Here is an 87,396-nt window from a genome sequence, read left to right as displayed (position 1 = left end):
GCGGGCGCGGGACCGGGCCAAGAGCGCGGGCGGGACCCAGGCCGGGCCGAGGGCGCGGCCGAGGGCGCGGGACCGGGCCAAGAGCGCGGGCGGGACCCAGGCCGGGCCGAGGGCGCGGCCGAGGGCGCGGGACCGGGCCAAGAGCGCGGGCGGGACCCGGGCCGAGCCGAGGGCGCGGCCGCCGACCGAGGTCGGGACCGGGGCCAGGGCCAAAGGCCGGGGCCAGGGCCAGGGCCAGGGCCAGGGCCAGCAAGGAGCGGACGAGCCGGTGCCGGTGCCCCGGCGTTGTCTGCGACGGGGCGTGCCACAACCGGACTCCCCGGGAGCGGCCACACCCGCGAAGGCCGGGCTCCGAGGCCAGGGGACGGAGCTGAGGTCGAGGCGGGGACCGGGCCAGGTCCCAGACCGAAGGCCGGTGCCAGGGGCGAAGCCAGAAGCCGGGCCAGAGGCCGGAGGTGAGGCCAGGGGCCCGGGCCAGGGGCGAAGCCGAAAGCAGGGGCAGGGCCCGAGGCCGGAGGCGAGGCCGGGGACCGGAGCCAGGGAAAAGAGGCCAGGGACCGGTACTGAATCCGAGGCCTGAGTCGAGGCCGGGGCAACGGGCGAGACCGGGGACGGAACCGCGAGCGGAGCCAGGGCAGGTGAGGAGCAGGCGGGCCGGTGCCGGCGTTGCCCGCGACGAGGTGGGGCGGGGAGCGGCCGCACCGATGCCGGTTCCGGCCGGCAACCGCCGGGCGGTTCGCCGGACTTGCGGGCAGTTGCGACGTCGGCCGCGCGGCTTGCGGGCAACCGCCGCGCCGACCGGCGGGAGTCGTGTGCAACCCCCCGCCGCCGCGGTTCTTGCGGGCAACCGCCGCGGGATCTGTGGGCAGCCCCGCGCCGCCGCGGGACTCGCGGGCAGCCGTCGCACGGGCCGTCAAACTAGTTTGCAAGCAACCACCGTGTCGGCCCCGGTAGTTGTCGGCAGCCATGTGTAGCCGCAGGACTTGGAGGCAACCACCGCGCCGACCCCTGGAGTTGTGGGAACCCCGCACAGCCACGGGACTTGCAGACAACCTCCGCCCCCGGCCGCGGGCAACTGGCGCGTCGGCCACATGGAGTTGCGGGACCCCGCACAGCCGCGGGACTCACAGGCAACCTCCGCCCCGGCCGCGGGGACTTGCGGGCCACCACCGCGCCGACCAGCGGGAGCCGTGGGCAACCCCCGCCGCCGCAGGACTCGCAGGCAACCGCCGCGCCGGCCGCACGACTTGCCGATAGCACACGCGCAGGCAGCAGGACTTGTCAGGAGCCGTCGTCCCGGCCGCGGCCGTGGCGGGCTCCGCCGGTCTGGCCGGGAGCGGACGTGCCGGTTTCGGCCAGGGTGGGAGGCGGCCCCGGGCCGTTAACCTCGTGGCCGCCCGCCCGGTTCCTCGGGGCCCCGGCACGCCGGTCCGGTACCCCACCGGCGGCTGCCGGCAGGGCGGGCGGGAGCCGTTGATCCGGCCGGTCCCGTGCGCCCATGCTTGACGAGGGCTTGGCATGCGCATGCTCATGAAGGTGCCGTGGCGCGGCTCACCCGAGTCCGCCGCACACCTGTCGTTTCCTCCACCCCACAAGGAGACATGGTGCTACGACCACGAAGACTGTCCCTGGCCGGCCTGACAAGCCTGGCGCTGGCCACGGCCGCCGCCGGCCTGACCCTGCTCCCCGCGAGCGCCGAGGCGGCCCCCGCGCGCCACCTCCCCGCCGCGGCCCACGCGCCCGCCCTGGCCGCCGCCGCGCCCGACATCGACGTCACCAAGGTGCAGGCGCACCTCACCGAGCTGAACGCCATAGCCACTCGCAACGGCGGCAACCGCAAGTCGTCCGGGCAGGGTTACCGCGACTCGGTCGCCTATGTGAAGGGCAAGCTGCAGGCCGCCGGTTACACGGTCACCGAGCAGCCCTGCACCTCCGGCTGCGCCAGCGGCGCCGGGCCCAACCTGATCGCCGAGTGGCCCCGCGGCGACGCGTCCAAGGTGTACATGTTCGGCTCGCACCTGGACAGTGTCTCCGCCGGACCCGGCATCAACGACAACGGCTCCGGCAGCGCCACCCTCCTCGAAGTCGCGCTGAAGCTGGCCCAGACCGATCCCTCGATGGCGGCGCGCGTCCGCTTCGGCTGGTGGACGGACGAGGAGCAGGGCCTGAACGGCTCGGACTTCTACGTCCGTTCGCTGACCTCCGCCCAGCGCTCCGCGATCAAGGCGTACTACAACTTCGACATGGTCGCCTCGCCCAACGGCGGCTACTTCATCAACCACATCACCTCCTCCGCCGCCGCGCCGATGAAGGCGTACTGGGACTCGCTGAACCTCCAGCCCGAGGAGAACACCGAGGGCGCGGGCCGCTCCGACGACTACTCCTTCGAGAACTACGGCATCCCGACCTCCGGTTACGCCATGGGCGCGAGCGCCCGCAAGACCTCGGCGCAGGCGGCCAAGTGGGGCGGCACGGCGGGCGCCGCGTACGACGGCTGCTACCACTCCTCCTGCGACACCACCGCCAACATCAACGCCACCGGCCTGAACCGCAGCGCCGACGGCGTCGCCTACACCCTGTGGAAGCAGGCGGTCTCGGACGCCGCACCGGCGAACGACTTCTCGGTCTCGGCCAGCCCCGCCGCCGGCAGCACCGACCCGGGCACCTCGCTGACCACCACCGTGTCCACGGCCACCACCAGCGGCTCGGCGCAGACGGTGAACCTGTCCGCCTCGGGCGCCCCGGCGGGCGTCACGGTCTCCTTCAGCCCGGCCTCGGTGACCTCCGGCGCCTCCGCCACGGCGACGGTCTCCGTCGGCTCCGCCGTACCGCCGGGCACGTACCCGATCACCCTCACCGGAACCGGCACCGCCACGCACAGCACGTCGTACACGCTGACCGTGAAGGGCGCCGGCGGCTGCACACCGTCCCAGGCGATCTCCAACGGCGGCTTCGAGAGCGGTACGACGCCGTGGACCGGTGACACCAGTGCGATCGGGACGTTCAGCGGCCAGTCCGCGCACTCCGGGTCCCGGTACGCCTGGCTCGCGGGGTACGGCTACGCGGCCACCGACAGCGTCGCCCAGACGGTGACCGTCCCGGCGGGCTGCACGAAGGCGACCCTGAGGTACTGGCTGCACATCGACACCGCCGAGTCGGGCACGACGGTGTACGACACCTTCCAGGTCAAGGTCGACGGAACGATGAAGCAGACCTACTCCAACGCCGACGCGGCCACCGGGTACACCGAGCGCACCCTGGACCTGAGCCAGTACGCCGGCCGGCAGATCGCGCTCACGTTCACCGCCACCGAGGACTCCGGCCTCCAGACCAGCTTCGTCCTCGACGACGCCACCCTGACGACCGGCTGACCGCACCCGTACGACGGCGGAGCCGGGCCGCCCCGGCCCGGCTCCCCTCCACGAGACCGCCCGCCCGGCTGGATCGGGTCCGCTGTCCCGGCCGTGCCGGGCACCCAGCGGGGCGGGCATCCGGCCGGGCGCGCCACGCGCCACGCGTCCCCTCCCCCGGCGGGATGGGCCTGCCACCCAGGCCGGACAGCCATCCGGCCAGGCAGGCACGCCCCGCGCGTCCCTCCCGCCCCGGTCACCGGCTCCCCCGGCCCGCGGCGACCCGCGTACACGCCGGACCGGTCCGTCAGCGCTTCGCCGCGAGATCCTTCAGCGCGATGTTGAGGGCCAGGACGTTCACCCGGGGCTCGCCCAGGAAGCCCAGCGTGCGGCCTTCGGTGTGGTCCTCGACCAGCTTCTCCACCCGGGCGAGCGGCAGGCCGTTCCGCGCGGCGACGCGGTGCGTCTGGAGCCGGGCGTAGGCCGGGGAGATGTCGGGGTCCAGGCCGGAGCCCGAGGAGGTCACCGCGTCCGCGGGTACGTCGGAGGGCCGGACGGTGTAGCCGGGCACCGAGTTGTCCCTGACCACCGCGGCCTTGGCGTCCTCGATCCGCTGGACCAGCTCCCCGCTGTCGGCGGCCAGGTTGGTGGCGCCGGACAGGAGCAGGTGGTACCGCGTGTTGACGTTGTTGACGCCGAGTCCGTTCGCCGGGCGGCCCTGGAACCACCTCGGGTCCGCGGCCGGGGTCTTCCGGCCCTGCTTCGGCGGCAGGCCGTAGGACTGGCCGATCACGGAGGAGCCGACGACCTCGCCGTCCGCCGTGACCTCGGAGCCGTTCGCCCGGCCGGGGAAGAGCCCCTGGGCGACGCCGGTGACGACGAGGGGGTAGAGGACGCCGGTCACGAGGGTCAGCATGAGGAGGGCCCTGAGGCCCGCCACGAGCAGCCGGGCCGTGTGGGTGACGGAGTGGTTCATGTCGGTCAGCCGATCCCGGGGACGCAGGAGAGGAGCAGGTCGATGAGCTTGATGCCGGCGAACGGCGCGACCAGGCCGCCGAGGCCGTAGAGCCCGAGGTTGCGGCGGAGCATCCGGTCCGCGCTCGTCGGCCGGTACCGCACGCCCTTCAGCGACAGCGGCACCAGCGCGATGATGACCAGCGCGTTGAAGACGACGGCCGACAGGATCGCCGAGTCCGGCGAGGACAGGCGCATGATGTTCAGCTTGTCCAGGCCCGGGTGGACCGCCGCGAACAGCGCGGGGATGATCGCGAAGTACTTCGCCACGTCGTTGGCGAGGGAGAACGTCGTCAGCGCGCCCCGTGTGATCAGCAACTGCTTGCCGATCTCCACGATCTCGATCAGCTTGGTCGGGTCCGAGTCGAGGTCGACCATGTTGCCGGCCTCCTTGGCGGCCGACGTACCGGTGTTCATCGCCACACCGACGTCGGCCTGCGCGAGGGCCGGCGCGTCGTTGGTGCCGTCGCCGGTCATCGCGACCAGTCTGCCGCCCGCCTGCTCCCGCCTGATGAGGGCCAGCTTGTCCTCGGGCGTGGCCTCGGCGAGATAGTCGTCGACGCCCGCCTCCGCGGCGATCGCCTTGGCGGTCAGCGGGTTGTCACCCGTGATCATGACGGTCTTGATGCCCATGCGGCGCAGTTCCCCGAACCGCTCGCGCATGCCCTCCTTGACGACGTCCTTCAGATGGATGACGCCCAGGACGCGCGCGCCCCGGCCGTCCCGCACGGCGACCAGCAGCGGGGTGCCGCCGGCCTGGGAGATGCGGCCGGCGATGGCCTCGGCCTCGTGGCCGGCCGTACCGCCCCGCTCCTCGACCCAGGCGATGACCGAGGCGGTGGCGCCCTTGCGGATCTCGCGCCCGTCGACGTCGACACCGGACATCCGGGTCTGGGCGGTGAAGGCGATCCATTCGGCGTGCGCCGGCTCGCCCTGGTGACGTTCGCGCAGCCCGTACCTCTCCTTGGCGAGGACGACCACGGAGCGGCCCTCGGGCGTCTCGTCCGCGAGGGAGGACAACTGGGCGGCGTCCGCCAGCTCGGTCTCGGTGGTGCCGCTCACCGGCAGGAACCCGGCGGCCCGGCGGTTGCCGAGGGTGATGGTGCCGGTCTTGTCGAGCAGCAGGGTGGAGACGTCACCGGCGGCCTCCACCGCGCGGCCGGACAGGGCGAGCACGTTGCGCTGCACCAGGCGGTCCATGCCCGCGATCCCGATCGCGGAGAGCAGGGCGCCGATGGTGGTCGGGATCAGGCAGACCAGCAGGGCGACCAGCACGACCATGGTCAGGTGCGTGCCCGCGTAGGCGGCGAACGGCGGCAGCGTGGCCACCGCGAGCAGGAAGACGACCGTCAGCGAGGCCAGCAGGATGTTCAGGGCGATCTCGTTGGGGGTCTTCTGCCGGGCCGCGCCCTCGACCAGCGCGATCATCCGGTCGATGAACGTCTCGCCGGGCTTCGCCGTGATCCTGACGACGATGCGGTCGGAGAGGACCCTCGTACCGCCGGTGACCGCCGAACGGTCGCCGCCGGACTCGCGGATGACCGGGGCGGACTCGCCGGTGATCGCCGACTCGTCCACGGACGCCACCCCCTCGACGACGTCCCCGTCGCCCGGGATGTCGTCCCCGGCCTCGCAGACCACCAGGTCACCGGGGGTCAGGCCGGTGCCCGGGACGCGTTCCTCGGAGCCGTCCGGGAGGAGCCGGCGGGCCACCGTGCCGGTCCTGGCCTGGCGGAGGGTGTCGGCCTGTGCCTTGCCGCGGCCCTCGGCGACCGCCTCCGCGAGGTTGGCGAAGAGCACGGTCAGCCACAGCCAGGCGCTGATGGTCCAGCCGAACCAGTCCCCCGGGTTCCGGGCGGAGCACACCGTGGTCAGGACGGAACCGGCCCACACCACGAACATCACGGGTGACCTGACCATCACCCGCGGGTCCAGCTTGCGGAAGGCGCCGGGAAGGGACTTGAGCAGTTGCCCGGGCTCGAACAGGCCCGCGCCGACCCGCCCTTCGGCGGGCTTTCGCCCGGTGGGGACGTCGGTGTGCGGCGCTCTGGTGGGTGTGGCTGTGCCCATGGAGTTCTCTGTGTTCTCTGAAGGGGGTGTGGCCCCCGCGATCCCTGTGTTCTCTGTGCGGGTGGTCATCAGGCCAGTCCTTCGGCGAGCGGGCCCAGGGCCAGGGCCGGGAAGTACGTCAGACCGGTGACGATCAGGATCGCGCCGGCCAGCAGGCCGGTGAACAGCGGAGTGGCGGTGCGCAGGGTGCCCGCCGTGACCGGTACCGGTGTCTGCCCGGCGAGCGAGCCGGCCAGCGCCAGGACGAAGACCATGGGCAGGTAGCGGCCGAGCAGCATGGCGAGCCCGGTCGTGGTGTTGAACCAGTCGGTGTTCGCGTTCAGACCGGCGAAGGCCGAGCCGTTGTTGTTCGCCGCCGACGTGAAGGCGTACAGCACCTCGGAGAAGCCGTGCGCACCGGAGTTGAGCATCGAGTGCGGCGGGCCCGGCAGCGCCAGGGAGGCGGCGGTGAGGACCAGCACCAGGGCCGGGGTGACCAGGATGTAGCAGGCGGCCAGCTTCATCTCCCGGGCGCCGATCTTCTTGCCCAGGTACTCCGGGGTACGGCCGACCATCAGACCGGCGAGGAACACGGCGATGACCGCCATGACCAGCATGCCGTAGAGGCCGGAACCGGTGCCGCCGGGCGCGATCTCGCCGAGCATCATACCGAGCAGCGCGAGACCGCCGCCGAGGCCGGTGAAGGAGGAGTGGAAGGAGTCGACCGCGCCCGTCGAGGTGAGCGTGGTGGACACCGCGAAGATCGCGGAGCCGCCGATCCCGAAGCGGACCTCCTTGCCCTCCATGGCTCCGCCGGCCGCCTGCGGTGCCGGACCGTGGTGGGCGAACTCCGTCCACATCATCAGGGCCGTGAACGCCAGCCAGATGGCGGCCATCGTGGCGAGGATCGCGTAGCCCTGCCTGACCGAGCCGGCCATCACCCCGAAGGTGCGGGTCAGCGAGAACGGGATCACCAGGATGAGGAAGACCTCGAACAGGTTGGTGAAGGCGGTGGGATTCTCGAACGGGTGGGCGGAGTTGGCGTTGAAGTAGCCGCCGCCGTTGGTGCCGAGTTCCTTGATGGCCTCCTGGGAGGCGACCGCGCCCCCGTTCCACTGCCGGGGGCCGCCCGTGAACTGCCCGACCTCGTGGATGCCGGCGAAGTTCTGGAGCACGCCGCAGGCCACCAGGACCACCGCCGCGACCGCGGCGAACGGCACCAGGACGCGCAGGGTGCCGCGCACCAGGTCGGTCCAGAAGTTGCCCAGCTCACCGGTGCGGGAGCGGGTGAAGCCGCGCACCAGCGCGACGGCGACGGCCATGCCCACGGCGGCGGAGACGAAGTTCTGCACGGCCAGACCGGCGGTCTGCACGACATGGCCCATGGTCTGCTCGCCGTAGTACGACTGCCAGTTGGTGTTGGTCACGAAGGACACGGCCGTGTTGAACGACTGCGCCGGGGACACCGGGGAGAAGCCCAGCGAGCCGGGCAGGACGCCCTGGAGCCGTTGAAGCAGGTAAAGGAAGAGCACCCCGGCCGCCGAGAAGGCGAGGATGCCCCGCAGATAGGCGGACCAGGTCATCTCGGCGTCGGGGTCGGCACCGATGCCCCGGTAGATCCAGCTCTCGGCGCGCAGGTGTCTCTTCGAGGAGTAGACCCGGGCCAGGTACGTGCCGACGGGGACGTGGACGAGTGCCAGGGCGCCCGCGAGGGCGAGCAGTTGGAGCACGCCCGCGGAAACGGGACCCAGGTCGCCCGCTGCGGCAGCGGCTGATGTCACCGTCAGAACCTCTCCGGGAAGATCAGGGCGAGCACGAGATAGCCCAGCAGGGCGACGGCCACGACCAGGCCGACGACGTTCTCGGCGGTCACAGCTTCGTCACCCCCTTGGCGACGAGGGCCACCAGCGTGAAAGCCGCGAGCACGGCGACGACGAAGGCCAGATCGGCCATCGCTAACTCCTGGAGTGAGGTGCGGTGAAACGGACGGTTAGAGGAAACCTCCGCCGTGACCGGATCCGGTCGCCCGTTGACGGCTCCCTTACGGCGGACCGCACGACGTTGACGGATTCCTTACGGCTGCTCTTGTCCCGGGAGGCCCGCACCGGAAAGATCACTGATCATGCGTCTCGATGAACTCGGCACTGTGGAACGTGAGCTGTGGGACTCCTTCGCGCGGGGCACTGCCGTCGAGGTCCCCGCCGGCGCGCCGGCGACGGAATCCGCCGTACGGGCCGACGTCATCGCGGCGCTGCTGCTGGGCACCGGGCCCGGGACCGCTCCCGGCGACCGCCCGGCACTGCATCTTTCCGGCGCCCGCATCACGGGCCGCCTGGATCTGAGCTTCGCCGAGATCACCGTGCCGGTCGTCCTGGCGGACTGCCGCTTCGACGAAGTGCCGCTCCTCCAGGGCGCCAGGATGCGCGAGTTGGCCCTGCCCGGCAGCCGTCTGCCGGGTCTGGCCGCCGACACGGCGCGGATCGACGGCCGGCTGGTGCTGGCCGGCTGCCGCCTGACCGGCGCCCTGGTACTGAACCGCGCCCAGATCGTCGGCGATCTGGACCTCCGCGAGGCGGTGGTCACGGCACGCAAAGCCGAGGCGATATCCGCGGTCCACGTGGCCGTCAGCGGTGACGCGCTGTGCAGCCACCTCGCCGTCCAGGGAGGCTTCCGCATCTCGGGTGGCGTCATCGACGGGGAGTTCGACCTGGAGGGCGCCTCCCTGAGCAACCCCGGCGGGCACGCGCTGGACGCCTATCACGTCCAGATCACCGAGGACTTCACCTTCCACCCGGGCTTCAGGGCCGAGGGGCGGATCATCCTGTCCGGTGCCACGGTCTCGGCCGCGATCGGTTTCTGCGGCGCCCTGCTGGACAACGCCGGCGATGTCGCGCTGGAGGCCGTCGACGTCAGCGTCACCCGCAATGTCGACCTCGGCCAGGGCCTCACCGTCGTGGGCGGCGTCCAGCTCGACGGCAGTCGCATCGGTACGCAGCTCAGCTTCCGCGACGCCACGCTCACGCGTCCCGGCGGCACCGCCTTGTCGCTGCGGCTCGTCCAGGCGCGGGAGACCGACCTGCGGACCCGGCGACCGGTCGACGGCACCGTCGACGCGCGCAATGCCCGGCTGGGCACCCTGTACGACACCCCGGACACCTGGCCGGCCCGCCTCCGGCTGACCGAGGCCACCTACGACGCGCTCGCGCACCCCCTGACGGCCGCCGAACGGCTCGACTGGCTCCGGCGCGGCACCGACGGCTACCTCCCGCAGCCGTACGAGCAGCTCGCCGCCGCCTACCGCCGGCTCGGGCACGAGGACGAGGCACGCACCGTGCTGCTGGCCAAACAGCGTCACCGGCGCGCCACGCTCCCCCCGCACAGCGGCGCCTGGGGTCACGTCCAGGACGTGACCGTCGGCTACGGCTACCGGCCCCTGCGCGCCGGCCTGTGGCTCCTGGCCCTGCTCGTCTGCGGTGCGGTCTTCTTCGGCGCCCATCCTCCCGCGCCGCTCGAGGCCGGCAAGGCACCGCCGTTCAACGCGGTCTTCTACACACTCGACCTGCTGGTCCCCATCATCACCTTCGGGCAGGAGGCGGCTTTCGCACCGCGCGGCACCGGGCAGTGGCTCGCCTACGGGCTGACCGCCGCCGGCTGGATCCTCGCCACGACCGTCACCGCCGGAATCTCGCGGGCCATCAGCCGTCAATGACGAATCCTCCCGCCCCGGCCGGGTGAATCGTCAAGGAATCGTCCCGCAGAAGTTCACTGTGCGTACAACCTTCCGTTTCCTCCTCGGGTCACATCTGCGGAGTCGTTCGGCTCCCCAGATCCACACGTGGGGACAACACATGCACATCCGTGCCTCCAGCGCCGTCGTAGGCGGCGTTCTGGCCCTGTCCGCTCTCGCCGTGCCGGCCGCGCAGGCCACCGGCGGCGAGGGGGACACCCGGATCACGAAGGTGGTCGTGGACGGCGACAACATGGTGGCCATCGGCACCTCCGCCGTCACCTTCGACGTCAGCGTGACCGCCACGGACGATTCGGGCATCACAAGCGCCGACGCGTTCGGTCTGCACGGCCCCGGCGACGGGCACCTCACGACCGGGACACCCACCTGCGCCCAGGTCGACGCCACCACCTCCACCTGCACCGCCTCCGTGACGGTCGATCCGAGGACGGACCACCTCACCAACGCCAACGCCGGCACGTGGTACGTGGACGCGCGGGTGACCGCCCAGGACGGCCACTACCAGGACAAGGACGGTGCCGGCTCCTTCTCCTTCCAGCGCGCCACGAAGCTCACCGCCGCCGACGCCGCTCCGGAGCCGGTGAAGAAGAACAAGACCCTCACCGTCACGGGCACCATCACCCGCGCGGACTGGGAGACGCTGACGTACACCGCGTACCACTCGCCGGACGTGATGTTCCAGTTCCGCAGGAAGGGCGCCGGCACCTACTCCGCGCTCCGCTCCGTCAGGGCGGACGCCGACGGCAGGCTGAGGGCCACCGCCCTCGCCTCGCTCGACGGTTACTACCGCTTCCGCTTCGTGGGTGCCTCGACCAGCGCCCCGGGCAGCGGCGCGGGCGATTACGTCGACGTACAGGGCACGACGGCAGCCGCCCCGACCGGCACCGCCCAGGGCACTCCGTACCCCCTGGACGTCACCTTCCGCGACACCAGGCTCAACGGCGGGAAGAACATCGTCGTCGGTACCGGCACCGCGAAGAAGGCGGCCGTCTCGTTCACGCTGGAGCACGGCGCGGACGTCGGCATCCACGCCTCCGACTTCGTCGTAGCTGTCGAGCTGTACCGCGGCAACTCGCTCGACGAGGCGACCGCCCTCCTGGCCGAGGCCAAGCCGGTCTGCGCGGACTCCCCCGCCTCCCCCGCGACCCTCGCGACATGCACGGCCACGGTGACGGTGGACCCGGCCGAACTGCGCGACGAGCTGGCCGGCGGCTGGCGGACCGGGATCTACGCCATCGCCTTCAACGGCCAGGACACCGGCGGCGCGCAGGACCCGGGCAGGATCGGGCTCGCGACGCGGGACAGCGCCAAGGACTTCCGCCTCCAGCACTCCGTCAAGCTCACCGCCGACGCCGCTCCCGAACCGGTCAAGAAGGGCAGGACCATTACGGTCACCGGCCTGATCAGCCGCGTGAACTGGAACGACGGCAAGTACCACCCCTTCTCCTCCGGCACCCCGGCGAAGCTGGAGTACCGCAAGAAGACGGCGAGTTCCTACACCACGCTGAAGTTCAGCGGTCGGGTCGACGCCGGCCACCTGAAGGCCACGACCACCGCCACCTACGACGGTTACTACCGTCTCACCTACCCGGGCAACCTGATCAGCCCGGAGGTCAGCTCGTCGGGCGACTACGTCGACGTGCGGTAAGTGGTAAGCGGTGAGCGGTAACCAGTAGGCAGCGGCCGGCGGTCCACGATCGACAGCCGTCGCCGTCCACGGCGTTGCCGGGGCCGGGCCGCGGCATGAGGGGGGCGTCCTGCGGGCGCCCCCCCTCTTTTCGGCGCCCGTCCGGGCCCGGCCGACCGCTCACACGGATGTCGGCGTGTTCCGGGACCACGGCGCCCCGGCCGGCCCGGTGCCGGACCGCCGCCGGGAGGGGAACAGGGACTCCAGTGCCCAACGGCCCGGTCCGAGGGCGGCGATGAGGAGGAAGGCCCAGCAGAACATGGCCGCCGGTTCGCCGCCGTTCTCGATGGGCATGACCGCGTGGGCCTGGTGCACGTCGAAGTAGGCGTACGCCATGGAGCCCGAGCACAGCACGGCCGCGACGCGAGTGCCCAGGCCGCACATGACCAGTATCCCGCCGACGAGTTGGATGGCCGCGGCCCACCAGCCGGGCCACTCGGCGAACTTCGGCTCGGCGCCGTGCGGACCGCCCAGGACGCCGAACAGGGTGGCGGCTCCGTGACAGGCGAACAGCAGTCCCACGACGATCCGGAACAGGCCGAGCACGTGCTCCTTGCTTCTTTCCAGCGCTTCCATGGGAGGTGCTCCTCTCTCACGCAGCGGCCTCGGGGGAGCTGCGTCGCGGTGGGGGGCGGTACGGGCCGGGTCGCGCTCGCGGGCGTGCCGGTCCGGACGGCGTCGGTGCGGGATGCGGGGGGTGGTGCTCCGGCGGGTGGTGCGGCGCGTCCGACGACGCCGCGTTCGCGGGTGCCGCGCGGTGTGGCGGCCCCTCCGGTGTCGTCCGGTGTCACGCATGTGCAGACGCACTGTGAACCATTCCGGCCAGGCTTGTCTAGACCAATACCCGGGAGAGTTGGCCGCGCGGCGCCGGATCGTGAAGTGCGCCTTCCGGGCGGGCAGTTCCCCTTGCCGAGGCTCTTGACCGCATCCGGTCTGCGGCTATGGTCTAGACCTAGTAGGCGTCAGGTCCAGACCTGAGCCGCCTCCGCCCTCTGCCCGTGACGTCGGTCGCGCGATGACCCGGCGCGTGCGACACGCACCGGGTCGTCGACGTGGGCGCGTGCCCCGCCCGGTCCGGCGGGACGCGCGGACCGCATACCGGCCCCGCGCCTCGCGCACCCCCGGCAAGGCGGGCTTCACAGGCGACGGCTTTGACACACACCGAAGGAAGTGGCACGGCATGAACACGAAAAGACGAGCGGCTCTCACGATCGGCGCGCTGATCGCCCCGGTCCTCGCCATCAGCCTCCCGGCGAGCACGGCCAGCGCCCACGGCTGGGTGACGGCACCCACGAGCCGGCAGCAGCAGTGCGCCGAGGGCACCGTCGACTGCGGCCAGATCAAGTACGAACCGCAGAGCGTCGAGGGGCCGAAGGGCCTGCAGAGCTGCAGTGGCGGACACGCGGAGTACGCCGAGCTCGACAACGACAGCAAGGGCTGGAAGGCCACGCCGGTCGGCACGTCGGCGACGTTCACGTGGCACAACACCGCCCGGCACTCCACCACCAACTGGCAGTACTTCATCGGCGGCCAGAAGATCGCGGAGTTCGACGGCCACAACCAGCAGCCGGCCGCGGACGTCAGCCAGCAGGTGAACTTCGGCGGCTTCACCGGCCGGCAGAAGGTGCTCGCCGTCTGGAACATCTCGGACACCGGCAACGCCTTCTACTCCTGCGTCGACGTCAACATCGGCGGCACCGGTGGCGGTGGTGGCGGCGGCACCGGTGGCGGCAACGGCGGCGGGGGCACCTGCACCGCGCCGGCCTGGGACGCCGCACACGTCTACAACGGCGGCGAGACCGTCTCCTACGGCGGCCACAACTGGCGTGCCAAGTGGTGGGTCTCGGGCGACAAGCCCGGCACCACCGGCCAGTGGGGCGTCTGGGAAGACCTCGGAGCCTGCTGAACCGTGATCCCGGCCCGTGCGGCGCGCGCTCCCCCCGGGGGCGCGCGCCCGCCCGTCCCACGGCCGCGAGCGCGCCGGTCGGGCGTTCGCGCGTGGTCCAGTCCACCGCCGGGTGTCCTGGACAGGGACAGGGCGCCCCGGGTCGGCAAATTGGTCTAGTCCCTTTTTGGTCCAGACCATTGACCCGCCCCTGTGGCGGGCGTTATTCCAGTAGTCGGCAACATCCGCCCCGCCCCAGCACGTTGGCATCTCCTCCACACACCGGGACTGACATGAGACTCGTGCGTTCCTTCCGCGCGGCCGTCACCGCTGCCGCCACCACGGCGGCAGCGGTGGGCCTCGCCCTCACGGGAACCGGCGCCGCCCAGGCCGCGACCCCGCTGCCGGAACACGTCTTCGCCCCCTACTTCGAGGCCTGGACCGGCGAGAGCCCCGCCGCCCTGTCCGCCCAGTCGGGCGCCAAGCACCTGACGATGGCGTTCCTGCAGACCGCCACCAAGGGCTCCTGCACGCCGTACTGGAACGGCGACACGGGCATGCCGGTGGCCGCCTCGACCTTCGGCGCCGACATCAAGACGATCCAGGCGGCCGGCGGTGACGTCATTCCCTCCTTCGGGGGGTACACGGCCGACACCACCGGCACCGAGATCGCCGACAGCTGCACCGACGTCCAGCAGATCGCCGCCGCGTACGAGAAGGTGATCACCACCTACGACATCTCGCGGCTCGACATGGACATCGAGGTCGACTCGCTCGACAACTCCGCGGCCATCGACCGCCGCAACAAGGCCATCAAGCTGGTCCAGGACTGGGCGGCGGCCAACGGACGCAAGGTGGAGATCTCCTACACCCTGCCGACCACCACGCACGGCCTCGCGGCCAACGGCGAGGCGCTGCTGCGCAACGCGGTGAGCAACGGCACCCGCGTCGACGTCGTGAACCTCATGACGTTCGACTACTACGACAACCAGTCCCACGACATGGCGAAGGACACCCAGACCGCCGCCCAGGGCCTGTACGACCTGCTCGCCAAGCTGTACCCGGCCAAGACCTCCGCCCAGCTGTGGAACATGGTCGGCGTCACCGAGATGCCGGGCGTCGACGACTTCGGCAAGGCGGAGACCTTCACCCTGGCCAACGCCCGGACCGTGTACGACTGGGCGGTCTCCAAGGGCATCAACACCCTGTCCTTCTGGGCGCTGCAGCGGGACAACGGCGGCTGCCCGGGCGGCGCGGCCGCCGACAACTGCTCGGGCATCGAGCAGAACACGTGGGACTTCACGCGCGTCTTCGCCCCGTTCACCGGTGGCGGCACCCCCGCCCCGTCCAACGACTTCTCCGTCGCGCTCACCCCGGCCTCCGGCTCGGTGACGGCCGGCCAGTCGGCCACGGCGACCGTGAAGACGGCCGTGACGAAGGGCGACGCCCAGACCGTGAAGCTGAGCGTCAGCGGGGCCCCGGCGGGCGTCACCGCCTCCCTCAGCCCGGCGTCGGTCACCGCGGGCGGCTCCTCCACCCTCACCCTGGCCACCACCTCGGCCGCGGCCTCGGGCACCTACACGGTCACCGTGACCGGCGCGGGCACCTCGGGCAGCCACTCGGCGTCCTACTCCCTGACCGTCACCGGCGGCTCCGGCAGCCAGTGCACGGCCACCCCGTGGGCCAAGGACAAGGTCTACACCGGCGGCCAGCAGGTCTCGTACAAGGGTCACAACTGGAAGGCCAAGTGGTGGACGACGGGCGAGGAGCCCGGCAGCACCGGCGAGTGGGGCGTCTGGCAGGACCTCGGCGCCTGCTGAACCACCCCGTCACCGCACGGACGCGGTGACACGGCGGGCGGTCCCGGCCGGCGCGTGCGGAGCGAGCCCGCTCCGCCGGGACCGCCCGCGAGGCGCTCTCGACCCTCGTGAGCGGGTCCCGACCCGCGTCACCCGAGCGACCGGCCCTGGCCGGCGCGGACAGTTCGGCCGGGGTCCCTTCCACGGGCCCCGGCCGCATGTCTGGGCACACCGGCTGCGGAGCCGGCCGTGACGGTCCGGCCGCGGCCGCGGCGGCCCGCTGCCGCGCCCCGGTGCACGGCGTTCCCGGCCGGTGTTCCGCGCCGCCGCGGGCCGAGGCGGTGCCGCCGGATCCCCCTGTCACAGCTCGCGGGCGTGATGCTCAGTGGGCGATCGCCTTGATGGTGGCCACGTCCTCGCCGGTCAGTTCCGCGACGCGGTGCGCCGGCACACCGGCCGCCAGGGCGCGGGTGAGCAGGGCGTCGCGGCCGTCGGTGCAGGAACGGTAGGCCAGCAGTTCGTCCTCCACCCGCGCCAGGTCCGGCGGCACGATGTGGTGGCGCAGCCGGCTCAGCTCCTCCTCGCCGAGCGGCACGGGCAGCCGTTCGACGTCCCCGGGGATGGCCGCCGTCTCCTCGGGCGGCACGATCCGCAGGTCGGGAGAGCCCGCGGTGACCCCCTGGGCCTGGAGCCAGCCTTGCACCGCGGGTGTCTCCAGACACGCCAGGGCACCGACGGCCGAGAGCGGCACGCCGAGCGTGGCTCCCGCGCCGGGCACGAGCACGAGATAGGCGTCGTCGGTCATCGTCTGTTCCTCCTGTGGGGGGACTTGTCGGTATGGCGCCCCTATACCCGCGTTCGGCGTGCATGGTCGTCCCGACGCGGAGACTTTCGGCCCGACGGGTGACACGCCCGGTCCGGCGACGGGCTCGTCGTATCCGCTGACCGGCACACCTTCGCACCGCACCGCACCGGACGGGCGTCCGCCGTCCGGGGCGGCCGGGGTGACCTCGGCGGACAGCGGCAGACCCGGGCCGCGCACGGCCGGCGCCGCGCCGTCAGGCCCGGGCCGGCGTGGTGTGCGGGCCGTGCCTAGTACCAGCTGGTACAGGTGATCGCCGTGTTGTAGCCCGAGTCGCCGCAGGCACGCATCAGTTTGCCGTTGCTGTCCCGCCACGCCTCGGTCCAGACGCTGCCCCCGGAGCTGATCTCCCGCCAGCCGAGCTGCGGTTCCCAGGTCCGGCCGCCGTCGCTGCTGCGGTCCACCCAGACGTGCATGCCCGGCGCGCCGCCGACGATGCGGCCCCAGGCGCAGGTGCTGTCGCCCGAGCCGTTCGCCCGGAGTTCGATGCCCTGGCCCTTGCCCCCGAACGCGGTCCGCACGGTTTTGCCGTTGTCGTTGTTGCAGCCGTCGGCGGCGCTGGCCGCCGGGGCGCCGGTCAAGGTGAGCAGACCGGACAGCAACGCCACGGCCGAAACAGCGGCCGCCGTCTTCTTGTTCCTACGCATGGTTCGTTCCCCTTCTACGGTTTTACGGCCAAGGCCTTCGTGGGAGGCCGGGATCGCCAGTTCGGTCGCGCGGTCCCCGGCTCCGCGTCGGCGGAGGGAGACGGACTCCTTCGTCCCGGGCCGCCGGGCCGGGGGTGCGCTGGGACCATCCTCTTGGGTCGTCCGCGGATCCGGAACGACATACCGATGACACTGTGTGTCGTATCGATAACTCTTTGCGCAGGCCACTCCGCCTCACGCCGGGTGGGGACCGCCGCTCCCCGGTCCGGCGTCCCGCCACTCGCTGGGTGAGCATCCGTAGACGGACTTGAAGACCCGGCTGAAGTGGGCGGCGTTCTGGAAGCCCCAGCCGCGGGCCACCGCGGAGATCGTGCGGCTGACGCGGGCGCGGCGCAGCAGTTCGCGGGCGCACTCCTCGATCCGCCGCTGCTGGATGAGCCGGTGCACCGTGGTGTCCTCGTCCTGGAACAGCACGTGGAGGTAGCGCAGGGAGATGCCGTGGGCCTCGGCGATGTGCGCGGGTGACAGCGCGGGGTCGCGCAGGTGCGCGTCGATGTGGGCGCGGATCGCGGTGAGCAGCAGGGCCCGCGGCGTGTCCGGCGCGCTGTCGTGCGGTCCGCGTGCCTGCTCGTCGACGAGTGTGGCGACGAGGTCCGCGAGGTGGCCGGCGAGCCGCTCCTTGACGTGGTCGGCGAAGGCCCCCGAGCCGGACGCGACCTCGGCGGCGAGCGGACGCAGCAGCGCCGCCACGCCCTCGGCCGCGGGCAGGGCGCGGCCGGTGAGGTGCGGGACGTGCGGCGCGGACGGCCCGAGGGAGCGCTCGGGCATCCGCAGGGCGTACAGGTGGAACGGCGTGTGCTGGTCCAGCGCGAAGGGCCGGCGCAGGTCCAGCAGGGCCAGCTGACCGGTCCGTACGACGGCCTCGCGGCCGTCCTGCCGGAGGGCGCCGGTGCCCTCCTCCTGCACGAGCAGGACCAGATGGCCGTCCTCGGCACCCGGCGCGGGCCGGGCGGTACGGCTCAGCCGCAGCGGAGCCGCGCGCATCGACAGCAGCCGCAGGAAGCCCGCGTCACCCGAGCCGAGCGTGCCCTGGAAGTCCGCGGTCCCCGAGGGGAACGTGACGTCCAGGGGGGCCAGCCGCCGCCGGACCGCGCGCTCCCACTCCCGGGCCCCCTCCGCCCTCGGCATCGACGCTGTGCTGACCTCGTCCTGCACGACGGCCCCTTCCTGTCGTCCGGCCCGGCGGGACGGACACCTGGTGTCCTCAGCCTGACCGGGGGTACCGGGGAGGGGGTAGGTCATATGACCTGTCCTGGAACGGGCGCGTGTGACCTGCGCCGAGACGGGCGGACCGGGGTGTGCGCGCACGGGCACGTCACGGTGCGCGGGCGGCGTGTTCGCCGGGACGGGGGCGGGTTAGGGTCGGTGCGGCAGCCGTCGGGGCGCGTGCCGTGCCGACCAGTTCGCCGCATCCGGCACGTCCCGGATGGCGGCCAGTCAGGAGTGCGCGCGTGGATGCCGGTCGACCCTGGGACTCCCCTGTGCTGGAGCAGCAGGCACGGGACTTCGTGCGGCTGCACCAGTGCCCCGTGGTGCCCCGGGGCGCCGATCCGCGGGCGGCGCGCGCCGCGGTGGCGCCGCTGGTCGGACGGGACGGCGGGGCGCCGGACGTGGACGAGGAGTGGCTGGCCGTGCCGGGGCCCCGCGGCGACCGGGTCCGGATCCGGGTGCTGCGGCCCTCGGGCGCCGGCGGACCGCTGCCGGTGGTGCTGTTCCTGCACGGACTGGGCTGGATGCTCACCGACGCGAGCGCGCACGACGGGCTGGTCGCCGACCTGGCGCTCGGCGCGGACGCCGCCGTCGTCGTGCCGGAGTACGACCGGGCACCCGAGGCCCGGTATCCGGTCGCCCTGGAGCAGGTGTACGCCGTGGCGCGGTGGCTGGCCGCGCACGGCCGCGAACACGGGCTGGACGGCGGGCGGCTGGCGGTGGCCGGGGTGTCGGCGGGGGCGAACCTCGCGGCGGCGCTGGCCTTGCTGGCCGGCCGGCACCGCGCGCCGCGGCTCGCGCATCAGGTGCTGGTCTGCCCGGTGACGGACGCGCGGATGGACACGGCGTCCTACCGGCGGTTCGGCGAGGGTTATTTCCTCGGCCGGGAGGCCATGGAGCAGTTCTGGCGGCAGTACGTCCCCGAGGACGCCGACCGGCTCGCGAGCACCGCGTCGCCCGCGCACGCGACGGACGGTGAACTCGCCCGTCTGCCGCCCACGTTGGTGATCACGGCGGAGGCCGACGTGGTGCGCGACGAAGGCGAGCGGTACGCGGCGCGGCTGCGGCGGGTGCGGGTGCCGGTGGTGTCGATGCGCTACCACGGCACGGTGCACGGCTTCCTCCTCTTCGAGCGGTTACGGGACAGCCCGGCGGCCCGTGCGGCGCGCACCCAGGTGCTGGACACCCTGCACGAGGCGTTGCACGGCTGGCCCGCGTGAGCCGCTACGGCGTGTTTCTCTCCAGCGCGCGTGCCAAGGCGGCGCGGGAGGCGATGCCCAGCTTGGGGAAGGTCTTCGCCAGGTGGCCGCCGACGGTCCGCGGGGACAGGCTCAGCCTGGCCGCGATCTCCTTGTTGGTGAGCCCGTCCGCCGCGAGCTGGGCGATCCGCAGCTCCTGCGCCGTGAGCGGGCAGCCGGCGCCGGTGCGCACGGTGGCGGAGCGCAGTTCGCGTGCGGCGCGCTCGGCCCAGGGCCCGGCGCCCAGGGCGCGGAAGGCCTCCAGGGCCCGCTGGAGTGTCTGCCGGGTCTGCGGACGGTGGCGGTCGCGCAGCCAGGTGCCGTGGGCCAGCCGCAGCCTGGCCAGTTCGAACACCCACTGCTCGGCGCCGGGCACGCGGTACGCCGCCTGGTAGTGCGCGTCGGCCTCCTCGTCGGGTGCGGCGAGCGCCCGGGCGGCGGCCAGCAGGAACGCGTGGTGCGGGGAGATGTCGCCCATGCGGGCCGCGTCGCCGGCCGCCACGTGCGCCCGTGCCTGCGCGGTCCGTCCGGTGCGCAGCGCCGCCTCCACGAAGTCGAAGAACGGCAGGTGGAACCAGGGCAGTCCGGCCGGGAGCACGCCGGGCGGGGTCAGTCCGGCCAGCGCGGTGTACGCCTCCTCGTCGCGGCCGTGGCCGAGGGCGGCCAGGGCCCGCAGATGGGTGAGGTGGTCCGTCACGAACGTCATCCGTACCCGTTCGGCTGTGGGTCGGATGGCGCGGTCCACCGCGAGCAGGCCGTCCTCGTCGCCGCGTCCGGCGAGGAAGTGGGCGTAGTGGTGCCGGAAGAGCAGGGCGTTGCAGTGGTAGCCGAGGGCGTCGGCCGCCTCGGCCTCGCGCAGGCACACCTCCGCCTGGTCCCAGTGGCCGTGCAGGTAGTTCTGGTAGCCGCCGGCCTTGGCGATGCTGCCCTGGGTGGCGTAGGCGTGCTGGCCCAGGAAGCGGCGCCACAGGGAGGCGTCGGCCATGTCGACCGCCGCGGCGGTCCACAGCAGCAGCCAGGCGGCTCCGGCCTGCTGCTCCTGGCTCATCGCTGCGGCCATGGCCCGCAGTTCGGTGCCCGTGCCGTGGGCGGTGCGGGCGGGGTCGGACCAGGCCCGGCGGCACAGGTCGGCCAGGGCGGAGACCTGGTGCCGGTGGGCCCGCAGGGCGGCCCAGCCGCGCGCGTCGGACGTGTACACCGTGGCCAGCAGCAGCTTGAAGTAGACCTGCTCGGCCAGGTCGTCGAACGGTCCGGCGCCCGGTCCGGTCCGGGACAGAGCGGCGAGGGCCCGCGGCAGCAGGGTGAAGGAGGACTCGAAGTCGACGTGATGGCTCTGGTCGACGTAGACGACGGCGTAGGCGTACAGCGGGGCGCTGTCGTCGGGGACGGGCGCGTGGCGCAGTTCCTCGAGGAGTTTCGCCGCGTACGGCAGCCGTCCGCCGCGTGCGGCCATGGCCGCGGCCCAGGTCAGGCGGCGGGCCCGGGCTTCGGCGTCGGTGCTGAGGACGGCCGCGCGGTGCAGCAGGAGAGCGCCTTCGGCGTCGCCGCCGCGCAGCGCGAGCCGGCGGCCGGCCTCCTGGAGCCGGCCGGCCAGCTCGTCGTCGGGCAGGACGGTCGCGTCCGCCTCGTGGCCGAGGGCCCGGGGGTCGTCGCGCGGCAGTTCGGCGGCGAGCCGGCGGTGGGCGGCCCGCCGTTCGGGGCCGGAGGCCCGGGCGACGACGGCGCCGCGCACCAGGGGGTGGCGGAAGGTGAGCCGGCCGTCCGGTTCCAGGTGGGCCAGTCCGCTGGTCTCGATCTCGTCGAGTACGTCGTCGGCGCGCCGCGGGTCGGGGCGGTCCGGCAGGGCCGGCGTCACCCACATCGCCGCCGTGCCGCCCAGGGCCGCGTACAGCAGGACGTGGGCGGCCTCCCGGGACAGGCGGTCCAGCCGGGGCGCGAACAGCCGCTCCAGCCGGTGGCCGAGCGGGAACCTCCTGGGCAGCGGCATGACGCCGCGTGCCTGGTCCGGGTGCAGGTGTACGGGCAGTTCGACCAGGGCCAGCGGGTTGCCGGCCGCTTCCTGGAGGATGCGTTCGGCCGTGGTGACCGCCAGGTGCGGGTGCCGGGTGCCCAGCAGCGCGCGGGCGTCGTCGCCGGCCAGTGCGGCCAGGTCGACGACGGTGCCGGGTCTGCCCTCGGCCGCGGGTCCCTCGGGGCGGCCCGCGCTGACGAAGGCCAGGGGCACTTCGGCGGTCCTGCGCTGGAGGAACGCGAACACGGCCGCGCTGGAGGAGTCCACCCATTGCAGGTCGTCCACGAGGACCAGCACCGGGTGCATGCGTGCCTCGCCCGCGAGCAGTGCCAGCACCGCGGCGCCCACCAGGAAACCGCCGCGCACGGGTTCCGCGGCCTCGCCGAGGGCGAAGGCCAGGGCCCGCCGCTGCGGTTCGGGCAGGGCGCGCATCCGGCCCGTGAGCGGCCACAGCAACTGGTGCAGCGCGCCGAACGCCACGCCGGCCTCGGCCTCGGAGCCCACGGCGCGCAGCACGGTGAAGCCCAGCGCCCGGGCCTCGGCGTGGGCCCAGTCCAGCAGGGCCGTCTTGCCGATGCCGGGGCCGCCCTGGAAGAGGGTGCCCGTCCCGCCGCTGCCCGCGCGGGCGCCGTCCAGGACGCGGCGCAGCAGGGCCTGCTCGGGGCCGCGGCCGGCGAGCGCGGGGCGGTCCTGGGCCGGGCGGTCGGGCGGCGGGGGGCCGTCGGCCGGGCGGTCCTGGGCCGCGACGCTCGCCGGGACCGGCGTGCGCGGCGGCGGGCCGGCGTCCGGGGGCACCGTGGCCGTCGGGGCCGGCACGGTCCGCGCCGGGACGGCGTCAGGCCGCACGGGCCGTGTCCCGGGCGGCGGCGGAGGCGGTGCGCACGGCGAGGGAGCCGGTGCTGCCGGTGCCCGGGGTGCCGGGCGCCGGTGCGTGGTCGCCGTACGCGGTGGGCGACGTCCGCCCCTCCGCGCTCAGCTGCCGCCACTCACGCGGCGAGTGCCCGTACGCCCGGCGGAAGGCCCGGCTGAAGTGGGCCGGGTTGACGAAGCCCCAGCGGTGCGCCACCGCCGCCACGGCGGGCGCGGCCCGGCCGCCGCGGGCCAGGTCCCGTGCGCACTCCTCCAGCCGGCGACGCTGGACGAGCCGGGCCACGGTGATGCCCTCCTCCTCGAACAGCCGGTGCAGGTAGCGCACGGAGATGTGGTGGGCCAGGGCCACCGTCTCCGGTGACAGCCCGGGGTTCTCCAGATGGCGGTCGATGTGCTCGCGGATGCGCAGGACGAGTTCGCCGCGTCCGCTGTCGGCGCCGCCGGACCGGCCGCGCTCGGCCACCAGCGTGCCGAAGAGGTCCTCGACGCCGGCCGCGAGCCGTGCCGCGACGGCGGGGCCGTAGGAGTCCGCCGGGTCCAGGAGCCGGGTGAGGTAGGGGCCGAGGATCGCGCCGATGCCCTGCGTCCCGCTGACGGCGCTCACCGTGACCGAGCGCAGTTCCTCGTCGGACACGTCCAGACCGCGGCGGGGCAGGTGGACGACGTGGCAGGCGAACCGCTCGGGGAAGTCCAGGGCGTAGGGCCGCGCCGTGTCGTAGACCAGGAGGTCGCCGGCGCCCGCGACGGCGCTGCGGCCGTCCTGGAGCAGTGTCACCGTGCCGGCCGTCAGGACGAGCAGTCCCACGCTCGCGCCGCCCGGTCCCCGGCGGCTGAGGCGCTGGCCGTCGGCCTCGAGGGAACAGACCGGCAGCCGGCCGAGGCGGCCGCCGCTGATCCGGCCGGCGAGAGGGGCGCCGCCGCGGGGTGTCACGGCCATCGGGCCCAGGGCCGTGGCGAGGGCGGCCCGCCAGCGGTCGGGCCTGTCTCTGACGGGCACCGCGTCCGTCGACAGCACGAGGTCCACGTGGCTCTCCTCTCTCTTCTCACCTGCAATCAACCAGCCGGCCGTGCCGCGCACCAGGCACTCTCCAGGCAGAAAGCGGAGGTGCCGGGACGTGCGCGCGGGGAACGGTGCCGTGCGCGCAGGGACAAGTCGGGCCGGTGACCGGCCCGTAGGGTGGCGGGGTCGCCCGCGCCGGGCGGCGGGCCGGTTCAGTCCGTGTCCAGGCGGGCGAGCCGGGAGCGGGCCTCGGCGACCCGCCGGGGGTCGGCTCCGGGGCCGAGGGCGATGCAGCGCGTGAACGCCTCGCGTGCCTCGGCGGCACGGCCGGTGTCGAGGAGTACGTCACCGAGCGCACGGAGATAGCGGCTCTCCAGGGCGATGTTGCCGTCCGTGCGGCACAGGTCGACGGCGGTCCGCAGGTGCCGTACGGCCTCCTCCCAGTGGCCCTGGCGGGCGTGGCTGCGGCCGAGGGCCGCGAGCGCGTTGACGCGGGTGACGGCGGCGATGTGGGGTTCGAGGCGGTCACCGGCCTCGTCGAGCCTGGCCAGGACCTGGCGGTACGTCTCGATCGCTTCCTCGCCGCGCCGGGCGCCCTCCAGGTCCATGGCGCGTCCGGTGAGGGCCTGGAGCATGCCGGGCAGGTCTCCCGCGGCGTCGAACAGGGTGACGGCCTCGATGTGGTGGTCGAGGGCCGGGCCGGTCTCGCCGAGCAGGTTGTGGGCCCAGCCCGCGTACTGGTGCGCCCACGCCTGCTGGACGCGGTCGCCGGCCCGCCGGGCCGCGGCGAGCGCGCGGGCCGAGTACTCCAGGCTGTCCCGGAGCCTGCCCTCGCACAGGAGTACGGCCCAGGCGTAGTAGTTGAGCTGGGTGGCTTCGAGCAGCGGGTCACCGAGCGCCTCGGCGGAGCGGACGGCGGTGGCGAAGACCTCCGGCCAGTGCCCCCAGAAGATCCACTGGTCGGAGAACCAGTGCAGGGACTCGGCGACCTCGACGACGGTGGCGTGGGCGCCATCCGCCGCGGCGGCGCGCAGGGCCGCCAGCCAGTTGGGCGCTTCGGCCTGGAGCCACTCGCGGGCCCGGTCGGCGCTGGTGAGGTCCACGCTGCCCTGCCAGGTGGGCGGCGGCGCGCCGTGGTCGGGTTCGTACCACCGGCCGGCCACGACGGCCGTCTCCAGCAGCCACCGGAACATCGAGCGCCGGGCCCGCTCGGCTTCCTCGGCGCCGTCCTCGGTGGCGAGCCTGCTCCGGCCGTACAGGCACAGCAGGTCGTGGAGCCGGTAGCGGTCCCCGGTGACGCCGAGCAGGCCGGCCTCGACCAGTTCCTCCAGGGTGTCCTCGGTGTCGTAGAGGTCCTGGCCGGTGAGCCGGGCGGCGCAGGCGGCGCTCGTGTCGGGGCCGGGGATCAGGGACAGGCGCCGGAAGAGGCGGGCGGCGGTGGGGGTGAGCTGGCGGTAGGACAGGTCGAAGGCGCTCGCCACGCGGATGTCCCCGGCGGACAGCGCGTCCAGCCGGCGTTCCTCGCGGGCCAGCCGGTCCGCGAGCCGGCGCAGGCTCCAACCGGTGCGGGTCGCCAGCCAGTTGCCGGCCACGCGCAGAGCGAGCGGCAGATACTCGCACAGCCGGGCGACCTCCTCCAGGGCGTCCGGTTCGGCCGTGGCGCGGTCGTCGCCGACGAGGGAGGCGAGAAAGGCGGCCGCCTCGGCGGCGTCGAGCCGGCCGAGCGGCAGCCGGTGCACGCCGTCGAGTCCGGTGAGCATACGGCGGCTGGTCACCAGGACCAGGGTGCTGCCCGAGCCGGGCAGCAGCGGGCGTACCTGCGCCTCGTCGCGGGCGTTGTCGAGCACCAGCAGGCAGCGGCGGTCGGCGAGGACCTGCCGGTACAGGGCCGGGTGGGCCTGCGGGCCGGACTTGGCGAGGTCGCGGTCGGGCACGCCGAACGCCTTGAGCACCCGGACCATCAGCTCGGAGGGGGCGGGCGGCGCGTCGTCGGTGCCCCGCAGGTCCAGCAGGAGCTGGCCGTCCGGGAAGCGGTCGGCGAGCCGGCGGGCGGCGCGCAGCGCGAGGGTGGTCTTGCCGGTTCCGGGTGCGCCGTGGACGGCGACGACGACGGGCCGGGCGGCCGTGTCCCCGGTCTCCGTCCCGGTGTCGTCGTCCGGGGGCGGGCCGGCGAGTTTCTCCAGTTCGGCCAGTTCGTCGGCGCGGCCGACGAAGTCGTCGATGCCGCGCGGGAAGGCGCGCACGCCGAGGGGGCTGTAGCCGGGGGCGCGGCCGGTCCGGGCGGCGGCGAGCAGCCGTTCGCGCTCGGTGTCGTCGAGTCCGAGTCCGGCGGCGAGCGCGGCCACCGTCCGCCGCTGCGGGGCGGCCCGCCGTCCGCGTTCGAGATCGCCGATGCCGCGCACGCTGACGCCGGACGCGTCCGCCAACGCCTCGATCGTCAACGACTTCGCCATCCGCATCTCCCGCAGCAGCGGCCCGAAGGCCGCCTCATGCGTGGACATACCCGCCCCTTCCACCTCACCCATTACTTGAACATTGTAGGAGATAGCGGAGAGATTCTTGATCAGGGGGGCCGGCGGACCGGCGGCGAAGCCCGGCGGAAGCCACGGCCCGGGCCGGGAGGAGGCGTAGGACAGGGTGATGAATTGATCGGATTCCGCCTCCCTTTTATGCTCGACCCGTACGGAGGCGGTCTCCGTTCACGTGACCGCACGATCGCGTGCGGCACGGGGCAGGAGGGCACATGGACGCCACCGGGCAGCAGGGGCGCAAGCCCCGTGCCGACGTACAGCGCAACCGTGCGGCCCTGCTGGAGGCGGCCCAGCGGCACTTCCTCCGGGACGGGGTGGGCACCTCGCTGGAGGCGGTGGCCAAGGAGGCGGGCGTCGGACCCGCCACGCTGTACCGGCACTTCCCCACCCGGGAGGCGCTGCTGGCGGCCGTGCTGCAGACGCGTTCCGAGGAACTGGTGGCCCGCCGCACGGAGATCGCGCGGCTCGGTGACGCCTGCGAGGCGCTAGGCCAGTGGCTGCGGGCCATGGAGGAGTACTTCAGCGCCTTCAGCGGTCTGCCGGAACCGCTGATGGCCGCGGCCCGGGCGCAGGAGCCGGACAACCCGCTCACCCTCCCCTGCGACACGCTCATCGCCGCGACCGAGGAGTACGTGCGGGCCGCGCGGCTCACGGGGTGCGTACGCCCGTCGGTCCAGGGGTACGACCTGTTCCTCGCGGTCATCTCGGTCGCCTGGATCAGGAGCACCCGCGCCGCCGACGAGGAGTCGGTCGACCGCCTCCGCGCGCTCGTCGAGAACGGATACCGCGAGCGGGGCGACCGGGATTAGACCACCGGCCGGACCGCCCGTCAGCGTGGCCGGTCAGCCGGGCGGGGGCAGGGCGGGGAGGGTCGCGATCTTGTCGCTGTCGTCCGCCGCCAGGCGCAGCAGGCGCTGGTACTCCGCCTCGGTGAGCGCGACATCGGAGGTGCGGATCTCCCCGCGGTACCGGCCGCCGGTCGGTCCGCCGGCCGGGACCGACGGGCCGGTGGCGGCGCACGACAGGTCGGCCGACTTGCCCGGCTTGATCAGGACGGCGCCCGAGCACTGCGCGCCGGTCCGCGCGGGCACCCCGTCCCGGTCGATGGACCACGCGTAGTTCACCTGGACGGCCTTGGAGGCTTCGGCGGCCGCGGTGGGACCGAGAAAGGTGACGGTCACCCGGGCTGTGAAGACGCACAGGGTCGGGGCGCACTTGCCGTCGTAGTCGGTCAGGATCTGGGTGGTCACCTTGATCCGGTGGTCGACCGCCTGGTGCGTCAGGGGGAGCCGGGACCGGAACGCGGTGGAGAACCGGTGCACCGCCTCCCGTGACATCGCCTGGATGTCGAGGACGGCCGATCCGCCGGAGAAGCCGACGCGGTCGACGAACCGGGCGCCGCCCGCCGTCTTCCTGCCCAGACAGAAGGTCGTGCCGTCGCCGTGGACAGGGGTGCAGGTGTGATCGCCCACGGTGACGGGGTCGCCCACGGTGATCTTCTCGTCGGGGACCTTCTCCAGCAGCAGCATCCTCGCCAGTGCGGGAGGCGCCAGGGTCGCGGCGAGGTCCTGGGAGAAGAACAGGCCCGGTGTCACCAGCGCGGGGTGTTCCGCGAGCACCGCGGACTTCTCGGCCATGCCGAGCGAGCGCCACGCTTCCGTGTTCCCGCGCAGGAACGACTTGCCGTCGATGGCCACGTAGTCCAGCGCGGGGCTGCCGGGCATCGTCAAGGTGCCCAGTGCGTCGCCGGGGTTGCTGACGACGAGGTCCAGCCGGATCGCGCCGCGCCCCTTCACCTTGAGGGTGCCGGTGTAGTGCAGGGCCGGGGCCCCGCGCAGCAGTGCCGCGGAACGGCGCAGGTCGGAGCGCACGGACGAAGAGGGTCCGTCCGGTCCGCTGCCGGTGGCCTGGACGATCCACAGGAGCACCGCGACGACGACGGCGAGGACGCCCAGGGCAAGGAGCACGGCACGCCGCCGTGAGCGGCGGCGCGGGGGCGAGCCCTCGCCGGCGTTCCCGTCGCGCCCGCCGTCGTCCTCACCCGCGGCGGGGAGGGGCGGATCGTCCGGTGTGCCGGGCCGCGCAAGGTCGTCAGTCATCTTTCCTCACCGGGTCTTCCCGCCGCGTGGCGTGAGGCAGCTGACGGGAACGATCGTGGGATAGGTGTAGGACCGTTCCGCCACGACCTTGCCGTCGATGGTGATGCGGCAGGTGGTGGTGCCGGTCCCCTTGATGTCCTCGCGGCGGGGAATGGCCCCGGTTTCGCAGGAGTCGCCTCCGGTCGCGCGGCCGAGGCAGCCGGTCCCGTTGGCCGACAGGTGCACCCACGGGTCCTTGCCCTCGACGGTGAGCGTGACCTTCCACGGCGATTCCGCCGACAGGTCCCCTTCGCCCTTCTTCCCGATCATGGTGATGCCCTGCGGCCCGGTGGTCGTACCGAAGTAGTTGATCGCCATCGGCCGGCCGTAGTCGGAGGTGGCCTCCAGTACGACGGTGTGCCGCTCGGCCGCTTCCTTGCTCCCGGTGCCACCGCTCCGGTCGTCGTTTCCGTCGCTGCCGCATGCGGTCAGCGCGAGCGCTCCGCTCAGCGCGACGACCGCGACCCGTCCGGACACAACTCGTAAGCGCCGCCCGCGTCTTCCGGCGGCATCCCCCTCGACAAGCGCCATGAGGCGACTGTAGCGACGGCCGCCGGGACGGCCGGGTTTCTGCGTGATTGTCACGTGACCGCCACCCGGCCCGGCAACCCCTCACGAGTCGTTCACGGAGTCCGGGGCCGGATCGCGCCCGTCTCGGCGAGCCAATACGTCATCGCGGCCGCCGAGTCGACGGCGTACTGGTGTGCGGTGCCGGCGGCACGGGCGGTCGCGGCGCCGGGCCGCGTGGCCAGCTTCCGGCACGCGGAGGCCAACTCCCGGTTTCGGCCCAGCAGTTGTGACCACAGCTGCTGACCTGCCGGATCGGGTACGGTGAAATACGCGCCGGCCCGCTTCGTCGCCCGGGTCAGTTCCTCGCAGGAGGTACGCAGTTCGCGCATCGCCGCGTCGAACTCGGCGTCGGAGGCGGAGTTCGCCCCTGCCTCGTACGCGCTGGTGTAGGCGCGCTCCGCCGCGACGAGCGCGTTGATGTGGTCCAGTCCCCCGACCGCCGCCCACGCCTGGCCCTGGTCGCGCGCCGTCGACGCCGACGGAGCTTCCGTCGACTGACGCAGCATCAGTTCCGGTGGCCGGGCCGCCGGGCCGGACGTCTGGACGGTCAGCACTGTTACGCCGGCCCCGGCCACGACGACCGCGACGGCCGCCAGCCGGGCACCGTGCCGCCACACCCGGCTCAGCGGCCGTTCCGCGGTGGGCCGCGCCGCCGGGTTCCGCCCGCTGCGGCCGGCCCGTCGCCGGAGCGCTCGCACGCCATGGCCCGCGAAGGCGGACAGTCCGGCCGCCAGGGTCCCGAGGGCCAGCGCGTAGGCCAGTTGGGTTCTCACCAGGGGCCAGGCCACCACGTTCGGCCACCATCTACAGGTGTCCGTCATGGTGTTGAGCGGACCGAGACAGCCGTCCGTCCTCATCAGGAGGTAGGCGGCGCCCGCGCCCAGCAGTGCGGTGACACCCGCCGCGGTCAGCCCGGCCAGCAGCCATGCCCCGTCCGTCACCGCGGCGACGACGGCGGCGGTCAGCGCCATCGCAGCGCAGATCACGAAGACGGGCCACATCAGGTGCGTGAGCTGGAACGGCCCCGTCATGCGCACGGCCGACGGGTCCGGCGTGTGCAGGCGGGCCAGCGCCATGGCCAGCCCGGCCCAGCAGACGAGCCCGCCCGCGAGTCCGGCGGCCAGGTGCCGCCCCGGCCCCGGTGGGTGGGTGCCGAGGAGCGCGTCCGGCTCCGGCGGCGCTCCGGCCGGCCACTCCGGTCGGCGCACCGGCGGGCGTCCCGCCGTCGTGAGCAGCGGGACCGCCCAGAGCAGCACACCGGCCCACCACAGGCTCCCGGCGGAGGCGTCGGTGCCGGGAAGGACACCCACCACCGCGACGGCCTCCAGCAGCGGGCCGATGTGCGCGGGTGGCAGCCCGGGCAGGCCGTACGAGCCCAGCAGACCGGCCGTCGTGAACGGCCAGCCGTCGGTCAGGACCTCGCCCTGGACGTACCACCAGTACAGCACCGAGGCGAGCGCGAGCGAGGGCACCGCCAGGCCCACGAGCAGGGCGGGCCGCAGCGCTCTTGCCCGCAGGGCCCTGATCCGCCACTCGGCGTTCTGCGCGGTCCACGTCATCACCAGCACCAGCGCGGCCACGAGGATCAGCAGCGCCTCGGGATGCCGGGGCAGCCAGAGGTTCCCGGCGGCTCTCGGGCCGGTCAGCTCGCCCACCACGATGCCGGAGCCGAGCCACAGGCCGACGAGCCCTCCCGACGGGACCGGCCGCCCCGTGCGGACGGCGTACAGCACGGCACGCCACAGTGCGACGCCTGCGACGCCGACGACCAGGGCCGCGACGAGCACCGCCTTGGCCGCGAGGACGCCGTACGGCAGGCTCCCGAGGTGCCAGACGAGGATGTCGGCCGCGAGCCCGGTGAGGAACAGGGGCAGCGCCTCCAGCGCGAACAGCGCCTTCGGGTCGGTCAGCGACGTCCGGCGCAGCGCCCAGGACGGGTGCGTGTGCCAGAGTTCGGCCCACCTGGGAAGCGGTCCCGGCCACGCGTCGGAGCGCCGCGCGACGGGGGCCTCCCAGATCTCCCGGCTCGCGCCCCAGCGCGCCGCCGTGAGGTCGGCGTGGATCTCGCGGTGGCGCAGGATTCCCGCGCGCGTGAGGTGGACCGCCCCCACGAGCAGACCGCCGAGCACCAGGCTGTGCGTGTTGAACGGGGCGAACCGGCTCCGGACGTCCGCGGTGCCGGCGAAGAAGAGGATGTCCAGGAACACCGCCGCCCACGGAAGGAGGACCAGGACGAGGAACACCCGCCACAGGGCGACGGTGGCGTAGGTGATCCCGATGTCCCCGTTGCGCAGGTGCGCGAGTTCGTGCAGCACCACGGCGCGGAACCGGTCGCGGCGCGGGTCGCTCGTGACGACCAGACCGACGTCCAGGCAGACCGTGGGTCTGCGCCGGCGGCCGAACGCGACGGCGCCGGCGGTCCGTGCCCCGGGGTCGACGACGAAGCGGGGCGGGCGGGTGAGTCCGGCGACGGCCGTCAGTTCGTCCAGCAGCGGTCGTAGCCTGCCGTGTACGTCCATGGCGTCCAGGGGCACCACCTTGGAGCGCCGCGTCCGCCACACCGGCAGCAGCCAGTAGACCGCGACGGCCGCGGCGAGCGCCAGCGCTCCCACGCCGAGCGACACCCCGGTGAAGTCCTGGCTGTACCGCGCCGTGCAGTCCCGCAGCGCGGACGCGTTCCGGGTGTACTGGACGTAGCTCGTGTTCAGAGAGGCGCCGGGATCGATGCCTGCCGCCAGCCAGCAGGCCGCCTCCTTGTCGGCCTTGGCGGACGACGCGAGGAAGTGCCGGACGGCCGCGGGGACCATGCTGGTGCCGGCTGCCGCGAGCAGCAGCACGAGCAGGACGAAACGCAGTGTCGTGCCGGCCACGAGCACCCGCTCGTCGAGCGGGACCGGGGCGGGGCGTTCTCCCGCCTCGGGAGCGGCATCCGGAGGTAAGGCGGCCATCATGCGTCGACGTCGGCCGCGCCGGCGGAACCGGCCGAACCGGTCGGATCAGCGGGACCGGCCGGACGAGCTGAACCAGTCGGATCAGCCGGGCCACCCTGACCGTCTGGACCAGACGGGCCGGTCGAGCCGGTCGGACCAGCCGGACCATGCGGACCGGTCGGGCCAGGCGGGTTGGCCGGGCCCGCAGGCTCCGGTCCGGGATCCTCCGGGCCGGCCAGCACCAGTCTGGTCAGCACCGCGTCGGCGATCCTCGTCGCGCGCTCCTCTTCCAGGCCGTGCCGCGCGGCCGTCGTCAGGACCGACTGCCGTACCAGGGCCAGTTGTTCACGGCTCAGCGGCGGGACCGTCACCGCTTCGGCCGGCCTGCGGGAGAGTCGGCGCAGCGCGGCCCGCGCCCTGCCGACACCGCTGTCCACCGCGGTGCCCACGAGCTGCTGCGCGGCCTGGTTCAGCGCGAGCCACACCACCGGAGTCACCAGCGCGGCGACCTCGCCGAACCCGAAGCCCAGGGTGTCGCTCCGCCGGCGCCGGCTGCCCAGGCGCCGTACGACCGTGGCGTCGTCGAACCCGGCCACTCCCGCCACCAGCGGCAGTTCCTCCGGGGCCAGCTCGGCCACCACGTCGCGGACCACGTCCCGTACCCGTACCCGCGGTCCGTCCGTCGCGGCCGTCCGGCCGTGGGACGGAGCTGCTTCACACCCCATGGCACCCCCGTGCTGGTTTCCGGCGCACCCAGGCCGACCACCGTAGCGGTCCTCACCCCGACCGGGCAGGCCGAACGGAGCAAAAGGCGGCGGTGTTTCCGCGCCGATGCGTCACCCATGTCACCCGGGTCACCCCTCCCCCAGGAAGTTGGAGTTTCAACATTTTCTCGGGATGATAGGACGGAGATCGGAACAGCGTGCGACAAGGGAGATCACGTGGCGGAGACGGTGACGGCGACCACCGGTGGACGGGTGTTCGTCGACAAGCAGAGCCCGGACGCCTATCGTGCGCTGACGGCCACCGCCGAAGCGGTCCGCGCGACCGCCGCCGACGCGGGACTGGACCGCATCCTCGTCGAACTGGTCAACATCCGCGTGTCGCAGCTCAACGCCTGCGCCTACTGCCTCGGTCTGCACACCCGGGCCGCCCTGCGCGCCGGGGAGACGACACAGCGGCTGGGTGTGCTGCCCGCCTGGCGTGACACCGAGCTGTTCTCCCCGCGCGAGCGGGCGGCGCTGGCCCTGGCCGAAGCCACCACCCACCCGGCGGACGCCGACGCCCAGAGCGCCGCCTACGCCCTCGCCCGTTCCGTCCTGTCGGACGACGAGATCTCCGCCGTGATCTGGGTCGCGATCACCATCAACGCCTTCAACCGGGTCTCCGTCCTGAGCAAGCACCCGGTGCGCCCGGCGCCTCCCCACTGAGCGCGCGGCACCACAGCGCACGGCGTCAGTCACCGCGTCACCGCGTCACGGCATTGCGCGCGTCCTTCGGCCGCCTGCGCGCCTAGCATCCTGTCCAGGTCCAAGCAGAGCCCGTCTGAAAGGGAGTCGTCGGGATGCGCATCGATCTGGCAGGACGCACCGCTCTGGTCACCGGCTCCACCCAGGGCATCGGCGCGGCCATCGCCGCCGGCCTCGCCCGGGCCGGTGCCCGGGTGGCCGTGAACGGCCGTGACGAGGAGCGCGTGGCCGCCGCCGCGGCCCGGCTGACCGACGAGGTGCCCGGCGCCGACGTGGTCCCCGTCGCCGCGGACGTCGCCCACGAGGAGGGCGCGGCCCGGCTGGCCGAGGCCCTGCCTCACGTGGACATCCTCGTCAACAACCTCGGTGTCTTCGGCTCCGCCGACCCGCTGGAGATCACCGACGAGGAGTGGCGGCGCTACTTCGAGGTGAACGTGCTCGCCGCCGTACGCCTGACCCGGCTGTACCTGCCGCAGATGACCCGGCGCGGCTGGGGGCGCGTCCAGTACATCGCCAGCGACTCGGCCGTGGTCGTCCCCGTGGAGATGATCCACTACGGCATGTCGAAGACCGCGCTCCTCGCCGTGGGCCGCGGGTTCGCCAAGCAGGCGGCCGGCACCGGGGTGACGGTGAACTCGGTCATCGCCGGGCCGACCCACACCGGCGGCGTGGAGGACTTCGTCTACCAGCTGGTCGACCGCGATCTGCCGTGGGACGAGGCCCAGCGCGAGTTCATGCGCCGGCACCGGCCGCAGTCGCTGCTGCAACGGCTGATCGAACCGGAGGAGATCGCCAACATGGTGGTCTACCTCAGCTCGGACCAGGCCTCCGCCACCACGGGCGGGGCGCTGCGGGTCGACGGCGGGTACGTCGACTCCATCCTGCCCTGACGGTCGGTCACCTCTCGTCCCCCTGACCGTCACCCCGTCACCCCGTCACCCCGTCACCCCGTCACCGACGTGTCACGCGCGCACGAGGGGCGTGTCGACCAAGTGCTCGGCGACGAACCACGTCTGGAGCTCTCCGGTGCGGATCACCTGGGAGACCAGCAGGTCGTTGGTCCCGTCGTCACCCAGCTCCGCGACGCGCGACGCCGCGTCGTGCGCGTCGGTCAGGATGATCTCGTGTGCCTCCAGGAGGCGGGAGAGCATCGCGGGCACCTCCTCGACACCGTCCGGCGGGCGCGGGACCGAGGTGAGTTCGGCGACGTGACGGGGGTCGCCGACGGCCACGCCGCCCAGCGTCTGGACCCGCTCGGCGAGCGTGTCGACGAGCGCGAGCTGCTGCGTCGCGTGCTGGTCCAGGACGAGGTGCAGTTGGTAGAAGGTCGCGCCGCGCATGAGCCAGTGGTGCTTCTTGTAGAGGCCGTAGAGGATCTGCGTGTCCGCGAGGACCTTGTTGAGCCGCTGGCAGGAGTACATCCGGGCCTCGTAGGACAGGGCCAGCGGGAACTGCTTGACGGTGCCGAACTCCTGGATGACGCGGCCCTTCTGGTGCAGCCGGGGCTGGCTGCCGGTGCCCGGGGTGTCGGTGGTCATGATGTGCCTCCTGCGGTTGGTGCGTGGTGTACACCGCTGACGCTAGGCGCCGGACGCCTGGTCGCCTTGTCCCAGAGCGCATGTCCCTGTGCGCTTCAGCGCAGACGGACATGCGCATCGGACCACCCGGAGGAGGACTGGCTCCGGACCGCCCCGGAAGAGCGCACCGGACCGCCCGGAAAGCGTCGGGACATGCCGAACGGCCGCGTGAGCGAAGGGAGTCGCTCGCGCGGCCGTTCCGGGTCCGCCGGCCGGTCAGCCGGTCGCGCGGACCGCCGCACGGATCAGGTCGGCGACCGCCTCGGGCCGGGAGACGGCCACCGCGTGGGAGGCGCCCTCCAGCTCGACGACCGTCGCACCGGCCCGCTCGGCGCCGAAGCGCTCCACCTCCGGGTTGATCGCCTGGTCGGCGGCGGCCACCAGGGCCCAGGACGGCTTGGTCTTCCAGGCGGCAGCGGCCGCCGTCTCCTCGAAGGCCGCGGCGGCGAGCGGGCGCTGCGCCGCCGCGAGCGCCTTGGTGGTCTCGGCCGGCACGTCGGCGGCGAAGACGGACGGGAAGGCGTCCTCGGCGATGGTGACCTCGACGGCCGGGTCGCCGCCCGGCACCGGGTACGTCCACTGCTTGAGGCTGCTGACCAGCGGCGAGGCCGGGAAGCGGCCCTGCAGCTCGCCGAGGCTCTCGCCCTCCTCCAGCACGTAGGCGGCGACGTAGACGAGGCCGACGACGTTCTCGGCGGTGCCGGCCACGGTGATGAGCGCGCCGCCGTAGGAGTGCCCGACCAGCACGACGGGGCCGTCGATCTGGGCGGCGACCGAGGCGACGTAGGCGGCGTCGGCGGCGAGGCCGCGCAGCGGGTTGGGCGGGGCGATCACCGGGATGCCGTGGTCCTGGAGGCGGGAGATGACGCCGGTCCAGCTGCCGGCGTCGGCGAACGCGCCGTGGACGAGGAGGACGGTGGGAGTGGTCATGGCGTGGTTCCTGGTTCCTTCGGTGTTCAGACGCCGTGCAGGGCGGTGCGCAGGGTACGGACGGCCATCGCGATGGCGGCCTCGGCGGCGTGCGTCTCGCGCAGCGCGTTGAGCATCACGAAGTCGTGGATGATGCCCTGGAAGCGGACGGCGGTGACGGGGACCCCGGCCGCGCGCAGCTTGTTGGCGTAGGCCTCGCCCTCGTCGCGCAGCACGTCCGCCTCACCGGTGATGACCAGCGCCGGGGGCAGTCCGGCCAGCTGCTCGGTGGAGGCGCGCAGCGGGGAGGCGGTGATCTGCGCGCGCTCGGCCTCGTCGGTCGTGTACTGGTCCCAGAACCACTGCATGCCGTCGCGGCGCAGGAAGTAGCCGGTGGCGAACTGGTGGTAGGAGGGGGTGTCGAAGTTCGCGTCGGTCACCGGGTAGAACAGCACCTGCTGGAGCAGCGGGAGGCCACCGCGTTCCTTGGCCATCAGGGTGAGCGCGGCGGTCATGTTGCCGCCCACCGAGTCGCCGGCGACCGCGAGGCGCGTGCCGTCCAGGTCCTTGCCGGCGCCCTCGTCGACGATCCAGCGGGCGACCGCGTAGTTCTGCTCGATGGCGACCGGGTAGCGGGCCTCCGGCGACAGGTCGTACTCGGGGAAGACGACGGCCGCCTCGGCGCCGACGGCGAGTTCGCGTACGAGGCGGTCGTGGGTGTGGGCGTTGCCGAACACCCAGCCGGCGCCGTGGATGTAGAGGATCACCGGCAGGGTGCCGGTGGCTCCGGCGGGCCTGACGATCCGCGCGCGGACGCTGCCGGTGGGACCGCCCGGCACGGTGACCCACTCCTCGTCGACGGCCGGCTTGGCGATCTCGCCGGACTGCACCTCGTCGACGGTCTTGCGGCCCTCGGCGGGGGACAGGTCGAACAGGTAGGGCGGGTTGGCGGTGGCCTCGGCGAACGCGGCGGCCGCGGGCTCCAGCACGGGCTGGGCGGGCTTGACGGACTCTACGGCGTCGGGCATGTCTGATTCCTTGCTTTCTTCAGCTGGTACGGCCGGCGGCTCACGCTAAAGCGCCCGGAAAAGCGGGGATTGCCGACGCGCGCACGGTCCCTTCTCCCACAGCGCACGCGGTTTCTCGCGGCCGTCGGCGCCGTGCGCTGACAGGTCAACGGCGGTGCGCTGCGGGGACATCGGGGCGCCGCGAGCACTCCTACCGTGCAGGGTGTCCGGCCAGGGACCGCTCCGGCCGTGACACCACCCGTGTCCTACTTCTCCCTGGGGGTTCCCACCGATGTCAACCATGCCGGTCGGCGGACTGGTGCCGCGCGCCGTGGAGAATGCCGCGGACCTCGTCGTCCGCAACGCGAGGATCCACACCCTGGACCCGGACCGGCCCCGGGCTCAGGCGCTCGCCGTACGCGGGGGCGTCGTCACCGTCGTCGGCGACGACCGGGACGTGGCGGCACACATCGGTGCGGACACCCGGGTCGTCGACGCGCTCGGCCGCCGGGTCGTCCCGGGGCTGAACGACGCCCATCTGCACGTGATCCGCGGCGGCCTGCACTATGTGCTGGAGCTGCGCTGGGACGGCGTGCGCAGTCTGCGGCAGGCGCTGGCGATGCTGCGGGAGCAGGCCGCGCGGACGCCGAAGGGGCAGTGGGTGCGCGTGGTCGGCGGCTGGTCGGCCGAGCAGTTCGCCGAGCGCCGGCTGCCGACGGTGGCCGAACTGAACGCCGCCGCCCCGGACACCCCGGTGTTCGTCCTGCACCTGTACCAGTCGGCGGTCCTGAACCGGGCGGCGCTCAAGGCGGCCGGGTTCACCCGGGACACTCCCGATCCGCGGGGCGGCCAGATCGTGCGGGGCCGGGACGGGGAGCCGACGGGCATGCTGCTGGCCGCGCCCAGCGCCCTCGTCCTGTACTCGACGCTGGCCAAGGCCCCGGTGCTGGACGAGGAGCACCGCAAGACCTCGACACGGCACTTCCTGCGCGAGCTGAACCGCTTCGGGCTGACCTCGGCGATCGACGCGGCCGGCGGATTCCAGAGCTTCCCCGACGACTACGCCACCGTCGTCGAACTCGCCGCGGCCGGCCAGTTGTCGTTGCGGATCGCCTATCACCTGTTCCCGCAGACGGCGGGCCAGGAGGTCGCCGACCTCACCCGCTGGACCGGCATGGTCCGCCCCGAGGACGGCGACGCGTGGCTGCGGCTGAACGGCGCGGGAGAGAACCTCACCTGGGCGGCCGCCGACTTCGAGAACTTCGGCCAGCCCCGTCCGCAGCTCGCCGGCGACTACGAGGCGGAGTTCGAGAAGGCCGTTCGTCTGCTGATGGAGCACGGCTGGGGCTTCCGCCTCCACGCCACCTACGACGAGACCATACGGCGCGATCTCGCGGTGTTCGAGAAGCTGGCCGCCGAGGGGCTGTTCCCGGCCGGGAACCGCTGGCTCTTCGACCACGCGGAGACCGCCTCGCCGGAAAGCCTCGACCGGGTCGCCGCCCTCGGCGGAGCGATGTCGGTGCAGAACCGGCTGTCCTTCCAGGGCGAGGCCTTCCTGCACCGCTACGGCCCCGGTGCCGCCGCGGACGCCCCGCCGATCCGGGCCATGCTGCACCGCGGGCTCACCGTGGCGGCCGGCACCGACGCGACCCGCGTCTCCAGCTACAACCCGTGGGTCGCCCTGCACTGGCTGGTCAGCGGCCGCTCCATCGGCGACCTGGTCCTGCGCCCGCCGGCGAACCGGGTCGACCGGGAGACCGCGCTGACGATGTTCACCCGCGCGGGCGCGGTGCTCACCGGTGAGCAGGACGTCAAGGGCGTGCTGCGGCCCGGCTGTTACGCGGACCTCGCCATCCTGTCGGAGGACTACTTCGCGGTGCCCGAGCCGGAGATCGCGCACATCGAGTCGCTGCTGACCGTCACCGGCGGCCGGATCGTCTACGCCGCGGGCGAGTACGAGGGCCTCGACGAGGAGCTGCCGCCCGTCGGCCCCGCCTGGAGCCCGGTCGCCCACTTCGGCGGTTACCAGGGGCGCTCCGCGTCCGGGGTGCGCCAGGCGGCGGCGGTCACCGACGCGGTCGCCGAGTCCGGGCAGCACCACGCATGGCGCATCGCGCGCGGGCTGGTCCCGCCGGTGGGGACCGCGCCGTTCGACCCCTGTTTCTCCCTCTGAGACCCCGGCCTCGTCCGAGGCCCCGGAGGTTCTCACGGGGGTGTGCGGCGCGGACATCCGCCGCGTCGCCGCTTCACCGACACCACGTCACCGATATCACTTCATCGATATCACTTCATCGATATCGCTACACCGATGAGAGGTCTTTCCCATGGTCGACATCACCGGCGTCACCCCCTCCCCCAGCCCCGACCTGCTCACCCCGGACAACTGCGCGGTGCTGTTCGTGGACCACCAGCCGCAGATGTTCTTCGGCGCGGGCAGCGGTGACCGTACCGCCGTCATCAACGCGACCGTGGGCCTGGCGAAGGCCGCGAAGGCGTTCGACGTGCCCGTCGTGCTCAGCACCGTGGCCGCCGAGTCCTTCTCCGGTCCGATCCTGCCCCAGCTCGCGGACGTCTTCCCCGGCCAGGAGGTCGTCGACCGCACCACGATGAACGCCTGGGAGGACGCCGCCTTCGTCGACGCGGTCAAGGCCACCGGCCGTTCGAAGCTGGTCATCGCCGGCCTGTGGACCGAGGTCTGCGTCGTACTGCCCACGCTGTCCGCGCTCGCCCAGGGCTATGAGGTCTACGTCGTCACCGACGCCTCCGCCGGCGTCACCCCGCAGGCCCACGAGCACGCCGTACAGCGGGTCCTCCAGGCCGGAGCGGTCCCGGTGACGTGGGTGCAGGTGCTGCTGGAGCTCCAGCGGGACTGGGCGCGCACCGAGACGTACGCCGCGACGACCGGCGTGGTCAAGGAGCACGCCGGCGCCTACGGTCTGGGCATCGTCTACGCGCAGGCCGTCATCGGCGCCCACGCGGCCGGCTGACCCACCGGTCCGGCAGGAAACCAGGCAGGGAACAGGCAGGAGAACGATGGACACGGGAGTGCTGCTCCTGCGGTTGGCGGTGGGTCTGCTCATCGCCGGCCACGGAGTGCAGAAGGTGAGCTTCCGGCTCGGGGGCGACGGGCTGGCGGGCGGCACCGAGGAGTTCCGCCGCGACGGGTTCCGCGGCGGGCGGCTGACGGCGCTCGTCGCCGGGGCCAGTCAGGTCGGCTCCGGCCTGTTCCTGGCCGCCGGACTGCTCACGCCGCTGGCCGCGATGGCCGCCATGGGCGTGATGACGGTGGCGGGCACGGTGAAACGTCACAAGGGGCTGTGGGTGCAGAACGACGGTTACGAGTATCCGCTCGTCCTCGTCGTCGTCTCCGCCGCCCTCGCCCTGTCCGGGCCGGGCCGGTGGTCCCTCGACCGGGTGCTGGGGCTGACGCCCTGGCCGGTGTGGGTCGCCGTGGCCGCGCTGCTGGCCGGGCCGGGCAGCGGACTGCTCACCCGGGTGGTACTGCACCGGCCGTCCGTCACGGCGGGAGGTGGGCCGTATGCGCCGGCTGCTGAATGACGCGCTGCGCACCCTGGTGCCGGCCCGGGAGGACCGGCACGGGCCGCTGCCGCCCCTGCTGCTGACGCTGACCCTGGTCACCGGTCTCGTCGACGCCGTCAGCTACCTCGGGCTCGGACACGTCTTCGTCGCCAACATGACCGGCAACGTGGTGTTCCTGGGGTTCGCGCTGGGCGGCACCACGAGCCTGTCCGCGCTCGCGTCCGTGGTCTCGCTGGCCGCGTTCCTCGCCGGCGCGCTCACCGGGGGCCGGGTCGGCGGCCGCTACGCCGCGCACCGCGGGCACCTGCTGCGGGCGGCGACGGGTGTGCAGACGGTCCTGGTCGCGGTGGCCCTGGCGGTCGCCGCGGCCGGGAACGGGCAGGTGACGACCGGTGTCCGCTACGCGCTGATCGTGTTCCTGGGGCTCGCCATGGGTCTGCAGAACGCGGTGGCGCGACGGCTGGCCGTCCCGGACCTGACGACGACGGTGCTGACCTTGACGCTGACGGGGCTGGCGGCCGACTCCGCCCCGGCGGGCGGCGAGGCTCCCCGTCCGGGCCGGCGCCTGCTGTCGGTGCTGGCGATGTTCCTGGGCGCCCTCGTCGGCACGGTCCTCATCCTGCACGGCCATCTGGTGCTCACCCTCGCGCTGGCCCTGCTGCTGCTCGCGGTGACCGCGGTGAGCGTGCACCGTCTGTCGGCGGACGACCCCGACTGGGTGCGTCCGGCATCGAAGTGACCGTGCCGGACGTGCCCTGAGGGGCGGCCCGGGGCCCTGGTCGGGGGTGGCGGTGGCCGCCTCCCGACCAGGGCCGCCAGGGTTTTCGGGGCGCCGGGGTGAGCCGGTCCGGGCTGCCGCGGAGGCGCTCCCAGGCCCCGCCGCCGTCGCCCGGTTCCCGCAGCGGCAGTGCCGCCACGGCGGGCGCGTGCGCGGTAGGGACCGCCGCGCGCGGCGGGGCTATTCGTCGATGCGCTGGAGCGCGGCGGCCTGTCTGTCGCCGGCCGCGGCGAGGCCGTCGACGACGCGGCGCCACCGGTCGAGCGCGGTGGCGTCCGGGAGGGGCGTCTCGCGGAGTTCGGTCAGCCAGTGGGTCAGGTGCGGACAGCGGTCGGCGAAGGCGTCGTAGCGGCCGTCGACGAGGCGTTCGAGCCAGGTGAGGCCGGTGACGGACTGCCAGGTGCGGGGTGTGGTGCGGGCGAACCGGGCCAGCGCGTCGGCGGCTTTCGGTTCGCCGCGGGCCAGGACGAGCCATCGCCCGGCCAGTCCGGCCAGCGCCTCGGGCGGGATCCAGTCACGGCGTGCCCGGTCCAGGGTGTCGTCGGGGCTGAGGTCGGCGGTGCGCAGTTGCGGGGTCGGCAGCAGGGCGGCGATGGCGTAGTCGGACCAGGGGCCGTGCAGGCGCGGCCCGGCGCCCGCGTCGAGGGCTTCGAGGGTGGTGCCGAGCAGGTGCGGCCACACGGTGGGCAGCAGGGCGCGCAGCCGGGATTCGTAGGTGAAGAGGGTGGCGGCGTCGTGCAGTAGTTGTTGCAGGGCGTTGGCGTTGGCGGCGAACGTGCGCAGGTGCGCGGTGAGGGGTTCGGGGCTGCCCTGGGCGGCGAGGGTGACGAGGGTGCGGACGACGAGTTCGCGCTCGGGGGCCCGGTAGCCGTCGTACCCCTCGGCCGCCCAGTGGGCGCAGCCGTGGCGGTGCGCGTCCGTCAGCACCGGCAGCAGGGCGGCGGCTGGCGCGGCCAGGCAGGCGGTGGTGCGGGCGTGCGCGGTGCAGGCGAGCGGCAGGGCGAGCCGGTTCACCAGCAGGTCGGCGGGCGGGACGGCGGGCAGGGTCCGGTGGTGGGGAGGCGGCAGGAACCGGGGGTGCCGGCGCTGCGCCGCCCGGTCCCAGGGGCCGAGGCGGCAGTGGCCGAGGACTGTCCCGACGGCGGACCACAGAGGTCCGTGCCGCCGGCACGGGGTGCCGTCGTGCGTCTCGGCGCAGGGGGCGTCCCACACGGCGGCGGAGTCGGTCGCCAGGGCGGTGCGCAGGGCGTCGGACCGGGTGACCAGGGCGGTGACGGCCTCCTCGATCCGGTCCGGGGCGATGCCGAGGTGGTCGAAGGGGGCCAGGAGCAGGACGGGGACGGCATGGGCGGCCGAGCGGGCGGCGCTCGTCGGAGACACCCACGCCTCCGCTGCGTCGGCGCCGGTGTGCGGGGTCTCCGCGGCGGTGAGGAGGGTGTCCGCCGCCCAGCGCAGGTCGTCGTCGGGGACGGTGGTCAGGCCGCGCGCGTGGCTGGTGACGGCGGCGGCCGCGACGGCGGCCGGGGCGTCCTGGGGGCCGAGAGGGGTGCGGGAGGGCGGGTCGGCGGCGAACCGCCGGGCGCGCGCCAGGTCGGCGAGGAGCGCGTCCGCGGGCCAGCCGCCGGGGTGTCCGTCACGGTCGGTGTAGGTGTGCGCCAGGCGCAGGGCCTCACCGCCCGCGGCCAACGCGGCCGCGGTGGGGGCCAGCGCTTCGGCGACCGGGGCGGGCGGCTCGTACTGCCACACGAGGGAGCCGTCGGCGGCCCGGCGGGCGGAGAAGTTCTCGTGCCGCAGCACCGACGCCCATCCCTGGACGACGAGGGGCCGGTCGCCGGGACCGTCGCCGACCCCGGCCCGGGCGGTGGCGACCAGGCGGTCGGCCACCCCGGCGAGGGTGTCCAGCCGCTGCCGGTCGCGCGCCGCCACGGCGCGCACGGTCAGTGCGGCGGCGGCGTCGCGCAGGGTCCAGCCGCGCCGGTCGGCGCCGAAGGCCTCGTCCGGGCCGGTCCACCGCGCCAGGGCCTGGACCTCGCCGGCGGCCCGGATGGACTCCAGCCGCCACACCGCCGGTGCGGTCAGCCAGGCGTCGAGCAGGTCTCCGGCGGACTGGAGGTGGCGGACGAGCAGGCCGACGACCAGCCCCGCCATGGCGAGGTTGTGACACCTGTCCAGCAGCAGCCCTACGATCGCGGGCAGGGGCACGTCCGCCGCCGCGAGCTGGTCGACGTACCGTTCGACGGCCATGAGCGCGCTCATGCACGGGTAGGGGCCGGCGGTCGAACCCCGGTACCAGCTCCACACCTGTCCGTCGCCGACGTAACGGCGGGGGCCGATGCCGGGAAGGTCGATGTCGACGCCGGCCGGCGGGGCGGCGGGCGCGTCCGCACCGGTTCCGGGCTGCCGGTGGGCGCCCACCCGGACCGTGGCGGCGTGGTCGAGCATCCTGTTGATCAGGGCGACGGTGTCGACGGGCGCCTCGCGCAGCAGCCAGAAGAACGGCCCGAGGTGCCAGGCGGCGAACGGCGGGCCGAAAGCAGGCCGGTGGCGGTGGCGGCGGATTCCGTCGTCGCGCGCCGCGCCGCCGCCCCGGCGACCCGGCTCCGGACGGTGCAGGTAGTAGGCCTCGGTGAGGTCGAGCAGCAGCCGCGAGTGCGTCCGCGCCAGGAAGACGGCGCCCAGTGACTCCACGGCCGCGTGCAGCCGGCCCGGGGCGGCCGCCGCCACCTCACGCAGCCACTGCTCGCAGTGCTCGTCGGTGTCGGGGCCCAGCGTGGCGAGCGCTTCGACGGCGAACTCGTCGTGGCGGTCCCGGGGCGCGGCGAGCAGGCGGTCGCGTACCCGTCGGCGCAGCGGGTCGGTTCCCTCAGTGTCGCGGGCCATCCCCCGCAGCCACGCCAGGACGAGCGTACGGACGGACTCCCCCAGCCCTCCTCGTGCCGAGGGGTCGTGCTGCCCCAGGTCGCGATCGGTGCAGTAGGCCGAGGCCACCACGGAGGCGAGGGTGAAGGGGTCGGCGACGGAGTCGCTGACGTAGCGCAGGTCCGCCAGGCGCAGCAGGGTTCTCAGTCCGCGGTGGCCGTCGGCGGCGAGGTCGTCCCACACGTGCTCGATCGCGGTCTGTGCGTCGCCGAGGGTCAGGAGCGCCTCCGCCGGGACCTCCGTCCACCGCTCCCCCATTTCCTCGCCGAGCCGGCCGAACTCCCGGTCCAGGTCGCGCCAGACGGCCGCCTGGTCTCCGGACAGCAGTTTCGCCTGACAGGCGAGGCGCACCGCGCGCATGGTCCACCGGGGTGCCCCGGCGGTCCGCAGGGGGTCCCAGCCGGTGGTCAGGAAGAGCCGGCACAGGGCGAAGTCGCGGGTCAGGTCCGTGGCGAACTCGTCACCGGCGGCGAACGCGGGATTGGCCGGCGCGCGCAGCACCGCGTCCGAGCGCAGCCCCGGCAGCGCCCCCGCGGGCGCCTCGCCGGGCAGGCCGAGCGCGCGGCGCGCGACGGCCAGCACCGCCTGTTCCCGCTCGTCCGGTGACGCGGCGCCGGGCGGGTGCTCTTCGCCGTTGCGGACGAGACCGTTCCACACGGCCGCGAACACATCGGCCTCGGACAGCAGTTCGCTGCTCTCGTGCACGGTGCCGGCCCGCAGCAGGACGTCCACGAGACCGGGCCGGCCCACCAGCCACTCGGCGCGCGGATCGGCGCTGAGCCGGATCAACGGCCGGAAGGTGTCGACGAGCCGGCGGCGCTCGGCCAGGGTGAGCCGTGCCACGACGTAGCGGGTCACGGCCCCGGTCCCGCCCGCCTGTGCCGTGGCGGTCCCCAGCACCTCGTGCACGCGTGCGGCTCCGTCGCTCCGGGTGACCGCGACCACCCCGAGCCCGGCCCGGAACGCGGCGACGGCGACTTCCCGCAGCAGGTCCCGGCGGCCCTCGAGGACGGCTTCGGCGCCGTCGACCACGAGCAGCCGCACCGGGCGGACCTCTCCCGCCGCGAACACCTCCGCCAACGGCCGTCCGCCCAGGACATGTTCGGTCTCCACCACCGACGCGGGGAGGTCACGCAGGCTCAGGCAGGCCACGGCCGCGCCGTCCTCGGTGAGCTGTCGCGCCGTACGGACGGTCAGGGCGGACTTGCCGACATCCGGCTCCCCTGTCACCACCAGACCCGCGCCCGTGCGGCCCGTGCGGACCATCGCGTCGGCGAGGCACGCCCGTTCCCCGGCCCGGTCCAGCTCCAGGCGCACCTCGCCGGCCCGCAGGTCGGGGCGGGTCCCCTCGCGCAGACGGCGGGCCATGGCGTCCAGCACCGACCAGGCCTGGTGGCAGGAAGCGGTCCGGCCCAGCGGGAAGCCGCTCAGGGCACGCCGTACCAGCGGCATGTCCAGGTGCGCGGCGGACGAGGCCCACGCGCCGGCCCGTTCGGCCAGCGCGCCGAACACGGCGTCGGCGGTCTCCACCGACCCGTCGGCCACCATCCGGCGCAGCGCGGAGACGGCCGTGGTGCGGTCGGTCTCGTCCACGCCCTCCAGGCGCAGTTGCCGCACCCGCAGGGCGGACAGCCAGCGCCAGGTGAGTTCCCGGGCGTCGGCGCCGGACAGCTCCGGGTCGCCTGCGGCGGCCGCACCGACCAGGGCGTCCAGATGGGTCAGGCGGCGGCGCACCGCGGCGTTGGCCGCCCCCGGCCGGGCGACGGCTTCCCGGAACCGCGCCGCCGAGGACACGGACTGCGCGATCCGCGCCAGCGCGTCCGTCTGCCGTACGGCGGTGCCGGAGACGCCCACCGCGAGCGCCACGCGCCAGCGGCCCGCCGCCACCTCGTCCCAGTGCCCGGTGACCACCCGCAGGAAGGACCGCACGAGCGGCACCGACTTCTCGTCGCCCGCGGTCAGTTCCGGGTCCCTGCGCACCCCGATGGACACCCGCCGCATCCGGCCGTCGGCCGAACGCCCCTCCACCACCACGTCGTCGACCGGACTGATGTCACTGGCCTGCAACCGCACACCCAGCGGAACGACGCCGTCCCCCAGCTCGCCGACCGGGTCCTCGGTCAGCAGAGCCGCCACCAAGGTCGCCGCGTACCGGTGTTCCAGCCGGACACCGCCGCCACCGGTCGCATAAGGGGACGCAGCACCATGGGTCACACCCGCCACCTTATGGTCGACCCGGCCCGCGAGGGGTCGTGTTCACGGGGACGGCGCCGTACGGCCGGAGCCGTCCGCGGTCCGGGAATCCGCATGCGGGCTCCCGGACCGGACACCTGTTCCCGGCGACCCGGTTCAGCGCGTCGTCTGTACGGCGCAGATCTCGGCCGCGTTGTCGAAGACCCGCCACGAGAGGGTCTGCCGGTCGGGGCGCCGGGGGCAGCCGCCGCCGTTCGGCACCGCCGTGATCGCCATGATGGCGTTCCTGCCGTGCGGCACCTGCGTCCGGTCACAGCCCCAGACGGTGAACAACTGCCCCTCGCCCCTCAGGGTTCCGTCGGCCTGTCTGCTCAGGGTCGCGGGAAAGCACTGCCCCACGGCGAACACGCGGTCCAGGCACAAGGCGGTGGACGAGCCGTCGTCGTTGATGTGGCCCCAGCCCCACCGGCCCGCGCCGGCGGGGCACTTGGCGGCGTACGTCGTCACCATGGTGACCTTCGAGTAGGCGAAGCCGGCACCGCAGTCGACGGGGACCGGCCACTCGCGGTTCAGTCTGCCCCAGCCCGCGTCGTACACGTCGAGGCAGGTGCCGACGCCGGCGCGCGCGAACGCCACGTCGGCCGGATCGGGCGGGCCGGGAGTCGGGGAGGCACTGGGCGTGGGGCTCGGGGAGGTTTCCCGGTGCTGCGGAGTCTGCGGCGTCTCCGGCTTTTCCGGCTCCTCGGAGTCCTCTTCGGCGGACGGGTGTTGCGCGGGGTGAGCGGTCGTCGCGGCGGACGCGCCGGGAACCTGCGGTCCGCCGGCGGTCTCCGTGGACTTCCGGTCGCCGGCCGCGGCCGTCCCCTGCCACGGCTGCCACATGCCGAGCAGGACCACGAGGGCCAGCAGGACGGCGAGCACCGCCGAGGAGGCACTGACGAAGTAGGTGGTGTTGATGTCGCGTCCGGCCACCGTGATCGTGGCCCGGCCGTCCGCGCGTGCGCTGATGTGCGGTCCGCCGCCGGCGCCCTCCCGGCCGGGGCCGTCCGTCCTCGCGGAGTTCACCGGGTCACCTCTTGGTGATGTTGATGTCACGTCCGGCCATGGTGACGCGCGAGCGCCCCGACGCGTGGGCGGTCAGCCGGACACCGCCGGCCGGCGGTGCGTCCGTGTCGGTCCTGGGTCCCAACTCGTCGATCAGCCGCCGCAGTTCGAGCACCATGTCCGGGTTGGCGGTCAGCAGCCGACGCAGCCGCGTCCGCCATTCGCCGACGAGTTCGCGCTCGGCCCGCTCGTCCCCGTTGCGCCGGGCGGCGAGCACTTCGGCGCGCGCCTCCCCCAGCTCGGCCAGCACCCTGTCCGCCCGCTCGGGGTGCGCCCGGCGCCACAGCCCGCCCAGCGCCCGCTGCGCGCGCTCCCAGCCGGCCGTCGCCGCCGCGCTGACGAGCGTCGACGCGGCCAGGTGCACCAGTTCTTCCATTGCCGTACTCCTGTGTCTGCTCGATGTGCCGGGTCGCTGGGTGCGCGTCCCTGGGGAGACCGGGGCGCTGGGGGCGTGTCCCCGGGGGTGCCGGGGAAGCGGGGGGCGTGTCGTCGGGTCGTCGGGGCGTCGAGGTGCGGGCGTCGGGCGGGCGGGTGGCCGTGGAACGGGGCTATGGGCGCGTGGGCGCCGGGCGGGCGGGGGCCGTGGAACGGGGGCGAGCGCGGACCCGCTCGGGCGAACGGGTCCGCCGCACCAAGAGGCGGTCAGTGCCGGGAGGCGATGATCAGGAGCAGGACCAGGACGCCGAGGGCGATCAGGCATCCGGCGCCTCCGGAAGACGATCCCTTGCGGAACTCGACCGTCCCGCCGGGGACGACACGCGGATGACTCCGGCCGTAGTGGGCCTCGATCGCCTTCGCTCCCGTGGATTCGCTTCCCCAGGCGGTCCGGTGGCCGCACTCGCCGCACCGGTACCGGTATCCGTCAGCCATCACTGTCTCCTTCTCGTTCGTGGGTCTCGTTCGTGGGTCTCGTTCGTGGGTGGTGGCCCCGGCCGGGCCGGCGGGTGCCGGGTGCGGCCGGGAAGGTTCCCGTGAGGCAGGGGCCGTACGTCAGTCGTCGGTGGCGGCACCGGCGAGGTGTTCGGCGAGGGCGTGCAGGACGCAGAGGTTCGGGATCCCGGACGCGACGGCGGTCCACACCTGCCAGCGTCCGGCGACGCGGACGGCGACGACACCGTTGCCGGTCTCGATCCGCTGGACCTGCGCCCAGCGCAGAGCCCTCCCGCCCGAGCCGACCTCGTCCCGGGTGAGCCATACGGGACCGAAGGCCAGCCGTGCCCCCCGGCGCAGCGCGGCCAGCGCGTGCGGCAGTTGCGCGTCGACGACGCCTCGGCGGATCGCGGGCCACCACTCCTCCGGCCGGCCGAAGTCGCCGCAGCGCAGCATGATCCGCTCACCGTCGACGTCGACGAGCGACAGGGCACGGGTGACGCCCCGCGAGGAGAGCACCCTGCGCCGGTGCACCACCGTGGTGTCGAAGCGGACGACATGGACCCGACATGCCCGTCCGCCGGCGGCGGCCGTCATCCCGTACTCGTACAGGTCCAGCCGCGCACCCGTGCCCGTGACCGGGCCCCAGACCCGCGGCAGACGACGCGCCCTCGCCACGGAGCCGCCCCCGATCCGCAGCAGGCGACGCACCCGCGCCACCGGCCCGCCGCCGGCCCCCGGCAGGCGAGGCGTGTCCGCGCCGGCGGTCCGCCCGGTCCCGGGTTCGGCGCGCGGCGGACGGTAGGTGACGAGCCGCCTGCCGAGCTGTGCCCGGCCCGCTGCCGCCGAGACCCGCGCGAGCAGCAGCTCCTCTTCGCGTCCGCGGGGGACGGCTTCCCCGCTCACGCCGCGCCCGCCCGCAGGCCGGCGGTGCCGGCGGCGTCCCCGCGCAGGACCGCCCGCCGGGCCAGCGACAGCTCTTCGCCGGGCGCCACCCCCAGGTCGTCGGCGAGGTGGCGGCGGGCACGGTCGTAGACGGCCAGCGCCTCGGCCCGCCGGCCGCCGCACCGCAGCGCGTGCATCAGCGCCGCGGCGACCGGTTCGTTCAGCGGCTCCTCCAGGGCCAGGGCGGACAGGCCGGTGATCGCCTCGTCGTGCCAGCCGAGCCGCATCTGCCACTGCGCCGCCCGCTGCGCCAGGGCGACCCTGCGCCGGGTGAGCCGCAGCCGCTCCGACTCGGCCAGCGGCCCGGGCAGTCCGGCCAACGGCTCACCGCGGAACAGCTCCAGCGCGCGGGCGCACAGCCGCACGGCCTCGGACAGATCACCGGCGCGTGCGGCCTCCCCGGACCGGGCGGCGAGGTCCTCCACGCACAGCACGTCCACCTCGGCCACATCGCGGACCAGTCCGTATCCGTACCGGTCGCGCCGGATCACCGAGTCCGGACGCTCCCCGAGACGCAGTTTCTTGCGCAGCCGGTAGACGTAGACCGGTACGACGTTGCCGTCCGGCATGTCCCTGCCCCACACGGCGTCGAGGAGGTGCCGCCGGCTGACGGAACGCCCCGCGCTCAGCGCCAGCGCCGCCAGCACGGCCTGCTGCCGTACCGGTCCGACGTCCACGGGCCGCCCCGCGAGGCTCGTCCGCAGCGGACCGAGCACCGACACCCGGAGCCGGGGACCGCCGTCGTCCGTCCGCCGTCCGGCGGCGGTCCCCGGCGCCGGTCCGCGCGGGCCCTGTCCGGGGACGACCAGACCGCAGTCGAAGGCGCGCACGATGGCGGCGGCCCGGTCCCGCAGCCCCAGCTTTCCGAGGACACGGCCGACCCGCTCCGCCACCACGTACTCGGGCAGGTCGAGGACGGCGGCGATCTCGGTGTCCGCCAGGCCGCAGCCGAGCGCGCGCAGCACCTCGCGTTCCTGGGCGGTGAGGACCGTACCGCCCGGGGTGCCCCGGGCTGCGATCGTCGTCGGCATGGCGACTCCCTGTTCTCCGGACCGGTCGGCGCACTGGCCCCGGTCGGCCACCTCGATGCCGTCGAGGCTCGCCGCCGTGCGGGAAGTGTGGACAGAGCATGGAACCGGTCATATGTGACCGGTGCCCGCGCTACAGTCCCCACCTGCGGAAAGGCTGACGACTCAGGGGGAAGGCCGGGCATGGTGGCCAGGGGGTTCGGCGCGGTCCTGCGGCGGCTGCGCGAGGAGGCGGGGCTGACGCAGGACGAGTTGGAACGGCGTTCCGGGGTCAGCGTGAGCACCATCCGCGGTCTGGAGACCGGCAAGCGCGGCAACCCGCGGATGACCACGGTGCGGCAGCTGGCCGACGCGCTGGCCCTGCGGAGCGCGGACCGCGAGGAGTTGCTGAGCGCCGCCGTCCCGGGGGACCCGGGCGGTGGTCCGGGCACACCGGGCGACGCGGGACGGCCGGGCGGTGGCACGGGCGCTGCGGACGGCCCGGGATCGCCGGCCGGCGGCGCGGGCACCCCGGGCGTCACTGGTGTACCGGCCGGTGGTGCGAACGCTCCCGACGGCGCGGGTGTGCCGGGCGGCGGCGCCGGCGCTGCGGGCGGCCCGGGTGGTGTAGCGGGGGCGGGGGACGCCCTGGCGGAGGCGGCCGGGGAGCTGGCGAAGGCGGTGGCGGCCCGCTGGCAGCGCGAGGAGGAACACCGGCGGATCCAGGATCCCTTTCCGCTGCCGGTCCGCTGGACGGCTGCCCCCGACACCCTCACCGACCACTGGGCCAACATCCGCCGCCTCCCGCCCGGGGCCGCGAGCGGTCCGCTCGACCTGAGCGGGGATCTGGACGGGATCGCGCGGACCTACCGCAGCATCCCCTCCGGGCGGCTGGTGGTCCTCGGCAGGTCCGGGTCCGGGAAGACGGTCCTGACCCTGCGCTTCGTCCTCGACCACCTGAAGACGCGGAAGCCCGCGGAACCCGTTCCGGTGATCTTCAGCATCGGTGCCTGGAATCCCACGACCCGCACCCTGCGCGACTGGCTGACCGACCAGCTGACGCGCGACCACCCCGGCACGGCCGCCCGGGGGCCCGGCAGGGTGAGCCTGGCCGCCGCGCTGGTCGACTCCGGCCGCGTACTGCCGGTACTGGACGGCTTCGACGAGATGGCCGACGGACTGCGCCGCCCCGCGCTCGAAGCCCTCAACGCCACCACCCTCCCCCTCCTGCTCACCAGCCGCCCCGCCGAGTATGCCGCCGCCGTCGCGGAGACCGACGTGCTGACCTCGGCCGCCTCGGTCGAACTCACCGACCTCACCGTCGACGACCTGGACCACTACCTGCCCCGCACCACCCGCAAGTCCGACCCCGCGGACCCCGGGCGGGGCGCCTGGGACCGTGTGCTGAAGAAGCTGCGCGAGCCGTCACCGGACGGACCGGCGGGCCCGCTGGCCACGGCCCTGGCGACCCCGCTGATGGTCGCGCTCGCCCGCACCGTCTACAGCGACACCCCGCAGTACGATCCGGCCGTCCTGCTCGACACCGAACGGTTCGGCAGCGTGCGCGCGGTGGAGGAGCACCTGCTCGACAGCTTCCTCCCCACCGTCTACCACGCGCCCCGGCCGGACGGGCGGGACTGGAACGCGGACCGGGCCCGGAAGTGGCTCGGCTACCTCGCCCGCCACCTGGCCGAGCTGGAGACCCCCGACCTGGCCTGGTGGCGGCTCGGCCACGGTCTGCGCCGCTCCACCCGCTCCCTGGTCACCGCCCTCGTCACCGGACTGGCCATCGCACTGGTCGACGGCCTGGTCGCCCTCGCCTTCCACGGCTCGCTCGTCGGGGCCCTCCTGGACGGGGCCGTCGTCGGGCTCCTCGCCGGCTTCCTGTTCGGGCTCGTGCACTGGCTGACGTACACGGTCACGGGCAAGGACGTCACGCCGTCGGCCGTACGCCTGCGCATCCGCGGCCGGCCGCCGGCCACCACGTGGACGGCCGGGCCCCGGCTGGTGATCGGCACCCTGGGCGGCGCGTTCTTCGGCCTCTCCTACGGCGGTCTGATCGGTCTGCTGCACGCGTACCTCTGGAGAACCGGCCTCGCGTCCGGGCTGTACCTGGTGCTCGTCGACGCGATCGTCTACGGTCTTGTCTTCGCCGGCGGCACCGGGCTCACCTTCTGCCTCATCGGCCTCCTCGAAACGCCCCTCGACATCGTCTCCGCCGTCAGCCCGCGCAGCGTCCTGAGCACGGACCGCAGGACGACGCTCACCCAACTCGTCGTCTGGACACCCGTGTTCGGAGCGACGGTCGGACTCGGCGCCGGGCTGGTGGTCGACCTGCTGCAAGGGCACCTGGGGCAACTCGTCCTGGACCCGGCAGCCAGTCTCCGGCTCGGCGTCATCAGCGGTCTCGGCGGCGCCCTCGGCTACACCCTGAGCCTGACCGCCTGGGGCCAGTGGTGCGTGCTCACCCGCATCTGGCTGCCGCTGACCGGACACCTGCCCTGGGCGGTCGTCACCTTCCTGGACGACGCCTACCAGCGGGGTGTCCTGCGGCAGGCCGGCGCGGTCCACCAGTTCCGCCACGCCCGTCTGCAGAGCCATCTCGCCCGGGCCCACCGCCGTGGATGAGCCGCCACCGGGCCGGGCTTCGCCGTGATTCCATCGCCGCCGCCCAGCGTCCGAAGCGTCCGGCACCGCGTCCGGCACCACCTCCGACTCCGTGTCCGACTCCGTGCCGTGGGCACCCTCGGCTTCACCTCGGCGGGGCGGGGCCCCGAGTCGGCTCCCAGCGGGGTCTGGTGCCAGTTGCGGATGTTGTCCCGGACCCGGTGTCCCCGTCGGCCCGGCCGAGCACCTGCATCGCGTGGTACATGGTGTTGGGTTCGGGGACGAGGGTCTGCCTGTCGTTGCCGCCCGCGAGGTCGCCGTAGTTGCCGCTGCCGACGAGACCGACACTGCCGGTGCCGAGCGCGTTCATGAACTGCGCCGTCCGGTCGTTGAGGGCGAAGTGCCGGTTGGTGGACGGGGTGTAGACGCCGGCGACGTAGAGGTTGTCCGCCCACAGGTAGACGGACGCGAGGTGGCGGTCGTTCGTGTCCAGCACCCTGACCTGGATGAGGCGCCCCTGCTCGGTCGTCGTCTGGGTGAGGCCGTCGTAATGGGTCGGCAGCCCATAGCTGAGCCGGTGGATGTCGGCGACGAGGTCGTAGTAGCGCTGCGCTGTTCCGTGCCGCCGGTCCGGGCCACCGCGCAGCCGAAGTTGACCGATAGCGCACCCCTGGGCGTATGACGTGCGCCACTCCGACGGGTCCGATTCGCGCCGGGATATCCGGAGGAGTCGGCTCCCGATCGCCGGAGGCACGACGTCCGCCTGGCGGAATCCGCACTCACCCCATGGACAACCGGGAAAGATCCCTCACAGAAAGGACACGGGTCTCTACACCGCCTCCATCAGAGGTGGACCGACCGCGTCCGTACCGCCGTGCCGCACCAGGCCAAGACGCGGCGAACCGGGACGATCACAACGGGCCAATGTCCGGATCGGTCTTGCTGCCGTTCCCGCCCGACACCACACTCGACTGCTGTAAGGCGAATGATCGTTCGGTTTCTCCCGCTGTGAGCGCAGTTCCCAGCCATGCCGTCTTCCGGCATGTACGCACCGGCATCTCGCCGGCGCGTTCCGCTCTTCCCCTACCTCCCGAAGGAGTTCGTCATGTCCCGTGACCAGCAGGACGCCCTGGAGCTTCAGGACCTCGCCCTCGACACGGACCTGGACCTCAGCGACCTGACCGTGACGTCGCTGCGCGACACCGCCGCGCTGCCCGAGAACGGCGCCTCGTGGGGTTCGTGCTCCTGCCAGGCCTCGTCGTCCTGTGCGCAGCCGCAGGAGAACGGACCTGTGGCCCTCTGACCCCGCGCAGGCCCCGGACGGACTGAGGCCCTTCACGTCCGAAGGGCCACAGGTGCCGCCCTGATGCTCCGCCGGTCTCGCCTCCCGCGAGGCCGGCGGGTGCGAAACGGCTCGTGTTCCGGCCGTCCCGTCGATCCCGTCCGCTGCGTCGATCCCGTCCGCCCTCCGAGCCGTACGCCGGGAGCCCCTGTCATGTCGTACCCCGTCCCGCCGGCCGCCCCGGTGCGCGTGCCGCCGCCCGGCCGGGCCGGCCCGTCCGCACCGGTCGCGGCAGACACTCCGGCGGACCCGTACGACGAGGTGGACGGCTGCGGCACGGCGGACCCGTACGACGAGGTGGACCGTTGCGACCCGGCGGAGCCGGCCGACGAGGTGGACGGCTGCGGCGCGGCGGAGCCGTACGAGCGGACGGCGCCGTACGCCCTGGTCCGTACGACCCTGCTCGCGTACTCCGCCGAGACCGCCCCTTCCGCCGCCGTGCGGGCCCTGCTCTCCCGGCTCACCGCCCTGGCCGCCCGGGACGCCGGTCTGCGGACCGTCCTGTGCGACGACCTCTTCGCCGCGCGCGCCGCCCACGACGAGGACTTCCACCGCCAGGTGGTCCTGCCGCTCCGCCGTGCCCTGCACAACGGCCGCGAGCCCCGCCCCGCCCTCCTCGGCCGGCTCGGCACCCTTCCCGGTCGGGTGCCGCGGCTCGCCGAGTGGCTCGCCCTGCGCGAGACGCGCGTCCGGCTGCTCGCCGAGCTGGGCACGGCCGTCCCGCCCGCCCTGGCCGCCGAGCGCGCCGCGCTCACCGACCTCTGCCGCTCCCCCGCCTTCGCCCGCGCCGTCGCCCTGACCAGCGCCGACCTGCTGCGGGCGGTCGGCCGGGCCGGCCGGGACGCGACCGGGCGGCGGGCACGCAAGGAGGAGGCCTCGGTCCTCCGGCACGCCCTGCGGGCCAGTACGAAGACCAGTCCCCTGTCGTGGTTCACGGCCGTCGGGTGGGCGGCCGAGCCGTTCGCCACCACGGCCGGTGCCGCCGCCACGGCCGCCTTCGCGTCCGCGCCCGGTACGGCACCCACCGCCCCCGTCTCCGTCGTCAAGGAGAACCGCACGCTCGTCACCGCGCTCACCGCGGCCCTGCTCGACGAGCCGCGCCGCCGCCGCGCCCTCCCCCACCGGTTGACGAGCACCGCGCGGGTGACCGACGGGCGGGCCCGCTTCGCCCGCGCGGAGGCGCTGTTCGCCGGCGGCCGGTACCTGGTCAGCCAGGAGGACGCGGTCGAGGTGGCCGCCCGCCCCGCGCTGGACACGCTGGCCGCCGCCCTCGCCGACGGTCCGCTGACCCTCGGCGCGCTGACCGCCCGGCTCGCGGCCGGGCTGGGACGCACGGCCGGCGACTCCGCCGTCGCGCAGTTCGTGGACCGGCTCGCCGACTCGGGACTGCTCGTGCCCGCCGAGCCCGTCGACCCGCAGCACCCGGCTGTCCTCCTGGCACTCGCCGACTGGCTGCGCGCCTGGCCCGCGGACGCCGCCCTGGCCGACCGGATCACCCGGCTCGCCCAGGACACACGGCGGTTCCGCGACGCCCCCGCCACCGAGCGCCCCGCCCTGCTCGCCGCCCTGACCGGCCGCTGGCACGAGCTGCTGGCCGACGCCGGCCGGCCCGTCCCGTCCGACGCGGCCCCGCTGACGGTCCTCACCGAGGACGTCGTCGTCCCCGCCCCCCTGTCCCCACACCGCCCGTCGGCCGCACCGGACCCGGACGGACACCCGTCCGCCGCAACGGACTTGGACGAACACCCGCCGGCCGTACCGGACCCACACGGACACCCGTTCCCCGCACCGGATCCGCACGGGCACCCGTCCGCCACACCGGACCCGCTCAACCACCCATTCCTCGCACCGCACTTGGACGGACGCCCGCCGGCCGCGCCGGGCGCCGGCGGACGCGCGCCGGGAGTGCCGTACGAGGACCGGCCCGCCGGGTTCGAGCCGCTCACTCCGGCCGATCGCACCGCGCTCACCGAACTCACCGCGCTGGCCGAGCTGTTCGACCTCGGACACGTGATGAGCCGGGTCGCCCGGGACCGCTTCGTCGCCCGGTACGGAGTGGGCGGCGTCTGCCGTGACCCGTGGGACTTCGGCGCCGACACCGCCGCCGCCTGGGAGGAGTCCGGCCGCCATATGGCCCGGCGGTCCGACGACCCCGAGCTGCCTGCCGGACTGACCGGACTGGCGCGACTGCGCGAAGAGTTCGCCGTACTGGCGCGAGAGGCGGCGGGGCCGGACGGACAGGGCGTCCCCGAGATCGTCCTGCCGGCCGGGCCCGTCCGCGCCCTCGCCGCCCGGCTGCCCGACTGGACGGCCGCCCGGCCGCTCAGCTACTCCTGCTTCGTCCAACGGGCGCACGAAGCGAGCCTGTTGTGCGTCAACCACGTCTACGGCGGCTGGGGCCGGTTCACCAGCCGCTTCCTCGACGCCCTGCCGGCGAGCGCCGCGGCCGCGGTCGGCGAGCGCGTCCGGCGCGGCCTCATGGGCGCGCGGGCGGCGCAGATCCGGCCGGTGGGCGGGTTCAACGCGAACCTGCACCCGCTGCTGCTCGCCGAGGAGATCGGCCCCGACCGCGGCCGGACGGCCCTCGCCGAGGCCGACCTCGATCTCGTCCACGACCCGGCCTCCGACCGGCTGCGGTTCCGGGTACGGGCGACCGGCGACCTGCTGGACGTGCTCTACCTGGGCTTCCTCGCCCCGGTCATGCTGCCGCAGCGGCTCGCGCCGTACCTCTGCGACCACCCGGCGGGCGTGGTGGACTTCCGCCCGCTGCTGCCCCGGCACGTCCTGGCCGCGCCGGGCGGCCAGGTGGTCCGTACGGCACGGCTGCGCCACCGCCATCTGGTGCTGGCGCGGCGCCGCTGGCACCTCGGCCCGGGCGCGCTGGACGCGCTGCGCGCGGACCTCGCCGCGGAGGAGCGGGAGGTGCCGGCCGCCGCGCGGGAGCATGCCGTGCCGGCCGCCGCCGTGGCCCGCTGGCGGGCTCTGCTGGACCTGCCGGAACAGCTGTTCGTGCACCCGGTGCCGCGGCCCCCGGCCGGACGCGCCGTCGACGACTTCGTCGCACGGCTGCGGGCGCCCAAGCCACAGGCGCTCGACCTGGGCAACGCGCTGCACCTGCGCTGCCTGGGCACCTGGCTGGCGCGCCACCCCGAGGGCGTCGTCCTGGAGGAGGCCCTGCCCGCCTTCGGCGGCCGGGACCGGCCCGCCCATGCCGTCGAGTCCGTCGTCGAGACGTACCGCCCGGCCCGCCGCCGTACCGCGGGCCGGGCCGCCACCGAGCCCGTCCCCCGCACAGGAGGCACCCGATGAACGCCCCGGCCGGCCCCGACCGCGCCGCCGCCCCCGCCGGCCCGGTGGCGCCCGGCTCCGCCGGGGCCCTCGACGTGGTGCTGTACGACTACCGCGAGGACAAGGCCCCGCTGCTGCGCGAGGTGGTGCTGCCGCTGGCCCGCGGGGCCACCGCCGACGGGCTGACCGCGCACGTCGAGCGCCACTGGCTGTACGGCCCGCACGTGCGGCTCCGGCTGCGCGGGACGCCCGGCCCGGTCGCCGCCGTCGCCGAGCGCGCCGCGGCCACCCTGCGGAGCCGGACCGCCGGCCGTCCCCCGGCCACCCGCGTCACCGAGGCCGAACTCCTCGCCCGGGCCGCGGTGGCCGGCCGCGCCGAGCTGATCGCCCCGCCGTACGGTCCGCTGGTACCGGACGGCACGGTCCGCGTCGAACCGGTCGACCAGTCGTCCCTGCGCGCCCTGATCGGGCCCGACGGGGTCCGGCTCCGCGACGACCTGCTGGCGCTGGGGCTGCCGGCGCTGGAGAGCGGGTGCGCGTTCCTGGGCGGGCACGGCGACGCGCCCGCCGCCCGGGTGCAGCTCGCGGTCGCTGCGCTGGCCGCGCACGCCGCGGCGCATCCGGAGGGGCTGATCGGCGGCCATTATTCGTTCGTCTCGCACCTGGAGGACTTCCTGGTGTACGAGGACGAGGGCGGGCGGCTGCGGGCGGCCTTCGAGCGCCGGTGGGAGGCCACGGGGCCGGCCGTCACCTCCCTGGTCGGGCGGATCGCGGACGGCGGGGCGGCCGGCTGGGAGCGCGCCTGGGCCGACTGGTCCGCCGAGGCGTGGCGCGTCACGGAGGGACGGCTGGCCGCGGGCGCGGACCTCGCCGGGGACCCGCGCGAGTACCGGGACCGGACGGCGGCGCTCGGCGACCCGGCGGTGGCCGAACGCTGGGACCGGGACGCACGCACCCGGTACAGCGAGTTCCACCGCCGGCTGCGCCGCTCGGACCCGCGGGGCACGATGTGGAGCCGGCCCGACTATCTGATCTACCGGGCCTGTACGAACGCGCTCTACCGGCTGTTCGCGATCTGCGACGTACGGCCCGTGGAGCGTTACCTCGCCGCGCACCTGCTCGTGCGCGCGGTGCCGGAGCTCACCGGGCACACCTGGCAGGCCCGCGTCGACGAGGTGATCGCAAGCGTGGAGGGTCCGGCATGACGACCGCTCCCGCCGCGGCGGGCCCGCCGGACAGCCCGCCGGACCACCCCGTCCCGGGCCTGGAGCCCGCGCCGCCGGCACCCGAACCCGCCCCTGCCGCCGGACCCTTGCCGGGACCGGGGCCGGTACAACGGCTGCGGCTGCGGCCCGGCGTGACCGTCACCCCGCTGCTCGCGGGCCTGCACCTGCGCGGCCGTGGCGTCGGCGTCACTTTGGAGGGCAGCCGCGCGCTGCCGGCCCTGTGGCGGCTGCTCGCCGACCGGTTCACCACGGAGCCGACCGGTGCGGACCCGCTCACCACGGAGACGCCCGGTTCCGACCGGCTCACCATGGAGACGCCCGGTGCGGACCCGCTCACCACGGAGTCGTCCGGTTCCGATCGGCTCACCCCTGAGCCGCCCGGAACCGACCGGCTCACCACGAAGTCGCCCGGTACGGACCCGCTCCCCGTGGAGCACCCGGTGGGCGGCGCCGGCACCCGGGCCGAGGGCGCCACGGGTGATCCGGTCGACCCTCGGGTGGAGGCCGCGCTCGCCACGCTGACGGCCCGGCTGCGCGAGCACGACCTGCTGGTCGAGTATCCGGACGGCGCCGAACTCCCGCCCTGGCCCGGTGCGTCGGCCGCCCACCCGGCGCAGGCGGTCGACGCGATCCGGACCGCGCGGCCGGTCGTCGCCACACCGGACCCGCGGGGCCCGCTCGCCGTGAGCCTCGTCCAGGCGCTCCGCCGTTCCGGGGCGGCGCCTCGGGTCACCACCGACCGCCGACTGCCCCCGGACCAGGCCGTGGTCACCGCCGACGCGCCGTCCGGAGCCGTGGCGCTGGCCTTGTCCTGCGCAGCCGACGGCGGCTTCGTCACCGAGCCCGGGCCCGCGCGACGCGCCCGCCGCGACGCCGCCGCCATCGCCGCCCGCCTCGGCACCGACGACACGGCCGGGGCCGGCACGGCCACCGACGCCGTCACCGGAACCGGCACCACGCCGTCCCGGACGTCCGCCGGTGCGGGGGCGCCACGGCGGGCGGCCGCCGGGGCGGAGGGGCCGTCGCGCACGCAGGCCGCGCTGCTCGCCGGCGCGGCGGCCGGACGGCTGCTCGCGGCCGTCGCCGGCCTGCCCGATCCCGCCGGGTCCGAGGACGCCTCCCGCACGGCGGCGGCCCGGCATCCGGCCGTCCTGATCGCCCGGACCGACCCGCCGGAAGCGACGTACCACCCGTGGGCCGGGGCCCCGCGCGCCGCCCGCCGACGGCCGGACGCCCCGCCCGCCCCGGACCTCGCGGAGGCCCTGCGCCGGGTCACGGAGCTGGGCGACCCGCGTCTCGGCGTGCTCGACGCACCGCTGCCCGCGGACCTGCCGCAGCTCCCCGCGTCGCTCGTGGCGTGCCGGACCCCGGCGGGGCTGCTGGTCTCCGGGGCGGTACGGGCGGACCTCGCCCGGCTGGACGCGGCCTGCCGGGCTGCCGAACTCGCCCTGGGCGACGGCCCGTCGGCGCCGGTCGTCGGAGCGGACCCCGACCACGCCCACGGCCGGGCGCTGCGCCGCGCCGTCCTGGCCGGCATGAATCGGGAAGCCGCACAGCCCGCGCCGAAGGCGGGACCGGCCGCCGCGAACGGCGTCGCGGACGACGCCTGGCGCACCCACCCGCAGGCCCGCCACTGGTGGACCGTGCTGACCGAACGCATGGGCCGTGCCGCCGAGTTGTCGGTCCGGCGGCTCGGTGCCGAAGACGTCCACGCGGCCGTCGTCCGGGTCCGGCCGGCCGGTGGAGGTGCCGGCGCCGGCCACGGCACGGTGAGCCGGGCCGTCGAGGCCACCGCGGCCGACGCCGTGGCTCTCGCCGCGCTGGACGCGGTCACCCGCGTGATGGCGGCGGAGCACGTGCCGGGCGCCGCGCGGCACACCGCGCTCAGCGGCGCCGCGGCCCCGCTCGCCGCGGCCGGTGCCGAGCCGGCCGGCTGGGCGGACGAGGGCTGGGCCGATGTCTGGCTGGCCGGGATCGCCGCCCGGGAGCCGGCCCTGCGTGCCGCGCTGCGCCGCCTGACGGGCGTGTGCCCCCCACCGTGGCGGGACACCGGCCGCTCGCCTCTCGCCGAGGCGCTGCGCGCGTCCGGGTTCACGGTCCTCACCGGAACCGGAGGTCCGCGATGAACGCCCCGGACGCGTACGGCCTCCCCGTCCCGGTCCTCGATCCGGCGGCGGCGCTCACGACCGTCCGCGGATCCGCCGTGGTGCGGCTGACGGAGTGGGACCTCGCGCTGGCCGAGCGGCTCAGCAGGCACGCCCTGGCGCACCCGGTGCGGTTCGTGCCGGTGCGCGAGGACGGGGCGCTGACCGTGATCGGGCCCGTACTGCACCCCGGGGCGCGGGCCTGCGTCGCCTGTGCGGAGCACCAGCGGCTGGCCACGGCGGGCGGCCGGGTGCCGTGGCACAGCCCGCGGCTGGCACTCGGCGGCACCGGGACCCCGCCGCTGGCCGAAGCGGCACTGCGGCTCGCGGCGGACCTGCTGGCGGCCGGCCCACCCGGGACCGGCCCGCGCGCAACCGACCCGTCCGGGGCCGCCCCCCTGGCGTCCGGTCCCGGCGCGCCCGGTCCCGGCACGGCCGGCCCGTCCGGGGGCGAGGACCGGGCCGTCGTCCACGTCCTCCACGGTGACCGGTACACCTGGTCCAGCCACCGTGTCCGGCCGGTCGGGGGCTGCCCGGTGTGCCGGTCGCTGCCGGACGACTCGCCCGCGGGCGCCCGGTTGCCGGCCGGTCCCCGGCCGCTGCCCGACCCGTCGGTGCTGCGCGCCCCCAACACCCGCACCACACCTGTCCAGTTGCGGGAGGCGTTGCACGACGAGCGGTTCGGACCGGTGCGCCGGCTCTTCCGGTCCGAGGACTCCGCGTTCGCGCTGACCACGGCCTGGGTGACGGACGGCCGCTCGGTGGACGACGGAGGGTACGGCCGGTCGGGCGACTTCGAGTCCAGCGAACGGATCGCCCTGTTCGAGAGCGTGGAGCGGTTCGCCGGGATGCGGCCCCTCGGCCGCCGTACCGTGCTGCGCGCCTCGTACGCCGATCTCGTCGCCGCGGGCGGGTACGCCGTGCTGGACCCCGTCCGGCTCGGCCTGCCGGACCCCGAGTTCGCCGGCCATCCCGCGCGGCGGACCGTGCCGTACGCGCAGGATCTCGCGCTCGACTGGGTGTACGGCTGGTCGCTCACCGAGCGCCGCGCGCTGGCGGTGCCGGAGCACGTGGCGTACTGGGACGTGCCGGGCCCGGACCGGCCCCGGGTGGTGTACGAGTCCTCCAACGGCTGCGGACTGGGCAACAGTCCCCAGGAGGCCGCGCTGTACGGGCTGTTCGAGGTCGCCGAACGCGACGCCTTCCTGATGGCCTGGTACGCGCGCACCCCGCTGCCCCGCGTCGCGGTCCCCGCCGACGACCCCGAGGTCACCGCCCTCGCCGACCGCGCCGCACTGCTGCGCTACCGCCTGACCCTGCTGGACGCGACCAACGACCTGGGCGTCCCGGTGGTGATCTCGCTCTGCCGTTACGAGGGCACGCATCCCGGCGCGCCCCGCGCGTTCCTGGCCGCCGGGGCCCACCACGATCCCCGGGTGGCGATCCGGTCGGCGGTGGCGGAGGTGGTCACCAACGTGCAGGAGGCCGCGCGCCGTTCGGCCTCGGGAGGCCCCCGGGACCCGGAGCGGCTGCGGCCGATGCTGGACCGCCCCGAGCTGGTGCTGGACCTCGACGACCACGTCGGGCTCAACACGCTGCCCGAGGCGCAGCCCCGGCTGGACTTCCTGTCCGCCGGTCCCGCGGAGGTGCCGTGGCACGAGAGGTGGCCGGGGGCGCCCGAGCCGGTGACCGACCTGACCCGGCTGCTGGACCGCACCGTCGCTCGGCTGGCCGCCGAGGGCCTGGAGGTCGTCGCGGTCACCCAGGACGAGCCCGGCGTACGCGACCGACTGGGCCTGCACTGCGCCAAGGTGATCGTCCCCGGCACGCTGCCGATGACCTTCGGGCACGTCAACCGCCGTACCGCCGGACTGGAGCGGCTGCTGGCGGTGCCCCACCGGCTGGGCCGCGCCGGCCGGCCGCCGCGCCGCGACGAACTGCCCCTGCACCCCCACCCCTTCCCGTGAGGACGCGATGACGACCGCCCGCCACCGCCCCCGCCCGGCCACCGCCGGGGCCGCGCCCGAGGACTCCGCGCTCCCCTGGCACAGCCTCCACCTCGCGCTGCACACCGGCGGCGCGGGGACGGACGCGTTCGTCACCGAGGACCTCGCCCCGCTGATGGACGCACTGACCGCCGGTCCGGGCGCCGCCTGGTTCTTCATCCGCTACGGCGAGGGCGGCCCCCATCTGCGCATCCGCTTCCGGGGTCCGCTGCCCGCGGCTGCGGTGGCCGGACTGCCGGCGCGGCTCGCGGAGTTGGCGGCGGTCCGGCCGGCGGAGTTCACCGGCCCCTGGCCGCCGCGGCACGGCGAGGTGCGCGAGGTGCCCTACGTCCCGGAGACCGAGCGGTACGGGGGCCCCGCTGCGCTGCCCCTCGCCGAGGAGCTGTTCGCCCACTCCACCCGGGCGGCCGTCGAGGCTCTGCGCGCGACCCCGGACCGTGCCGCCCGGCTCCCGCTCGCCCTCGACCTCGCGCAGGCCACCGCCCACGCGCTCGGCCTGGACGAACTGCGGGCCGCGGGCTGGCTGCGCCGGCACGCCGCCTCCTGGCGCTGGATCACCGAGGTGGAACCGCTGCCCGGGGCCGCCGTCCACTCCCGGGTGAACTCGGTGTTCGCCGCCCAGCGGCCGGGCCTGGTACGGCGGGCCGCGGCCGTGCGCACCGGCCTGGACACGGGCACGGCCGCGCCGTGGCTCGCGGAGTGGGTGCGCCGGGTCGGTGCCGCGGACGACCGGTTGCGGGACGCCGTGCCCGCCGGGCAGGACGCCCGGCTGCCCTGGGTGTGGGCCTCCCAACTGCACATGCTGTTCAACCGGCTCGGTGTGACGCCCGACGAGGAACGGGCCGTGTGCCACCTCGCGGCCCGCACCCTGCTGGAGACCGAGGACGACCCGGGATTCTTCCCCACCGGGCACCGCGCGGCCGACTACCAGTACCTGGAGCGCAGCAAGTTCCGCATCGGGCGGGCCGAGGACACCGCGCTGCGCGACCTGTCGCCGCCGCCGGCCCCCTCGGCGGCCCGGCTGGCGGCCGAACGCCCTTTGCCCGCGGCCGCGTTGCCGGAGCTGTCGTTCGCCGAGACACTGCGCCGGCGCGTCTCCGTGCGCGGACCGCTGCGCGGGCCGCTGGACGCGGAGACCCTGGGCGGGGTGCTGTGGTCCGCGTACGCCCAGAGCCACACGACCCACCGGCCCCTCACCGATGGCACCGTACGCACCCTGCGGCACCGCCCGTACCCCAGCGCCGGCGCCCTCTACAGCGTGCGGGTGCGCCTGGTGGCGCTGGACGTCGCGGGGCTGGCCGCGGGCACGTACCACTGTGTGCCGGAGCGCCGCGCCCTGCTCCCGATCGGCCCGGCGCCGGCCGTCGCCGACTTGAAGGCGCTGTCGTCGTACCTCTCGCGGCCGGCGGACGACCCGGACGCGGTGGGCATCGACGAGGCCCCGGCGGTGCTCGCGGTCCATCTCGACCTCGGTCTGCTGCGCGGTCGCTACGGCCTGCGGGCGCTGCGGCTGGGCCTGCTGGAGGCCGGCCACCTCGCGCAGAACCTGCTGCTCACCTCGGCGGCTTTCGGCCTGTCCACCGTCCCGCTGGGCGGCCTCCACGACGACCTGGCCCACGAAGTCCTCGGCCTCGACGGCCTGGACGAGCCGGTCCAGTACCTCCTCCCACTGGGCCGCCCAGCATCCTGACGACGAGCACCGGCCACAGACTGTCCGTAAGGGCCCTGTCCGGAACCTGATGTCTGATTCCCGCCAGCACCGGTGCCGGGCGCCGCGCAGTCTGTGTGCATGACGACAGTGACGTATCAGCCGGCCGCCATCCCTCCACACGTTCTGGAGGAGCTGCGGCGGGGCGACGACGCCGGTGTGGTCCCCCGTCCTTACGTGTACGACATGGACGGAGCGCCCTTGCGCTGCTGCCTGCGCCGCAGCCGTGCCGGTGAGCGCATCTCGCTGGTGTCGTACGCCCCGCTGCGCCGGTGGGCCGCACAGACGGGCGCCGACCCGGGGGCCTACGACGAGGTGGGTCCGGTCTTCATCCACACCGGCCGCTGCCAGGGCCCGGATCCGGCGGGCGGCTATCCGTTCGCGGAGACGGGGGCGCTGCGCGTCTTCCGCCGCTACAGCGGTGACGGCAGGATCCTGGGGGGCGCGGTCGTGCGGTTGCCCAAGGAGCCGCGGCAGGCCCAGCTCACCGTGGACCAGGCGCTGGACGCGGCCTTCGCCGACCCCGCGGTCGCGCTCGTGCACGTGCGGGCGGTGGAGTTCGGCTGCTTCCAGTACGAGGTGCGCAGGCCCGGCCCGCCGGCCCGGCCCGGGTCCGCGGCGCCTCGGTCCGCCGGCCGCGGCCACGCTCCGGCGGCCGCCGCGCGCACGGTCGCCTCGTAGCGGTCTCGCCGCCGCCCGCGGGTCCTCCGCCCGGGAGACACCTCGGCCACCCGGCCGGTCCGCACCGTCGCGTCACGCCTTCGTGGGGCCGCTGTCCCCGGGGTGGGCGAGGTCGTAGGGCCTCGGATAGGGCGCCGGGTGGTAGGGCGCGTAGCGGGCCTCGGTCGTGGGATCGGCCTGGTGGGCGCGGGAGTTGAGGGCGCCGGGCGCGGTGTCCCAGTGGCCCGTGTCCAGGCGGTGCTCCAGGGTGTGCAGGGCGGCGAGCGTCTCGCCCGTGGTGAAGGCGCAGTGTCCGGGGCCGTCGACGTAGGCCTGGCCGAGCAGCGGGCCCGCGCCCGCTGCGGTGGCGGCCCGCCGGTAGGCGCTCTCGGACGGCACCGGGATGAGCGCGTCGCCGGTGGTGTGGATGTCGAGTTGGGGGTGGGTCAGCCGGCCGGTGAAGACGCTGGTGCGCCGCATCCACCGTACGGCCGGGGTGTCGGCGGAGATCCGGGGTGCCCGGTGGAGACGCGCGAGGTCGCCGCGCAGGGACAGGTCCGCCTCCTTGTACAGCTCGGTGACCTCCTTGTACAAGGGCGAGCGGCGGAGCATGGCCATGTAGTCGACGCCCGTGTTCCAGGAGGGGTTGCCGCCGGCCCGGCTCTCGGCCTCCTGCCGCCAGCTGAAGGCGGGGACCTGGAGGAGACCTCGTACGGCTTGGTACTGGTTGGCCTGCTGGGCGTCCCAGTCGGCCGGCCGCGGCTTGGTCTGCGCGGCGTCGTTGTGGACGGGGATGTCGTGCAGGGCGGCGGCGAGCGCGATGCGGGCCCGGCCTTCGGGAGTCCGCTGGGCGGCGTCGGTATGCGCGGTGAGCGCGTCGGCGGCGTTCCGCGCGGCCGGCTGGTCGGCGAAGCCGGTGAGCGGGATGCCGGAGCCGGGTGCCAACAGCGTCTTCAGCGCGAACACCGGGTCGAGTGTGCTGTTCCAGTTGGCGACGCCGCCCTGGACGAGCCCGCACATCGACAGCGAGCCGTCGAAGCGGTCGGCGTGCCGCTCGGCGAGCGTCGTCGTGACCAGTCCACCGTAGGAGGTGCCCCAGGCCAGGGTCCGCCGTGCCGGGCCGAACTTCTCCGTGAACAGGTCGAGCGTGGCGAGCTGGTCGGGTACGGCGTCTGTCACGGCCCAGCCGTTCGTCGCGTACGAGGAGCCGAGGAGCGCGTAGCCCTCGCCGAGCAGCTTGTCGCGGGTGTCCGGGGCGGGCGCGTTCTCGGCGGGGTTGGACCAGCCGACGGCGCGGTAGCCGTGGCTGTAGAGGAGGACGGTGCCATTCCAGGCGGCGGGCACGTCCATCAGGTACGCGGCGCCGGAGGGGAGCCGGCCCGTGAGGTGGCTGTCGGTGGCGGCCCGCGCGGGCAGGGCGGGCAGGGCGGCGGCCGCGCTCAGGATCAGGGTCAGTACGGCGGTGCGGGTGCGGGTCCTCAACGGGGTGTCCCTTCGGGGGCGGGGGCGGCGGTGCGGTGCGTGGTGGGGTCCAGAGCGGCGGTGCGTGTCTCGCGCAGGCGCCATACGGCCAGTGCGGTGACCGCGGCGCCGCCGCACAGCAGCAGGGCGACGGGCGTGCCGCTGCCGCCGGAGGAGGCGACGAGGCTGCCGGCGATCAGCGGTGAGAACCCGGCGCCGGCCAGGGTGGCGGCCTGGTAGCCGAGGGAGGCGCCGGTGTAGCGGACGCGGGTGCCGAACAGCTCGGTGAGCAGGGCGCCGAGCGGTCCGTACATCGTGGACTGGGCGAGGCCGTGGCCAAGGACGAGGGCGAGGATCAGCAGGCCCGGGGAGCCGGAGTCCACCAGGGCGAGCACGGGGAAGGCGAGGGCGGCCGAGGCGATGGCGCCGGCGAGGATCACGGGGCGGCGGCCCACCCGGTCGGACAGCGCGGAGGCGGCGGGCAGCACGAGCAGCGCCACGCAGGAGGCCACGGTCACGGCGCCGAGCACCTGCGGCCGGGCGTAGCCGTGGTCGACCGCGTAGGAGATCATGAAGCCGGTCAGCAGCGACTGGGCCGTGAAGGCCCCGATGCCGGCGCAGGCGGCGAGCAGCACGGGTCCCGGCCGGCGCAGCACCTCCACGAGCGGCGGCCGTGCCGCCGGTTCCCGGCGCGCCCGTGCGAACAGCGGGCTCTCCGCGATCTTGCGGCGTACGAACAGGCCGGTGGCCGGCAGGACGATGCTCAGCAGGAAGGGCACGCGCCAGCCCCAGGCGCGGAACTGGTCGTCGGGCAGCGCGGAGACCAGGGTGACGGTGCCGGCGGAGAGCACGGAGCCGAGCGGGGCGCCGAGCTGGGTGAGGCCGGACCACAGTCCGCGGCGCGGACTGCGGGTGTGTTCGGCGTGTTCGACGACCATCAGGGTGGCGCCGCCCCACTCGCCGCCGATCGCGATGCCCTGGACGACGCGCAGGGCGATCAGCAGCGTGGGCGCCCACACGCCGATCGTGCCGTACGTCGGCAGCACGCCGATGAGGAAGCTGCCGCAGCCCATCACGGTCATGGTCAGCAGCATCATCGACTTGCGGCCGAGCCGGTCGCCGAAGTGGCCGAAGACGATGCCGCCCAGTGGGCGGGCGACATAGCCCGCGGCGAAGGTGCCGAAGGCCGCGAGGGTGCCGGCCGCGGGGTCGGCGGCGGGGAAGAACAGGTCGCCGAAGACGAGCGCGGCGACGGTGCCGTAGACGAGGAAGTCGTAGAACTCGACGGCCGTGCCGAGCAGTCCGGACAGTGCGACGCGACGCAACTGCCTTGGGTCCGGCGGTGGTTGGGGAGGGGAGGGTTGTCCGGCGGAGGAGGGGGATGGCTGCACGAGGCGCTCCCTGATGCCGTGGCTCGGGGCGCCGGCGGGGGACCGCGCCGGCACCCCGGTGAAGCTAGGCACTAACGCGACGGCCGTCAATCATCTGCACGACATCGACCTCTCCCCCGCCGCCTGGATCCGGTCAGCCGAGGCCGCCCTCCGTCAGCCGCAGCAGCAGCGCGTGCAGCGTCTCCCGTTCGGCCGGCGTGAGCGGCCCCAGCAGCTCGTTCGTCACGCGCTGGGCCGCCTCGTCGGTGTCGCGCAGGAAGGCGCGACCGGCCTCGGCCAGGACGACGATCCGGCTGCGCCGGTCGTCGGGGGCGGGGCGGCGCTCGACGAAGCCCGGTTTCTCCAGGTCGTCGACCAGGCCGACGATCGCGCTCGGGTCGTAGCCGAGCCGCGCGCTCAGTTCGCGCTGGAGGGCGCCGCCGGAGGTGGCGAGGAAGCGCAGCACGGCGTAGTGGCGCAGGCGCAGCCCCGATTCCTGGAGGGAGGCGTTGAACAGCTGCCCGGAGCGCAGGCCCAGGCGGTACAGGAGGTAGCCCGTATCGGCGCGCAGTGCGCGCATCCACGGCTCGTGCGCGTCGATCGGAGCGGGGTTCGTGGCGTGCTGCTCGCGGGCGATGGCGGACTCCCTGGTCAAGGCCCCGCGCGGGGGCGTTCTGCGTACCGCCCCAGATTGTCGCATCGACCGGTTAGCCACAACTATTGACCTCGCCAACTATTGCTCTTAGCTTCGATTGCGAACCGCACCCAGTGCGTCTCGCAGGCGCACCCCCTTCCGAAGGGACTCGCTCGTGCCCAGCATTGATCTGACCGGCAAGGTCGCCGTGGTCACCGGCGGCGGCCGGGGACTCGGCCTCGCCTACGCCCGCGCCCTGGCCGCCCACGGCGCCTCCGTGGTCGTCAACGACATCGACGGGGCCGTGGCCGAGGCGGCCGCGAAGTCCCTCACCGAGGCCGGCGGGACCGCCGTCGCCGAGCCGGCCGCCGTCGGCACCGCGCAGGCCGCGGACCGGTTGGTCGCCCGCGCGGTCGAGACGTTCGGGCGACTGGACGTGCTCGTCACCAACGCCGGCATCCTGCGCGACAAGGTCCTGTGGAAGATGACCGACGACGACTTCGACGCCGTGGTCACCACACATCTGAGGGGAACCTTCACCTGCGCCCGCGCCGCCGCCGTGCGGATGCGCGAGCAGGGCGAGGGCGGCACCCTGGTCCTGGTCGGCTCCCCGGCCGGCCAGCGCGGCAACTTCGGACAGACCAACTACGCCGCCGCCAAGGCCGGGATCGTCGCCATGGCCCGCACCTGGTCGCTGGAACTGGCCCGCGCCGGCATCACCGTCAACGCGATCGTGCCGGTCGCCGCCACCGCGATGACCGAGACCATCCCCGCCTTCGCCCCGTACGTCGGGGCGATGAGGAACGGCGAGCCGCTGCCGGACTTCCTGCGCAAGGGCGAGGGCTTCGGCACCCCCGAGGACTGCGCGGCCCTCGTGCCCTTCCTCGCCTCGGACGCCGCCCGCGGCATCACCGGCCAGGCCATCGGCATCGGCGGCGACAAGGTGACGCTCTGGTCGCACCCGCGGGAGATCCGGGCCGCCTACGCCGACGGCGGCTGGACCGCCGAGGCCCTGGCCGGCGTCTGGCACACCTCCGTCGGCGCCGAGCCCGAGACGGCCGGCATCCCGGCGCCGAAGCTGCCGGAGGCGTGATGGCCCCCGCCATGAACCTCGACGGACTCGTCGCGATCGACGTCCACACCCACGCGGAGGTCTCCTCGCGCGGCCACTCCTCGCTGGACGACGGCCTGCACGCCGCCTCCTCCGCCTACTTCAAGGTCGAGGGCGAACGGAAGCCGACCCTCACGCAGACGGCCGCCTACTACCGCGAGCGGAACATGGCCGCCGTGATCTTCACGGTGGACGCCGAGTCCGCGACCGGCACCGAGCCGGTGCCCAACGAGGAGGTCGCCGAAGCGGCCGCCGCCCACGCCGACGTGCTCATCCCCTTCGCCTCGATCGATCCCTACCGGGGCCGGGCGGGGGTACGGCAGGCCCGGCGCCTGGTCGCGGAGTACGGCGTGAAGGGCTTCAAGTTCCACCCCAGCATCCAGGGCTTCTTCCCCAACGACCGCGCGCTGGCGTACGGCCTGTACGAGGTGATCGAGGAGACGGGCACCATCGCGCTGTTCCACACCGGGCAGACCGGCATCGGCGCCGGCGTCCCCGGCGGGGGCGGCATCCGGCTGAAGTACTCCAACCCCCTGTACGTCGACGACGTCGCCGCCGACTTCCCGCACCTGAAGATCATCCTGGCGCACCCGTCGTTCCCCTGGCAGGACGAGGCTCTCGCCGTCGCCACGCACAAGCCGGGCGTGCACATCGACCTGTCCGGCTGGTCGCCGAAGTACTTCCCGCCGCAGCTCGTGCGGTACGCCAACTCGCTGCTGCAGGACAAGGTGCTGTTCGGTTCGGACTTCCCCGTCCTCACCCCCGACCGCTGGCTCGCCGACTTCCGAGAGCTGCCGGTCAAGGACGAGGTGCGGCCGAAGATCCTCAAGGAGAACGCCGCCCGGCTGCTCGGGCTGATGACACCGTGAAGGGGCGCGACGATGCGCAACGAGGGACTGGGGTCGTGGCCCGTGCGCCGGGCCCGCAAGACCCCCCACCGCACCGCCCTGCTCCACGACGGGCGGCCGACCGACTACCTCACCCTGTACGCCCGCACCACCCGCCTCGCCCACGCCCTGCGCGCCCGGGGCGTACGGCGCGGTGACCGCATCGCCTATCTCGGCCCGAACCACCCCTCCTTCCTGGAGACCCTGTTCGCGGCGGGCATGCTCGGCGCGGTCTTCGTGCCGCTCAACACCCGTCTCGCCGGGCCCGAGATCGCCTACCAGCTCACGGACTGCGGGGCCGCGGTCCTGGTCCACGGGCCCGGGTACGCGGAACTCGTGGACGGACTGCCGGCCGGCACCGGCCTGCGGACCCGTGTCGAGGTCGGCACCGCGTACGAGACGGCGCTCGCCGAGGCCCCCGAGGACCCGATCGACGAACCGGTCGGTCCCGACGACGTCTGCCTCATCATGTACACCTCCGGGACGACCGGCCGTCCCAAGGGCGCCGTGCTCACCCACGGCAACCTCACCTGGAACGCGGTCAACGTCCTCGTCGACCACGATCTGATCGCCGCGGAACGCGCCCTGGTCTGCGCGCCGCTGTTCCACACCGCCGCCCTGAACATGCTCACCCTGCCGGTCCTGCTCAAGGGCGGCACCTGCGTCCTGGTCGAGTCCTTCGACCCGGCCGCCGTCCTCGGCCTGGTCGAACGGCACCGGATCACCTTCATGTTCGGGGTGCCGACGATGTTCGACCTGATGGCCCGGCACCCGCGCTGGGCGGAGGCGGACCTGTCCTCGCTGCGGATCCTGACGTGCGGCGGTTCGCCGGTGCCGGCCCCGCTGATCGCGGCGTACCAGGAGCGCGGGCTCACCTTCCTCCAGGGCTACGGCATGACCGAGGCCGCGCCCGGCACGCTGTTCCTGGACGCCGAGCACGCGGTCGGCAAGGCGGGCTCGGCCGGGGTGCCGCACTTCTTCAGCGACGCCCGGGTGGTACGGCCGGACCTCACCCCGGTCGGCGTCGGCGAGACCGGCGAGGTCGTCGTGCGCGGGCCGCACGTCATGCCCGGCTACTGGGGGCTGCCCGAGGAGACGGCCGCCGCCTTCGCCGACGGCTGGTTCCGCAGCGGGGACGCGGCGCGCGTCGACGAGGACGGCTACGTCTACATCGTCGACCGCATCAAGGACATGATCATCTCCGGTGGGGAGAACGTCTACCCGGCCGAGATCGAGGAACTGCTCCTGTCCCACCCGGACATCGTCGAGTGCGCGGTCATCGGCGTACCGGACGACAAGTGGGGCGAGGTGCCGCGCGCGGTCGTCGTGCCCCGCGAGGGCGCCTCGCCCGACCCGGCCGGCATCCTCGCGTCCCTGGCCGGACGCCTCGCCAAGTACAAGATCCCGAAGTCGCTGGTGGTCGCGGACGAACTCCCGCGCACCGCCTCCGGAAAGCTCCTGAAGTCCCGTCTGCGCGAGCGGTACGGCTCCGCCTCCCAGGTAAGGAAAGCCCCATGAGCATCACCGTCCACGGCATCGACGCACTCAAGGAGCTGGCCGGCGGCGACCTCGGCACGAGCGGGTGGATCGACGTCACCCAGGAGCGCATCGCCCTGTTCGCCGACGCCACCGGCGACCACCAGTGGATCCACGTGGACCCCGAGCGGGCCAAGGACGGCCCCTTCGGCGCTCCCGTCGCGCACGGCTACCTCACCCTGTCCCTCTTCATCCCGCTCTTCACCGAGCTGCTGGACGTCCGGGGCGTCACGACGAAGGTCAACTACGGCCTGGACCGGGTCCGTTTCCCCACGCCGGTGCGGGCCGGGTCGCGGATCCGGCTCGCCGCGAGGCTGGCCGAGGTCGAGGACGTGCCGGGCGGGGTGCAGATCGCCGTCGACGGCACCCTCGAGATCGAGGGCGGCGGCAAGCCGGCGGCCGTGCTGCGGAGCCTGTCCCGCTTCTACGTCTGAGCCGCGCGCACGGGCACCAGGTCGAGGAGGCGCTCCGCGGCGGCGTCCGCGAGCGGTGTGAGCCGCTCGTGCACCGCCCGGAACGTCTTCTCGGCCCGCTGCGCTGGCCAGTCGTGCGGCAGGTGCCCGACCGGCAGCCGGGGGTCGCGGCGGACGAGCCGCAGCCACTCGGCCTGGAGCCGCAGCCGCAGGACGAGCGCGTCGTCGGCGTCCGGCAGGCGCGTCTCCCACGGCTCCCAGCGCCGCAGGTACGCCGTGTAGCGGGCGGCCAGGTCGGACAGTTCCCAGGTCTCCTCGATCATCGCGGCGATGTCCGTGCCGGTGTCGGCGTGCGCGCGGAACACCTTCACATGGGCGGACAGGCCCAGCTCGGCCACCAGCGACGTCACGTCCACCGCGCCGGGCGCGATCCACAGGCCGTTGAACAGCGGGCCGAAACCGCTCCAGGTCAACCGGGAGCGCAGGTCGTGGCGCTGGCGCTGCCAGGAGTCGGGCAGCGAGAAGCCGAGCAGGGTCCAGGTGCCGTCCCAGTCGCGGTTGACGGCGCCGGTCCGCCAGATGCGGTGCTCGCCGTCGCGCAGGACGGCCGCCGAGTGCTCGGTGAGACCGAAGTACATGCGGCGGCCCTCGCGCTGACGCCGCAGCAGGTCACGGTGGACCATGCGGGTCAGCGTGGAGCGCGTCGCCTGTTCCCCGATGCCCGCGCGGGCGAAGACGTCGATGACACTGCCCGAGTACACACAGACGTCCCGGCCGAGCACCTGATCGCCCAGGAAGGTGAGCATGAGGGACTGGGGCCGCAGCGAGTCTTGCGAGGTCACGCGGCCCACCGTACTCCCGTCGATCACTTCCGTGACCTGGTGGTACGAGGGGACGGGCGCCCGCGGGCACCGGGCGGGACCGCCGCCGTGGGGCTCTCCGCGCCGCCCCGGCCGCCGGCGGACCCGGCAGCGCGCCGGCGCCGCTCCCCCGCCGTCCGGGGGCGTGTCCCGGTCACGGCTGCTCTCGCGGGCGCCCCGCCGAGGCCTGGTGGGTGTCCGCGCCGGAGCTGACGTGCCGCCGGGTGTCCCGGGGGCCGTGCCAGTCCAGGCACATCACGGTGGCATCGTCTTCGAGCCGGCCCTCGGCCGCGTCCCGGACCGCGGAGGTCAGCGTCAGCGCCGCCTCCCGAGGGTGCAGGTCGCGGGTGCGCTCCAGCAGGGCGAGCAGGTCGACCTTCTCCCCGTGCCGTTCGAGCATGCCGTCGGTCATCATCAGCAGACGGTCACCGGGGCGCAGGTCGAGGTCCTGCACCCGGTAGGGGTGGGGCACGGACACGGGCAGCCCGAAGGGGTGGTCCACCTCGCAGGTGATCGCCTCCGCCCGTCCCGCGCGCATGCGCAGGGGCCAGGGGTGGCCCGCGTTGACGAGCCGGGCCCGGCCGGTGTGCAGGTCGACGCGGAGCAGTTGCCCGGTGGCGTGCCCGCCGCCGTGGCCGGCCAGGGCCCGGTCGGCGCGCTCGGCCTGCTCGGCCAGACCGGCTCCCGCGCGGCGGGCACCGCGCAAGGCTCCCACCAGCACCGTGGCGGCCAGGGCGGCGTCGATGTCGTGGCCCATGGGATCGGTCACCGACAGGTGCAGGGTGTCGCGCTCCACCGCGTAGTCGAAGGTGTCCCCACTGAGGTCTTCGGAGGGTTCCAGGTGCCCGCACAGGGTGAACTGCGCGGCCTCGCAGGACAGGGACGGGGGCAGCAGCTGGTACTGGATCTCGGCTGCCAGGGTGGGAGGCCGGGAGCGTTTGCCCCAGGTGTAGAGGTCGGTGAAGCGGCCGTTGGCGATCACGACGTAGGAGAAGACGTGGGCGACGTCCCCGATCGCCCGGAGGACGTCCTCGCCGGGGCCTGCGGGCAGGAACATCTCCAGCAGCCCGATGGCGTCGCCACGGTTGGTGATCGGCACGATCACCCGCCATCCCCGGCCGGTCGCCTCCTGGTACATCCGCTGGGTGCGGATCACCTCCTCGTAGACGCTGCCGAACAGTCCGATCCGTTCCGCTTCCCGGCCGCCCTCCACACCCGGCGCGGTGGAGAGCCGCGCCACCGCCTTTCCCGTGAGGTCCACGATGAGGAACGACACCTGGCGGGCCCCGAAACACCGCCCGAGGTCGTCCGCGATCACGTCGATGGCGTCCACGGGCGCCGCCCGCTCCGCTGCGGTCAGCAGCCGGGTCAGTCCACTCTGCCCACCGCTCACGAGCACGGCCCCTTTCAGCGGCCCCCTCTACAGCTTGGGAACCTCCGAGTCGGGCGTCAATCGGTGCGCGGTGAGGACGGCGGCTGGGCCACGCCGGCCGGGCGCCCGCCGGGCGGGACCCACCCGCCGGCCGACGTCCGCGCGACCGCGTACGCGCTCTGGGCGATCGCCCTGCACGCCCGCCACACCGCGTCCGCACAACGTACGAAGTCCGTACGCGAGGACGCACCGACAGACCCCGGCGGGCCAGGGCAGCCCACCGCCACACCGGCGCGACAGGAGGGACGACGGTGACCAGCACCCCCGAGACCCGCGCGATCACGGCGGCTCCCGAGGGGCCCGAGCCCGCCGAGTACGACACCTGGTCGTCGCTGTGGTGGCAGCGCCGGGGCCCGCTCGCGATCCTGCACTGGGGCGCGCGGGCCCGCGCCGAGCACGTGCCCCCGGCGAGCCGCCCCGGCGGCCTGCTCCTCGACGTGGCCTGCGGCGGCGGGCTGCTCCACCCGCACATCAGGGACAAGGGCTACCGCCACGTCGGCGTGGACGTGTCCACCAAGAGCGCGGAAGTGGCCCTGCGGCACGGCGTCGACGAGGTGCTGATCCACGACATCCACGCCATCCCGCTGCCGGACGGCTGCGCGGACGTGGTGGTGGCCGGGTACTGCCTGGAGCACGTCGCGCGCCCCTTCGACGTGGTGGCCGAGTGCTGCCGCCTGCTCAAGCCGGGCGGCACCCTGGTGATGGACACCATCTCGGACACCTTCCTCGCGCGGCTGTCCGTGATCACGCTGGGCGAAGGTCTTCCGCTGACCTGGGCCGCGCCCAAGGGCACCCACGACCACCGCTTCTTCATCGCGCCGCACCGGCTGGCCGAGGCGTGCGCGGCGCACGGCGTCCCCGTCGACGTGTTCGGCGTCGTGCCCCACGTCCGCGATCTCGTCGCCTGGTCCCTGGGCCGCGGGTACGGCGTGCGGATGCGCAGTGGGACCTTCACGAAGATCCTCTACGGGGTGGCCGGTGTGAAGCCGCCCGAGGGGACCGCCCCGTAAAGCGCCGGCATTGGTATGGACATGTTCAAGTAGCCGCAATAGCCTGGGCTTGGTCTAGACCAAGCACGGCTCACCGAACACTCCCCACACGTTCCGAGGAGCGGCTACATGCGCACCAAGGCCAAGTTGTACGCGGCCGTACTGGGCCTCACCACCGCCGGCGCCTTCGTCCTGTCCACCGGCGGCGCCAGCAGCCACGGCTACACCGACCTGCCCGTCAGCAGGCAACTGCTGTGCGCCAACGGCACGGTGCGGGGCTGCGGCGAGATCCAGTGGGAGCCGCAGAGCGTCGAGGGCCCCAAGGGCTTCCCGGCGGCGGGCCCGGCGGACGGACAGCTCTGCTCCGGCGGCGAGACCCGGTTCGGCCAGCTCAACGGCGCCCGCACCCCGAAGGGCACCGCCTGGCCCACCACGAAGGTCACCGGCGGCCAGAGCTATACCTTCCGCTGGCAGTTCGAGGCGCGGCACGCGACGACCGACTTCCGGTACTACGTCACCAAGCAGGGCTGGAACGAGGACCACGCCCTGAGCCGCTCCGACCTGAACACGACGCCGTTCCTGACGGTCCCCTACGGCGGCAAGCAGCCGCCGGCCACCCTCAGCCACAGCGGCACCCTGCCGAGCGGGCTGAGCGGCCATCACGTCATCCTCGGCGTGTGGACCATCGCGGACACCGACAACGCGTTCTACGCCTGCTCGGACGTCACGTTCTGACCCCGGGCCGCACCTGTCCCTGACTCCCGGCGGAGGCCGGCGGCACCCGCCCGCCCGGCCTGCGCCGGGAGTCGCGCGCCGGGTCCTAGCGACCGCGGGACCGGCCGCCGGCCTCCGCCGGCCGGCGAGCGGGCCGGAAACGCGGGCGGGGCCGGCCGGCGAGACGCAGGGCGGTGACCATGAGCCACGCCGCCGACGCCGCCCACGCGAGCGGCCCGAGAGGGAGCAGCGCGGCGTCGAGCCGGTGTTCCGTGGCGAGTTGGGCGGTCGCGGTGGCGTACATGCCCGCGGGGAAGACGATGCACCACAGGGCCGGTTCGTAGGCGAGCGGCACCCGGTGGTGCCGATGGCGCCAGAGACCGGCGGCGAGCAGTGGCGGTATCAGGAGGGTCGCCCAGGTCCAGAGGGTGACGACCGTGTCGCCGAGGGGGCCGCGGGCCGGTTGCGGCAGCAGCTCTGCGTGGGCGAGGAGTTGGCCGCCGGCGAGGGTGCTGATGGCCGCGGCGCCCATGGTGATCCAGTAGCTGGGAGCGAGCCGGGCTGGCGGCGGCGGGTCGCGGCGCAGCCGCCGCAGTACGACGGTGAGCGTGCCCGCGTACAGCAGGACGCCGACGCCCCACAGCACGAGGGCCCCGGCGAGTACGAGGCGTGCCGGGCGCAGGCTGGTGAGGGCGATGACGACGGACTGGAGGCCGACGGCCGCCAGGAACCACGTGCCGTCGGCTAGGTGGAGCGTGGCCGGTGTCCGGGCCCGCCACAGCCGCACCGTCGCACGGGCGAGCGCCGCCCATACGGTCACGGCGACGGTGAGCAGCGCGCAGCCCGCGATCCGGGCCGGGCCCGCGCCGAGCCGGGCGGCCAGGACACCGCTGGCGGCGACCAGGGTGTAGTGGCCGAACAACCGCGCGGGGTCGCGGAGTTCGGCGCGCAGCACGTCCCGGTGACGGGCGGCTTTCACGGCGGTCGCGGTCAGCAGCGGCAGGTACAGGGCCGCCGCGACGCAGAACAGGACTCCGGACGCGGTGGGGGCGCCGGTCCGGTCCAGGGCCCGGGAGACGATGCCGGTGGCCATGACGGGCGCGAAGCACGCGGGAGGCAGGCCCCGGCACCGTTCGTCCAGTCGTATCCGCGTCAGCGGCGCCTGCCGCTCGTGCAGCCGGGTGCGCATCAGCGGCGCGTGAGCGTGCCCCGGGCCGGCCGGCGGCGGGTGTGGTCCGGGCCGGAGCCGGGCGCGGCCGGTGCCTGCCCGGCGCCGCGGGAGCGGTAGACGATGTAGGGGCGGGTCAGATAGCCCAGCGGCGCGGTGAAGGCGTGGACGAGACGGCTGAACGGCCACAGCGCGAACAGGGCCATCCCCAGCAGGGCGTGCACCTGGTAGGCGAGCGGCGCGTGGGCCATGGCGGGCACGTCGGGGTCGAGGGTGAACACCGAGCGGAACCACACCGAGACACCGCGGCGGTAGTCGTAGGGGTGGGGCTGGAGGGTGGTGGCCGTGGCGGCGAGTCCGGCCAGCAGGACGCAGCCGAGGAGCGGGTAGACGGCGCGGTCGCTGCGGCTGGTCGCGGCCCGGACGGCGGGCACACGCAGCCGCCGGTACAGCAGGACGGCCAGCCCGGCGAGGGTGGCCAGGCCCGCGGTGCCGCCGACCAGCAGGGCGTTGGCGTGGTAGAGCCACTCGTGGACGCGGACACGTTCGGTGAGCGGCTCGGGAACGAGCAGGCCGATGGCGTGGCCGGCCACGACGAAGACCAGTCCGTAGTGGAACAGCGGCCCGCCGATCGCGAGCAGCCGGTGTTCGTGGAGCTGGCTGGAGCGGCTGGTGAACCCGAACCGGTCGTAGCGGTAGCGCCAGGCGGTGCCCGTGACCAGGACGGCGAGCACCAGATAGGGCAGGACGCCCCAGAGGGCGATGTGCAGGTGGTTCACCGGGAGGTCTCCTCCACGTGCGGGCTGTGGGGGGCGCGTTGCGGGTACGGCAGGAGGCCGACCGTTTCGACGGGCGGGCCGGTGCGGGCGAGCCGTAGGGCCGCCTCGCGGCTCGGCGGGCGGGGGCCGGGCAGGGAGCGGCAGACCGCCTCCAGGACGTCGGCGTACGGGCTGTGGTGCGCGGTGAGGGCGAAGCGCAGCAGTTCCAGGGCGGGCCGGTGCTCGGTCAGCAGCGCGGTCCCGGCGTCCGGGGTGCGGGCGGCGAACTCCAGCATCAGCGGCAGGAAGTCGGGCAGTTCGTCCTCGGCCGGCTGCCAGCCGTGCTCGCGGTACAGCGCCTTGAGGCCGGCCAGTGCGGTGCCGCGCCGGCGGGTGTCGCCGTCGGTGTAGTACGTCATATAGAGGCAGCGCCGGCGGCTGCGGTCGAAGGTGGCGACGTACCGGGCGGCCAGCGTCAGCGGCTCGGTCTCCCGGGCGTGGGCGCAGAACCCCAGCAGGAGTCCGGTCTCCGCGCCGGGTACGGCTTCGAGCGCCGTGCGTACGGTGGGCAGTCGCCGGACCCAGTCCTGGTCGGGGTAGCCGAGCAGCAGGGAGGCGGCCTGGAGGACGACGGGGCGGCTCACCGGGTGCCGTCCGCGCCGCGCGGGAAGAGGCCGTCGGGGCGGCCCTTGCCGTTCCAGTTCAGCAGGTTGACCCTGCCGCGCAGGGAGGTCCCGGCGTGTTCGGGCTCGGCGGCGGGCGGGGCGTGGAAGGCGTCCGCGTCGTACATGCCGGCGCCTCCGGGGCCGTCCAGACCGCAGCCTGCGTCGAGGTCGTCGGCGGGTACGGTGCCGGTGTAGCTGGTGGGGATGACGTAGCGTTCGTCGTACTTGGCGAGCGCGAGCAGCCGGTACATGGCCTCGATGCCGTCGGCGTCCAGGCCGACGGCGCGGGCGATGGCCGGGTCCTGCTCCTCGCCGAGGTTGATCCGGCGCATGTGGGAGCGCATCGCGGCGAGCCGGCACAGCGCCGCCTCCACCGGGGCCGGGTCGCCGGCGGTGAACAGTTCGGCGAGGTAGGCGACGGGGATGCGCAGCGCGTCGATCGCGGCGAACAGCTTGGCCGGGTCCTCGCCGTCGTGCCCGGTGGCGGTGAGCGACTCCACGACCGGGGACAGCGGCGGGATATACCAGACCATGGGCATGGTGCGGTACTCCGGGTGCAGGGGCAGGGCCACCTTGTAGGTGTTGATCAGGGCGTGCACGGGCGAGCGGCGGGCGGCGGTGATCCAGTCGTGCGGGATGCCGGCCGCCTCGGCGGCGCGCGCGACCCCGGGGTCGTGCGGATCGAGGAAGCAGCCCAACTGGGCTTCGTACAGGTCCTGTTCGTTTTCCGTGGCGGCGGCCTCGCCGACCTTGTCGGCGTCGTAGAGGATCACGCCGAGATAGCGCAGGCGGCCCACGCAGGTCTCGGAGCAGACGGTGGGCTGGCCCGCCTCGATGCGCGGGTAGCACAGGGTGCACTTCTCGGCCTTGCCGGTGGAGTGGTTGAAGTAGACCTTCTTGTAGGGGCAGCCGGACACGCACATGCGCCAGCCGCGGCAGCGGTCCTGGTCCACCAGGACGATGCCGTCCTCGACCCGCTTGTACAGGGCGCCGGAGGGGCACACGGCCACGCAGGACGGGTTGAGGCAGTGCTCGCAGATGCGGGGCAGGTAGAACATGAACGCCTGCTCGTACTCCAGGCGGACCTGCTCGTTCATCTTCTGCAGCACCGGGTCGCCGGCGAGGTGCGCGGGGCCGCCGCCGAGGTCGTCGTCCCAGTTCGGGCCCCAGCTGATCCGGGTGGGGCGGCCGTCGATCAGGGAGCGGGGCGGTGCGGTGGGCACGTCGTCGCCGAGCGGCGCGGAGATGAGGTTCTCGTAGTCGTAGGTCCACGGTTCGTAGTAGTCGGTCAGGGACGGCAGTTCGGGGTTGGCGAACAGGCGGGCCAGGCGGCGGGCCCGGCCGCCGCCGCGCGGCACCAGGCGTCCGTGCCTGAGCCGCCAGCCGCCCTTCCACTTGTCCTGGTCCTCGTAGCCGCGCGGGTAGCCCTGCCCGGGGCGGGTCTCGACGTTGTTGAACCACACGTATTCGGTGCCCGACCGGTTGGTCCAGGTCTGTTTGCAGGTGACCGAGCAGGTGTGGCAGCCGATGCACTTGTCGAGGTTCATCACCATCGCGACCTGTGCCATGACGCGCATGTCAGTACTCCACGTTCTGCGTGCGCCGCCGGATCACGGTGACCGCGTCGCGCTGGTTGCCGGTGGGGCCGTAGTAGTTGGGGGCGAAGGAGAGCTGGGCGTGGCCGCCGATGAGGTGGGTGGGCTTGATCAGCAGCCGGGTGAGGGCGTTGTGGACTCCGCCGCGGCGCCCGGTGGCCTCGGACAGGGGGACGTTCACCAGGCGTTCCTGGACGTGGTACATGAACACGGTGCCGGCCGGCATGCGGTGGGAGACGACCGCCCGGGCCACGACGACGCCGTTGGGGTTCTGGGCCTCGATCCAGTCGTTGTCCGCGACGCCGATCGCCTCGGCGTCCTGGACGCTGATCCAGATGACGGGGCCGCCGCGGGCGAGGGTCTGCATCAGCAGGTTCTCCTGGTACTCGGAGTGGATCGACCACTTCGAGTGCGGCGTCAGATAGCGGACCGTCACCGACCGGGTGCCGCCGTCGTCCGCGCGGGGCTGTTCGCCGAGGGCGGCGAGATCCAACGGCGGCCGGTAGACGGGCAGTTGTTCGCCGTACTCGGCGATCCACGGGTGGTCGAGGTAGAACTGCTGCCGGCCGGTGAGGGTGTGCCAGGGTTTGGCGTGCTCGGTGTTGACGGTGAAGGGCGCGTAGCGGCGGTCCGCTCCCTCCTTGCCCGACCACTCGAAGCTGGCCCCGACCTGGACCGGGCGGGTCTGGGTGTCGGAGAAGGTGATGCGCCGTTCGGCCACCGACGCGGCCAGTTCCCCGAAGCCGCTCTGCTGCCCGCACCGTTCGGCGAGCCGCTCGAAACCCTCGGCGGCGAGGCGGCCGTTGGTGGTGCCGGACAGGGCGAGGATCGCCTCGCAGAGCTTGACGTCGGTGTCGAGCAGCGGCCGCCCGCGCACCGGTGCGGAGGTGGCGGTGCCGCACCGGGCGGCGAGCCAGCGGGCCTCGGGCCCGGGGCGCACGGTCACCCCCTTGACCGTCATCCCCTCCTGCTCGGCCAGCGGCCCCAGGGCGGCGAGCTGGTCGCCGAGGGCGGTGTAGTCCCGTCTGACGAGGGTCAGGCGCGGGGCGGTGGGCCCGTCGGGCGGGGCCTCGCCGGGCGTGTCGTGCTGGAGGGCGGTGGCCACCAGGTCGTAGCCGACGTCCAGGCGTCCCCTGGCCAGGCGGCTGACCTCGGCGGCCAGGCCGTGGAAGATCTCGAAGTCGGTGCGGGCCTGCCAGGGCGGGTCGATCGCCGGGGAGAAGGCGTGCACGAACGGGTGCATGTCCGTGCTGGACAGGTCGTGCTTCTCGTACCAGGTCGCCGCGGGCAGGACCAGGTCGGCGAACAGCGTGGTCGAGGTCATGCGGAAGTCGAGGGCGAGCAGCAGGTCCAGCTTGCCGCGCGGCGCCTCCTCCCGCCAGGTCACGTCCCGGGGGCGGCACCCGGGCGGCGCCTCCTCGGCGCTCGCGTTGTCGGAGGCGCCCAGCAGGTGCCGTAGGAAGAACTCGTTGCCCTTGGCGGAGGAGCCGATCAGGTTGGCCCGCCACACGGTGAGCACCCGCGGCCAGTTGACCGGGTCGTCGGGATCCTCGCAGGCGTACGAGAGCCGGCCGGCGTCCCGTTCGGCGGCCACCCACGCCTCCGGGTCGGCGCCCGCTTCCCGGACCCGCCGTCCCAGGGCGAGCGGATTGGCGCCGAAGGTGGGGTACGACGGCATCCAGCCCTGGCGTGCGGAGCGGGCCACGAGGTCCGCGGTGTGCAGGCCTGTGAGGGCTCCGGGCCCGGCCGGCGCGGCCAGGGCGTCCGCGGTGAACTTCTCGTACCGCCACTGGCCGGTGTGCAGGTACCAGTACGGCGTGCCGGCCATCTGCCGTGACGGGCGCACCCAGTCGGAGGCGGTGGCCAGCTGCTGCCAGCCCGCGTACGGCCGCACCTTCTCCTGGCCCACGTAGTGCGCCCAGCCGCCGCCGTTGACGCCCTGACAGCCGGTGAGCAGCAGCAGCGACAGGAACGACCGGTAGATGGTGTCCGAGTGGAACCAGTGGTTGGTGCCCGCTCCCATCACGATCATGCAGCGGCCCCGGGTCTGCTCCGCGGTGCGGGCGAACTCCCGCGCCGCGCGCACCACGGCGCCCGCGGACACGGAGGTGATCGCCTCCTGCCAGGCCGGTGTGCACGGCACGGACGCGTCCTCGTACGAGGCGGGCCACTGTCCGTCGAGACCGTCGCGGCCCACCCCGTACTGGGCGAGCATCAGGTCGAAGACGGTGGTCACCAGGCGGCCGCCGACGCGCAGGGCCGGCACCGACCGGGTGAGAGAGGCGCCCGGCTCGTCGAAGCGGGGCAGCAGCACGCGCGCGGTGGTGGAGTCCGCCCGCCCGTAGCAGCTCAGCAAGGGCTTGATGCCGCCGAGGTCGAGGTTCCAGCGGCCCTCGCCCGCCTTGCCCCAGCGGTCGCCCAGCGTGCCGTGGGGCACCGCCGGCCGCCCGGTCACCGTGTCGTACACGACGGGCATCCAGCGCCGCGCCGCCGCCTCGGCGCCCGGGGCGAGGTCCAGGTCGCGGGCGGTCACGAAGGCGCCCGGCGTGCGGCCCTGTGTCCCGTCGCCGTCGAGGGCGATGAGGAAGGGCAGGTCGGTGAACCGCTGCACGTAGTCCGTGAAGTACGGCACCTGGCGTTCCACGAAGCACTCCCGCAGGATCACGTGCCCCATCGCCATGGCCAGCGCGCCGTCCGTGCCCGGGTGGGGGTGCAGCCACTCGTCGGCGAACTTGGTGGCGTCCGCGTAGTCCGGCGAGACCACGACGACCTTCTGCCCGCGGTAGCGCGCCTCGGCCATCCAGTGGGCGTCCGGGGTCCGGGTGACCGGCACGTTGGAGCCCCACAGCATCAGATAGGCCGCGTCCCACCAGTCGCCCGACTCCGGTACGTCCGTCTGGTCGCCGAAGACCTGCGGCGAGGCGATCGGCAGATCCGCGTACCAGTCGTAGAACGACAGCATCGGCGCGCCGAGCAGCGCGTGGAACCGCGCCCCGACCGCGTGCGAGGCCATCGACATGGCCGGGATCGGGGAGAAGCCCGCGATCCGGTCCGGACCGTACTCCTGAAGGGTGTGCACATGGGCGGCGGCAGCGATCTCCAGGGCCTCTTCCCAGCCGATGCGCACCAGGCCGCCCTTGCCGCGCGCGGACTGGTAGCGGCGCCGCTTGGCGGGGTCGCCGGTGATCTCCGCCCAGGCCGCCACCGGGTCGCCGCCGAGGCGCCGCTTTGCGTCCCGGAACATTTCCACCAGCACACCGCGGGCGTGCGGATACTTCACCCGGGTCGGCGAGTACGTGTACCAGGAGAACGACGCCCCGCGCGGGCAGCCCCGCGGCTCGTAGTCGGGCCGGTCGGGGCCCGCCGAGGGATAGTCCGTCGCCTGTGTCTCCCAGGTGATCAGACCGTCCTTCACGTACACCTGCCAGGAGCACGATCCCGTGCAGTTCACCCCGTGGGTGGAGCGGACCACCTTGTCGTGCGCCCAGCGCTCGCGATAGGGCTGGTCATTGACCTGTTGGTCGGTGCGGAAGACGGCCCTCCGCTCGGGCGTGGTCGGCGCCCGCCGCAATAACTGCCCGGCCTCGAAAAGCCGTTCGGCCGCCTCCGCGGCGACCCGCGCCGCCTTCGCCTTGCCACGTCCCACGCCCTCGGACTCCCCTCGGGATCGGGCTGCCGGAGCCGGCGTACCGGCACGGGCCCTGTCGATGAACGTGGCCAGACTGCTCTTGTCCCGTCCGTACCGCGCACCTCTTTTTCGCCATTTGGTTGTACTCAGAACTTGTTTTTCTTGCGCTTTGCAATGACCGGTCCGCACATGCCGCTCCGATATCGAGGAGGCATGTCCGGCGGCTCCGCCGCGTATCTCTTTCACCGCGTCCGGCGCGGTCAGGGCGGCGTTTCCCGTGGCGGAAGCCCCTGCGGTCCGCAGAGGGTCCGGCCGGGGAGTTCTCGGCGGTTTCCCAACAGTTTCCCAACAGTTCCCCGGCCGAAAGCGAGTTTCGTCAATGGCATGCCCTATCGGTGAACTGGTGCCCGATTGCCGGGGCCCTCAAGTGCTGGCGCGATTCCGGTGCGGCCCTCGGATGTCAGGTGTCGCGCCCGTTCGGCGCGTTCACCGGCCAGCCCAGCGGGTTCGGTTCCACGTCGTCGCCCAGCGAGGCGGACGGTTCCTCACCCGCCTCGTTGAACGCGTTGAGGGCTTCGACCAGGGCCAGGCGCTGAGCCGGCCGGAGCCGTTCCACGATGGCCGCGATCTCGGCGCGCCGCCGGGCCGTCACGGTCTCCACCATGCGCCGCCCCTCCGCCGTGAGCCGCAACAGGGTCTCGCGGCGGTTGCCGGGATTGGGCCGGCGGTCCGCCAGCCCGGCGGTGATCAGCCGGTCCACCATGCGCATCGCCGTCGAGGGGGCGACCTGGAGCAGCTCGGCCACCGACACCAGCTTGGTGGCACCCCGGCTGGACAGGACGGCCAGCATGCGGAACTGCGGCAGCGTGACCCGCTCCGCGACCTCGGCGAGCGATCTGGCGGAGACCGTCACCAGCAGCCGCGAGGCCGTCAGCACGGCCCGGGTGACCGCGTCGACATCGTCCAGGTCCCCGGCAGGGGGCTCGATCTCCGCCATGGCCTCCTCCCAGCGCGTCGGGCCCTTGCGCTCCTCCGCACCCCCTTCTTTAGCGTAGGCAAGGATCCCGCCTCCGGCAGGCGCTCGGGCCGGTGGCTCCGGGGCCCGGCCGCGAGGCACCCCGGCGGCGCCGAGAAATCCGAGATTTTGCACTGTGCCAATGAATCGGATGCGTGTACCGGGATACGCAAAAGGGGACGAAACACTCGGACGGAAGGGAGGTGGCCCCTCGTGGCCATGCACTCTCGCATCGAGGAACACCCCGACCTCATGGCAATGCGGGCCCACTACGCGGAGGTGTCCGCGCGGCCCCAGCTGCAAGCGGCGGAGGGCCTGACCCTGCTGACCGGCCTGTACATGGCGATCTCGCCCTGGGTGGTCGGTTTCAACGGCAGTCGCCTCGCGGTCAGCAACCTGGTCACCGGCATCACCCTGGCGATACTCGCGCTGGCGTTCGGCTCGGTGTACGAGCGCACCTTCGGTATGGGCTGGGTCGCGGCGGCCATCGGCGCGTGGACCATCGTCAGCCCGTGGGCCGTACGGAACGCGGCGCCGACGACCGGCACGATCGTGAGCAACATCATCACGGGCGTCATCGCGCTGCTCCTGGGGCTGGCGACCATCGCAATGGCCTCGCGGCGCCGCCACCGCCGTACCTGACACCGGCGACCGGCCGGCCGACGCGCCGCAAGGGCCGCGTGCGCCTGTACCGCGTGCGGGTGCTCGTGCCCTGGCAACGTCGGCCGGCCGCTCCGTCGGCGCACCCCCGGAGCCCGTCAGTGGTCGTCGTCGCCGGAGGGCTTCTCCTGCGGGGGTTCCGGCGGCGGTTCGAAGTGGACCTGGACCTTCTGGAAGCCTTTGAACGCCTCGGTGGCCGCGTACGACTGGTAGGCACGGCGGTCCGCCGGGCTGAGCCGCACCCGGTCCGTGAACGGGGTCAGCAGACTGCGCGGCCACAGCCGCATCACCCGTACGGCCCCCACCTCGGCCGCCATGACGAAGATCAGCGCACCCGCGTAGAGCCAGGCGAGCAGGCCCAGGACGATGCCGAACATGCCGTAGGTGGCCGTGGCACCGCGCAGGACGTGGCTCACGTAATAGGAGCCGCCCCATTGCAGCGCCTGCCACGCGCAGGCGGCCCCCAGCCCGGCGCCCGCCAGCCGGCGCAGCGGCAGGACCCGGTGGGTGAGCAACCGGTAGCTGAGCAGCAGCAGACCGGTGTTCAGGAGCACGGAGCCCGCGGTGGCGGCGATCCACGTTCCGCCCCGCAGCCGCACGCCGAAGACGTACGTCGCCGAGGCCGTGACGGACAGCAGCGTCAGCGCGCACAGGCCGAGGGCCAGCAGCAGCAGGAAGAGCAGGCCCTTCAGCCGGGACTGGAGCGGGTCGGGGCGGGCGTGCCGCGGGACGGCCCAGATCTTGTTCAGGGCGTACTGCGCGGCCTGCGCCACTCCCAGGGAGCCGTAGAGACTGCCGGCGATACCGATGGCCAGTGCGGCGCCGTTGCTGTGGAAGGAGTGGATGTTCTCGCCGATCTGGTCGCCGATGACCGGGAACTCGCTCAGGGCGGAGTCCAGGACGCGGTGCCGCAGCGCGGGATCGTCGCTGAGGAAGGCGCTCAGCACGGCGACCAGGATGAGCAGCAGCGGGAACAGCGAGATGAAGCCGTAGTAGGTGAGGAGGGCGGCGAGGTACAGCGCCTGGTCGTCGTAGAACTTGTAGACGACGGCGAGCGGCAGGCCCACCCAGCGGTGGCGTCGCTGGTAGGCGTCCAGGCGCGCGAGAAAGGTCATGCGGCCCGCCCTGGCGGCCGGCCACGCGCTGCACCGGCCCGCGCGGGGGGCACAGCGCGCGGGCCGGTGCGCGTCCGGTCCGGCTTCCGCCGTGTCGCGTTCCTCGTCCTCATCGCATCTCGCCACCGCACTGCTCGGGAAGGTCCGGCCGGGTCCGGGCCTGCCGGCCCGGGAGCCGTCATCCGGCCATGGACCCGGTCGGTGACGAACCGGCGCGCTGTACGCCATCAAGAGTCACCGTCCGCCCCGTTCCGAAACGGGGGGCGGACCGGTCTCGGAGGCATCGCGGGTATCAAGGGCATCAGGAGCTTCCGGAGCTTGGACGGCCTCGGGTGCTTCCGGAGCTTGGAGGGCTTCGGGGGGCTCGCGTCGGCGTCTGGAGCTACCAGGGTGGCGGGGGGTGCCTCTATGTCTTTCGTCAAGCGATGCGGGGGCTCCTGGGTTCGTAGAAGGTTCCGTCGCGGAGCATGGCGAACAGGACGCTGGTG

At 74.1% G+C, this 87,396-nt stretch carries 65 protein-coding genes and 1 pseudogene; 28 read left to right on the top strand and 38 right to left on the bottom strand.

The features are described from left to right. On the bottom strand, positions 1-213 hold a 213-nt coding region (locus ACH4OA_RS30095), incomplete at its 3' end, for a hypothetical protein (RefSeq protein ID WP_397972340.1). Between the two features lie 1,388 nt (positions 214-1,601). On the opposite strand from ACH4OA_RS30095, the gene ACH4OA_RS30090 reads away from it, so the two are divergent. Further along, positions 1,602-3,371 carry a M28 family peptidase gene (locus tag ACH4OA_RS30090; protein WP_397972338.1) on the top strand — a complete coding sequence of 590 codons (1,770 nt, stop codon included), beginning with the start codon at positions 1,602-1,604 and terminating at the stop codon, positions 3,369-3,371. A 286-nt stretch (positions 3,372-3,657) separates the two neighbouring features. Here the strand turns inward: ACH4OA_RS30090 and ACH4OA_RS30085 are convergent, their stop codons facing one another. From ACH4OA_RS30085 to kdpF, 4 genes are all read right to left on the bottom strand, one after another. Then, positions 3,658-4,326, bottom strand: a complete 669-nt coding sequence (locus tag ACH4OA_RS30085) for a potassium-transporting ATPase subunit C (RefSeq protein ID WP_397972336.1) — start codon at positions 4,324-4,326, stop codon at positions 3,658-3,660. A gap of 5 nt (positions 4,327-4,331) precedes the next feature. Beyond that, entirely contained in the window at positions 4,332-6,434 is a 2,103-nt protein-coding gene (gene kdpB, locus ACH4OA_RS30080; protein WP_397940899.1) for a potassium-transporting ATPase subunit KdpB, read from the bottom strand. Positions 6,435-6,502: 68 nt separating this feature from the next. Continuing rightward, on the bottom strand, positions 6,503-8,164 hold the full coding sequence (gene kdpA / locus ACH4OA_RS30075) for a potassium-transporting ATPase subunit KdpA (protein ID WP_397972399.1): 1,662 nt from the start codon (positions 8,162-8,164) through the stop codon (positions 6,503-6,505). A gap of 32 nt (positions 8,165-8,196) precedes the next feature. Beyond that, positions 8,197-8,286, bottom strand: a complete 90-nt coding sequence (gene kdpF / locus ACH4OA_RS30070) for a K(+)-transporting ATPase subunit F (RefSeq protein ID WP_009326374.1) — start codon at positions 8,284-8,286, stop codon at positions 8,197-8,199. Positions 8,287-8,535: 249 nt separating this feature from the next. Here kdpF and ACH4OA_RS30065 point away from each other — a divergent pair, with 249 nt between their 5' ends. Both ACH4OA_RS30065 and ACH4OA_RS30060 read left to right on the top strand, forming a co-directional pair. Then, positions 8,536-10,122 carry an oxidoreductase gene (locus ACH4OA_RS30065; protein ID WP_397972333.1) on the top strand — a complete coding sequence of 529 codons (1,587 nt, stop codon included), beginning with the start codon at positions 8,536-8,538 and terminating at the stop codon, positions 10,120-10,122. Between the two features lie 139 nt (positions 10,123-10,261). Beyond that, positions 10,262-11,809 (top strand): hypothetical protein, encoded by a 1,548-nt coding sequence (locus ACH4OA_RS30060; protein ID WP_397972330.1) that lies wholly within the window; start codon positions 10,262-10,264, stop codon positions 11,807-11,809. Between the two features lie 159 nt (positions 11,810-11,968). Here ACH4OA_RS30060 and ACH4OA_RS30055 read toward each other — a convergent pair whose 3' ends face one another. Beyond that, positions 11,969-12,424, bottom strand: coding sequence for a DoxX family protein (locus tag ACH4OA_RS30055; protein WP_397940905.1), 456 nt, complete (start codon positions 12,422-12,424; stop codon positions 11,969-11,971). Positions 12,425-13,028: 604 nt separating this feature from the next. Here ACH4OA_RS30055 and ACH4OA_RS30050 point away from each other — a divergent pair. Continuing rightward, positions 13,029-13,754 carry a lytic polysaccharide monooxygenase gene (locus ACH4OA_RS30050; protein ID WP_397972327.1) on the top strand — a complete coding sequence of 242 codons (726 nt, stop codon included), beginning with the start codon at positions 13,029-13,031 and terminating at the stop codon, positions 13,752-13,754. A gap of 272 nt (positions 13,755-14,026) precedes the next feature. After that, on the top strand, positions 14,027-15,553 hold the full coding sequence (locus ACH4OA_RS30045; RefSeq protein WP_397940909.1) for a glycosyl hydrolase family 18 protein: 1,527 nt from the start codon (positions 14,027-14,029) through the stop codon (positions 15,551-15,553). Between the two features lie 361 nt (positions 15,554-15,914). Here the strand turns inward: ACH4OA_RS30045 and ACH4OA_RS30040 are convergent, their stop codons facing one another. The 3 genes from ACH4OA_RS30040 to ACH4OA_RS30030 all read right to left on the bottom strand — a co-directional run bounded on the left by ACH4OA_RS30040 (position 15,915) and on the right by ACH4OA_RS30030 (position 18,256). Further along, positions 15,915-16,337 carry a DUF6003 family protein gene (locus tag ACH4OA_RS30040; protein WP_365883879.1) on the bottom strand — a complete coding sequence of 141 codons (423 nt, stop codon included), beginning with the start codon at positions 16,335-16,337 and terminating at the stop codon, positions 15,915-15,917. A gap of 287 nt (positions 16,338-16,624) precedes the next feature. After that, the gene (locus tag ACH4OA_RS30035) at positions 16,625-17,041 is read right to left on the bottom strand and encodes a glycosyl hydrolase (RefSeq protein ID WP_365883878.1); all 417 of its coding nucleotides are present in this window, start codon (positions 17,039-17,041) and stop codon (positions 16,625-16,627) included. A gap of 234 nt (positions 17,042-17,275) precedes the next feature. Then, a complete protein-coding gene (locus ACH4OA_RS30030; protein ID WP_397946847.1) occupies positions 17,276-18,256 on the bottom strand; it encodes a helix-turn-helix domain-containing protein in 981 nt (326 codons plus the stop codon). A 296-nt stretch (positions 18,257-18,552) separates the two neighbouring features. On the opposite strand from ACH4OA_RS30030, the gene ACH4OA_RS30025 reads away from it, so the two are divergent. After that, positions 18,553-19,530 carry an alpha/beta hydrolase gene (locus ACH4OA_RS30025; RefSeq protein WP_397972324.1) on the top strand — a complete coding sequence of 326 codons (978 nt, stop codon included), beginning with the start codon at positions 18,553-18,555 and terminating at the stop codon, positions 19,528-19,530. A gap of 4 nt (positions 19,531-19,534) precedes the next feature. On the opposite strand, the gene ACH4OA_RS30020 is transcribed toward ACH4OA_RS30025, so the two are convergent. The 3 genes from ACH4OA_RS30020 to ACH4OA_RS30010 form a co-directional block, all read right to left on the bottom strand. Then, positions 19,535-22,405 carry an ATP-binding protein gene (locus ACH4OA_RS30020; RefSeq protein ID WP_397972322.1) on the bottom strand — a complete coding sequence of 957 codons (2,871 nt, stop codon included), beginning with the start codon at positions 22,403-22,405 and terminating at the stop codon, positions 19,535-19,537. Continuing rightward, positions 22,395-23,453, bottom strand: a complete 1,059-nt coding sequence (locus ACH4OA_RS30015) for a helix-turn-helix domain-containing protein (protein WP_397940918.1) — start codon at positions 23,451-23,453, stop codon at positions 22,395-22,397. The genes ACH4OA_RS30020 and ACH4OA_RS30015 overlap by 11 nt, the downstream gene beginning before the upstream one ends. 188 nt (positions 23,454-23,641) lie before the next feature. Further along, entirely contained in the window at positions 23,642-25,930 is a 2,289-nt protein-coding gene (locus tag ACH4OA_RS30010; protein ID WP_397972320.1) for an ATP-binding protein, read from the bottom strand. Positions 25,931-26,172: 242 nt separating this feature from the next. On the opposite strand from ACH4OA_RS30010, the gene ACH4OA_RS30005 reads away from it, so the two are divergent. Then, positions 26,173-26,769 carry a TetR/AcrR family transcriptional regulator gene (locus ACH4OA_RS30005; RefSeq protein ID WP_397940922.1) on the top strand — a complete coding sequence of 199 codons (597 nt, stop codon included), beginning with the start codon at positions 26,173-26,175 and terminating at the stop codon, positions 26,767-26,769. 33 nt (positions 26,770-26,802) lie between these two features. On the opposite strand, the gene ACH4OA_RS30000 is transcribed toward ACH4OA_RS30005, so the two are convergent. The 4 genes from ACH4OA_RS30000 to ACH4OA_RS29985 form a co-directional block, all read right to left on the bottom strand. After that, positions 26,803-28,059, bottom strand: coding sequence for a hypothetical protein (locus ACH4OA_RS30000; RefSeq protein WP_397972318.1), 1,257 nt, complete (start codon positions 28,057-28,059; stop codon positions 26,803-26,805). Positions 28,060-28,065: 6 nt separating this feature from the next. Further along, positions 28,066-28,629, bottom strand: a complete 564-nt coding sequence (locus ACH4OA_RS29995; protein WP_397972315.1) for a hypothetical protein — start codon at positions 28,627-28,629, stop codon at positions 28,066-28,068. A 92-nt stretch (positions 28,630-28,721) separates the two neighbouring features. Then, the gene (locus ACH4OA_RS29990; protein WP_397972312.1) at positions 28,722-31,619 is read right to left on the bottom strand and encodes a M48 family metalloprotease; all 2,898 of its coding nucleotides are present in this window, start codon (positions 31,617-31,619) and stop codon (positions 28,722-28,724) included. Next, the gene (locus tag ACH4OA_RS29985) at positions 31,616-32,323 is read right to left on the bottom strand and encodes a hypothetical protein (protein ID WP_397946854.1); all 708 of its coding nucleotides are present in this window, start codon (positions 32,321-32,323) and stop codon (positions 31,616-31,618) included. Before ACH4OA_RS29985 ends, ACH4OA_RS29990 begins: the two co-directional genes overlap by 4 nt. Positions 32,324-32,539: 216 nt before the next feature. Between ACH4OA_RS29985 and ACH4OA_RS29980 the strand changes: the two genes are divergently transcribed. Next, positions 32,540-33,028: a carboxymuconolactone decarboxylase family protein gene (locus ACH4OA_RS29980; protein WP_397940932.1), complete on the top strand. Its 489-nt coding sequence runs from the start codon at positions 32,540-32,542 to the stop codon at positions 33,026-33,028. A 134-nt stretch (positions 33,029-33,162) separates the two neighbouring features. Then, complete coding sequence (locus tag ACH4OA_RS29975; protein WP_365877823.1) at positions 33,163-33,957, top strand: SDR family oxidoreductase; 795 nt, start codon at positions 33,163-33,165, stop codon at positions 33,955-33,957. Positions 33,958-34,029: 72 nt separating this feature from the next. Here ACH4OA_RS29975 and ACH4OA_RS29970 read toward each other — a convergent pair whose 3' ends face one another. From ACH4OA_RS29970 to ACH4OA_RS29960, 3 genes are all read right to left on the bottom strand, one after another. Next, on the bottom strand, positions 34,030-34,605 hold the full coding sequence (locus ACH4OA_RS29970) for a Dps family protein (RefSeq protein WP_397972309.1): 576 nt from the start codon (positions 34,603-34,605) through the stop codon (positions 34,030-34,032). A gap of 255 nt (positions 34,606-34,860) precedes the next feature. Beyond that, a complete protein-coding gene (locus ACH4OA_RS29965) occupies positions 34,861-35,574 on the bottom strand; it encodes an alpha/beta hydrolase (RefSeq protein WP_365877819.1) in 714 nt (237 codons plus the stop codon). Between the two features lie 26 nt (positions 35,575-35,600). Beyond that, positions 35,601-36,581, bottom strand: a complete 981-nt coding sequence (locus ACH4OA_RS29960) for an alpha/beta hydrolase (RefSeq protein ID WP_397972306.1) — start codon at positions 36,579-36,581, stop codon at positions 35,601-35,603. Between the two features lie 271 nt (positions 36,582-36,852). On the opposite strand from ACH4OA_RS29960, the gene ACH4OA_RS29955 reads away from it, so the two are divergent. From ACH4OA_RS29955 to ACH4OA_RS29940, 4 genes are all read left to right on the top strand, one after another. Further along, positions 36,853-38,733 (top strand): amidohydrolase, encoded by a 1,881-nt coding sequence (locus tag ACH4OA_RS29955; protein ID WP_397946856.1) that lies wholly within the window; start codon positions 36,853-36,855, stop codon positions 38,731-38,733. A 151-nt stretch (positions 38,734-38,884) separates the two neighbouring features. Beyond that, a complete protein-coding gene (locus ACH4OA_RS29950; RefSeq protein WP_365877813.1) occupies positions 38,885-39,547 on the top strand; it encodes a hydrolase in 663 nt (220 codons plus the stop codon). A gap of 46 nt (positions 39,548-39,593) precedes the next feature. Then, positions 39,594-40,118, top strand: coding sequence for a DoxX family protein (locus ACH4OA_RS29945; protein WP_397940942.1), 525 nt, complete (start codon positions 39,594-39,596; stop codon positions 40,116-40,118). Further along, positions 40,099-40,839, top strand: a complete 741-nt coding sequence (locus tag ACH4OA_RS29940; RefSeq protein ID WP_397940944.1) for a YoaK family protein — start codon at positions 40,099-40,101, stop codon at positions 40,837-40,839. The genes ACH4OA_RS29945 and ACH4OA_RS29940 overlap by 20 nt, the downstream gene beginning before the upstream one ends. 219 nt (positions 40,840-41,058) lie before the next feature. On the opposite strand, the gene ACH4OA_RS29935 is transcribed toward ACH4OA_RS29940, so the two are convergent. The 6 genes from ACH4OA_RS29935 to ACH4OA_RS29910 all read right to left on the bottom strand — a co-directional run bounded on the left by ACH4OA_RS29935 (position 41,059) and on the right by ACH4OA_RS29910 (position 49,940). Beyond that, positions 41,059-46,011 (bottom strand): hypothetical protein, encoded by a 4,953-nt coding sequence (locus ACH4OA_RS29935; RefSeq protein ID WP_397972303.1) that lies wholly within the window; start codon positions 46,009-46,011, stop codon positions 41,059-41,061. Positions 46,012-46,146: 135 nt separating this feature from the next. Beyond that, complete coding sequence (locus tag ACH4OA_RS29930; RefSeq protein WP_397940948.1) at positions 46,147-47,055, bottom strand: hypothetical protein; 909 nt, start codon at positions 47,053-47,055, stop codon at positions 46,147-46,149. Positions 47,056-47,059: 4 nt separating this feature from the next. After that, the gene (locus ACH4OA_RS29925; RefSeq protein WP_397972300.1) at positions 47,060-47,470 is read right to left on the bottom strand and encodes a hypothetical protein; all 411 of its coding nucleotides are present in this window, start codon (positions 47,468-47,470) and stop codon (positions 47,060-47,062) included. Between the two features lie 266 nt (positions 47,471-47,736). Beyond that, entirely contained in the window at positions 47,737-47,964 is a 228-nt protein-coding gene (locus ACH4OA_RS29920) for a hypothetical protein (RefSeq protein ID WP_397940952.1), read from the bottom strand. A 120-nt stretch (positions 47,965-48,084) separates the two neighbouring features. After that, positions 48,085-48,870, bottom strand: a complete 786-nt coding sequence (locus tag ACH4OA_RS29915; protein ID WP_397972297.1) for a DUF6585 family protein — start codon at positions 48,868-48,870, stop codon at positions 48,085-48,087. Next, entirely contained in the window at positions 48,867-49,940 is a 1,074-nt protein-coding gene (locus ACH4OA_RS29910; RefSeq protein ID WP_397972294.1) for a BTAD domain-containing putative transcriptional regulator, read from the bottom strand. Before ACH4OA_RS29910 ends, ACH4OA_RS29915 begins: the two co-directional genes overlap by 4 nt. Before the next feature lie 180 nt (positions 49,941-50,120). Here ACH4OA_RS29910 and ACH4OA_RS29905 point away from each other — a divergent pair, with 180 nt between their 5' ends. Continuing rightward, on the top strand, positions 50,121-52,544 hold the full coding sequence (locus ACH4OA_RS29905) for a helix-turn-helix domain-containing protein (protein ID WP_397972291.1): 2,424 nt from the start codon (positions 50,121-50,123) through the stop codon (positions 52,542-52,544). A gap of 124 nt (positions 52,545-52,668) precedes the next feature. On the opposite strand, the gene ACH4OA_RS29900 is transcribed toward ACH4OA_RS29905, so the two are convergent. Further along, positions 52,669-53,277, bottom strand: coding sequence for a ribosome-inactivating family protein (locus ACH4OA_RS29900; protein ID WP_397972288.1), 609 nt, complete (start codon positions 53,275-53,277; stop codon positions 52,669-52,671). 351 nt (positions 53,278-53,628) lie between these two features. Between ACH4OA_RS29900 and ACH4OA_RS29895 the strand changes: the two genes are divergently transcribed. From ACH4OA_RS29895 to ACH4OA_RS29865, 7 genes and pseudogenes are all read left to right on the top strand, one after another. Beyond that, a complete protein-coding gene (locus ACH4OA_RS29895) occupies positions 53,629-53,826 on the top strand; it encodes a thiazolylpeptide-type bacteriocin (RefSeq protein WP_365882269.1) in 198 nt (65 codons plus the stop codon). A 192-nt stretch (positions 53,827-54,018) separates the two neighbouring features. Continuing rightward, complete coding sequence (locus tag ACH4OA_RS29890) at positions 54,019-57,174, top strand: lantibiotic dehydratase (protein WP_397972285.1); 3,156 nt, start codon at positions 54,019-54,021, stop codon at positions 57,172-57,174. Next, positions 57,171-58,358 (top strand): hypothetical protein, encoded by a 1,188-nt coding sequence (locus ACH4OA_RS29885; protein ID WP_397972282.1) that lies wholly within the window; start codon positions 57,171-57,173, stop codon positions 58,356-58,358. Before ACH4OA_RS29890 ends, ACH4OA_RS29885 begins: the two co-directional genes overlap by 4 nt. Further along, a complete protein-coding gene (locus ACH4OA_RS29880; RefSeq protein ID WP_397972279.1) occupies positions 58,355-60,505 on the top strand; it encodes a hypothetical protein in 2,151 nt (716 codons plus the stop codon). The genes ACH4OA_RS29885 and ACH4OA_RS29880 overlap by 4 nt, the downstream gene beginning before the upstream one ends. Next, positions 60,502-62,490 (top strand): TOMM precursor leader peptide-binding protein, encoded by a 1,989-nt coding sequence (locus ACH4OA_RS29875; RefSeq protein WP_397972276.1) that lies wholly within the window; start codon positions 60,502-60,504, stop codon positions 62,488-62,490. The genes ACH4OA_RS29880 and ACH4OA_RS29875 overlap by 4 nt, the downstream gene beginning before the upstream one ends. A 7-nt stretch (positions 62,491-62,497) precedes the next feature. After that, positions 62,498-64,219: a thiopeptide-type bacteriocin biosynthesis protein gene (locus ACH4OA_RS29870; protein WP_397972273.1), complete on the top strand. Its 1,722-nt coding sequence runs from the start codon at positions 62,498-62,500 to the stop codon at positions 64,217-64,219. A gap of 99 nt (positions 64,220-64,318) precedes the next feature. Then, a pseudogene (locus ACH4OA_RS29865) lies at positions 64,319-64,828 on the top strand (DUF1203 domain-containing protein); the annotation flags it as partial. Positions 64,829-64,990: 162 nt separating this feature from the next. Here ACH4OA_RS29865 and ACH4OA_RS29860 read toward each other — a convergent pair. From ACH4OA_RS29860 to ACH4OA_RS29850, 3 genes are all read right to left on the bottom strand, one after another. Then, a complete protein-coding gene (locus ACH4OA_RS29860) occupies positions 64,991-66,379 on the bottom strand; it encodes an alpha/beta hydrolase family protein (protein ID WP_397972270.1) in 1,389 nt (462 codons plus the stop codon). Then, positions 66,376-67,683 carry an MFS transporter gene (locus ACH4OA_RS29855; RefSeq protein WP_397941068.1) on the bottom strand — a complete coding sequence of 436 codons (1,308 nt, stop codon included), beginning with the start codon at positions 67,681-67,683 and terminating at the stop codon, positions 66,376-66,378. The genes ACH4OA_RS29860 and ACH4OA_RS29855 overlap by 4 nt, the downstream gene beginning before the upstream one ends. Positions 67,684-67,882: 199 nt before the next feature. Then, positions 67,883-68,308 carry a MarR family winged helix-turn-helix transcriptional regulator gene (locus tag ACH4OA_RS29850; RefSeq protein WP_397941070.1) on the bottom strand — a complete coding sequence of 142 codons (426 nt, stop codon included), beginning with the start codon at positions 68,306-68,308 and terminating at the stop codon, positions 67,883-67,885. Between the two features lie 229 nt (positions 68,309-68,537). On the opposite strand from ACH4OA_RS29850, the gene ACH4OA_RS29845 reads away from it, so the two are divergent. From ACH4OA_RS29845 to ACH4OA_RS29830, 4 genes are read left to right on the top strand one after another with little or no spacing between them, the layout of a single operon-like run. Further along, positions 68,538-69,455, top strand: coding sequence for an SDR family NAD(P)-dependent oxidoreductase (locus ACH4OA_RS29845; RefSeq protein ID WP_397972268.1), 918 nt, complete (start codon positions 68,538-68,540; stop codon positions 69,453-69,455). Positions 69,456-69,466: 11 nt separating this feature from the next. Beyond that, positions 69,467-70,342 carry an amidohydrolase family protein gene (locus ACH4OA_RS29840; protein WP_397972396.1) on the top strand — a complete coding sequence of 292 codons (876 nt, stop codon included), beginning with the start codon at positions 69,467-69,469 and terminating at the stop codon, positions 70,340-70,342. Positions 70,343-70,354: 12 nt separating this feature from the next. Then, complete coding sequence (locus tag ACH4OA_RS29835; protein WP_397972264.1) at positions 70,355-71,878, top strand: long-chain fatty acid--CoA ligase; 1,524 nt, start codon at positions 70,355-70,357, stop codon at positions 71,876-71,878. Continuing rightward, entirely contained in the window at positions 71,875-72,330 is a 456-nt protein-coding gene (locus ACH4OA_RS29830; protein WP_397972261.1) for a MaoC family dehydratase, read from the top strand. The genes ACH4OA_RS29835 and ACH4OA_RS29830 overlap by 4 nt, the downstream gene beginning before the upstream one ends. On the opposite strand, the gene ACH4OA_RS29825 is transcribed toward ACH4OA_RS29830, so the two are convergent. Both ACH4OA_RS29825 and ACH4OA_RS29820 read right to left on the bottom strand, forming a co-directional pair. After that, positions 72,321-73,151, bottom strand: a complete 831-nt coding sequence (locus ACH4OA_RS29825) for a PaaX family transcriptional regulator C-terminal domain-containing protein (protein WP_397946874.1) — start codon at positions 73,149-73,151, stop codon at positions 72,321-72,323. The genes ACH4OA_RS29830 and ACH4OA_RS29825 overlap by 10 nt on opposite strands. Positions 73,152-73,323: 172 nt before the next feature. Further along, a complete protein-coding gene (locus tag ACH4OA_RS29820; RefSeq protein ID WP_397972258.1) occupies positions 73,324-74,562 on the bottom strand; it encodes a PP2C family protein-serine/threonine phosphatase in 1,239 nt (412 codons plus the stop codon). Between the two features lie 290 nt (positions 74,563-74,852). Between ACH4OA_RS29820 and ACH4OA_RS29815 the strand changes: the two genes are divergently transcribed. Beyond that, complete coding sequence (locus ACH4OA_RS29815) at positions 74,853-75,611, top strand: methyltransferase domain-containing protein (RefSeq protein ID WP_397972255.1); 759 nt, start codon at positions 74,853-74,855, stop codon at positions 75,609-75,611. A gap of 108 nt (positions 75,612-75,719) precedes the next feature. Then, positions 75,720-76,325, top strand: a complete 606-nt coding sequence (locus ACH4OA_RS29810) for a lytic polysaccharide monooxygenase (RefSeq protein ID WP_397946885.1) — start codon at positions 75,720-75,722, stop codon at positions 76,323-76,325. An 85-nt stretch (positions 76,326-76,410) separates the two neighbouring features. Here the strand turns inward: ACH4OA_RS29810 and ACH4OA_RS29805 are convergent, their stop codons facing one another. From ACH4OA_RS29805 to ACH4OA_RS29780, 6 genes are all read right to left on the bottom strand, one after another. Then, positions 76,411-77,493, bottom strand: a complete 1,083-nt coding sequence (locus tag ACH4OA_RS29805) for a tellurite resistance/C4-dicarboxylate transporter family protein (protein WP_397972251.1) — start codon at positions 77,491-77,493, stop codon at positions 76,411-76,413. After that, positions 77,493-78,251 carry a respiratory nitrate reductase subunit gamma gene (narI, locus tag ACH4OA_RS29800; protein ID WP_397940988.1) on the bottom strand — a complete coding sequence of 253 codons (759 nt, stop codon included), beginning with the start codon at positions 78,249-78,251 and terminating at the stop codon, positions 77,493-77,495. Before narI ends, ACH4OA_RS29805 begins: the two co-directional genes overlap by 1 nt. Then, positions 78,248-78,874: a nitrate reductase molybdenum cofactor assembly chaperone gene (gene narJ, locus ACH4OA_RS29795; RefSeq protein WP_365882681.1), complete on the bottom strand. Its 627-nt coding sequence runs from the start codon at positions 78,872-78,874 to the stop codon at positions 78,248-78,250. The genes narI and narJ overlap by 4 nt, the downstream gene beginning before the upstream one ends. After that, complete coding sequence (gene narH, locus ACH4OA_RS29790; RefSeq protein WP_397972248.1) at positions 78,871-80,472, bottom strand: nitrate reductase subunit beta; 1,602 nt, start codon at positions 80,470-80,472, stop codon at positions 78,871-78,873. The genes narJ and narH overlap by 4 nt, the downstream gene beginning before the upstream one ends. A gap of 1 nt (position 80,473) precedes the next feature. Next, positions 80,474-84,136, bottom strand: coding sequence for a nitrate reductase subunit alpha (locus ACH4OA_RS29785; protein WP_397972245.1), 3,663 nt, complete (start codon positions 84,134-84,136; stop codon positions 80,474-80,476). 442 nt (positions 84,137-84,578) lie between these two features. Further along, the gene (locus ACH4OA_RS29780; RefSeq protein ID WP_397972242.1) at positions 84,579-85,115 is read right to left on the bottom strand and encodes a MarR family winged helix-turn-helix transcriptional regulator; all 537 of its coding nucleotides are present in this window, start codon (positions 85,113-85,115) and stop codon (positions 84,579-84,581) included. 237 nt (positions 85,116-85,352) lie between these two features. Between ACH4OA_RS29780 and ACH4OA_RS29775 the strand changes: the two genes are divergently transcribed. Then, complete coding sequence (locus ACH4OA_RS29775) at positions 85,353-85,775, top strand: SPW repeat protein (protein WP_365883968.1); 423 nt, start codon at positions 85,353-85,355, stop codon at positions 85,773-85,775. Between the two features lie 116 nt (positions 85,776-85,891). Here the strand turns inward: ACH4OA_RS29775 and ACH4OA_RS29770 are convergent, their stop codons facing one another. Beyond that, positions 85,892-86,908: a YihY/virulence factor BrkB family protein gene (locus ACH4OA_RS29770; protein WP_397946890.1), complete on the bottom strand. Its 1,017-nt coding sequence runs from the start codon at positions 86,906-86,908 to the stop codon at positions 85,892-85,894. Between the last annotated feature and the right edge of the window lie 488 nt (positions 86,909-87,396).

Origin of the sequence: Streptomyces sp. NPDC017095, assembly GCF_044332325.1 — a bacterium.
Lineage (GTDB): Bacteria > Actinomycetota > Actinomycetes > Streptomycetales > Streptomycetaceae > Streptomyces.
This window is presented reverse-complemented; position numbering and strand designations above follow the sequence as displayed.

What these genes read in the sequence shown, in the direction of transcription:
- ACH4OA_RS30090 (WP_397972338.1), top strand. Translation starts at nt 1,602, where the DNA reads ATGGTGCTACGACCACGAAGACTGTCCCTGGCCGGCCTGACAAGCCTG.
- ACH4OA_RS30085 (WP_397972336.1), bottom strand. Translation starts at nt 4,326, where the DNA reads ATGAACCACTCCGTCACCCACACGGCCCGGCTGCTCGTGGCGGGCCTC.
- kdpB (WP_397940899.1), bottom strand. Translation starts at nt 6,434, where the DNA reads ATGGGCACAGCCACACCCACCAGAGCGCCGCACACCGACGTCCCCACC.
- ACH4OA_RS30065 (WP_397972333.1), top strand. Translation starts at nt 8,536, where the DNA reads ATGCGTCTCGATGAACTCGGCACTGTGGAACGTGAGCTGTGGGACTCC.
- ACH4OA_RS30060 (WP_397972330.1), top strand. Translation starts at nt 10,262, where the DNA reads ATGCACATCCGTGCCTCCAGCGCCGTCGTAGGCGGCGTTCTGGCCCTG.
- ACH4OA_RS30055 (WP_397940905.1), bottom strand. Translation starts at nt 12,424, where the DNA reads ATGGAAGCGCTGGAAAGAAGCAAGGAGCACGTGCTCGGCCTGTTCCGG.
- ACH4OA_RS30050 (WP_397972327.1), top strand. Translation starts at nt 13,029, where the DNA reads ATGAACACGAAAAGACGAGCGGCTCTCACGATCGGCGCGCTGATCGCC.
- ACH4OA_RS30045 (WP_397940909.1), top strand. Translation starts at nt 14,027, where the DNA reads ATGAGACTCGTGCGTTCCTTCCGCGCGGCCGTCACCGCTGCCGCCACC.
- ACH4OA_RS30040 (WP_365883879.1), bottom strand. Translation starts at nt 16,337, where the DNA reads ATGACCGACGACGCCTATCTCGTGCTCGTGCCCGGCGCGGGAGCCACG.
- ACH4OA_RS30035 (WP_365883878.1), bottom strand. Translation starts at nt 17,041, where the DNA reads ATGCGTAGGAACAAGAAGACGGCGGCCGCTGTTTCGGCCGTGGCGTTG.
- ACH4OA_RS30010 (WP_397972320.1), bottom strand. Translation starts at nt 25,930, where the DNA reads ATGTCCACGCATGAGGCGGCCTTCGGGCCGCTGCTGCGGGAGATGCGG.
- ACH4OA_RS30005 (WP_397940922.1), top strand. Translation starts at nt 26,173, where the DNA reads ATGGACGCCACCGGGCAGCAGGGGCGCAAGCCCCGTGCCGACGTACAG.
- ACH4OA_RS30000 (WP_397972318.1), bottom strand. Translation starts at nt 28,059, where the DNA reads ATGACTGACGACCTTGCGCGGCCCGGCACACCGGACGATCCGCCCCTC.
- ACH4OA_RS29995 (WP_397972315.1), bottom strand. Translation starts at nt 28,629, where the DNA reads ATGGCGCTTGTCGAGGGGGATGCCGCCGGAAGACGCGGGCGGCGCTTA.
- ACH4OA_RS29990 (WP_397972312.1), bottom strand. Translation starts at nt 31,619, where the DNA reads ATGATGGCCGCCTTACCTCCGGATGCCGCTCCCGAGGCGGGAGAACGC.
- ACH4OA_RS29985 (WP_397946854.1), bottom strand. Translation starts at nt 32,323, where the DNA reads ATGGGGTGTGAAGCAGCTCCGTCCCACGGCCGGACGGCCGCGACGGAC.
- ACH4OA_RS29975 (WP_365877823.1), top strand. Translation starts at nt 33,163, where the DNA reads ATGCGCATCGATCTGGCAGGACGCACCGCTCTGGTCACCGGCTCCACC.
- ACH4OA_RS29970 (WP_397972309.1), bottom strand. Translation starts at nt 34,605, where the DNA reads ATGACCACCGACACCCCGGGCACCGGCAGCCAGCCCCGGCTGCACCAG.
- ACH4OA_RS29965 (WP_365877819.1), bottom strand. Translation starts at nt 35,574, where the DNA reads ATGACCACTCCCACCGTCCTCCTCGTCCACGGCGCGTTCGCCGACGCC.
- ACH4OA_RS29960 (WP_397972306.1), bottom strand. Translation starts at nt 36,581, where the DNA reads ATGCCCGACGCCGTAGAGTCCGTCAAGCCCGCCCAGCCCGTGCTGGAG.
- ACH4OA_RS29955 (WP_397946856.1), top strand. Translation starts at nt 36,853, where the DNA reads ATGTCAACCATGCCGGTCGGCGGACTGGTGCCGCGCGCCGTGGAGAAT.
- ACH4OA_RS29950 (WP_365877813.1), top strand. Translation starts at nt 38,885, where the DNA reads ATGGTCGACATCACCGGCGTCACCCCCTCCCCCAGCCCCGACCTGCTC.
- ACH4OA_RS29945 (WP_397940942.1), top strand. Translation starts at nt 39,594, where the DNA reads ATGGACACGGGAGTGCTGCTCCTGCGGTTGGCGGTGGGTCTGCTCATC.
- ACH4OA_RS29940 (WP_397940944.1), top strand. Translation starts at nt 40,099, where the DNA reads ATGCGCCGGCTGCTGAATGACGCGCTGCGCACCCTGGTGCCGGCCCGG.
- ACH4OA_RS29925 (WP_397972300.1), bottom strand. Translation starts at nt 47,470, where the DNA reads ATGGAAGAACTGGTGCACCTGGCCGCGTCGACGCTCGTCAGCGCGGCG.
- ACH4OA_RS29920 (WP_397940952.1), bottom strand. Translation starts at nt 47,964, where the DNA reads ATGGCTGACGGATACCGGTACCGGTGCGGCGAGTGCGGCCACCGGACC.
- ACH4OA_RS29910 (WP_397972294.1), bottom strand. Translation starts at nt 49,940, where the DNA reads ATGCCGACGACGATCGCAGCCCGGGGCACCCCGGGCGGTACGGTCCTC.
- ACH4OA_RS29905 (WP_397972291.1), top strand. Translation starts at nt 50,121, where the DNA reads ATGGTGGCCAGGGGGTTCGGCGCGGTCCTGCGGCGGCTGCGCGAGGAG.
- ACH4OA_RS29895 (WP_365882269.1), top strand. Translation starts at nt 53,629, where the DNA reads ATGTCCCGTGACCAGCAGGACGCCCTGGAGCTTCAGGACCTCGCCCTC.
- ACH4OA_RS29890 (WP_397972285.1), top strand. Translation starts at nt 54,019, where the DNA reads ATGTCGTACCCCGTCCCGCCGGCCGCCCCGGTGCGCGTGCCGCCGCCC.
- ACH4OA_RS29885 (WP_397972282.1), top strand. Translation starts at nt 57,171, where the DNA reads ATGAACGCCCCGGCCGGCCCCGACCGCGCCGCCGCCCCCGCCGGCCCG.
- ACH4OA_RS29880 (WP_397972279.1), top strand. Translation starts at nt 58,355, where the DNA reads ATGACGACCGCTCCCGCCGCGGCGGGCCCGCCGGACAGCCCGCCGGAC.
- ACH4OA_RS29875 (WP_397972276.1), top strand. Translation starts at nt 60,502, where the DNA reads ATGAACGCCCCGGACGCGTACGGCCTCCCCGTCCCGGTCCTCGATCCG.
- ACH4OA_RS29870 (WP_397972273.1), top strand. Translation starts at nt 62,498, where the DNA reads ATGACGACCGCCCGCCACCGCCCCCGCCCGGCCACCGCCGGGGCCGCG.
- ACH4OA_RS29850 (WP_397941070.1), bottom strand. Translation starts at nt 68,308, where the DNA reads ATGCGCGCACTGCGCGCCGATACGGGCTACCTCCTGTACCGCCTGGGC.
- ACH4OA_RS29840 (WP_397972396.1), top strand. Translation starts at nt 69,467, where the DNA reads ATGAACCTCGACGGACTCGTCGCGATCGACGTCCACACCCACGCGGAG.
- ACH4OA_RS29835 (WP_397972264.1), top strand. Translation starts at nt 70,355, where the DNA reads ATGCGCAACGAGGGACTGGGGTCGTGGCCCGTGCGCCGGGCCCGCAAG.
- ACH4OA_RS29830 (WP_397972261.1), top strand. Translation starts at nt 71,875, where the DNA reads ATGAGCATCACCGTCCACGGCATCGACGCACTCAAGGAGCTGGCCGGC.
- ACH4OA_RS29810 (WP_397946885.1), top strand. Translation starts at nt 75,720, where the DNA reads ATGCGCACCAAGGCCAAGTTGTACGCGGCCGTACTGGGCCTCACCACC.
- ACH4OA_RS29805 (WP_397972251.1), bottom strand. Translation starts at nt 77,493, where the DNA reads ATGCGCACCCGGCTGCACGAGCGGCAGGCGCCGCTGACGCGGATACGA.
- narH (WP_397972248.1), bottom strand. Translation starts at nt 80,472, where the DNA reads ATGCGCGTCATGGCACAGGTCGCGATGGTGATGAACCTCGACAAGTGC.
- ACH4OA_RS29780 (WP_397972242.1), bottom strand. Translation starts at nt 85,115, where the DNA reads ATGGCGGAGATCGAGCCCCCTGCCGGGGACCTGGACGATGTCGACGCG.
- ACH4OA_RS29775 (WP_365883968.1), top strand. Translation starts at nt 85,353, where the DNA reads ATGCACTCTCGCATCGAGGAACACCCCGACCTCATGGCAATGCGGGCC.
- ACH4OA_RS29770 (WP_397946890.1), bottom strand. Translation starts at nt 86,908, where the DNA reads ATGACCTTTCTCGCGCGCCTGGACGCCTACCAGCGACGCCACCGCTGG.